This window comes from Rhodopseudomonas pentothenatexigens, assembly GCF_900218015.1.
GTDB lineage: Bacteria > Pseudomonadota > Alphaproteobacteria > Rhizobiales > Xanthobacteraceae > Rhodopseudomonas > Rhodopseudomonas pentothenatexigens.
Genome location: NZ_UFQQ01000020.1, coordinates 1 through 89,653 on the forward strand (window position 1 = coordinate 1; position 89,653 = coordinate 89,653).

General features: G+C 66.0%; 75 protein-coding genes, 2 pseudogenes and 1 CRISPR repeat array. Of the genes and pseudogenes, 30 read left to right on the forward strand and 47 right to left on the reverse strand.

Features of this window, described 5'->3' with window-relative positions; genetic code table 11:
• Positions 1–136: 136 nt before the first annotated feature.
• The 3 genes and pseudogenes from DWA33_RS25755 to DWA33_RS17805 all read left to right on the forward strand — a co-directional run.
• Positions 137–533 (forward strand): annotated as a pseudogene (locus tag DWA33_RS25755) (DDE-type integrase/transposase/recombinase); the annotation flags it as partial.
• A 41-nt stretch (positions 534–574) separates the two neighbouring features.
• Positions 575–751, forward strand: a complete 177-nt coding sequence (locus DWA33_RS17795; RefSeq protein ID WP_114359777.1) for a DUF2934 domain-containing protein — start codon at positions 575–577, stop codon at positions 749–751.
• A 788-nt stretch (positions 752–1,539) separates the two neighbouring features.
• A complete protein-coding gene (locus DWA33_RS17805; RefSeq protein WP_114359781.1) occupies positions 1,540–2,130 on the forward strand; it encodes an HdeD family acid-resistance protein in 591 nt (196 codons plus the stop codon).
• Between the two features lie 39 nt (positions 2,131–2,169).
• Here DWA33_RS17805 and DWA33_RS17810 read toward each other — a convergent pair whose 3' ends face one another.
• The 3 genes from DWA33_RS17810 to epmA all read right to left on the reverse strand — a co-directional run bounded on the left by DWA33_RS17810 (position 2,170) and on the right by epmA (position 4,723).
• Positions 2,170–2,427: a hypothetical protein gene (locus tag DWA33_RS17810; protein ID WP_114359783.1), complete on the reverse strand. Its 258-nt coding sequence runs from the start codon at positions 2,425–2,427 to the stop codon at positions 2,170–2,172.
• A 158-nt stretch (positions 2,428–2,585) separates the two neighbouring features.
• The gene (locus DWA33_RS17815; RefSeq protein WP_114359785.1) at positions 2,586–3,671 is read right to left on the reverse strand and encodes a lysine-2,3-aminomutase-like protein; all 1,086 of its coding nucleotides are present in this window, start codon (positions 3,669–3,671) and stop codon (positions 2,586–2,588) included.
• Positions 3,668–4,723 (reverse strand): EF-P lysine aminoacylase EpmA, encoded by a 1,056-nt coding sequence (gene epmA / locus DWA33_RS17820; protein ID WP_114359787.1) that lies wholly within the window; start codon positions 4,721–4,723, stop codon positions 3,668–3,670. Before epmA ends, DWA33_RS17815 begins: the two co-directional genes overlap by 4 nt.
• Positions 4,724–4,860: 137 nt before the next feature.
• Between epmA and efp the strand changes: the two genes are divergently transcribed.
• Entirely contained in the window at positions 4,861–5,427 is a 567-nt protein-coding gene (gene efp / locus DWA33_RS17825; protein WP_114359789.1) for an elongation factor P, read from the forward strand.
• Between the two features lie 79 nt (positions 5,428–5,506).
• Here efp and DWA33_RS17830 read toward each other — a convergent pair whose 3' ends face one another.
• Positions 5,507–6,445, reverse strand: coding sequence for a lipid kinase (locus DWA33_RS17830; RefSeq protein ID WP_283808614.1), 939 nt, complete (start codon positions 6,443–6,445; stop codon positions 5,507–5,509).
• 256 nt (positions 6,446–6,701) lie between these two features.
• Here DWA33_RS17830 and DWA33_RS17835 point away from each other — a divergent pair, with 256 nt between their 5' ends.
• The 3 genes from DWA33_RS17835 (at position 6,702) to DWA33_RS17845 (ending at position 9,441) form a co-directional block, all read left to right on the forward strand.
• On the forward strand, positions 6,702–7,931 hold the full coding sequence (locus tag DWA33_RS17835) for a lytic murein transglycosylase (protein WP_114359908.1): 1,230 nt from the start codon (positions 6,702–6,704) through the stop codon (positions 7,929–7,931).
• Between the two features lie 17 nt (positions 7,932–7,948).
• Positions 7,949–9,067: an FUSC family protein gene (locus tag DWA33_RS17840; protein WP_114359792.1), complete on the forward strand. Its 1,119-nt coding sequence runs from the start codon at positions 7,949–7,951 to the stop codon at positions 9,065–9,067.
• Between the two features lie 83 nt (positions 9,068–9,150).
• Entirely contained in the window at positions 9,151–9,441 is a 291-nt protein-coding gene (locus DWA33_RS17845) for a hypothetical protein (RefSeq protein ID WP_110787799.1), read from the forward strand.
• Positions 9,442–9,503: 62 nt separating this feature from the next.
• On the opposite strand, the gene DWA33_RS17850 is transcribed toward DWA33_RS17845, so the two are convergent.
• From DWA33_RS17850 to DWA33_RS17885, 8 genes are all read right to left on the reverse strand, one after another.
• Positions 9,504–11,192, reverse strand: a complete 1,689-nt coding sequence (locus tag DWA33_RS17850) for a methyl-accepting chemotaxis protein (RefSeq protein ID WP_114359794.1) — start codon at positions 11,190–11,192, stop codon at positions 9,504–9,506.
• 506 nt (positions 11,193–11,698) lie between these two features.
• Positions 11,699–13,540: a single-stranded-DNA-specific exonuclease RecJ gene (recJ, locus tag DWA33_RS17855; protein ID WP_114359796.1), complete on the reverse strand. Its 1,842-nt coding sequence runs from the start codon at positions 13,538–13,540 to the stop codon at positions 11,699–11,701.
• Positions 13,541–13,740: 200 nt separating this feature from the next.
• Positions 13,741–14,469, reverse strand: a complete 729-nt coding sequence (locus DWA33_RS17860) for a haloacid dehalogenase type II (RefSeq protein WP_114359798.1) — start codon at positions 14,467–14,469, stop codon at positions 13,741–13,743.
• A 174-nt stretch (positions 14,470–14,643) separates the two neighbouring features.
• Positions 14,644–15,087, reverse strand: a complete 444-nt coding sequence (locus DWA33_RS17865) for a GNAT family N-acetyltransferase (RefSeq protein WP_114359800.1) — start codon at positions 15,085–15,087, stop codon at positions 14,644–14,646.
• 12 nt (positions 15,088–15,099) lie between these two features.
• On the reverse strand, positions 15,100–16,104 hold the full coding sequence (gene glpX / locus DWA33_RS17870; RefSeq protein ID WP_013502709.1) for a class II fructose-bisphosphatase: 1,005 nt from the start codon (positions 16,102–16,104) through the stop codon (positions 15,100–15,102).
• 62 nt (positions 16,105–16,166) lie between these two features.
• A complete protein-coding gene (locus tag DWA33_RS17875) occupies positions 16,167–17,492 on the reverse strand; it encodes a homoserine dehydrogenase (protein WP_114359802.1) in 1,326 nt (441 codons plus the stop codon).
• 77 nt (positions 17,493–17,569) lie between these two features.
• Entirely contained in the window at positions 17,570–18,790 is a 1,221-nt protein-coding gene (locus DWA33_RS17880) for an LL-diaminopimelate aminotransferase (RefSeq protein ID WP_114359804.1), read from the reverse strand.
• Between the two features lie 184 nt (positions 18,791–18,974).
• Positions 18,975–19,277, reverse strand: coding sequence for a hypothetical protein (locus tag DWA33_RS17885; RefSeq protein WP_114359911.1), 303 nt, complete (start codon positions 19,275–19,277; stop codon positions 18,975–18,977).
• 327 nt (positions 19,278–19,604) lie between these two features.
• On the opposite strand from DWA33_RS17885, the gene DWA33_RS17890 reads away from it, so the two are divergent.
• A complete protein-coding gene (locus tag DWA33_RS17890; protein ID WP_114359806.1) occupies positions 19,605–21,410 on the forward strand; it encodes a PHA/PHB synthase family protein in 1,806 nt (601 codons plus the stop codon).
• A 40-nt stretch (positions 21,411–21,450) separates the two neighbouring features.
• Here the strand turns inward: DWA33_RS17890 and DWA33_RS17895 are convergent, their stop codons facing one another.
• From DWA33_RS17895 to DWA33_RS17910, 4 genes are all read right to left on the reverse strand, one after another.
• Positions 21,451–22,728, reverse strand: a complete 1,278-nt coding sequence (locus DWA33_RS17895) for an amidase (RefSeq protein ID WP_114359808.1) — start codon at positions 22,726–22,728, stop codon at positions 21,451–21,453.
• A gap of 69 nt (positions 22,729–22,797) precedes the next feature.
• Positions 22,798–23,736, reverse strand: coding sequence for an ABC transporter substrate-binding protein (locus tag DWA33_RS17900; RefSeq protein WP_244601334.1), 939 nt, complete (start codon positions 23,734–23,736; stop codon positions 22,798–22,800).
• Between the two features lie 95 nt (positions 23,737–23,831).
• Positions 23,832–24,710 (reverse strand): ABC transporter permease, encoded by an 879-nt coding sequence (locus DWA33_RS17905; protein WP_114359812.1) that lies wholly within the window; start codon positions 24,708–24,710, stop codon positions 23,832–23,834.
• The gene (locus DWA33_RS17910; protein WP_114359814.1) at positions 24,710–25,498 is read right to left on the reverse strand and encodes an ABC transporter ATP-binding protein; all 789 of its coding nucleotides are present in this window, start codon (positions 25,496–25,498) and stop codon (positions 24,710–24,712) included. The genes DWA33_RS17905 and DWA33_RS17910 overlap by 1 nt, the downstream gene beginning before the upstream one ends.
• Positions 25,499–25,798: 300 nt before the next feature.
• Here DWA33_RS17910 and DWA33_RS17915 point away from each other — a divergent pair, with 300 nt between their 5' ends.
• Positions 25,799–26,497, forward strand: coding sequence for a GntR family transcriptional regulator (locus DWA33_RS17915; RefSeq protein ID WP_114359816.1), 699 nt, complete (start codon positions 25,799–25,801; stop codon positions 26,495–26,497).
• 37 nt (positions 26,498–26,534) lie between these two features.
• On the opposite strand, the gene DWA33_RS17920 is transcribed toward DWA33_RS17915, so the two are convergent.
• The 5 genes from DWA33_RS17920 to DWA33_RS17940 form a co-directional block, all read right to left on the reverse strand.
• The gene (locus DWA33_RS17920; protein WP_114359818.1) at positions 26,535–26,897 is read right to left on the reverse strand and encodes a hypothetical protein; all 363 of its coding nucleotides are present in this window, start codon (positions 26,895–26,897) and stop codon (positions 26,535–26,537) included.
• Positions 26,898–27,129: 232 nt separating this feature from the next.
• A complete protein-coding gene (locus DWA33_RS17925; RefSeq protein WP_114359820.1) occupies positions 27,130–28,926 on the reverse strand; it encodes a B12-binding domain-containing radical SAM protein in 1,797 nt (598 codons plus the stop codon).
• A gap of 256 nt (positions 28,927–29,182) precedes the next feature.
• Positions 29,183–29,782 carry a class I SAM-dependent methyltransferase gene (locus tag DWA33_RS17930; protein WP_114359822.1) on the reverse strand — a complete coding sequence of 200 codons (600 nt, stop codon included), beginning with the start codon at positions 29,780–29,782 and terminating at the stop codon, positions 29,183–29,185.
• 65 nt (positions 29,783–29,847) lie between these two features.
• Positions 29,848–30,843, reverse strand: a complete 996-nt coding sequence (gene argC, locus DWA33_RS17935; RefSeq protein WP_114359824.1) for an N-acetyl-gamma-glutamyl-phosphate reductase — start codon at positions 30,841–30,843, stop codon at positions 29,848–29,850.
• A 14-nt stretch (positions 30,844–30,857) separates the two neighbouring features.
• On the reverse strand, positions 30,858–31,523 hold the full coding sequence (locus tag DWA33_RS17940; protein WP_114359827.1) for an FMN-binding negative transcriptional regulator: 666 nt from the start codon (positions 31,521–31,523) through the stop codon (positions 30,858–30,860).
• A gap of 448 nt (positions 31,524–31,971) precedes the next feature.
• Here DWA33_RS17940 and DWA33_RS17945 point away from each other — a divergent pair, with 448 nt between their 5' ends.
• Both DWA33_RS17945 and DWA33_RS17950 read left to right on the forward strand, forming a co-directional pair.
• Positions 31,972–32,517, forward strand: coding sequence for a DUF2087 domain-containing protein (locus tag DWA33_RS17945; RefSeq protein ID WP_114359829.1), 546 nt, complete (start codon positions 31,972–31,974; stop codon positions 32,515–32,517).
• A 32-nt stretch (positions 32,518–32,549) separates the two neighbouring features.
• The gene (locus DWA33_RS17950) at positions 32,550–33,455 is read left to right on the forward strand and encodes an alpha/beta fold hydrolase (protein ID WP_114359831.1); all 906 of its coding nucleotides are present in this window, start codon (positions 32,550–32,552) and stop codon (positions 33,453–33,455) included.
• Between the two features lie 3 nt (positions 33,456–33,458).
• On the opposite strand, the gene DWA33_RS17955 is transcribed toward DWA33_RS17950, so the two are convergent.
• Together DWA33_RS17955 and DWA33_RS17960 are read right to left on the reverse strand one after the other, a co-directional pair.
• The gene (locus tag DWA33_RS17955; protein ID WP_114359834.1) at positions 33,459–34,448 is read right to left on the reverse strand and encodes an MBL fold metallo-hydrolase; all 990 of its coding nucleotides are present in this window, start codon (positions 34,446–34,448) and stop codon (positions 33,459–33,461) included.
• A gap of 83 nt (positions 34,449–34,531) precedes the next feature.
• Positions 34,532–35,062, reverse strand: a complete 531-nt coding sequence (locus DWA33_RS17960) for a DedA family protein (RefSeq protein ID WP_114359836.1) — start codon at positions 35,060–35,062, stop codon at positions 34,532–34,534.
• Between the two features lie 314 nt (positions 35,063–35,376).
• Here DWA33_RS17960 and DWA33_RS25500 point away from each other — a divergent pair, with 314 nt between their 5' ends.
• Together DWA33_RS25500 and parE are read left to right on the forward strand one after the other, a co-directional pair.
• Positions 35,377–35,931, forward strand: a complete 555-nt coding sequence (locus DWA33_RS25500) for a hypothetical protein (RefSeq protein WP_244601335.1) — start codon at positions 35,377–35,379, stop codon at positions 35,929–35,931.
• Positions 35,909–37,960 (forward strand): DNA topoisomerase IV subunit B, encoded by a 2,052-nt coding sequence (gene parE, locus DWA33_RS17970; RefSeq protein WP_114359838.1) that lies wholly within the window; start codon positions 35,909–35,911, stop codon positions 37,958–37,960. The genes DWA33_RS25500 and parE overlap by 23 nt, the downstream gene beginning before the upstream one ends.
• A gap of 122 nt (positions 37,961–38,082) precedes the next feature.
• Here parE and DWA33_RS25505 read toward each other — a convergent pair.
• Positions 38,083–38,259: pseudogene (locus DWA33_RS25505) on the reverse strand (HigA family addiction module antitoxin); the annotation flags it as partial.
• Between the two features lie 179 nt (positions 38,260–38,438).
• Here DWA33_RS25505 and DWA33_RS17980 point away from each other — a divergent pair.
• From DWA33_RS17980 to DWA33_RS17990, 3 genes are read left to right on the forward strand one after another with little or no spacing between them, the layout of a single operon-like run.
• The gene (locus DWA33_RS17980) at positions 38,439–38,912 is read left to right on the forward strand and encodes a hypothetical protein (RefSeq protein WP_114359840.1); all 474 of its coding nucleotides are present in this window, start codon (positions 38,439–38,441) and stop codon (positions 38,910–38,912) included.
• 57 nt (positions 38,913–38,969) lie between these two features.
• A complete protein-coding gene (locus tag DWA33_RS17985; protein WP_114359842.1) occupies positions 38,970–39,158 on the forward strand; it encodes a hypothetical protein in 189 nt (62 codons plus the stop codon).
• 18 nt (positions 39,159–39,176) lie between these two features.
• On the forward strand, positions 39,177–40,613 hold the full coding sequence (locus DWA33_RS17990; protein ID WP_114359844.1) for a DUF6880 family protein: 1,437 nt from the start codon (positions 39,177–39,179) through the stop codon (positions 40,611–40,613).
• Between the two features lie 28 nt (positions 40,614–40,641).
• Here DWA33_RS17990 and DWA33_RS17995 read toward each other — a convergent pair whose 3' ends face one another.
• The 5 genes from DWA33_RS17995 to DWA33_RS18015 all read right to left on the reverse strand — a co-directional run bounded on the left by DWA33_RS17995 (position 40,642) and on the right by DWA33_RS18015 (position 51,267).
• Entirely contained in the window at positions 40,642–42,093 is a 1,452-nt protein-coding gene (locus tag DWA33_RS17995; RefSeq protein WP_244601340.1) for a caspase family protein, read from the reverse strand.
• A gap of 165 nt (positions 42,094–42,258) precedes the next feature.
• Positions 42,259–44,405: a CRISPR direct-repeat array (repeat unit 36 nt; unit sequence GTTTCGGTTGGCCCTCAATCACCAGTCCGCTAAACT).
• 72 nt (positions 44,406–44,477) lie between these two features.
• The gene (cas2, locus tag DWA33_RS18000) at positions 44,478–44,834 is read right to left on the reverse strand and encodes a CRISPR-associated endonuclease Cas2 (protein WP_244601336.1); all 357 of its coding nucleotides are present in this window, start codon (positions 44,832–44,834) and stop codon (positions 44,478–44,480) included.
• 1 nt (position 44,835) lies between these two features.
• Positions 44,836–45,795: a type II CRISPR-associated endonuclease Cas1 gene (gene cas1, locus DWA33_RS18005; RefSeq protein ID WP_244601337.1), complete on the reverse strand. Its 960-nt coding sequence runs from the start codon at positions 45,793–45,795 to the stop codon at positions 44,836–44,838.
• A gap of 30 nt (positions 45,796–45,825) precedes the next feature.
• Complete coding sequence (gene cas9, locus DWA33_RS18010; RefSeq protein ID WP_114359848.1) at positions 45,826–49,269, reverse strand: type II CRISPR RNA-guided endonuclease Cas9; 3,444 nt, start codon at positions 49,267–49,269, stop codon at positions 45,826–45,828.
• 312 nt (positions 49,270–49,581) lie between these two features.
• A complete protein-coding gene (locus DWA33_RS18015) occupies positions 49,582–51,267 on the reverse strand; it encodes a methyl-accepting chemotaxis protein (RefSeq protein WP_114359851.1) in 1,686 nt (561 codons plus the stop codon).
• Between the two features lie 325 nt (positions 51,268–51,592).
• Between DWA33_RS18015 and DWA33_RS18020 the strand changes: the two genes are divergently transcribed.
• From DWA33_RS18020 to DWA33_RS18030, 3 genes are all read left to right on the forward strand, one after another.
• A complete protein-coding gene (locus DWA33_RS18020) occupies positions 51,593–52,615 on the forward strand; it encodes an AraC family transcriptional regulator (protein ID WP_114359853.1) in 1,023 nt (340 codons plus the stop codon).
• A 273-nt stretch (positions 52,616–52,888) separates the two neighbouring features.
• Positions 52,889–54,295, forward strand: coding sequence for a DEAD/DEAH box helicase (locus DWA33_RS18025; protein ID WP_114359855.1), 1,407 nt, complete (start codon positions 52,889–52,891; stop codon positions 54,293–54,295).
• Between the two features lie 97 nt (positions 54,296–54,392).
• Positions 54,393–55,460, forward strand: a complete 1,068-nt coding sequence (locus tag DWA33_RS18030) for a GGDEF domain-containing protein (RefSeq protein ID WP_114359857.1) — start codon at positions 54,393–54,395, stop codon at positions 55,458–55,460.
• Between the two features lie 7 nt (positions 55,461–55,467).
• Here the strand turns inward: DWA33_RS18030 and DWA33_RS18035 are convergent, their stop codons facing one another.
• The 13 genes from DWA33_RS18035 to DWA33_RS18095 form a co-directional block, all read right to left on the reverse strand.
• On the reverse strand, positions 55,468–56,022 hold the full coding sequence (locus DWA33_RS18035) for a TfoX/Sxy family protein (protein WP_347337904.1): 555 nt from the start codon (positions 56,020–56,022) through the stop codon (positions 55,468–55,470).
• Between the two features lie 68 nt (positions 56,023–56,090).
• Positions 56,091–57,641, reverse strand: coding sequence for a tetratricopeptide repeat protein (locus DWA33_RS18040; RefSeq protein ID WP_244601338.1), 1,551 nt, complete (start codon positions 57,639–57,641; stop codon positions 56,091–56,093).
• Between the two features lie 205 nt (positions 57,642–57,846).
• Positions 57,847–58,320 (reverse strand): RidA family protein, encoded by a 474-nt coding sequence (locus DWA33_RS18045; RefSeq protein ID WP_114359863.1) that lies wholly within the window; start codon positions 58,318–58,320, stop codon positions 57,847–57,849.
• Positions 58,317–59,417 carry an NAD(P)/FAD-dependent oxidoreductase gene (locus tag DWA33_RS18050; protein ID WP_114359865.1) on the reverse strand — a complete coding sequence of 367 codons (1,101 nt, stop codon included), beginning with the start codon at positions 59,415–59,417 and terminating at the stop codon, positions 58,317–58,319. Before DWA33_RS18050 ends, DWA33_RS18045 begins: the two co-directional genes overlap by 4 nt.
• Before the next feature lie 5 nt (positions 59,418–59,422).
• Positions 59,423–61,387, reverse strand: coding sequence for a CTQ-dependent glycine oxidase GoxA (gene goxA / locus DWA33_RS18055; protein WP_114359868.1), 1,965 nt, complete (start codon positions 61,385–61,387; stop codon positions 59,423–59,425).
• 159 nt (positions 61,388–61,546) lie between these two features.
• On the reverse strand, positions 61,547–61,918 hold the full coding sequence (locus DWA33_RS18060; protein WP_080964224.1) for a HesB/IscA family protein: 372 nt from the start codon (positions 61,916–61,918) through the stop codon (positions 61,547–61,549).
• A 129-nt stretch (positions 61,919–62,047) separates the two neighbouring features.
• Positions 62,048–62,464 (reverse strand): VOC family protein, encoded by a 417-nt coding sequence (locus DWA33_RS18065; RefSeq protein ID WP_114359870.1) that lies wholly within the window; start codon positions 62,462–62,464, stop codon positions 62,048–62,050.
• Between the two features lie 7 nt (positions 62,465–62,471).
• A complete protein-coding gene (locus DWA33_RS18070; RefSeq protein WP_054163221.1) occupies positions 62,472–62,840 on the reverse strand; it encodes an SUF system Fe-S cluster assembly protein in 369 nt (122 codons plus the stop codon).
• The gene (locus tag DWA33_RS18075; protein ID WP_114359872.1) at positions 62,837–64,084 is read right to left on the reverse strand and encodes a cysteine desulfurase; all 1,248 of its coding nucleotides are present in this window, start codon (positions 64,082–64,084) and stop codon (positions 62,837–62,839) included. The genes DWA33_RS18070 and DWA33_RS18075 overlap by 4 nt, the downstream gene beginning before the upstream one ends.
• Entirely contained in the window at positions 64,081–65,394 is a 1,314-nt protein-coding gene (sufD, locus tag DWA33_RS18080; protein ID WP_114359873.1) for a Fe-S cluster assembly protein SufD, read from the reverse strand. The genes DWA33_RS18075 and sufD overlap by 4 nt, the downstream gene beginning before the upstream one ends.
• Positions 65,395–65,417: 23 nt before the next feature.
• Entirely contained in the window at positions 65,418–66,176 is a 759-nt protein-coding gene (gene sufC, locus DWA33_RS18085; RefSeq protein WP_114359875.1) for a Fe-S cluster assembly ATPase SufC, read from the reverse strand.
• A gap of 134 nt (positions 66,177–66,310) precedes the next feature.
• On the reverse strand, positions 66,311–67,807 hold the full coding sequence (gene sufB, locus DWA33_RS18090; RefSeq protein WP_114359877.1) for a Fe-S cluster assembly protein SufB: 1,497 nt from the start codon (positions 67,805–67,807) through the stop codon (positions 66,311–66,313).
• A gap of 83 nt (positions 67,808–67,890) precedes the next feature.
• Positions 67,891–69,063, reverse strand: a complete 1,173-nt coding sequence (locus tag DWA33_RS18095; protein WP_114359879.1) for a cysteine desulfurase family protein — start codon at positions 69,061–69,063, stop codon at positions 67,891–67,893.
• Between the two features lie 237 nt (positions 69,064–69,300).
• Between DWA33_RS18095 and DWA33_RS18100 the strand changes: the two genes are divergently transcribed.
• Positions 69,301–69,948: an alpha/beta hydrolase gene (locus DWA33_RS18100; RefSeq protein ID WP_013502748.1), complete on the forward strand. Its 648-nt coding sequence runs from the start codon at positions 69,301–69,303 to the stop codon at positions 69,946–69,948.
• A gap of 9 nt (positions 69,949–69,957) precedes the next feature.
• Here the strand turns inward: DWA33_RS18100 and DWA33_RS18105 are convergent, their stop codons facing one another.
• Complete coding sequence (locus tag DWA33_RS18105) at positions 69,958–71,061, reverse strand: anhydro-N-acetylmuramic acid kinase (protein WP_114359881.1); 1,104 nt, start codon at positions 71,059–71,061, stop codon at positions 69,958–69,960.
• Positions 71,062–71,218: 157 nt separating this feature from the next.
• On the opposite strand from DWA33_RS18105, the gene tyrS reads away from it, so the two are divergent.
• From tyrS to DWA33_RS18120, 3 genes are all read left to right on the forward strand, one after another.
• Positions 71,219–72,475, forward strand: a complete 1,257-nt coding sequence (gene tyrS / locus DWA33_RS18110) for a tyrosine--tRNA ligase (protein WP_114359883.1) — start codon at positions 71,219–71,221, stop codon at positions 72,473–72,475.
• Between the two features lie 84 nt (positions 72,476–72,559).
• Positions 72,560–73,777: an MFS transporter gene (locus DWA33_RS18115; protein WP_114359885.1), complete on the forward strand. Its 1,218-nt coding sequence runs from the start codon at positions 72,560–72,562 to the stop codon at positions 73,775–73,777.
• Positions 73,778–74,000: 223 nt separating this feature from the next.
• Complete coding sequence (locus tag DWA33_RS18120; RefSeq protein WP_114359915.1) at positions 74,001–74,564, forward strand: cytochrome b; 564 nt, start codon at positions 74,001–74,003, stop codon at positions 74,562–74,564.
• 51 nt (positions 74,565–74,615) lie between these two features.
• On the opposite strand, the gene DWA33_RS18125 is transcribed toward DWA33_RS18120, so the two are convergent.
• Positions 74,616–75,323 carry a TetR/AcrR family transcriptional regulator gene (locus DWA33_RS18125; RefSeq protein WP_114359887.1) on the reverse strand — a complete coding sequence of 236 codons (708 nt, stop codon included), beginning with the start codon at positions 75,321–75,323 and terminating at the stop codon, positions 74,616–74,618.
• Between the two features lie 100 nt (positions 75,324–75,423).
• On the reverse strand, positions 75,424–76,632 hold the full coding sequence (locus tag DWA33_RS18130; protein ID WP_114359889.1) for an ABC transporter substrate-binding protein: 1,209 nt from the start codon (positions 76,630–76,632) through the stop codon (positions 75,424–75,426).
• Positions 76,633–76,769: 137 nt separating this feature from the next.
• On the opposite strand from DWA33_RS18130, the gene DWA33_RS18135 reads away from it, so the two are divergent.
• The 5 genes from DWA33_RS18135 to DWA33_RS18155 all read left to right on the forward strand — a co-directional run bounded on the left by DWA33_RS18135 (position 76,770) and on the right by DWA33_RS18155 (position 82,325).
• The gene (locus DWA33_RS18135) at positions 76,770–78,359 is read left to right on the forward strand and encodes a class I adenylate-forming enzyme family protein (RefSeq protein ID WP_167443236.1); all 1,590 of its coding nucleotides are present in this window, start codon (positions 76,770–76,772) and stop codon (positions 78,357–78,359) included.
• Between the two features lies 1 nt (position 78,360).
• Positions 78,361–79,149 (forward strand): enoyl-CoA hydratase/isomerase family protein, encoded by a 789-nt coding sequence (locus DWA33_RS18140; RefSeq protein WP_114359893.1) that lies wholly within the window; start codon positions 78,361–78,363, stop codon positions 79,147–79,149.
• Positions 79,146–79,910 (forward strand): SDR family NAD(P)-dependent oxidoreductase, encoded by a 765-nt coding sequence (locus DWA33_RS18145; protein WP_114359895.1) that lies wholly within the window; start codon positions 79,146–79,148, stop codon positions 79,908–79,910. The genes DWA33_RS18140 and DWA33_RS18145 overlap by 4 nt, the downstream gene beginning before the upstream one ends.
• Before the next feature lie 7 nt (positions 79,911–79,917).
• Positions 79,918–81,060 carry an acyl-CoA dehydrogenase family protein gene (locus DWA33_RS18150; RefSeq protein WP_114359916.1) on the forward strand — a complete coding sequence of 381 codons (1,143 nt, stop codon included), beginning with the start codon at positions 79,918–79,920 and terminating at the stop codon, positions 81,058–81,060.
• A gap of 65 nt (positions 81,061–81,125) precedes the next feature.
• Positions 81,126–82,325 carry an ABC transporter substrate-binding protein gene (locus DWA33_RS18155; protein ID WP_167443237.1) on the forward strand — a complete coding sequence of 400 codons (1,200 nt, stop codon included), beginning with the start codon at positions 81,126–81,128 and terminating at the stop codon, positions 82,323–82,325.
• A 27-nt stretch (positions 82,326–82,352) separates the two neighbouring features.
• Here the strand turns inward: DWA33_RS18155 and DWA33_RS18160 are convergent, their stop codons facing one another.
• The gene (locus tag DWA33_RS18160) at positions 82,353–86,069 is read right to left on the reverse strand and encodes a YhdP family protein (RefSeq protein WP_114359899.1); all 3,717 of its coding nucleotides are present in this window, start codon (positions 86,067–86,069) and stop codon (positions 82,353–82,355) included.
• A 192-nt stretch (positions 86,070–86,261) separates the two neighbouring features.
• On the opposite strand from DWA33_RS18160, the gene DWA33_RS18165 reads away from it, so the two are divergent.
• Positions 86,262–86,882: a peroxiredoxin gene (locus DWA33_RS18165; RefSeq protein ID WP_114359902.1), complete on the forward strand. Its 621-nt coding sequence runs from the start codon at positions 86,262–86,264 to the stop codon at positions 86,880–86,882.
• 93 nt (positions 86,883–86,975) lie between these two features.
• A complete protein-coding gene (locus DWA33_RS18170; RefSeq protein WP_114359904.1) occupies positions 86,976–88,346 on the forward strand; it encodes a M23 family metallopeptidase in 1,371 nt (456 codons plus the stop codon).
• Here DWA33_RS18170 and DWA33_RS18175 read toward each other — a convergent pair.
• A complete protein-coding gene (locus DWA33_RS18175; RefSeq protein ID WP_114359906.1) occupies positions 88,343–89,269 on the reverse strand; it encodes a DMT family transporter in 927 nt (308 codons plus the stop codon). The two genes, DWA33_RS18170 and DWA33_RS18175, sit on opposite strands and share 4 nt — an antisense overlap.
• Between the last annotated feature and the right edge of the window lie 384 nt (positions 89,270–89,653).

An 89,653-nucleotide genomic window follows, 5' to 3' on the forward strand; every position in this document is an offset into this window, starting at 1 on the left:
CCGAAGCAGAGCAACGCTACTACGCCATGATGGAACAGCCCGACATGGCGGCATAACTTAAACCAAACGGCCTCCGGCAAACCCGGGGCGGTTCAAATTGAACCGCCCTGGGTTTGCCGGAGGCCCCACTCCTGTGAGGATGATCGTCTTATGGCGGGTCTCTCGCACGGCGCACGCCGGCTTCGTGCTCGATGCGCTGGAGCAGGCCCTGCACGATCGCCGGCCGGCCCATCGCGGCGGCCTCGTCCACTATAGCGATCGGGGCAGCCAATACGTCTCGATCAAATAGACCGAACGCCTGGCTGAAGCGAGTATCGAACCTTCTGTCGGCAGCATCGGGGGATTCCTACGACAATGCTCTCGCCGAAACCATCAACGGCCTCTTGCAACCATGGCTGGCTGCTCAAGCATGGCTTAGTAGCGTTGCTCGGCTTCGGCCGGCGGGATATGGCCGATCGGCTTGCAGATGTCTGGCCACTTCGGAACTGGAGCTTCGTCACCTGGTTGAGTTGGACGGAAGTAGATTTTCGTAGCCAGGCGGGTCCGAACCGCCACTGACAACCAGGAGATTTGAATGAAGGACAAGCTTGAAGAGCGGGTGGATCATCGCACTAAGGAGATGCAGCAGGCCAAGGGTCTGCCCGAGGAGCGCCGCGAGGAATTCCGGGAACAGGCTGAGCAGGATGTTCGTGGGGAAAAGGAAACCTACGACCGGCTGAAGTCTGACCCGAGCATTACGACCAACAGCTAAGTTCGTTTTTGCAACGAAGCGCCGCCCGCTGAATGCGGGTGGCGCTTCAGTTGTTTCTGGTTGTCGATCGTCACTGCCGAGCGGTAACAATAAACCGCTTGCCACGCCTCTTCGATGCTTCCAATCGATCGCCTGACGGACGAGAGACATGGCTGCACAAGATATGAGATTGCACCGACGATCTGGCGGACCAGGCCCTGCTTTAGGAATGCGCCCCCGATCGGTGAGCGCTATCCTTGTTGCCCCTTTCCCTTATTGCCCCTCTTCCTTGTTGCTCCTCTTCCAGGCCGACAGGATTTCGGTCAGTCGCTCCCCTGTCAGCAGGATCCAGGGGGCGCCGGGTTCAGCGGTAACTTCGTAACAATCGGTCTGCCCGCAGCTGCTGCATTCGTAGATCCGCAGTTCGATGGACTGCACCGGAGACACCCGCGCCAGGCCGGTCCGAGAACCGCATCGGGTACAACGTGGTCGCTTGTCTTTGCACATGACACTTCTCGGCGGAACACGCTGCACCAACCTGCAGCTCCATCAACCACCAATTGCATGAATCGTTTTTGCACGCAAAGACCATTCGAAACGCCGGGTCGCCGGCTCGTTTTGAACCCCCGACCCTGCCGTCGCCGTCGCCTGACAAATCCGTCTCAATTGGCTGCGATCATCCGGGAACGGCGGCCGATTCGATCGAGCGTGAGCCGGCGGAGCCCACCGCAGATTCTGCCGAACCATTAACGCCGCTGTGCGTTTCGCAGAGTAAGTTCCGGACCGGGAACCATTGAAGGAGAACTCCCATGTCCCTGCCAGACGACAGCCTTCGTCCTGCAGACGTCGAGCAAATTCAAGCGCGCGTCGAAGCCGCGATCCGCGATCACTGGAAGGCCTACCTGTTCGAAGGCATTTTGCTGCTGGTCATCGGTTTGGCGGCCATCCTGCTGCCGCTGCTCGCCAGCATCACCTTCACCATTATGCTCGGCTGGCTGTTCGTGATCGCGGGCGGCGCCGGTGTCGTGTTCTCGATCTGGGCGCGCAAGGCGCCCGGCTTCTGGTGGTCGCTGATTTCGGCGACGCTGGCGCTGGTCGCCGGCGCGATCCTGATCGCGATGCCGCTGCAGGGCACCTTGACCCTGACCTTCATCGTCGGCGTCTACTTCCTGGCCGAAGGCGTCGCGACCATCATGTATGCGTTTCAGCACCGCGGCCGGATGTCGGGGCGCTGGGGCTGGATGCTGGCCGCCGGTATCGCCGACATCCTGGTGGCGTTCATCATCATCTCCGGCTGGCCCGGCACCGTGTGGGCGATCGGCCTGCTGATCGGCATCAACCTGGTATTCGGCGGCACCTCGCTGATCGCGATGGCGCTCGCCGCCCGCAAGAGCAGATGAGCCGGCATCCGAGCCGGCCAAGTCTGCCGCGGCTCGCGCTCAGCAGCCGCGGCAGATGCTTTTGATCTTGCGGTCGAGCGCCGCGTCGGCCGGGTCGACCTGGTCGATCCTCTGTTCCGGCGGGGTGTCGTCCCGCCGCGGCTGCCGATGCCCGATCGGCGCCTGCCTGATATCGGATCCGCCGATCGAGGCGCCCGGAGCGCTCGTCGAACCGCCCGTGCCGCCGGAGCCGGATTGCGCCAACACCGTTCCGCCGCTCAGCGCCAGGATTGCGGCGGCGATCAACACAGTCTTCATCGGAGCTCTCCTTCCATCCACGCTGCGACGCCGGACGTCGAACGCTCCAGCTCGCTGGCAGTCCGCGTCGGCGGTTGCGGTCCTCGCCCGCCCCCGCATCAACGCATCACACCTGCCCCGGTTGCCCGGGTTCGATCGCGGCGGCAAACCGCCACCGTCTATCGCGGCGGATACAGATGCACCTCGCCGCAATAGTCGGCGACACGATAGCGCGAATCCGCTTCGGTTCCATCGGCGTCGGACAAATAATTGGGGCCGACCGGCGCCTTGCCGTAGCCGCCGGGAATGTCGAGCACGTATTCCGGCTGGCACAGTCCGGACACATTGCCACGCAGCGCGCGCATCAAGGCCTGACCTTCCGCCAGCGTGGTGCGCAGATGCGCAGTGCCGGGCGCCAGATCGCCGTGATGCAGATAATACGGCTTGATCCGGCACTCGACGAAGGCGCGCATCAGCGCCTCGAGCGTCGCCGCATCGTCGTTGACGCCGCGGAGCAGCACCGACTGGCTGACCATCGGAATCCCGGCATTGACGATCCGCGCGCACGCCGCGCGAGCGGCGGCGGTGAGTTCGCGCGGATGGTTGGCATGCAGCGCCAGCCACGTGGTCTTCCCGGCCGCCTGCAGCGCCCGTACCAGCTCCGGCGTGATCCGGGCCGGGTCGGCGACCGGCAGCCGGGTATGAAACCGAACGATCTTGACGTGCTCGATTCGAGCGAGCTCGGCCATGATCTCGGCGAGCCGGCGCGGCGACAGCATCAGCGGATCGCCGCCGGTGAAGATCACTTCCCAGATCTCATCATGCGCGCGGATGTAGTCCAGTGCCGCCGCGGTCGCCTCGCGCGACAGCGCGTTGTCCTTGCCGGGCCCGACCATCTCGCGGCGGAAGCAGAACCGGCAATACACCGCGCAGACATGCACCGGCTTGAACAGCACCCGGTCGCGATGGCGATGCACGATGCCTTCGACCGGCGCATGTGCGGCATCGCCGATCGGATCGTCGCGTTCGAACGCCAGCGACGACAGCTCTTCGGCGCGCGGGATGTACTGCCGCGCGATCGGATCGTCGGGATCATCGCGATCGATCAGCGCCGCGACCGCCGGCGTCACCGCGACCGCATAGCGCGCAGCGACCTCTTCGAGCATCGCGCGTTGGTCCGCTGTGGCGAGACCTTCGGCGATCAGCTCGTCGGGCTGCCGCAGCGTCGCCGCCGCGGGGGTGTTCAATCGGGTGACCTCGGTCATGCGTCCTCGCCTGCCGGCGGCGTCCACACCACCTGATCGATTGTGGTGGCGCCGGCCGCGAGCATCACCAGCCGGTCGAAGCCGAGCGCGACGCCGCTGGCCTCCGGCATCTCGGCAACCGCCGCCAGAAATGCCTCGTCGAGCGGATAGCGCTCGCCGTAACGCCGCTCCTTCTCGTCCATCGCCGCGACGAACCGCGCGCGCTGCTCGCCCGCATCGGTGAGTTCGCCGAAGCCGTTGGCGAGTTCGACGCCGCAGGCATACAGCTCGAACCGTTCGGCCACTCGCGGATCGTCCGGCTTGGTTCGCGCCAGCGCCGCCTCCGGCGCCGGATATTCGCTTAGCACCGTCAGCCGTCCGTCGCCGAGCCGCGGCTCGACATGCTCGACCAGCACCTTGCTGAAGATGTCCGACCAGGTGTCGTCGTCGGCAATCCGCACGCATGCAGCAGCGGCGTTTGCCAGCGCCATGCGGTCCCCCTCACCTCCGACAATCGTCGTCAGCAGATCGATGCCGGCAAACCGGGCGAACGCGTCGGCCACGGTCAGCCGCTCCGGCTCGGCCTGCGGATCGGCTTGTCGTCCCTTGAACGAGAACACGCCAATCCCGGTCGCGTCGGCCGCCACGCGGATCAGCGCGACGCAGTCGTCGATCACCTGCTGGTACGGCGCCTCGGCGCGATACCACTCCAGCATGGTGAACTCCGGCAGATGCACCCGGCCGCGCTCGCGGTCGCGAAACACCCGGGCGAGCTCGAAGATTCGCGCTTCGCCGGCCGCGAGCAGCTTCTTGCAGGCGAATTCCGGCGAGGTCCGCAGATAGCGGGTCCGCCGTTCGCCGTCAGGCCCCAGCAGTTCGGTGCGCGGCGCATGCAGATGGGTCTCATTGCCCGGGGAGATCTGCAGGATCGCGGTCTCGACCTCGGTGAAGCCGGCGGCCTCGAACCAAGTCCGAGCGGCCCGGGTCACCGCCCCGCGCGCGCGCAAAAACGGCTGACGGTCCAGATACCTATCCCTGTTCCACCAGGGCGACGGGCGCGCCTCCGCCTCCATCTCAAGTCGCCCCCGCGCGGCCGCGCAAAACACTGGCATCAACGCCACAAATCAGTATGTTGCGCCCCGAAACCGTTTCGGCCTCGGGATACCAACGCCCGGATCGGGCCCGGACCTGAACGACAGGAAACATTCCTTTGAGAGTCATCGCCAGTTCTATTCGCAAGGGCAACGTCCTCGAGCAAGATGGGAAGCTGTATGTCGTCCTGTCTGCCGAAAACATCCATCCCGGCAAGGGCACGCCCGTCAGCCAGATCGAAATGCGCCGAATCAGCGACGGCGTGAAGATCTCGGAGCGCTACAAGACCACCGATCAGGTCGAAAAGGTCACGATCGAAGAGCGCAACTACAGCTTCCTGTACGAGGACGGCGAAGGCTTCCACTTCATGGAGCCGGAATCCTACGATCAGGTCCAGGTCGCCAAGGACGTCGTCGGCTCGTCCGCGCCCTACCTGCAGGAAGGCATGGTGGTGAAGCTGTCGATGCACGACACCACCGCCGTCGCGATCACCCTGCCGCAGCGCGCCACGCTGGAAGTGGTGGAGACCGAGCCGGTGACCAAGGGCCAGACCGCGTCGTCGTCCTACAAGCCGGCGGTGCTGTCGAACGGCGTCCGCACCCAGGTTCCGCCGCACATCGGCACCGGCACCCGCATCGTCGTGCTGACCGAAGACGGCTCCTACGTCGAGCGCGCCAAGGACTGATCGGGCTCTGCCTCGTCGATCACCGCCAAAGCCCGCCGCATCCCGGCGGGCTTTTTCATGAGCCCGCCAGGCCGCCGATTCAGCGGCTCGGCGGGTCTTTCGGGACGAACACGCTGACGGCCTTCCGCAGCAGCTCGAACCGCGCCGGCGTGAAGGTCACCAGTTCGCCGTCGGCATTGACCGGGCGCGGCTTGCGGGTGCGGATCTCGAACGAGGTGCCACGCGCGGCGCGTACTTCGCTCCACAGGCCGTGGCGGCCTTTGCGGAAGTCGTAGGCCACCGCCAGCAGCTTCCACACCCGCGCGAATTCCAGCGAGTACAGATCGAACTGCGCGTCGTCGATCTCCGCAGTGTGCTCGACCGCCATGCCGCCGCCGTAGTAGCGGCCGTTGCCGACCGCGATCTGCATCGTCTTCACCCGCACTTCCTCCTCGGGCGATACGATCACCGCGTGAAACGGCCGCGCCTTGCTCAGCACCTTGGCCGCAGTCAGCGCGTAGCTGAGCCGACCGAACCGCCGCTTGCTTTCGCCGCTGAGTTCGCGCGCCAGATCGGCGCTCAGCCCGACGCTGGCGACGTTGAAGAATTTGTGGCCGTTGACTTCGCCGAGATCGATGGTCTTGCGGTGACCGGCGACGATCACGTCGGCCGCGGCTTCCATGTCGAGCGGCAGGCACAGCGTCCGCGCCAGATCGTTGGCGGTGCCCGCCGGGATGATGCCGAGCGGCAGCCCGGTCTTCACCAGCGCTGGAGCCGCCGCGTTCAGCGTGCCGTCGCCGCCGGCAACCACCACCCCACCCACGCCTTCGGCATGCGCCTCGATCCAGGGACCGATTTCGTTCGGGCTGCTCGGCGCCGAGACCACCAGATCGAATCCCGCCGCGCTGAGCCGTGAGCCGGCCAGACCGACCGCCTGGCTGCCGGACCGGCTGCCGCGATTGATCACCATCAACAGCCGCCGCACGGACGCCTCCGGGGCGCCACTGCCATCCGGCCCATCGGGGGTGAGGCCGGCAATGCGGTTCGGGTCGGGAGCGACGTCGAGCTCTTGGTCCACTGCGGTCCTCGATGAGCGGGCGAGATGCCTCGAACGCAGGAGGCGGGAAAAAGTCGATGGTGACTTCAATTGGGCGCCGACCACCGCGGTACAAGGGCACAGGCGCGGACATCGTGTCGCTGCCGGGCACCGGAACCATTCCGCATCTGCGTGGCACGCAGTCGGCTTCGCCGGCCCCGCTTTGGTCGTGGCCGCCAATGCCGCTACACTGCCGGCCATGTCAGATCGCGATTCCCATCGTTCGCCGACCCGCCGTCGCCTGCTGCAGGCTGCGCTCGGCGCCGCCGTGATGCTGCCGGCCGCCGCTGGCGCGGCTGCGTCGCCCGATTTCGACCGATGGCGCGATGGGTTTCGCGCCAAGGCGCTGGCCAAGGGCATATCGCCCCGGACCTGGGACCGGGTGATGGGCTCGATCGAGCCCGACATGTCGGTGTTCGCCAAGCTGAAGAAGCAGCCGGAGTTCCACGAGCAGCTCTGGCAGTACATCAACCGCCGGGTGTCGGACTGGCGCGTCACCGCCGGCCGCGAGGCGGTGCGCCGGAACGACGCGCTGTTCGCCCGGATCGAGCGTGATTTCGGCGTCGAGCGCGGCACGCTGCTGGCGCTGTGGGGCGTCGAGAGCGCCTTTGGCGATCCTTTGGTGCAGCAGAACCATATGCGTCCGGTATTCCCGTCGCTGGCGGCGCTGGCGTGGCACGAACCGCGGCGGCGGACCTATTGGGAAACCGAACTGATCAACGCGCTACGGATCGTCGACAAGGGCTGGTCGACGCCGGAGGAGATGCGCGGCTCCTGGGCCGGCGCGATGGGCCACAGCCAGTGGATGCCGGAGGTGTGGCTGAACGTCGGCATCGACTATGACGGCGACGGCCGGGTGTCACCGTTCGGCCGGCCGGACGACGCGCTCGGCTCGACCGCGAAGTATCTGGTCCGCCGCGGCAAGTATCAACGCGGCGAGCATTGGGGCTACGAGGTCGAAGCCCCCGGCGGCGCAGCCAGCGGCCGCCGCACTTACTCGGAGTGGTCGCGTTCCGGTGTCACCCGCGCCGACGGCCAGCCGTTTCCCAATTCCTCGGCCAGCGCGACGATGTGGGTGCCGGTCGAGGGCGGCCCGAAATTCCTGATCGGGCCCAACTTCTACGCGGTAAAGAGCTACAATCCGTCGATGAACTACGCACTCGCGATCTGCCATCTCGGCGATCGCATTCTCGGCGGCGGTCCGTTCGTGCATCCGTTCCCCGGCTCGGAGCGCGCGCTGACGCTCGCCGAGGTGCAGGAGATGCAAACGCGGCTGACCCGTGCCGGTTTCGACACCGGCGGCACCGACGGCCGGGTCGGCAACGACACCATGAAGGCGATCCGCGACTTCCAGCTCAAGACCGGCCTGTTGCCCGCCGATGGCTACGGCGGGCTGAAGGTGCTGGCACGACTGCGGCAGGGTGGATAGAGACCGCAGGCTCTTCGATGCTTCAACATCATTGGACGTGGCACCGGATCAAGGCGCTGGCGCAGGAGGAGTGGCGCGCGCTCGTCACCTTCAATCCGAGCGACCGGCCGTGGCAGATGCCGTTCTCGGCGGCGCTGGCGGCCGGCGTGCCGATGCTGATCGGCGCCTACTTCGACCATCTCGATTACGGCCTGATCTCGTCGCTCGGCGGCATGGCGTTTCTGTATCTGCCGCGCACGCCGCTGCACCATCGCATGGTGTCGATGATGGCGGCCGGCTTCGGCTATGCCGCCTGCTACACGCTCGGACTGATCGTGCATCTGCTGCCCTGGCTGTTGGTGCCGGCGCTCACCTTCACGGCGATCCTGGTGACGATGCTGTGCCGGTTCTATCGGGTCGGCCCGCCCGGCAGCATGTTCTTCGTGATGGCCGCCGCGATCGCCGCCTATACGCCGGGCGATCTGATGCAGGTGCCGCTGAAGGCGGGGCTGTTCGTGCTCGGCAGCCTGCTCGCCACCCTGATCGCGATGGTCTACTCGGTGGTGGTGCTGCGGATCCGCGATCCGCTGCCGGTGCCGCCGCTGGCGACCGACGATTTCGAGCACGTCGTGCTCGACGCGGTGGTGATCGGCGTGTTCGTCGGCGGCGCGCTGGCGCTGGCCCAGGCGCTGCAGCTCGAGCGGCCGTATTGGGTGCCGGTGAGCTGTCTCGCGGTGATCCAGGGCCTGTCGGTCCGCGCGGTCTGGAACCGGCATCTGCACCGTCTGCTCGGCACCGCGATCGGACTCGGCCTCGCCGCCGTGCTGCTGGCGCTGCCGCTGGAGAAATGGAGCATCGCCTTCGCGGTGATCGCACTGAGCTTCGTCATCGAGACCGCGGTGATCCGGCACTACGGCTTTGCGGTGATCTTCATCACCCCGCTCACCATCTTCCTCGCCGACGCCGCCACGCTCGGCCAGGAGCCGGTGCACCAGATCATCGAGGCGCGATTCATCGATACCGTGATCGGCTGCGTGGTCGGCCTGATCGGCGGCGTCTGCCTGCACAATGCGGCGTTCCGCAAGGCAGCGGCCGGCTTGATCCGCCGCCTGATCCCGGCCTATCTGATCCCCGCCAAGCACGACCGGGGCGATTGACCGAAAGTCAGGGTTTTGCCCCGGCCGAGCCGTGGAATAATACCCTTCCGCCGTTTCTTCAGGATGTCTCGCCGGATTGAGCCATGACCGACGTGCGCCCGCAGGCCGAAACCTTCCAAGCTCCGCTGGACGAAATCGTCTGGAACACCACCTTCCGACGCGGCTTCGCCGAAGCCCGCTCCGGTCGCACGCCGCGCTACGACGACGAGGTGATGTTCCAGGACGGGCTGGCCTGGGTCTACGAATGGGGCCGGCAGTTCGCCATCCTCGCCCCGCCCGATCTCCCCCTGGTGCTGCCGGACGAAGGCGCGCTCAATCCGAAGGCGGTCGAGCTGTTTCGCGAACTGGTGATGCAGGGCGAGATCTGCACCTGAAGAACCGCACCTTGAAGTCATCCGGGACGCGACCCGCGCGTCCCGGCGTGTCGTCAATCGCGTCAAGCCGCGCGCACGTTGTCGAGGAAGCGGCTGACTTCGCTCTTCAACCGCGTGCTGTCCTTGGCCAACGACTGTGCCGAGGACAGAACCTGCGCGGAGGCCGAACCGGTCTCGGTGGCGCCGCGCTGGACATCGATCACGTTCGAGGACACCTGCTGGGTGCCCTGCGCGGCCTGCTGCACGTTGCGTGAGATTTCCTGGGTCGCCGCGCCCTGCTCCTCGACCGCAGCAGCAATCGTCGACGCGATCTCCGACAATTGCTCGATCGTGCCGGTAATCTGCTTGATGGCTGTCACCGAGTCGTTGGTCGCCGCCTGGATACCCGAGATCTGCTGACTGATTTCGCCGGTCGCCTTCGCGGTCTGCTCGGCGAGAGCCTTCACCTCGGACGCAACCACGGCAAATCCTCGTCCCGCCTCGCCGGCGCGAGCAGCTTCGATCGTCGCATTGAGCGCCAGCAGATTGGTCTGACCGGCGATGGTGTTGATCAGCTCGATGATATCGCCGATCCGGGTCGCGGCCTTCGACAGCTCGCTGACGCGGTCGTCGGTGCTGCGTGCCTGATTCACCGCATCCGCAGCGATCCGTGCGGAGTCCTGCACTTGCCGGCTGATCTCGCTGATCGACGAAGAGAGCTCTTCGGTCGCCGAAGCCACCGACTGCACGTTGGTCGACGCCTCTTCGGAGGCGGCCGCCACCGTCGAACTGAGGTGCTGGGCGCGGTCGGCGGCTTGCGTCAGCGTGCTCGCCGATGCTTCGAGCTCGGTCGAGGCGGACGACACCGTGTTGACGATCTCCCCGACGGCGGCTTCGAACCCGTTCGCCATCGTCATCATTTCGACTCGGCGCTGCTCGGCCTGACGGCGCTCCGCCTCCTGCTGCTCGGCTTCGAGCTGGCGCACGCGGATGGCGTTGTCCTTGAAGACCTGGACAGCGCCGGCCATCTTGCCGATCTCGTCGCGGCGGTCGGCATGCGGCACATCGACCGTCAGATCGTTCTGGGCGAGCCGCCCCATCGCCGCCGTCATGTCGACGATGCCGCGTGTCACCGCACGTCCCAGGAACAGCAGGCCGGCGACGATGATCACCACCATCACCACGGCGCTGACGACGATCGCCGTGTACGAGGAGGACAGCGCCGTCGCTGCAGCCTCGGCGCGCACCGACAGCAGCGAGGACTCCGCGTCGACGAGCTCGCGCACCAAGCCACGAATACTGTCCATCGACTTCTTGCCTGCGCCGGACGATTCGAGCCCCCTCGCCTCGTTCACCGTCTGCGGATTTTTCATCAGAGCGATCTCTCGCTCGGCGACATTGCTGCGCCATTCGGCGGCCGCGGTGTCGATCTGCTCGAGTCGCTTCTGCTGCGCCGGATTGTCCGATGTCAGTCTCTTCGTCTCCGCCAGCGACCTGCGAAACTCCTTATCGGACGCTCGGTAGGGCTCGAGGAATTTGTCTTCACCGCTGATCAGGAAGCCGCGAACACCAGTCTCGCCATCGACCATCGCCGCGACGATCGACTTGGCTTGCTCCATCACCTGATAGGTGTGGGTGGTCATGTCGTTGTTGCGCGCCAGGATGGCCAGGTTGCGGGCGATCAGCGCATTGGCCGCGATCGACACGAAAGCGATCAGGAAGAAGATGCCTGCCAGTTTATAAGACGTTCTCAGGTTGAGCAGTGACGACATTGCTGTAATTCTTTCCTTTTTGAGCGAGCTGGCGAGATGCGTCGTACAGCACGCCAATAACCGAAAGATCCGCAACCGCCGCCTCGCCGACACAGCGACAGCGAGGCCAACGATTACTTGATCGACTCACACGCAAGTCGCGTTCACCCCCGCAGAACACCGATGCGAGCGGCTCCCATCGCTATGCTGAAAATAACTTCCATTCGCACACCGAACAATTAGTAAACGAGCACGAATTACTTGCGAGACAAGAAGATTTTCAATTTGGCATTGTGCGAATACATTCAACACAACCAACTAATCGCATCCCGCACCTCGTACTAATACGGGGCTTTAAACCTGTCGTTTCAACCGCAGATCGACTCCACCAATTCGACGCCATCACAGCGTGAGAGATTTTCGGATGAGGGCCGCCAGATGATTCGGCGGAGCCGACCGCGGCCGATCAACCGGCGCCATCGGCAATTGCCCGTGAAGCGGAATTCGTCCGAGACGAAATCGCCGAGCTAGCGGATCATCGCCGGCCCGGCGTCCGGCACCGCGACGTCGATGACGCGGAGCTGAACGCGCTCGGCGCCTTGCCAGCGGTCGACGCTGAGGCAGCCGGCGACGTGCAGGGTCTGGCCGCGGTTCTCGGTCAGCGCATTGCCGAGCTTCTGGCCGACGCTGCGGAACGCGATGCCGTTGACGATCGCGCCGTCGCCGGCCTTGAAGCGCAGCCGCAGATGCGACTGGCCGACCTCGTCGGCATAGACCAGCTGATGCGCCGGCAGCGCCACGATCGGCTCCGGATTGCCGGCGCCGAACGGCCCTGCCCGGTTCAGCGTCGCCGCCAGTTCCGGCGTGACACCGCGCGCCGACACCGCGCCGTCGACATACAGCTCGTTGACGTGGCGCGACTTGGCGACGTCGGCCGCAAGCGTCGTCTCCAGCCAGGCGCGGAATTCGGCGAGCCGCTCCTTCCGCAGCGTCACGCCCGCCGCCATGGCGTGGCCACCGCCCTTCAGCAGCAGCCCGTCGTGCACCGCCTGGCGCACCGCCTTGCCGAGATCGACGCCGGAGATCGACCGGCCGGAGCCGGTGCCGATGCCGCCGGGCTCCAGCGCGATCGCGAACGACGGCCGTCCGAACTTCTCTTTCAGCCGCGACGCGACCAGCCCGACCACGCCGGGGTGCCAGCCTTCCGACGCGGTGACGATCACCGCGCCCTTGTCCTCGAGGCCGAGCGACGCCATCGCCTCGGCCTCAGCCTGGGCTTCGGCCTTCTGTTCGATCTCGCGGCGCTCGCTGTTGAGCCGATCGAGCTCGGCGGCGATCCGAGCGGCTTCCGAGACGTCGGATTCCAGCAGCAGCCGGACGCCGAGATCGGCGCGACCGATGCGGCCGCCGGCATTGATCCGCGGCCCGAGCATGAAGCCGAGATGCCACGCCTCAGGCGGACCATTCAGACGTGCCACATCCATCAGCGCGGTGTGGCCGACATGATCGCGCCGCCGCATCGCGATCAGGCCCTTCGCCACGAAGGCGCGGTTCAGCCCGATCAGCGGCGCGACGTCCGCCACGGTGCCGAGCGCGACGTGGTGCAGCATGTCCAAGAGATTCGGCTCGGGCCGCTCGGTGCTCCAGAACCCGCGATGCCGCAACTCGCGATTGACCGCGACCAGCGTCATCAGCACCAGGCCGACCGCGGCGAGATGGCCGAGCCCGGACAGATCGTCGGGCCGGTTCGGGTTGATCAGCGCCGCGACTTCGGGCAGCTCGTCACCGCATTGGTGATGATCGATCACCACCACATCCATCCCGAGCCGCCGCGCTTCCGCCAGCGGCTCCAGGCTGGTTGTGCCGCAGTCGACAGTGACCAGCAGCGTCGCGCCCTTGCCGGCGAGCATGCGGATGGCGTCGATGTTCGGACCGTAGCCTTCGAAGATCCGGTCCGGAATGTGGATCAACGGATCGAGTCCGCAATGCCGCAGATGCCAGGCGAGCAGCGCCGCGGAAGTCGCGCCGTCGACATCGTAATCGCCGAAGATCGCCACCTGCTCGCCGCGCACCGCGGCGTCGGCGATCCGCTTGGCGCCTTCCTCCATCTGGGTCAGCGACGCCGGGTCGGGCATCAGCTTGCGGATGGTCGGGTCGAGAAAGTCCTCGACCTGGTCGATCTCGACGCCGCGCCCGGCCAGTACCCGCGCCAGCATTTCGGGCAATTGATAACGCTGCACCATCGCCTGCGCTTTGGCAGTGGCACGGGCGTCGAGCCGGTCGCGCCACGCCTTGCCGGTGGCCGAGCGGGTCACACCGAGAAACGCCGGCACGATTTCGGGCGGTAAGACGGATACGGGAGGCGTCATGGTCAGCGCAGATAAGCACGAAGCGCGGACGGCGCAAACCGAGGCGGCGCGTCCCAGGGCGTTCCGCACACAACCGGCACGGTGTCGTCATCCTGAAGCGCGAGCGAAGCGAGTCTCGAACGGCGACGACCAACAACTGTGGCCCATCCTTCGAGGCCGCGCGACGCGCGGCGCCTCAGGATGACGGAGAGCGCGTGGCGTCAGCAGCCGAGCCGATCGGCGACGCCGGCGAGATCGTCGGCAACGATGGTCCAGTCGCCGGTGGCGTCGAAGTCGAGCGTCTGCAGCGGGCCGTATTCGGTGGGACGCGGGATGAACGCCGTTTTCAAGCCGAGCGCCTGCGCGGCGGCCAGATCGTTGTTGTGGGCGGCGACCATCATCACCTGCTCGGGCGGCAGATTGAGCAGGCGCGCGGCGCCGAGATAGGTCTGGGGATCCGGCTTGTAGTGTCCGAACACGTCACCGCCGAGGATCAGATCCCACGGCAGGCCGGCATTCTTCGCCATCCGCGTCAGCAAGCCGACGTTGCCGTTCGACAGCGGCGACAGGATGTACTTGGTCTTCAGCCGGGTCAGAGCCGGCACCACGTCCGGCCAGGGCTTCAGCCGGTGCCAGCCGGTGACCATGTAGCTGAGATCGTCCTCCGTCAGCCCCCTGATGCCGAATTCATCGACCAGCCGCTCCAGCGAGCGGCGATGCAGATCGTCGAGAATGATGAAATCGGCCTGCGGGTTTCGGCGTACCGCATCCATCGACGGCACGTAAGCCTGGCGCCAGGCGTCGATCAGTGCGGTCCAGTCGCCTTCGATGCCACGACGCGCCGCATAGGCCGTCAGGTCGTCGATCAGGCTGGTGCGCCAGTCGACCACGGTGCCGAACACGTCGAAGATCAGGGCTTGCACGTTCGTCGGTTCGGCGCTTCCGGCCATCGTTGTCCTCCCTTGCGACGCATTCAGTCGTCGCTGCCTGCCTGCTTGTTCTTCTCTCGCCTCTCGTGCCATTCCGGGGCGCGCAACGCGAGCCCGGAATCTCGATCGGCAAGTAACAGGCTTCAGATTCCGGGTTCGCCCATAGCTACGCTGTGGGCGCCCCGGAATGACGAGCTAAAACACCTTCCGATACTGCATGAAGCCGGAATCCTCGGCAATGCGGTCGTAGAGCAGACGTGCGGTGGCGTTGCCGGTCTGGGTCAGCCAATGCACGCGGCTGCAGCCGTCGGCCTTGGCGCGGGCGTACACCGCTTCGATCAGCTTGCGGCCGAGGCCGAGCCCGCGGGCGGTGTCGGCGACGAACAGGTCCTGCAGATAGCAGTAATCACCGGCCGTCCAGCACGACCGGTGATAGATGAACTGCACGATGCCGGTGAGCGTGCCGTCGACATAGGCGCCGAGCAGATGCATCGGCTCGGCGGGATCGTGAAACCGCGCCCAGGTGACGTCGGAGGTGCCGGGCGCGAGAGTCGCTTTGTAGAACTCCAGGTAGCCGGCCCACAGCGGCTCCCAGGCGGCCCGCTCGTCGGGGCCGACGGGACGAATCTCGACGGCCATCCGACGATCTCCTTAATCCAGGTGGAATTTTTCGAACTGGCGATGATCGGCCTTGATGTAGCGCACCGTGCCGGTGACCGAACGCATCACCACGGTCTCGGTCTGGATCACGTCCTTGCGGAACTTGACGCCGGACAGCAGCGAGCCGTCGGTGACGCCGGTCGCGGCGAACAGGCAGTCGCCCTTCACCATGTCCTCGATCTGGTACACGAAGTTCGGATCTTCGATGCCCATCGACTCGGCGCGGTTGCGCTTGGAATGGGTATCGAGCAGCAGCCGGCACTGCATCTGGCCGCCGATGCAGCGCAGCGCCGCCGCGGCCAGCACGCCTTCCGGCGCACCACCGGTGCCCATGTAGATGTCGACGCCGGTGTTGTCCGGATCGGCGCAGTGGATCACGCCGGCGACGTCGCCGTCGGTGATCAGCTGCACGCCGGCGCCGGTGGCGCGGATCTTGGCGATCAGTTCGGCATGGCGGGGCCGGTCGAGCACCAGCACGGTGATGTCGTGCACCGACACGTCCTTGGCATTCGCCAGGCGGCGGATGTTGTCTTCGGGCGGCGCATCGATGTCGATCAGGTTCTTGTCGTAGCCCGGGCCGATCGCGATCTTCTGCATGTAGACGTCGGGCGCGTGCAGCAGCGTGCCGCCTTCGGCCATCGCCATGGTGGCGATCGAGCCCGGCATGTTCTTGGCGCACAGCGTCGTGCCTTCGAGCGGGTCGACCGCGATGTCGACCTTCGGACCGGCGTCGATGCCGGCGCCGACCTTCTCACCGATGAACAGCATCGGCGCTTCGTCGCGCTCGCCCTCGCCGATCACGATGGTGCCTTCGATCGGCATCTTGTTGAGTTCGCGGCGCATCGCGTCCACCGCAGCCTGGTCGGCCCCCTTCTCGTTGCCGTGGCCGCGCAGCCGCGCCGCCGACACCGCTGCACGCTCGGTCACGCGCACGATCTCCAGCGTCAGGATGCGCTCCAGCAGCAATTGCGGCGGAACGGAAATGGTGGTCGACATCGGCCCAGCTCCTCAAAACAGCGCCCCCGCGCTTGCGGCGGGGGCTGTACGAATGGTCGAACTCAGTTCTTCTCGATCCGGATCACCTGCGGCCTGCCGCTGATCACCTTGTCGCGCTGCACCGCCTGCAGGGCGCGGCGCACCGCATCCTCGGCGGTGGCGTAGGTGATCAGGATCACCGGCACCGGGACCGACGATTTGGCGGCCTTGCCGTTGGCATCGACGCTGCGGTTCGGATGCCGCTGCACGATCGACTCGATCGAGATGTCCTGCTCGGCGAGCCGCTTGGCGATGGTGGCGGCGGTGCCGGCGTGATCGCGCGCCAACAGCCGCAGATAATAGCCGCCCTCGTGACGCTGCATCGGCGCCTTCCCGGTGGCTTTGAGTCCGGCCACCGGCCGGCCGAACGGCACCGCGCGGATGCCGCGGGCGACGTCGGCGATATCCGCCACTACTGCGGAGGCAGTCGCAGCGGCGCCGGCGCCGGCGCCGACCAGGGTGATCGGCGGGATGCCGTCGCCGTCGATCGACACCGCGTTGGTGACGCCCATCACCTGGGCGATCGACGAGGTCTTCGGCACCATGGTGGGGTGCACGCGCTGCTCGATGCCCTTGGCGGTGCGGACCGCGACGCCGAGCAGCTTGACGCGGTAGCCGAGATCGTCGGCCGCGCGCAGATCTTCCGGCGTGATCGAGCGGATGCCTTCGACATAGACCGAGCTCTCCGACACCTTGGTGCCGAACGCGAGGCTGGCGAGGATCGCCAGCTTCTGCGCGGTGTCGTGACCGTCGATATCGAAGGTCGGATCGGCTTCGGCGTAGCCGAGCCGCTGCGCATCGGCGAGGCAGTCGTCGAACGACAGCCCCTCCTGCTCCATCCGGGTCAGGATGTAGTTACAGGTGCCGTTGAGAATGCCGTAGATGCGGTCGATGTCGGTGCCGGCGAGGCCCTCGCGCAGCGTCTTGATCACCGGGATCGCGGCGCCGACGGCGGCTTCGTAGTTCAGCGCCGCGTTGTGCTTCTCGGCGAGCGAAGCGAGCTTGAGGCCGTGCTTGGCGATCAGCGCCTTGTTGGCGGTGACCACCGCCTTGCCGGCGGCGAGCGCCGCCTCGATCGCCGGACCGGCCGGATCGCCGGCGCCGCCGATCAGCTCGACGAAGCAATCGACCTCGGGATCGGTGGCAATCGCCAGCGGGCTCTTGGCCCATTTGATGCCGGAGAGGTCGAGCCCGCGCTTCTTCGCCTTGGAGCGCGCGGTCACCGCGACCACGCGCACGGGACGACCGCAGCGCGCGGACAAGGTCCGCTCCTGCCGTTCGATGACACGGACGACTTCGGCACCCACGGTGCCGAGACCCGCAATACCCACTCTGAGTGGCGCGACCATGACGCGCTGACCTGCTGCCCGGAACGGCTTTTCTTGGGGAAAGACCCGGAGGCCGGCGGGCGGCCTCCAATGAGGGCCTATCGCTGAACGGCGAGAGGCACCACGTTGTGCAACGTTTCGACGCCGCTTTCAAGGAAGCGTCGGACGCCGCGCGCGGCCTGGCGGATGCGCTGCTCGTTTTCCACCATCGCGATGCGGACGAAGCCCTCGCCGTGCTCGCCGAAGCCGACGCCGGGTGACACCACGACGCCGCACTTCTCCACCATCAGGGTGGCGAACTGCATGGAGCCGATCTCGCGGAAGGCGGGCGGCAGCGGCGCCCAGGCGAACATCGAGGCGGACGGCGGCGGGATCTCCCAGCCGGCGCGGCCGAAGCTCTCGACCAGGGTGTCGCGGCGCTTCCTGTAGGTCTCGCGCATTTCCTTGATGCAGTCGTCGGGCCCGTTGAGGGCCGCGGTGGCGGCGACCTGGACCGGGGTAAATGCGCCGTAGTCGAGATACGACTTCACCCGCGCCAGCGCCGCGATGATCCGCTCGTTGCCGACCGCAAAGCCCATCCGCCAGCCGGCCATCGAGAACGTCTTCGACATCGAGGTGAACTCGACGGTGACGTCCATCGCGCCCGGCACCTGCAGCACCGACGGCGGCGGATTGGCGTCGTCGAAATAGACTTCCGCATAGGCCAGATCCGACAGGATCATGATCTCGTGCTTCTTCGCGAACGCCACCAGATCCTTGTAGAAATCGAGGCTGGCCACATAGGCGGTCGGGTTCGACGGATAGCAGGCGATCAGCGCGATCGGCTTGGGGATCGAATGGATGATCGAGCGCTCGGCCGCGGCGAAGAAGTCGGGGGTCGGCTCGGCCGGCACCGAGCGGATCACGCCGCCCGCCATCAGGAAGCCGAAGGCGTGGATCGGGTAGCTCGGGTTCGGGCACAATACGACGTCGCCGGGTGCGGTGATCGCCTGGGCGACGTTGGCGAAGCCTTCCTTGGAGCCGAGGGTCGCCACCACCTGGGTGTCGGGGTTCAGCTTCACGCCGAAGCGGCGGTCGTAATAGGCGGCCTGGGCCTTGCGCAGGCCGGTGATACCGCGGGAGGCGGAGTAGCGGTCGGTGCGCGGCTTGCCGAGGGTGTCCTTCAGCTTGTCCAGGACGTGCTGCGGCGCCGGCAGGTCCGGATTGCCCATCCCGAGATCGATGATGTCGGCGCCGGCATTGCGCGCGGCGGCCTTGGCCCGGTTGACCTGCTCGAACACATAGGGCGGCAGGCGGCGGATGCGGTAGAATTCTTCCATGGTCCTCGACTCCGGGTAACGGTGGGATCGTTACCGCGTTCTTGATCGGAGGGGAATCCGATAAACGTGCAGCAACGCCCTGATTCGATCGAATTTGCGGCTGTTGGCGGCAGGGCTGAAATGCAGCCCGCTCGCGATCGTCACCTGCCCCGGCGGCGGGTCGTCGATGGCGGCGTCGGTCCGGCTATTTCGACGCCGCCGTTCTGGCGGCCGCGGTAGCGGCCGGCGGCGTGGCGCTGGCATTGGCGTTCGCCTGCCGTTCGCGGGCCGCGATCAATTCCTGTTCGATCTTGTTGCGCTCGGACGGCGCCAGAACCGCCTCCTCGCGATCAGCAGGCAGGTCGTTGACGGCCGGAAACGCGTCGGCGCCCTTGGTCTTGGCCGGCGGATCGCTGCTTCCGAGCAGGGGCATGTCGGAGAGCGAGACCGAGCAGCCGCCGAGCGCGCAGCCGGCCGCGACCAGCGCGGCGACCAACGTGCCCCGCATGCCGCGTCCCATCCGCCCACCAGCGTCCGCCACTCGCATCACAACCAATTCGCCTTCACGCCGCTCTGCCGTCTCGATCGTCGCCGCTCGCAACAATCGTCGCACTCCGGGATTAAGCCTTAGCTCATCGCCTGCGACCCGGCCAGCGCCGAGCGGCGACCATACCCGACCGAACCGCCTCAGTGGGATGCCAATGTGGCCAAATCAAGCGCAATTTGTCGCACTGCAGCACATCGAAATCAGCGGCGTTTACCGAACTATGACATCATCCCGGGGCGCGACGACAAATCTCAGCGGATTTTCTGCACCGGATTGTAGTGTTAATTCATGACCGACATGCTCGCAGAACCCAAGGCGACCCCGAAGTTCGATCCCGACGCGTTCGCCCGCAATCTGGCGCAGGCGATGGAGACCGGCAGCCAGGCGCTGGCGACGATGATGAAGTCGCAGAACGGTGCCGTGCCACCGGACGGACATCCGCCGGCCGGTCTGACCGAGATGGTGAAGAGCTTTTCCACCGTCGCCAATTACTGGCTGTCCGACCAGGCACGTGCCAACGAGCTGCAACAGCGGCTCGGCAAATCCTACCTTGAGCTCTGGGGCGCGGCCTCCAAGCGCCTCGCCGGCGAACAGACGGAGCCCGCGATCGCCCCCTCGCCGCGCGACAAGCGGTTCGCCTCGCCGGAATGGAAGACCAACGCGTTCTACGACTTCCTGATGCAGGCCTATCTGCTGACCACGCAGTGGGCGGACGAACTGGTGAAGAACGCGGAGATCGATCCGCACACCAAACGCAAGGCGGCGTTCTACATCCAGCAGCTCACCACCGCGCTGGCGCCGTCCAACTTCGTGATGACCAATCCGGAACTGACCCGCCACACCCTGGAATGCAGCGGCGACAATCTGGTGCGCGGCATGAAGATGCTAGCCGACGACATCCAGTCCGGCCGCGGCCATCTCAAGATCCGGCAATCCGATCCGGCCGGCCTCGAGGTCGGCGTCAACATGGCGGTGACTCCGGGCAAGGTGATCTTCCAGAACGAGATCATGCAGCTGATCCAGTACGCGCCCGCCACCGAGACGGTGCAGCGCACGCCGCTGCTGATCGTGCCGCCGTGGATCAACAAGTACTACATTCTCGACCTGAAGCCCGAGAAGTCGTTCATTAAATGGTGCGTCGACCAGGGCCTCACGGTGTTCGTGATCTCCTGGGTCAACCCGGACAAGAGCCTCGCCGACAAGGATTTCGCCGACTACATGAAGCTCGGCCCGCTGACCGCGATGGACGTGGTCGAGAAGGTCACCGGCGAGATGAAGGTGCATACGCTGGGTTACTGCGTCGGCGGCACCCTGCTCGCCTCGACGCTGGCCTGGCTCGCCGAACGCCGCCGGGTGCGGGTCACCTCGGCGACCTTCCTGACCACGCAGGTCGATTTCACCCACGCCGGCGACCTGATGGTGTTCGTCGACGAGGAGCAGATTTCAGCGGTCGAGCGCGAGATGAAGGTCACCGGCGTGCTCGAAGGCGCCAAGATGGCGATGGCCTTCAACATGCTGCGGCCGAACGACCTGATCTGGTCCTACGTCGTCAACAACTACCTGAAGGGCCAGCCGCCGCAGGCGTTCGACCTGCTGCACTGGAATTCCGACGCCACAAGGATGCCGGCGGCGAACCACTCCTACTACCTGCGCAACTGCTATCTCGACAACAAGCTGTCGGCCGGCACCATGGTGCTCGACAACACCACGCTCGATCTCGCCAAGGTCAAGGTGCCGATCTACAACCTCGCCACCCGCGAAGACCACATCGCGCCGGCGGAGTCGGTGCTGTACGGCTCGCAGTTCTTCGGCGGCCCGGTGAAGTTCGTGCTGTCCGGCTCCGGCCACATCGCCGGCGTGATCAATCCGCCGGCGGCGAACAAGTACCAATTCTGGACCAACCCCGACATCTTCGCCGGCTCGGTCGCCAACTGGCTCAGCGGCGCCGAAGAGCACAAGGGCTCGTGGTGGCCGGACTGGCGCGGCTGGATCGGCGCGTTCGACGACGAGCAGGTCCCCGCCCGCGCCATCGGCAACGACGTCTACCCGCCGCTCGAAGACGCGCCGGGCAGCTACGTCAAAGTCCGCTCCTGACCTCCGCGCGGCGGCTCGACCGCGGCCGCGCGGAGCGGCGTCAGTTCGTCAGTTGCGCTTCGACCACCCGCGCGGTGCGCAGCAGCCTGGCGTCCTCGCCAAAGCCGCCGATCACCTGCAGGCCGAGCGGCAGGCCACGTGCCGACCGGGCGATCGGCATCGTCAGCGCCGGCACGCCGAGCATGGTCCATAGAGCGCAGAAGCTGGCGTCACCGGTATAGGTCAGGCCTTCCGGAGCCTCTCCCGGCGCGGGCGCCGTCAGGATGCCGTCGAGACCGCTCAGATGGCGCGGAAGCTCCTGCTGCAGGGATTCCTGCAACTGACGGGACCAGATGTAGCGCGGCGCGCTGATCGCATTGCCGGCGGCCACCAGCTCCTTGAGCTGCGGGCTGGTCAGCTCGGGGTATTGCGTGACCAGCGCATCGAAGATCGCGGCCGCCTCTGCCGCCAGGATGATTTCGGCGGCTTCGAAGCCCTGCCAATAGCGATCGGGAAGCGCCAGCGGCTCGACGCTGGCGCCGGCGCGCCGAAGCTTTTCCAGCGCCGTCTCGAACGCCTGGTTCTGCTCGGCGCTGACCCGATCCCAGATCGGCGGGCGCACCACGCCGAGGCGGAGCGACGAGGCGGCCGGAAGGACGTCACCCTCGACCGCCTGCGCCGCCGCCGCAGCATCGGCCCCGTCCGCCAGCAGCCCGAACGCGAACGCCGCGTCCTCGACCGACCGGGTCAGGAAGCCCACGTGGTCGAGCGACTGCGCCAGCGGGTGGACGCCATCGCGCACGATCGCGCCGAAGCTCGGCTTGAATCCGACCACCCCGCAATAGGCGGCAGGGCGCACGATCGACCCGACCGTCTGGGTGCCGAGCGCCATCGGCACGATGCCGGCCGCCACAGCAGCCGCCGACCCGCTCGACGAGCCGCCGGGCGTGTGCTGCGGGTTGTGGGGATTCACCGTCGGCCCGGGGCTGCGCCAGGCGAACTCGGTGCTCACCGTCTTGCCGAACACGATGCCGCCGAGCTGCTTGATGCGGGTGACGATCGGCGCGTCGTGATCCGGAACGTGACCTGCGTAGACCCGCGATCCGTTGGTGGTCGGGATGCCGGCGGTGGCGATGATGTCCTTGACGCCGATCGGGATGCCGGCCAGCGGCCCCTCGCCGCCCGCGAGCCGATCGGCCGGCAGACGATGACAGAACGCCTTCAGCCACGGCTCGACCTCGTCGGCGCGCTGGATGCAGGTGGCGAGATAGTCGGCAGGGCTGAGCGTTCCTTCACGAAACGCGCGATGGACCGCAAGCAGTCCCAACGGATACGACATGGTGGAGATGGTCCTCGGCACGGGAACAAGACGCCGGCGATCTCTCCGATCGCCGGCGTTTCGGCTTCGTTACTTCAGCGCGAGCGCCGGCTTGACGTAGTCCTGGACGACGAAATCCTCGTACTTCGGCGCCTGCTTCAGATTGCCGAGCGCGATCTGGGTCTGCATCGCGGTCTCGAACGCCTGCTGGGTCGTCTGAACGCTGCTCGGATAGACGTTCTCCGCCATCATCCGCCGCACCGCCGCTTCGACGATCTTGGGATCGAGCGTCGGGAATTCCTTCTGGGCGATCGCGACCGTCTCGTCCGGATTGTTCTTCATGAACCGCAACGCCAATTCCATCGCATTGACGACCGCCTGCGCGTCCTTGGGATCGACGTTCTTGCGTGCGGTGATCGACGAGAACGCATACGGGCCGTAGGCTTTCGGGAATCCGATCACCACCTTCATGCCCTTGGCCACCACCTGGTCGAGGCCCGGCTCGTAAAGCACCGCCAGCTTGGCCTGACCGCCGAGGAACGGGCCCGGTTCGGAGCCGATCTGCACCTGCAGCAGGTCGACGTCGGAGTCCGGCTTCATGCCGTTATCCTTCAAGAGCTTCATGAACAGCGAGGTGCTGGTGGTCGGCATCAGGCCGGCGACGACCTTCTGTCCTTTCAGATCCTGCAGCGTGTCGTACTTGAAGTCCGGTGTCGCCGCGACCCACACCGCGGCTCCGTTCACGACGTTGCAGATGATGGCGACGTCGGCGCCCTTCGAATTGGCGATCGCGGTCCACTCCGGGCCGTGGATCGAGAACGCCGCACTGCCTGATAGCACGGCGGACAGCGCCGTGGTCGGCGAGCCGGCGGTTTCCTTGTCGACGTCGAGGCCCTGCTGCTTGAAGAAGCCCTTATCCAGCGCGACGTAGAACGGCAGGTAGAGCATGGATTGAAAGGCCTGCGAGATCTTGACCTGCTTGGCCATCGCGGCGGTTGGCACCGCCGTCGAGATCACGAGTGACGCCACGACTGTGGCTGCACCGACGAGTCTTCCGATCGAACGCATGAGGTTTCGGCTCCGAGGTTGAGTGAACAGGATGGTGGTAGTTGGTGCGGCCGGGTTTAGGCCTGGATCCGGACGTGTCCGGCGTCCTGCTTCCAAGGTAGCAGGTAGCGCTCCAGCGCATCGATCCCGTGGTAGAGCACGAAGCCCATGAACATCAGGACGAACAGGCCGACCCAGACCGAGTTGAGGTCGTAGAGGCTCGATGCGTTGTAGACGAGATGGCCGAGGCCACGTTTGGACGAGATGAACTCTCCGACCACCGCGCCGACCAGCGCGAAGCCGATGTTGATCCGGAAGGTGGCGATGATCGCCGGCAGCGACGACGGAACCACCACGCTGTAGAAGATCTGGTGCTTGGAGCCGCCCATCGACAGCATCAGCGACTGCAGGTCCTTGTCGCTGTCCTTGGCGGCCTGATAGGCCGCGATCAGCGCCACCAGCGCCGTCATCGACACCACCAGCACGACCTTCGACAACAGCCCGGTGCCGAACCACAGCAGGATCACCGGAGCCAGCGCGATCTTCGGGACGCTGTTCAGCGCCACGATGAACGGCTCGACCATTCGTGCCACGAAGATCGAATACCACATCGCCAATCCGAGAACCGATCCGACGATCGTGCCGACGACGAAGCCGATCAGCGCTTCGTAAAGAGTGTAGCCGCTGTCGACGAACAGCGAGCCGTCGAGCAGTTGGGCTTCGAACCGCAACCAGATCCCGCTCGGCTTGCCGACCAGGAATTCGGAAACCCAGCCCATCCGGACGCCGAACTCCCACAGCAGGAAGAACGCCACCACCGCCAGCGTCTGCAGCGCGGTGCGGCCGACATGCGTATCGAGCGCAACGATCAGACGCTGCGTGGCGCTGACCTTTTCGAGAGCGGGTCGGACGGCGGAGCCGCCGGCGCGGGATGCGACTTCTGTGGCGCTGCTCATCAGTTGGACTTCACTTTTCGGGTTTGAATGTCGAGCTCGCCGCAGAGCATGTGGAAATACTCCGAGAAGCGGTGATCGCTGCGCGCCTCGACCGGTCCGGCGCGCTCGATGTCGATGTGATGAACGTTCTTGACCTTGGTCGGCCGTCCGCTCAACGCCACCACGCGCTTGGACAGCGCCACCGCCTCGTCGACGTCGTGGGTGATCAGGATGACGGTCTTGTGGAAGGTCTCGACCGCCTCCATCAGCACGCCTTCGAGATACAACCGCGTCTGATAGTCGAGCGCGGAGAACGGCTCGTCGAGCAGCAGGATGTCGGGGTCCATGATCAGCGTCCGGATCAACGCCACGCGCTGGCGCATGCCGCCCGACAGCGTCTTCGGATAGGCCTTCTCGAAGCCGGACAGGCCGAAGGTCGACAGATACTCCCGCGCGGTGTCGAGCGCTTCGGCATCGGCGACGCCGCGCACGCGCAGGCCGAGCAGCACGTTTTCCAGCACCGTCCGCCAGGGAAACAGCAGATCCTTCTGCATCATGTAGCCGATGCGGCCGCGCAGGCTGCTGACCGGCTCACCGCGATAGATCAGGCTGCCGCTGTCGGCGTTGAGCAATCCGGCGATCACGTTGAAGATCGTCGTCTTGCCGCACCCGCTCGGTCCGATGATGCTGACGAAGTCGCGCTCGTAGATGTCGAAGGACAGCCCGTCGAGAACCGGCACGGCGCCACCCTTTCCGGGAAACACCTTGCGGACGTCTCGAACGCTGAGTTGGATCTGCGGCTCTGCCATGGATTTGCTCCTTTGCGAATGCTTAGCAAAGGCCATGCCAGCGCTCCGACCAAAGTCGCAGAAGCGTCAATTTCCGTTGCGCCACAACGATTAGCGCGAGGTCACCCGCCGTCGCCTCGATCGCCGCCGCTGCGCGCCGGGGTCCGCCACCGGCTGTAATGCATTGTGCATAATGCACAGCGATGCGGCAGCGATCCCGGACCGATCTGTGATATTGCGGGATTTAACGGCGGCTGCGCGACAACCTGGATGAGCAGCCGGGCGGTCGCGACGAGCCGAAGGCAATCAGGGGAGTGAACGATGCGGAGACGCGGACAGCCCACGACGGTCCGCCAGCATGTCCTGCTCGATCTGCGGACCAAGATTCTGCAGGGGCGCTACCCGGCCGGGACGCGGCTGCGCCAGGAGGAGATCGCGCGCCAGCTCGAGGTCAGCACCACGCCGGTGCGGGAAGCGTTTCGGGACTTGCTGTCCGAAGGGCTGATCTCGCTCGACGCGCGGCGCGGCGCCGTGGTGCGCGGGCTGACGCTGGACGACGTCCAGGAAATTTATCAGATGCGGATCCGGCTGGAGCCGCTGTTGGCCGCGCGCACCTTCGATCGCATCACCGAAGACGATCTGGCGCGGGCGGAGATCTGCTATCGCAAGATGTGCGGCAAGGTGTCGGCGCAGAGCTGGGCCGGCCTCAACGAGGAGTTTCATGCCGCGCTGACCGGCAACACCACCAGCGGCCGGCTCGGCGGCGTCGTCTACAATCTGGCCCACGCGGCCTCGCCTTACGTGGTGCTGTCGCTGTTCGCCGATCCCGACATCCGCGACATGAACAATCGCGATCATGCCGAACTGCTGGCGCTGTATCGAGGTCGCGATCGCGACGGCGTGGTGGCGACCACCGAACGCCATCTGGCGCAGACGCTGCGGCTGATCGAACAGGAGGCGCAATTGAAGTCCGCGCCTGTGCCGACCGACGACGACGAAATTCTCTCCGCCGCCCGCTGAGGCCGACGCCGGCGCCGCTGGCCAACGTGCGGGCGCGCTACGTCCCCGACACCCAGGCCAGCAGCAGCGCGAAGCCGGCGAGCCCGACGGTGACGTGCGTGCCGAGCAGGACGTTCGCGCCGACCGGCGAGCGCCGCGCCAGCGCGGCGATGAAGCCGGAGAACGCCGACACCGCGAACAGACCGGCCGCGATCTTGCCGAAAGATACGCTATCCGTCGTCGCGGCTCCATCGGGCGTGCCGTGCAGCAGCATCACCAGGGTTTCGAGGCCGCCGAAGCCGAGCAGCAAATGCAGCGCCACCAGCCCCTGCTTCCGCTCGCCGCGCAGATAGAGCAGCCCGAGATACAGCCCCAACGCCGTCGCCGCGCTGAGGATCACCAGCACAGGAGCCACCGTCATTCCGCCTCCGAACACTTCGTTGCGAGGCTGGATTTAAGCATGGAGGTCCCAGGTTGAGAACAGTTTCTCTGCCCGTCATTCCGGGGCACGCGCGCAGCGCGTGAATCCGGAATCCCGACGTGCTGGTGCACGGCGCCGCCGCGCACCTTGCGGCATCTTCCTTGGCGATCACCGCGAGATTCCGGGTTCGCGCTGGCGCGCGCCTCGGAATGACGAGAACAAGCGGCGGCCCCTACGCCACCGACTTGGCGTGGGTGAGCTGGTTGATCTTGCGGATGTGCTCCACCGCGTCCTGGGCGGCCTGGCTGTGGGTGAACAGCTCCAGCTCTTCGACCTCGCGGTCATCGACCGGGGTGATTGCCGTATCGGTGTAGCTGAGCCGGTTCGGGTCGTTGCGGATCTTGCGGCGCAGGCCGTCGATCCAGAACCAGTGCCGGACGTTCTGCACCAGCTTTCGCGCGCCCCCGGCGACCAGCTTCGGATAGAACACCAGCGCCGGCTCGACCGGCAGCGTCGGCCGGCGGTCGAGCCGGTATTTCAGCCGGATGATGCCGCCCTGCAGCGGATGCACCTTCTCGATCCGGACCATCGACGAGAACAGGAAGATCATCGACGCCAGCCGCGACACGCCGACGCCGGTCGCGGCGGCACGGCGCAGCATCCGCTCGATGTGTTCGGCCGAGTAGTACAGCTCCCACGCCTTCAAATATGCGCCCTGCCACTGCTCCCGGCTCATCTTCGGATGCGGCGTGACGACGTGCTCGATGTCGAAGCGGTTGAGGTCGCTGTCCATCGCCACGCCCTGCTTGAACAGGCGCTGGTGATCCTCGGAGCCCGGCAGCGGCGTCAGACAGAAGAACTCCAGGATGTCGAGCGGCAGCTCCTTCTGGATGATCGCGATATCCTCGGCGATGCTCTCCGGCGTGTCGTGCGGAAAGCCGAGAATGTAGCCCGCATAGGTGATCACCCCGGCCTTCTTCCAAGCCAGCAGCATCTGGCGATATTCGGTGATCTTGTTCTGACGCTTCTTGGCCGAGGCGAGATTCTGCGGGTTGATACTTTCAAGCCCCAGGAAGGTCCGGACCACGCCGGCCGCCCGCGCCTTGTCGATGAAGCCGTCGATCTTGTGGCACAGCGTATCGACCTGGATCACCAGCTTGATGTCCTTCTGCCCGGTCGCGGCGAATTCGCGGCGCAGCGCAGCGAGCCGGTCGAGGATCACCTCCCAGTCCTTGTTGCGGGCGAAATTGTCGTCGGTCATGAAGAACCAGTTGACGCCCTGCGCCATGTTGGCGCGCACCAAGCGCTCGATATCGTCGGCGCTGCGGCCGCGCGACTTGCGGCCCTGCACGTTGATGATGGTGCAGAACGAGCACTGATACGGACAGCCGCGTCCCGCATCGAACGAGGTCTGCAGGCTGAACGTGCCCTTGAGGAATTTGCGCGGCAGCACCGGGGTCGGCGCGCCTTCCAGGCACGGCAGGTCGTTCAGGTAGTTGTACAGCGGCTTCAGCGCGCCGCTGGCAGCGTCGCGCAGCAGCTCGTCGCAGCGGCCTTCGAGTTCGCCGGCGTACAAAGTGACACCGAGATCGAGCGCCTCCTGCAGATCCGGCTGAATGCCCGGCAGCATCGCGATGCAGCCGGAGACGTGGAAGCCGCCGATCGCCACCGGCACCCCGGCGGCCCGTAGCGGGCGGGCGATATCCATCGCGCGCGGGAACTGATTGGACTGCACCCCGACGATGAACACCAGCCCGAAGAAGTCATGAGCCCGGAACCGCTCGACGATCTGCGGAATACGCGTGCGGGTATTGATCTCGTCCGCCGCCGTAATATCGATCTCGACGTCGCCGAGAACGCGGCGCTGCCGGGCGTCTTCCGCGAGACTATAGACCACTGCCAGCGAGTTCGAAGGTATGAAGGACCTGAACCACTGGATGACGTAGCCGTCGTCGTCGTAGTGCGATGGTTTGATCAGTGCGATCTGGAACCGTTTCGACGGCCGCGCCGCCGGTTGCACATTCGCCATTGCCGCCCTCACCTGCTCTCGCAGCCGAAAGCGGTCCCGCCCTCGGCCTCCCGCATAAGAGCTTGGCTCAGGTCGCCGGGCGCTGGCAAGGACGCCCGGCGCAACTCACTCAATTATCGCTGCAAACTAATCGCATATGTTGCGGCCGGGGTACTAACCGTACGCTAACTGGCCAGCGACCGCCCCGATGAGACGCAACTGCAACAGGTGTGTCTCAATTTGCACAGCGGGCTGGGAACTCAGTCGCGGTAAGTCGTCACTCCGGCTTCCGCACCGTCACGTGCAGGAACCGGGCGAGTTGCTGATCAAATCCCTTGCCTTCACTGGTCTCGACCGCGACCGATGCCCAGGTGCCGGCTTCCGCGTACTGCGCGCGCAGCCACTCCTCCGACGGATAATTGTAGTAACGCGCGAGCTTGTCGCGCCCCTCGCCGTCGCCGGACTTGTAGCTGGCGTAGAACAGGCCGCCGGGCTTCAACGACCGCCAGATCAGCTTCAGCACGTCGGCAAGCTCGTCCCTCGGCACGTGCAGCAGGCAGGCGTGAGCCCAAACGGCGCCGTAAACTTCGACCGCGTCGAGCTGATGGAACAGCATGGTGCGGACCGGTCGTCCGAGCCGGCGCGAGGCTTCGGCCGCCAGTTCCGGAGAGCCGTCGGTCGGGTCCACGTCGAAGCCGGCCGCGAGCATCGCTTCGGCCTGGTAGCCGGCCCCGCAGCCGAGTTCGAGGATCCTGGCGCCCGCCGGCAGTTCGTCCAGGAACTTGGTCAGCGTCACGCTGCGTGGCTGGCGCTCGGCGTAAGCGGTGGCGTTGCCGCGGTAGAACCGCAGCGTGTCGTCGTCGAAAGCTTGGGTCATGGCGATTTCCGAGTGACGCGGCTCCCGGTCGCGAAACCGCGAGCCGCAATGCTGAGAGCGATCCGCTAGTCGACCCCACCGGTGTCGGGCAAGCCCAGCATCAGTCGCATGTTCTGCACCGCGGCGCCGGAGGCGCCCTTGCCGAGATTGTCGAGCCGCGCCACCAGCACCGCCTGGCGGTGGGCATCGCTGCCGAACACGTAGAGTTCAAGCTGGTTGGTGTCGTTCAGCGCTTCCGGTTCGATCCGGCCGCCGGCGTAGGGCGCAGCATCGAGCGGCGGCACCGACACATAGATACTGCCGGCATAGCGCTGCGCCAGCGCGGCGTGCAGGTCGGCGGCCGCCGGCTTGCCCGGCAGCGTGTCGAGATGCAGCGGCACCGACACCAGCATGCCCTGGCGGAAGTTGCCGACCGAGGGGATGAAGATCGGCCGGCGCGACAACGCCGAATACTTCTGGGTTTCCGGCAGATGCTTGTGCGCGAAGCCGAGGCCGTAAAGCTCGAACGCCGGCGCGGTGCCGGCTTCGTAGGCCGCGATCATCGACTTGCCGCCGCCGGAATAGCCGCTGACGGCGTTGATCGTCACCGGATAGTCGGCCGGCAGCAGGCCGGCATCGACCAGCGGCCGCAGCAGCGCGATGCCGCCGGTCGGATAGCAGCCCGGATTGGCGACCTTCTTGGCGGCACGGATGTTGTCGGCCTGGTCCGGCGCCAGCTCGGCGAAGCCATAGACCCAGTCCGGCGCGACCCGGAACGCGGTCGAGGCGTCGAGCACCTTCGGGCCTGACGCGCCGAGCTCGTCGATCAGCGCCACCGTCTCCTTCGCGGCATCGTCCGGCAGGCACAGGATGACGAGATCGACCTCGGCCATCAGCGCACGCTTGGCGGCGGCGTCCTTGCGCTTGTCCTCGGCGATATCCTTGACGGTGACCTGGCCGTGGCGGGCCAGCCGCTCGCGGATGCCGAGACCGGTGGTGCCGGCAGCGCCGTCGATGAACACCACCGGCTTGCCGCTCGCAGCCCGCGTCTGGCCTGGATTGGTGCTGTCGGTCAGGGTCATTTATCGCTCCTTGATCAAGCGGGTTCGCCGGCGAGTACCGGCACGGTGTAATCCAGATGCGGCCGCAGCGCGACCATCTCGGCCGCGATCTCCTGCGAGCCGGGGTCGGGCTGGCGCGCCAGCGCGGCGGCGACCGCGACGTGATCGGCGTCGGACTTGTGCTGGTTGAGCTTGAAGCTGCCCGCCACCGCATCCACCCGCATCATCACCCCGACGATCGCCTGCTTCATCGCATTGCGCCGGCCGGCCGCCATCTTGGCCATCGTCCACGGCGGCTTCGGCGCCAGCGCGGTCTCGAACAAGGAGCTGACGTCGTCGAGTTGCGCGTCCAGTTCGCTGGCCGACATCACCGCCGCCGGACCGGTCAGCTGCACGCTCTTGTACAACCAGGTCGGCACCTGATCCGGCGAAGCGTACCAGTCAGCCGACACATAGGCATGACCGGCGGTCACCGCCATCAGCCACGGGGTGCGGGCATCGGCGCAGCGCGCCAGCGGATTGTTGCGCGCAATGTGGAACGACAACAGCGGCGTGCCGTCGCTAGCATATTGGATCGCGAACGGCAGCGGCGATGCGATCGGCCCGGCGGCGTCATGGGCGCAAGCGAGACCGAAACCCTGCGCCGCCGCGAACGCAAGGCAGGCGGACCGGTCGGGCTTGAACTGGGGTGGCGCATACATCGAAAGGCTCCTGGTTTGAACGGGAGCCGCCGGATCGAGTGCGCGTAAGGGGGATGTGAAGCTCACCTGCCGCGGACCGTAACCGGCGGCAGGGACGACGCTGTCAGACGCGCGCGTCAACCCATGCCGCGGGACTGCGGCGGCGGGCTTTGGCGGTGGTGAGCGCGTTGAGCATGGCGCGTTGATAGGAGCGGTCGCGGCCCCGGTCAACCCGCGATCCGCGCAGATCTCAGGCTCGATCATGACGACGCTGCCGCCCGCACGGCTTGCCAATCGCACTATTGGGCTGTATTCCCCGCGCACTGGTCGGCAGTTCACCAAGGCGTCGCTGTCCCGCATGGGAAGCTAAACCTGCCTGTTTCCTCGATCGGCTGACACTTGTCCCGTGCCGCCGTCGTAAGTCAGCGACCAACGACATTCTTCGTTCGGCACGATCGAGGATGAGGTCATGACCAGAACTGTTTTCCCGTTCGCCACCCAGGATGTCTCCGCGCTGGCGCGTGCGCTCAACCGCGAGCTCGACGCCCAGGGCCACAAGCTCGGCCATGTCGAGATGCTGAACCTGCTGGCGCGCTCGGCCGGCTACCGCAACTTCCAGCATTTTCGCGCGCAGTTCGACGCCGAGCAGCGGCTGCAACGCCAGCCCGAAACTGAACCGGTGGCCGATCTGCAGAAGGTCGCGCAGGCGACCCGTTACTTCGACGCCGGCGGCGTGCTCACCCGATGGCCGAAGAAGGCCAGCCATCGCCTGCTCTGCCTGTGGGTGATGTGGTCGCGGGTGCCGGCGGGACGCGAGCTGAGCGAAAAGCAGCTCAACGAGCTGCTGCTCGGCCATCACGGCTTCGGCGATCACGCGCTGCTGCGCCGCATGATGTGCGACACCGGCCTGATGACCCGCACCCGCGACGGGCGGGTATATCGCCGGGTCGAGCAGAAGCCGCCGCCGGAAGCGGTGGCGCTGATCCGCCACCTCGCCCCGCGGCTCGCGGCCTGATCGCCGGCTAAGCCAGACAAACGAGGCGCATCATGACGACTCCCCAGACCTGGGGCGGCGGCGCGCTGCCGCTCGCCCTGCCCGCGGCCACGCTCGATCGGACCGCGCGCGGGCCGATCGAACTCGCTCATTGCGGCAATGGTCCGGCCGTGCTCGCTTTGCACGGGGGCATGGGCGGCTATGACCAGAGCCTGCTGCTCGGCCGCGCGGTGCTCGGCGACGCGCCGGCGCATCGCGTGCTGGCTCTGTCGCGGCCCGGCTATCTCGGCACGCCGCAATCGAGCGGTTCGTCCCCTAGCGCGCAGGCCGATCTCTACGCGGCGCTGCTCGACACGCTGGCGATCGAGCGGGCCGCAGTGATCGCCGTCTCGGCCGGCGGCCCGTCGGCACTGCACTTCGCCCTCCGCCATCCCGACCGCTGTGCAGCCGTAGTTCTTGTATCGTGCTGCACCGGCACTCTGGCTATTCCCCCGGAGGTCCGGTCACGGCTGCCGATGATGCGCTGGATGGCACGGCTGCCATGGCTGACGAGCTGGCTGGCGCGGCGAGCCGCGCGCCATCCGGACAGGGCCGCAGAGCGGGCTATTCCGGATCCGGTCGTGCGGGCGCGAACGCTGGCCGATCCGTCGGCCAGCGCGATGCTCGCGGCGCTGCAGACCAGCGTGTTCGTGCGGATGGCGGAGCGTCTGCCCGGAACGCTCAGCGACACCGCCACCTTCGCCACGATGCCGCCGATCGACGCCGCGCGCCATGTTCCGCCACTACTCGCGATCCACGGCACTGCGGATCGTGTCGTGCCGTTCGCGCACGGCGAGCGCGTCGCGCGGGAGTCCCCGCGCGGCGAGCTGGTGGCGATCGAAGGCGGCGAACACGTCAGCCTGTTCACCCATCTCGACGAGGTGCGCGCGCGTGCACGCGCCTTTCTCAGGCAAGCCTGATCGTCAGATCACCGGACTCCACGGCGCTGGCACCAACCGGTAGCCGTCGCCGTCCTTGGCGACATGCCCCATCGCCGGGAACGGGAAATGGAAGCCCTGCACCCGCATCTTCTCGGCGGCGAGCATGTCGTAGGTCTTGCGCCGGGTGGTCTCGGCCATCGCCGGATCCTGGTCGAACATCAGGTGCCAGCCGGGGTGCGCGACGAACAGCGCCGGCAGGTTGGTGACATCGGACTGGATGAACACCTTGTCGGCGCCGGACGACAGCACGAACGAGGTGTGACCGGGGGTGTGGCCACGGGTCTCGACCGCCAACAGGCCGGGCGCGACGTCCTTGCCCCATTCGTAGGGCGTAACCTTCTTGTTCAGCCCGGCGTCGAACACTTTTCGCGCGGTCTGGAACACGCTCTGCATCCGCCCCGACGGCGCGCGGCTCATCTCGCCGTCGTCCATGAAGTATTTCCACTCCGCCGCCGGCACCAGCACCTCGGCGTTCGGGAACGCCGGCTTGCCGGACGCATCGAGCAGGCCATTGATGTGGTCGGCGTGGAAATGCGAGATCACTACCAGATCGACCGCCTTCGGATCGAACCCGGCGGCGGCCATGTTGCTTCCGAACTGGCCGACATTGCCTTTGCTCGACGCGAACGCGCCGGGCCCGTTGCCGGTGTCGAGCACCACCAGCTTGCCGCCGGTGTTGATCACCAGCGGCGCGAACTGGATCGAGATCTTGTCCTTCGGCAGGAACGCGGCCTCCAGCGCTTCGCTGACCTCATCCTTCATCACGTTGGTGACGAAGCCGTCGGACAGCGGGAACGTATTGATGCCGTCGGAAATCACGTTCACCTGGGCGTCGCCGACCCGGTAGCGGTAGAAGCTCGGCGCCTGCTTGTCGGCGGCCGGCGCCGCGGCGTGGGCAGGCGCGGCCTTCAGCAACGGTGCCGCCGCAAGCGCGGCGGTCGCAGTGAGGGCGTGACGTCGGGTCAGATCCATGGCGTGTCCTCGCTGGTGATTTGCGCCGCAGTCTAAGCTGCAACCGATGGCGCGATCACGTCATGACGCGCATTTGATCGGCGCTACACCGACCTCAGCATCCAGCCGAGCCCGATCGAGAGCCCGTCCCCGAACAGCAGCAGCACCGCCGACCACACCAGCGCCGACAGCACGTTGGCGATCTGGAACGGCCAGAACGGCATCTCGAAGATCCCGGCCGCGAGCGGCACCGAGGCGCGCAGCGGCCCGAAGAACCGGCCGATGAAGATGCTCGGCACGCCCCATTTGCGGACGAAATCCTCGCCGCGCAGCAGCAGCCCGGGATATTTCGACAGCGGCCAGATCCGGGTGACGTTGTCCTTGTAGCGGTAGCCGAACCAGTACGACACCCAGTCGCCGAGCGCCGCCCCGACGCCCCCCGCCAGCCAGACCGGCCAGAAACTGATGCCGGACACCCCGATCAGGGCTCCGATCGCCACCAGCGCGCCCCAGGCGGGGACCAGCAGCGAAACGAACGCGAGCGACTCCCCGAACGCCAGCGCCAGAACCACGGGCGCCGCCCAAGCCTGATGCTGCCGCACGAACTCGGCAATGTCTTGAATATGAGCTTCCATCGTCCTTCTGACCTGCGGGTGCCGGCTGTCACCGCGCTGTCGCATAGCACGGAGTTCGCGGACACCGACATGCGGTGCCGGCTTTCCGCACCAAACCGTGATGGCCGCAATGCGGCCGGCTGCGCGGCATCTCGCCGCCGCCCGCAACCGGCCCGTGCGGTGACCGGGCTTTTCGATTGAACCTTCTTGCAGCGCACGCGGCTAAAGCAGGTATCTCGGTAGCCGCCCGTTTGGCTCGCGCTCTGCCGCTCCATTCCTGGCGACTCCGCCGCCTCCTAGCCTCGAAGGATCTCACGATGATCGGATCGGTAATGATGTGCGCCAGCGCGGCGCTGCTGGTGCTCGGCATGCTCGGCGGCATTGCGATGGGCATTGCCCATGACTTCACCCTCGGACCGGCGCACGCCCATCTGAATCTGATCGGCGGCGTGATGCTGTTCCTGTTCGGGCTGTATTACCGCGTGCTCCCTGCGGCTGGCGGCACCTTGCTGGCCCGGGTCCAGGGCGGCCTGCACATCGCCGGCGCGGTGCTGTTCCCGGCCGGAATTGCCCTTTCCATCACCCAGGGTCCGGCCTATATGCCCGTTCCGATCATCGGCTCGCTGATTGTCACCGCCGCGGTGGTGCTGTTCGGCGTGGTCGTCGTCCGCACCGCCCGCGCAGAAGCGATGCCGGCGCGGCGCGATGCGGCGCACCCGGTCGACCGCCGCCATGCGCCGCAGACCACCGGGCTGCATCGGGCGGTCCACCCGGCGTCACATTCGCAAACCTTCCATGGCATAGTCAGCCACAATGATTCGCACGGCGCGTCGCGCCCGCAAGATCTCAGACCAGACTGCAGGATTCATGGCCAAGGCACTGAAGGCTAGTTCGAAATCGAAACCGTCGACCGACCTGTTCGGGGCCGCGCCGAAGCCGGCCGCGGCCAAGGCGGCCGCCAAGCCGGGCGGCGCCGAGGACGGCTATACCGCTGCCGACATCGAGGTGCTGGAGGGGCTGGAGCCGGTCCGGCGCCGGCCCGGCATGTATATCGGCGGCACCGACGAGAAGGCGCTGCACCACCTGTTCGCCGAGGTGATCGACAACTCGATGGACGAGGCGCTGGCCGGCCACGCCACTTTCATCGAGGTCGAGCTGTCGGCCGACGGCTTCCTCACCGTCTCCGACAACGGACGCGGCATTCCGGTTGATCCGCATCCGAAATTTCCGAAGAAGTCGGCGCTCGAAGTGATCATGTGCACGCTGCACGCCGGCGGCAAGTTCGACAGCAAGGTGTACGAGACCTCGGGCGGCCTGCACGGCGTCGGCGTCAGCGTCGTCAATGCGTTGTCGTCGCGTCTTGAGGTCGAAGTTGCGCGCAACCAGCAGCTTTACCGGATGACGTTCGAGCGCGGCCACCCCAAGGGCAAGCTCGAGAGCCTCGGCAAGGTCAACAACCGCCGCGGCACCCGCGTCCGGTTCAAGCCCGACACCGACATCTTCGGTGCCAAGGCGGCGTTCAAGCCGCAGCGCCTGTTCAAGATGGCGCGGTCGAAGGCGTATCTGTTCGGCGGCGTGAAGATCCGCTGGAAGTGCGATCCGGAGCTGCTGAAGGGCATCGAGGACGTTCCGGCCGAGGATGAATTTCATTTTCCCGGCGGCCTGAAGGACTTCCTCGGCGCGGCGATCCACAACGACACCCTGGTGCACCCCGACATTTTCGCCGGCAAATCCGGCCGCAACGGTGCCCATGGCGCCTGCGAATGGGCGGTGGCCTGGACGGCCGATGCCGACGGCTTCCTGTCGTCCTACTGCAACACCGTGCCGACGCCCGACGGCGGCACCCACGAGTCCGGCCTGCGCAGCGCCCTGCTCCGCGGCCTGAAGGACCACGCCGAGCGTGCCGGCCAGGGCAAACGCGCGTCCTCGATCACCTCCGAAGACGTCATGGTCGGCGCCGCGGTGATGCTGTCGGTGTTCGTGCGCGAGCCGGAATTCCAGGGCCAGACCAAGGACCGCCTCGCCACCGCCGAGGCGCAGAAGATCGTCGAACAGGCGATCAAGGACCCGTTCGACCACTGGCTGTCCGGCAATCCGGTGCAGGCCAACAAGCTGCTTGATTTCGTCGTCGAGCGCGCCGAGGAGCGGCTGCGCCGCCGCCAGGAAAAGGAAATCTCGCGCAAGACCGCGGTCAAGAAGCTGCGGCTGCCCGGCAAGCTCGCCGACTGCACCTCGACCGCGGCCGAAGGCTCCGAACTGTTCATCGTCGAGGGCGACTCGGCCGGCGGCAGCGCCAAGCAGGCGCGCGACCGCTCGACCCAGGCCGTGCTTCCCCTGCGCGGCAAGATCCTCAACGTCGCCTCCGCCGGCAAGGACAAAGTGGTGGCGAACGCCCAGCTGTCCGACCTGATCCAGGCGCTCGGCGCCGGCACCGGGGTGAACTACCGCGAGGAAGATCTGCGCTATTCGCGCATCATCATCATGACCGACGCCGACGTCGACGGCGCCCACATCGCCTCGCTGCTGATCACCTTCTTCTACCGGCAAATGCCGAAGCTGATCGACGAGGGCCACCTGTATCTCGCGGTGCCGCCGCTGTACCGGCTGACCCACGGCGCCAAGACGGTGTACGCCCGCGACGACGCCCACAAGGAAGAGCTGCTGAAGAAGGAGTTCAACGCCAACGCCAAGGTCGATGTCGGCCGCTTCAAAGGCCTCGGCGAGATGATGCCGGCGCAGCTCAAGGAAACCACGATGGACCCGGCCAAGCGCACCCTGCTGCGCGTCGTGTTGCTCGCCGACGACCGCGACGGCACCGCCAATTCGGTCGAACGGCTGATGGGCACCAAGGCCGAAGCCCGCTTCGCCTTCATCTCGGAGAAAGCCGAGTTCGCCAGCGAAGAGATGCTGGACGTGTGAGGACTCGATCGGTCAGGCGGCGTCCGCCGGCCGCACCTGCCGGTCGATCTCCGCGCCTTATGACGCTCGATGACGGCGATGTCGTACTGGCTCTGCAGATCGAGCCAGAACTGCGGAGCGTTTCCGAAATAACGGCCCAGCCGCACCGCAGTATCCGCAGTCATCGACCGCCGACCGTTGAGAATGTCGGTGATGCGCCTCGACGGCACGCCGATGTGGAGTGCGAGCTGACTGGCGCCGAGCTTACGTGCGGCAAGCTCGCGTTTTAGCAGTCGGCCTGGATGCGAGACCGGAGGCATGTTCGTTTCTTCTCATTTTTTGTGATTATCGACAATCTCAACACGGCGAACGGCAAGGCTCAAGGCCATTCGTACCGCTCGGCTTGAGCGGTTGGCGAAGCTGCGGCAGGCTGCCTGACCTTTTGCCTTCGCAACCTTGCCGTCGCGGTGGCGTTTGCAACGATTGTCGGAGACCGCTGATGACACGACACGCGCTTCTAATCGCCGCCGCTATAGTCCTGATCCCCGGCCTGGGTTACGCCCAGCCGGGCGCGCTCGACTGGCAGCGCTACAACGTCGCCGCGGGTTCGGCGGCCGCCGACGTGCCGCGTGCGATCTTCAGCGAGGACGGCGGACCGGCGCAGGACGGCCCGGGCCGGCGATTCGTCTCGGCCGACGGCCGCGCCGATCTCACCGTCCAGGCGGTGCCCAATCCCGACGGCGCCTCCCCGGCCGCGTTCCTGGCGCGCCGCAATCCGCCGTCCGGAATCATCTATCGCCGCGTCACGCCGCGGTTCTTCGCGGTGTCGAGCATCCGCAACGGCCGCATCTGGTACAACCGCTGCAACCGCGGCCGTGCCGTGATGAACTGCGTGCTGATCAACTATCCGGCCGCCGAGAAGCGCAAATGGGACGCTATCGTCACCCGGATCAGTCGCTCGCTCGGCGGCTAGCGCCGTCCGACCTTCGCCGCCCTTGAACGGCCGCGCGAAAAGGTGCCTAATTGTCTTATGCGCACACTGTTTCTCATCATCGGTGTCATCGCCCTGCTGGTCGGTCTGGTCTGGACCGGCCAGGGCGCCGGCCTGATCCAGTGGCCGGCCCAGAGCTTCATGATCAACCAGTCGCAGTGGATGTGGTACGGCGCCTCGACCGCGTTCGGCGGGCTGCTGCTGATCTTCGTTTCGCGACGGTCGTAGCCGCCGGAAGCGTCGACCATGGCCCCGAAATCGACGTTGACGGCTCGCCAACTGGAAGCGCTCGGCGCGCCACGTCTGGCCGAACTGCTGTTGGAGATCACCGCCAACGACGCTCCGGCAAAACGGCGGCTCAAGCTGGAGATCACGGCCCTCACCTCGCCGAAGGCGGTCGCCGGCGAAATCGGCAAGAGGCTGGGCCAGATCGCCCGCGCGCAAAGCCTGCTGGAAGGGCCCAAAGTCAAGGAGCTCGCCGCGGACCTGGAGACGCAACGTCGCACGATTGTCGACCATGTCGCCGCCAATGATCCCGCGGCGGCACAGGATCTGATGTGGCAGTTGGTCGACATGGCCGACGATGTCTTGCAGCGCAGCGACGACAGCAACGGACGCCTGTTCCCGATCTTCGTCGATGCGATCCGCGATCTCGGGCCGCTCGCACAAGCCGCACAGTGCGATCCGATTGCCTTGGCCGAACGAGCTTTCAAGGCACTCGAACAGAGCCCCTACAGCATGGAGGAGGATCTGATCGAGTCGCTTGGCCCGGTGCTCGGGAGCGCCGGTCTCGACCATCTGAAACAACGGCTCATCGAGCTGTCCAAACAGCCTGTGCAAGTGCCTGCCGACGAGGACCGGACGGTGATCGGCTTGGGATCACGGGGCCCGATCTACCTCGATCAGATCATGTCCTCCCGCCGTGAACGGATGATCGCCGCGAGCCTCCGAACCATCGCCGACGTCCAGGGCGACGTCGACTCCTACATTGCCCAGTACAGCATCGAAGCGCGGAAGAGTCCCGGCATCGCCGCGGAGCTCGCACGGCGCCTGCTGGCGGCCGGTCGCGCCGACGAGGCGCTGCAGATTGTGAACGATGCCAAGTCACATTCATCCAGATTTCCCAATTTCGATTGGGAGGACGCGCGGATCGAAGTCCTCGACGCGCTGGGCCGGCACGACCAAGCGCAGACCGCGCGGTGGTCGTGTTTCGAGAGGTTCCTGAGCGTCGACCATCTGCGCGCTCATCTCAAACGCCTGCCGGATTTCGACGACGTCGAAGCCGAACGACGCGCGCTGGACCATGTCGAGCGGTTCGATCATTTGCTGCCGGCTCTGGCCTTTCTGGTGGCGTGGCCCGCGCTGGATCGCGCCGCCCGACTGGTGACCCGGCGTGCCAAAGAACTCGACGGCAATCACTACGAACTTCTCTCCCCGGCCGCCGATGCGCTCGCCGGCAAGTATCCGCTCGCCGCAACGCTGGCGCTGCGGGCGATGATCGACTTCACTTTGGTCCAGGGCCGCTCAGCCCGCTACCGCCATGCCGCGCGGCATCTGTTGGAATGCGAGAGCCTGTCCGGCGCGATCTCCGACTTCGGCGGCTTCGACAGCCACATCACCTACAAAACTCGCCTGCGCGTGGAGCACGGCCGCAAGACCGGATTCTGGAGCCTGCTCTCCTGAGACGAGAACGGCCGCGACAACGTCGCAGCTACTTCCTGAACGTCTTGATCTCCGACACGCTGCCGTCGCGATAGGTCAGCTCGACTGACACTGATTTCACCCCGGGCGCCAGCTTCAGATACGGCTGTGCGCTGCTCGGGATCGCCACCGGGTCGCGCATGTCGCACGGCGGCATCTTCAGCACCTTGTCGGGCACCGCGCTGTCGATGCCGATCCGCGCCTCGCGGATCGCGCAGCGATACGACATCAGATGCGTGTAGTAGACCAAGAGGCCGTTGAACTCGCGGAACGACAGCCAGCTCGTCGCGGTCATGTCGAGGATCTTGCGCTGGTCGCGCAGCAGCGCCGCCTCCGGCTCGAACTTGATCGGAAACGGCCCCTGCATCTCGCCCTGGGCATCGATGTAGCGCAGCTCGATGATGCCGGCCGGCGCGTCGGCGGGAAGCTGGATCGACGGGTTCGGCATCCGCTTGCGGGTGCGCGGATCGAGCGCATCGATGAATCCGGTCTCGCGGAATTCGCCGTCGCCGATCCGCCACGAGATCCCGAGCGTCGGATCGGCGATCGAGAACGACACCGTCCAGCCGCCATTGTGCCGGGAGAAGCTGGCGATCGGCGCATTCAGCGCCTCCGCGGTCGGCGGCTTCAGAGGCGCCACCGGCGGCAGCGCGGCGACCTTCTGCGGCGGCTCGGCAGCGCCGGCGGCGGCCGTGCCCGGCTGCCGCCGCCCGTTCAGGAACACGTCGTCGACCATCTGGTCGAAATACACCGGCACCTGCTTGTGGCCGATCTGATCGGCCAACTCGCTGACGGCGCGGCGGGTGCGCTGCGCCACCTGCACCAGGTTCTCGCCGGGATCGAGCAACTGCTTGACGAACACCCGGGTGAACACCGAGTTCGGATTGCTGTCGCTGTCCGACAGCCGGTCGAGCGCGGTCTGCCGCGGGCCGGCCGAGAAGATCGAGAACACGCCTTCCGGCAGCGTGGTCATCGGCGCCAGCCCGCCGCGCCCGGCCAACGCGCGCACGCCGCGGCGTTCGAACGGATTGTTGCGGCAGGCGTCGAGCACCAGGATCGCGGTGCGGGCGCCGCGGTTCTGCAGCCGGTCGACGATGCGGTCCGCCATGATCGAGGCGTCGCGCACCAGTTCCTCCTGGCCCTCGGTGGCGGCCGGCACGTCGGTCGGCAGCAGGTAGTTCTGTCCGGCGATTTCGAAGCCATGGCCGGCATAGAAGAAGAACGCGGTGTCGCCGGGCTCGATCGTGGTGTCGAAAGCCAGCAGGCTCTGGCTGAAGGCGGCGCGGGTCTGGTTCTCCGCCACCATCACCTGGAAGCCGAGCCTCTTCAGCGCATCGCCGATCGTGCGCGCGTCGTTGACCGCCTTCTGCAGCCTCGGCACGTTGCGATAATCATCGTTCCCGATCACCAGCGCGACGCGCTTCGCAGCCCATGCCGGACCGGCGACCAGCAGCGCCAGCATGCAGGCGACAGCCGCGAACAATACAGCTCCGTGCCGCGTGCAGGGCCTTTCGATCGGTCGCATTCCAGTCCCTCAAAACGCAGCGGCCGGATCGCGGCCGCCTGCGCCATAGTCGGTCAGAACCCGAGCACGGTTCAACCGAAAAGGACGTCGGGCGCGGCTACGATCCGGCTTGGCCCTCAATCACCAGTCCGCTAAACTCAAATGCTCGAATTCGTGCGGAAGCTCTGCGTTTCGGTTGGCCCTCAATCACCAGTCCGCTAAACTGGGAATGCAGAAGGATTCCATACTTGATTCGTTTCGGTTGGCCCTCAATCACCAGTCCGCTAAACTTACTTCGACGCGGTGCTGGCCGCCAAGAAGGTTTCGGTTGGCCCTCAATCACCAGTCCGCTAAACTCAGTGCCTTCTGCGCCTCGGCCATCGCCTTGTTTCGGTTGGCCCTCAATCACCAGTCCGCTAAACTCACGCGGCGAATTCCGCCGAGCCCTGCGGAGTTTCGGTTGGCCCTCAATCACCAGTCCGCTAAACTGTTTCCGAAGCCGCTGTGCCTCACCGCGCTGTTTCGGTTGGCCCTCAATCACCAGTCCGCTAAACTCCGATCAGCGCCCATGCATCGAGGCGGTCGTTTCGGTTGGCCCTCAATCACCAGTCCGCTAAACTGTGCTGCGCGCCAATCCGTCCGCGCTCGCCGTTTCGGTTGGCCCTCAATCACCAGTCCGCTAAACTTCCGCAGCCGATCCTGTTCGACCGCAATACGTTTCGGTTGGCCCTCAATCACCAGTCCGCTAAACTCGCGGCTGGATGGTCGAGCTTTCGGCTCGCGTTTCGGTTGGCCCTCAATCACCAGTCCGCTAAACTGCATCCTCAGGTTTGCGTCGGCTGCTTTTTGTTTCGGTTGGCCCTCAATCACCAGTCCGCTAAACTGACGGCTTCGGCATCAAGGCCGACACGATGGTTTCGGTTGGCCCTCAATCACCAGTCCGCTAAACTCCTGGATAAGCGCACCGTGACGTTGCGTGAGTTTCGGTTGGCCCTCAATCACCAGTCCGCTAAACTCACGGACCGCGCCGCGCTCGGCCCGCTTCTGTTTCGGTTGGCCCTCAATCACCAGTCCGCTAAACTCTCGGCCGCAGCGGCGCCGACGCCACCGTGGTTTCGGTTGGCCCTCAATCACCAGTCCGCTAAACTATCCGCGCGCCGCGGCCATGGCCGCCGCGGGTTTCGGTTGGCCCTCAATCACCAGTCCGCTAAACTATCGAGCCCGACGCTACGGCGCCGGCCGCAGTTTCGGTTGGCCCTCAATCACCAGTCCGCTAAACTCGAAGATCAGGGAAGGCGACACGGCGCCACGTTTCGGTTGGCCCTCAATCACCAGTCCGCTAAACTGTCGGCGGCAAGGTGACCGGCGTCGAAATTGTTTCGGTTGGCCCTCAATCACCAGTCCGCTAAACTCTGCTCGACACCGACGCCCGGATCATTGCCGTTTCGGTTGGCCCTCAATCACCAGTCCGCTAAACTCTCGTCGGGCGAGACGTCGTATCAAGGCCTGTTTCGGTTGGCCCTCAATCACCAGTCCGCTAAACTCCGATGGCGAATGATGGTCGTGACTACGTGGTTTCGGTTGGCCCTCAATCACCAGTCCGCTAAACTCTTGTCCGCCATCTCCCGCCCCTCCCCGCTGTTTCGGTTGGCCCTCAATCACCAGTCCGCTAAACTCACACCCAGGTCTCGCCGTCCGCCTTCACCGTTTCGGTTGGCCCTCAATCACCAGTCCGCTAAACTATCACCAGTTTTGTATTCTTCCGGTTTCAAGTTTCGGTTGGCCCTCAATCACCAGTCCGCTAAACTTGCCACGGACGAGGTGCGGCGATGACATCAGTTTCGGTTGGCCCTCAATCACCAGTCCGCTAAACTGCGCCGGGCGCCAGCTTGAAGAAATCCGGCGTTTCGGTTGGCCCTCAATCACCAGTCCGCTAAACTGCGACGCGGCGTCGATAAATCAGTCTATGAGTTTCGGTTGGCCCTCAATCACCAGTCCGCTAAACTGATGCTTTCGACGCGGAATGTTGGTATATTGTTTCGGTTGGCCCTAAATCACCAGTCCGCTAAACTGACAACACAATCAGGGAGCAAGCGACATTCGTTTCGGTTGGCCCTCAATCACCAGTCCGCTAAACTTAGATGTAGGTGCCGGCGTTGTAGTCGATGGTTTCGGTTGGCCCTCAATCACCAGTCCGCTAAACTTACAGCCGTCTTCACGAAACCGAGCGCTTCGTTTCGGTTGGCCCTCAATCACCAGTCCGCTAAACTGCCTACCGAACCATCCGCTTGCAAATACTGGAGAATTTCTGATCGACGAGGTCCCGAATCGCACCTGACGGGCTAGAAGAGCGCGTATTGATCCGGATTTTTCGGGCTCTGTTCGCGATTTCTTCCGCGATAGGTTCGGATGTTCTCATATTGCTTGTCGGTGATGCCGATGATGTGGATCTTCCCGGACGACGGCATCGCCTGCTCGACCTTTCGGGCATAGGCTTCAGCCTGCTCCTTGCCGGCGCAGAAGCGCAGATAAACAGAAAACTGAGACATTTCGAAGCCGAGATCGAGCAGCTTTGTGCGAAATCCGGTCGCGCTCTTGCGCTGCTTCTTGGTCCCCACCGGAAGATCGAACAGCACCAACAGCCACATGATTCGATAACCTGACAGCGCGGGCGGCGCCTGGTGTTCGGCGGTCGCCATTTCAAAAGCCGAGCGGCAGGCCGGGTTTCGGCAGGATCAGGCGATCCGTCTCGCCGGCGCAAGCCTTGGCAAGCGACGTTGCGAGACGTTCGAGGCAGGTCATCATCGGACTGAGGCCGTCGTCGACCGGCAGGTCGACCACCATCGTGCGAGCCAGCGCGGCCTTGGCTTCGCTGGTCAGCTCGACGACACCACTCTCCTTCAGCCGATATACTTCGCGATCGACGAGCGGCCGAAACGGCTCCATCAAGTCGTCCACCAGAACCATCGGGTTCCCGCGATTGGAATGCATCAGGCCGAGGCTCGGATGAAGGCCGGCCGCCATCACGGCGCGCGCCGTGGCGGCCCGCAGGATCGCATAGCCGTAGTTCAACAGCGCATTGAGGCCTTCGCCCTCCTGATCGCGACGGAATTCGCGTCCCAGCAGCAACGGCCAATAGCGCCGCGCGGCCTCTGCTTCGACATTGTCCGGATCGCCGGCGCGAACCTTCCGGGCCAGCAAGCGAAAGCCGCCGGCTTCGGCACCGACCGCATCGAGCGTCGCCCCCTGAGCAAGGATCTTCGCTTGCACGATCTGCTGCCACAGCCGCTTCTTCAGCGGTGCCGACGCTCTGGCCTGATCGCTCATCCTTCCGGATTGCGCGTGGTGGCCATCCACCGGCCAGACCACCGCAGCGGGCCGATGATTGGCTCCGCACAGTACCATCGGCACTCCACGAGCAGCGAGTGTCACGAGGAGATTGTTGGAGTACGTCAGGCCGTGCGCGTTGGCGACGACTGCGGCAAGATCGTCGAGCGGCACCCGCGCGAGTTCCGCCCCGTTTTCAGCGATGGTCATGAAACCGCGACTGACCGCGAGGTGCCGTCCATCGGTCGCCACTTCAACCACTCGGCCGACCATCGCCATCTTCTCCTGCTGGTCCTGCACACGCACCAGAGCAAGAGCATGGGACTCGACCACCACACACGCAACGCGTGTATCGTGACGTAGTTAACGCGGGTCGATACGCCAGACCCGTCCGAGCTCGTCGACTCGAACCGGCACGGCCGCCATCTTCTTCAGCGTACCGTAGGACGCCATCAACCAACGGAAAGGATCGATGTCGTTGTCCGTCGCATGGCGTTTGTCGAGATTGCCGGTCTCGTTGTGCGCGGCCAACTTGAACCGGCCGGCTGCCGCGTCGAGCCGGTGTACCACCATGATCCTGGTCCGGCCTTCGTGTTCGAGCCGTATCAAATCGCCCTTGTGGATGCGCATCACCAATCGCGCTCCCGCGCTCTCGGTGCGCCACCTCGGCACATGCGGCGTCTTCGGCCCGCAGTTGGACCTGTTGGCATCGAACCGCCGGACCGCTTCGCCGCTCCATTTGCCATCGGCGGTCTCGAACACCTCGACGCAGAAATTCTCGCCGGCGCTGTAGGCTTTGTAGGGCCGACCGGTGGCTCGATCGACGACGGGCACGAGATAGTCCGTCTTCTCTTTCTTGAGAAGCCGCACATGGCGCAGCCCGTGCCTGAAATGCGGATTGTCGGACGGCTCCGTCAACTGCCGCAGCGCGTCTGCGAGAGCGACACCGTTCCGTTTCGCGGCATCGACGTGATCGCGGACAATGTCGCGCAGCCGCCGATCCCGGATACGGCCGATCTCGTTCTCGTTCAACGTCTCCACCGCTTTGCGGTAGACGAGATTCGCGGGTTCACGATCGTCGTCGTCGACAGGCTCGGGTCGGTCGAGCAATCCGTAGGCGCTGTCCTCGTGCAGCTTGCCCTGCACGCCGTGATCCGGCTTGTGCGACACGACCATCTTGTCGAGCGCCGCCTTGAGATCGTCGCGCATCGACGGCCACGGCAATTCGACGACGAATTTCTCGCGCTCGTCGTCGTAGGCGTTCGCCATCTTCCACAGCAGCGATCGATCCGTCAGCGCGGCGACCAGACCGTCGATGGCGTGGTGCCGGTGATCGGCACGATTCTTCACGCCGGAGAACTCCATGTCGTCGGTGGACGCCAGAAATGCCTCGGCCTTGTCCTGGACGCCGGCGTAGTTGTGGTCCGGTAGCAGCGCGTTCAGGCCCCATTTGCCACGCAGCAAACCAGTGAGACGGCCGGGGACCACCCAGATCCGGTTCGGATCCGTGACAGCTCCGAGATACTCCTTGGCCAGTCGCGCCAGCCAGCCGGTCTCGTTGAGCTGTCGCGCCAAAAAGCCGCCGCGCTTGTCGAATTGTTCGCGCGCATCGGCGTCGAACCGCCAACGCTTGTTGCGCGGTAGCGCTGCCGCCCGCGTTGCGATATCGTCCCAAGCATAGCGGCGGCCCTGGACAAGCGGGCTGGAGCCGAAAGCCTCGAACGGAGTCTGCTTCCGCTTGTGGCGGTTGGCGTAGCGCATGCAGACGATCTTGTTGGCCGCGCTGTCATCCAACGTCATCGCTACCGGCAGGATGTGATCGATATCGACCTCCTCCGACAGCAACCTCTCGATGCCGATCTGCTCGCCCGTGTAGACGCACTTGCGATCCAGTGGATCGCGCAAGTTCAATTCCTCCCACAGCCGCATCTTCAGGAGGTTGCGCGGATTGGCTGGAAAACCGAGTTGCTCCAGCTCGGCCGCACGGGCACGGTTCTTGTCCTGGTTCTTTCGCTGTTCGCGCTGCACTTGCGCCTTTTGATCCTCCGACAATCTCAACGCGCGGGTGAACTCGATGGAGATTTCCGTCGGGGGCCCGTAGGTTCGGATCAACTCGTTGACGAGGCGACGCAGTTGCCCCAACCCGATATGAACGGTCGGATTGGGAAATTGGCCGAACTGCCGTTCCTTGCCGTCGCGTGCATCACCGCTGCCGACCACGGCGTCGGCGAGCCATTTGCCGTAGTACGGCAGATAGTCGAGATCGCCCCCGGTCGGAAGTTTGGCGTGGTCGTAGCCGATGCGCTTAGCTGCCTCGTAGTAACCGGCGCCGCTGACGCCGTCGTCCCCAACCTCATTCTGCATCACCGGAACGATCTTCTTGATCGCCCGCAAACCCAAACGGCAGTGGCCCTCCGGCAAGCTGGTGTTCGCCACCCGCGCGGCAGCTTCCGGACCGAGGCCGCATTCCTGCTCCAGCCAGTCCACCAGTTCGGCCTCGACCTCTACGGTCATCAGCTTCTCGACGATCGCGATCTGGCGCTCCAAGGGAAATCCCCGCCAAGCTTTGCCGAACCCGTTCTTGTCCGACAGCCGTGCGGCAGTCGCGTCGCCGTCGAGCGCAGCACGGCGATCCGACTCGAGGTTGAACTTGGATTCCGCAGGCAACTTCAGAAGCGTCCGCAACTTGTCGAACTTGACCTCCTTGCTGCCCAGCAGAGCGAGGGCGACGGCATCGCTCTGCGCCTTGGTCAGTTTTCGCGATCCTCTGCCGGTCTCGCGGATCTCCAGATTGCGCGCCTCCGACAGAATTCGAAACCGCTGTGCCAACGGATGCGCCCACGGCGCCCGATAGCCTTCCGGGTCCTCGTTGAACGGTCGTGTCGCCGGATCGAGCGAGCACTTGCCGACGATCGGGTCCTTCAACGGTCGCTGATAGAAAATGATCCGCTCGATCTCCCGGCACGCCCCCTCGGTCATCGTCGCATGGTGTGGCGCCTGCGCTCTCCAGATCGCATGAAATTCCTGGAGCAGCAGATCGCGGGTCGGATAGAAGTCGTAGGAGGCCTTCGTTCCGGTGATGATCGCACGCGCTCTGACGCTTTCTGGTGCCATGGCCGGATCGAGCACGTCATCTCCGAATAGGCGCTTGCGCACCTTCGCCCACGCCTTCTTGCGGGCATTGCCGGTCAGATGGTCCTTGCCGATCCGCTGCAGTTCAGCTCGGATCGCGGTCTGCCGTTCCGCGTAGGTATCCGAGTGACGTCGATCCGCGAAGAACTCGCCGAGGGTTTGTGCGCCTTGGCTCGCCATGCTGTCGCGCAGGCGGGACGCGGCCTGCTTGATGGCGCCGTCCTCGCTGTTCTTCTTGTTGTCCGTCTTGCGATTGGAGAGAAAGCCGCGGCGCTGATTGAGATGAAACAGCGCGCGACCGACATGATGCGCCGGCAGCCTGTCGACCAGGGCTCTGGCCCTCAACTGATAGGGATCGAGCCCGGCCAGAGCTTTGCGCGCCGCGGTCTCTTCGGGCATCAGGCCGTGCTTCACCAGCGCATCCATCAGTTGGCTGCGGCGCAGGACGAATCGATCGCGCCGCTTGCGAGCGCCCCGCGCCATCCGGCGGTCGACGGCATTGGACGCTTTGCTCTGCGGGTCGCGGCCATCGGGAAATATCCGCACCCCGCCGGGCCCGAGGCCGACCGGTTCGAAACGATCGCCGCGTTGTTGGAGAGTGGTGACAAACCAGCCGAGCGAATTGGACCCGAGGTCCAGCCCGAGGCGATACGGTTGTGGAAGCCTCTCCAACATTATCTGCTCCGTCTCTTGACGGACGCATTACAGCACTGCACAATTCTAACGTGCAATGCTCCTTATCGGCAGACTTACTGGTTTTAGCGGACTGGTGATTGAGGGCCTCCCGTTAACAAGCTTATGCACAAAATGGGGCATCCTGCGGGATGCCCCTTCCGTTCGTGATGATGGTTTTTGGCTGCTGCGCGTCGGGACGTAACGGATTACTTCCTGAACGTCTTGATCTCCGACACGCCGCCGTCGCGATAAGTCAGCTCCACCGAGACCGACGTCGCGTTCGGCGCCAGCTTGATCACAACGGCGCCGTGCCTATGCGGCGCGGACGGTCTCGAGGAATTTGCCGACTTCCATCTTCAGCCGGTTGCTGTCGTTGGCGAGCGACTGCGCCGCGGACAGCACCTGGGTCGAAGCCGAGCCGGTCTCGTTGGCGCCGCGCTGCACGTCGACCACGCTGGCAGAGACCTGCTGGGTGCCCTGCGCCGCCTGCTGAACGTTGCGGGAGATCTCCTGCGTCGCCGCGCCCTGCTCTTCCACCGCCGATGCGATCGTCGAGGCGATCTCCGACATCTTCGAAATCGTGGCGCCGATCTCGCGGATCGCGTCCACCGACTCGTGGGTCGCAGCCTGGATGCCGCCGATGTGCTGACTGATCTCGCCGGTCGCCTTCGCGGTCTGTTCGGCAAGCGCCTTCACTTCGGCCGCCACCACCGCAAAGCCGCGGCCCGCTTCGCCGGCACGCGCCGCTTCGATGGTCGCGTTGAGCGCCAGCAGATTGGTCTGGCCGGCGATGGTGTTGATCAGCTCGACCACGTCGCCGATCCGCGTCGCGGCCTGCGACAGTTCCGCGACCCGCTCGTTGGTCCACTGCGCCTGCGTCACCGCCTCGTGAGCGATGCGCGCGGAGTCCTGAACCTGGCGGCTGATCTCGGTCACCGACGACGCCATCTCCTCGGTCGCCGACGCCACCGACTGCACGTTCGCCGACGCCTGCTCGGAAGCCGCCGCGACCGACGTGGTGACTTCCTGCGCACGCTGCGCGCTCGACGTCAGCGTCGTCGCCGACGCTTCGAGTTCGGTCGAGGCGGACGACACCGCGCGGATGACCTCGCCGACCGCAGCCTCGAACTGGTGCGCGAGCTTCTCCATCTCCTGCTTGCGCTGGACCGCGATGATGCGGTCCTGATCGGCCTTGGCCGCGGCCTCTTGCCGGGCCTTTTCGGCCAGCATCAGCTTGATGCCGTTGACCGCATTGGCGGTCTGGCCGATTTCATCGCCGCGCTCGGTGCCCGAGACCTCGACGTCCTGCCCGCGCGCCATCGCCTGCAGATCGCCGACCAGCCGGCCGATCGGACGGGCGACGCCGAACTGCACGATTGCGAACGCCAGCGCCAGCACGGCGAGGAAGCCGCCGCCGACCAGCATCACGGTCAATCTGACGGTGCCGGCGACGTCGTCCGACGCCGAACGCGACCGCTCGGCCAGCTCCTTGTCCAACCGATTGCTGATCGAAAATTGCGCCTCACGCACGGCCTGGTTGTCGCTCGCCATGTCCTTGACCAGACGAAGCGCCAGTTCGTTGTTGTTGGCCATTGTGGCCTTCTCGAGGGGCGGGTACTTCTTGGTCATCAGATCGTCGAACATCAGACCGATGCGATCGAAGTCCGCCGCATAGGCCGGGAGCCCCTTTTTTGCCAGCGCGACGAAATCGCTGAATTCCTTATGGTTGGCCGCAATTTCCCGGCTGAGCTTCTGCATTTCGGCCGGATCGGTCTCGGCGATGATCCGCCACGACAGCCGGCCGAAATTGTACAGCCGGGCGTTGGCGCGGAAGTTCGCTTTCATGCCCTGCACTTCGTTGTCGAGCATCGACGCGTAGGTTCGATTGATCTCCTCCATCTTCGAGGTCGCGAACCACAGTCCGAACCCGACCACCACACTGAGCAAAACGAAACACGCGATGATCTTGTAGAGCAATTTGACGTTGGAAAGCTGCATGGAAGGTACCCCAACCCTTAATGTGCCGATCCGTCGCACCGAACGTTCGAGCACTGGCCAATGTTGTTAGCGTCGACGGCGCGGACTTCCGATAAACTCACCGCATCACGACATGGTCGCGCGATGCGCAAATTGATCAAACAGATCGCTATTCCGACGACGGTGCCCCGAACACACAACATCGATCATCGTCTGTATCAGCGGGCAGCTAAGCGCGAGTAAGTACAAATTCTGTCAGTTAGGACAAAACCGGGAGACGGGTCGACAAAGCCGTCGCAAGAGTCGAAATAGCGCGACCATCCACTGGAGTCAGCGTGAGCGTCAGATGAGTTCGGAAGACATCGTTTCATATTCGGGTCAGGAGTTACTTCAGGATTTTCCGCTGGTGCGGAGCCACGATCCGGATGAAGCGAGAGACATCCTGCGCCGCTACGGCGTCGAGATGATCGCCTTGAGTCCCAGCGACTTCTTCATGCGGACCAACCTCGCCGAGCTGCCGCATATCGGCTTGTATTTCCTCCACAGCTCCGGAGCGACCCGGCTGCTGATCCCGGAGCGCGAGATCGCTCTGGTGCATCTTTGCCTGGAAGGCGACGCGCTACTCGTCAGCGGTGATCGCCGCGTCGAACTGTCGCAAGGCGAAGCTTGTATTTGCTCGCCGGGCGTGAGCGCACAGCTCGAATTCGGCCAGAACTCGCGGCAATTGCTGCTGCGGATGCCGCAGCGGGTGCTGGAGCGGACGGTCTCGTCGCTGCTCGGCTTCAAGCCGCGCCAGCCGATCCTGTTCGAGCCGGCGATCGCCAACGACGAGCCGCGCTATCTCGGCTTCAGAGAGCTGACGACCCTGCTCGCCGCGCGGCTGGACTCCGGCTACTCGGTGTGGCCGAAGAACGTGTTGCTCCATCTGGAGCAATCCTGCATCACCGCGCTGCTGTATTGCAGCCGGCACAATCTCGGCCACCTGCTGGAGAACGCCAACGCGGCGAACGACGACGTGCCGCGCTACGTGCAGACGGCGGAGCACTACGTCGAGAGCCACCGCGACCAGGACATCAGCGTCGAGGACGTCGCGCGGATCGCCGGCGTCAGCATCTCGACCCTCACCCGCGCCTTCCTCAAGCATCGCGGCTACTCGCCTTCGGCCTACATCAAGCGCGCCAAACTCAACCACGCCAAGGAACTGCTCGAGACCGGCGCCGCGTCCACGCTGGTCGGCGTCGCGCTGCGCTGCGGCTTTGCCAATCCGAGCCGGTTCGCCCAGGACTACCGGGAGGCGTTCGGGGAATCACCCACCGAAACGCTGCGCCGCTGCCGCCCAGACCGGGGCCCCGAGACGCAAAAACATTAAGCTTTTTCAGCCGTTTCATGCGCCGGCGCATTGACTTTGCGCGATTCCGGACTATGTTCCGGCCGTGATGCGGCCCGGTATTGCGTCCAAGTGATGCCCTGATTGAGCCGCCTGTCCGCGATCCGACTTCCCCGTGCACGATTGCTAGCCGCTCCGGGGTTGAGCGCGACAGTGATTTCCGAAGAATCCATGCGGCGGTTCGATTTAGTGGCGTGACCCAGAGTTCCGGCCGAAGGTGTTAGGATCAGGCCGCGCCCCGACAACAGAGGCTCGATGTCTTTTTCCAATCTGGGACTTTCCGAGAAAGTCCAAGCCGCCGTCGCCGCCGCCGGTTACGTTTCGCCCACTCCCATTCAACAGCAGGCGATCCCCCACGTCCTCGCCCGCAGGGACGTCCTCGGCATCGCCCAGACCGGCACCGGCAAGACCGCCGCATTCGTGCTGCCGATGCTGACGCTGCTGGAAAAGGGCCGCGCCCGCGCCCGGATGCCGCGCACGCTGATCCTGGAGCCGACCCGCGAACTCGCCGCCCAGGTCAAGGAGCAGTTCGACAAATACGGCGCCGGCCAGAAGCTCAACGTCGCCCTGCTGATCGGCGGCGTGTCGTTCGGCGATCAGGACCTCAAACTGACCCGCGGCGTCGACGTGCTGATCGCCACCCCGGGCCGGCTGCTCGACCACACCGAACGTGGCGGCCTGCTGCTCACCGGTGTCGAGATGCTGATCATCGACGAAGCCGACCGCATGCTCGACATGGGCTTCATCCCCGACATCGAACGGATCTGCAAGCTGGTGCCGTTCACCCGGCAGACCCTGTTCTTCACCGCGACGATGCCGACCGAAATCCGGCGCATCACCGAGACCTTCCTGCACAATCCGGAAAAGATCGAGGTCAGCAAGCCGGCCTCCACCGCGGTGACGGTGACGCAGTCTCAGGTGCCGTGCGGCCGCGAGCCGCACGAGAAGCGCGAGACGCTGCGCCGGCTGATCCGCGCCGCCACCGACCTGAAGAACGCGATCATCTTCTGCAACCGCAAGCGCGAGGTCGCGCTGCTGGCGAAGTCGCTGCAGCGCCACGGCTTCAGCGTCGGCGCGCTGCACGGCGACATGGACCAGACCGCACGGATGGCCGCGCTGGAAGCGTTCCGCAAGGGCGATCTGCCGATCCTGGTCGCCTCCGACGTCGCCGCGCGCGGCCTCGATATTCCCGAGGTCAGCCACGTCTTCAATTTCGACGTGCCGCATCATCCCGACGATTACGTGCACCGCATCGGCCGCACCGGCCGGGCCGGCCGTGCCGGTACCGCGGTGACCATCGTGGCGCCGTCCGACCAGAAGTCGATCGCGGCGGTCGAGAAGCTGATCGGCCAGAGCATTGCCCGCGCCGAGGTCGGCCCCGGCGTCGACACCGACGCCGCCGCGGAGACCGAGGCCGAGCGTCCGTCGCGCTCGCGCCGCGCCGCGCCGGAGGGCCGCCATCGCGAGCCGCGGGAACCGCGCGAGCGCAAGCCGCGCCGCGAGCCGCGCAGCGCCCAGCCGCCCACGAGCCAGCCGCCCACGAGCCCGACAGCCCACGCATCTTTCGGCTCCGCCCCCCCCGCCCGCGACCCCTCCTCGGAAGAAGGGGATCATTCGCATTTGCCGGCGTTTCTGTTGCGCCCGGTGCGCGCGCGGGGCTGATGGGCGATTGGCGGTGTTTACGAGGTCTTCACCACCCGCGCCGTAGCCTTACACCGTTTCAAACACGCGTTGAGAACGCCCGACCGGAGGCTGGCTGGTGGCCGCGCTGCAGGACGACCATGACCGCACCATGGCCTATGCCGAGGTGGCCCTCTCCCAGATCAAGAACCTCCGCCACGGCGCGGTGCCGCGCAATTACGAGATCTGGTACGTCTACGCCACCGGCTACAATCCGGAACTGAACAAGGCGATCAACGACACGCTGGCGGAGCGCGGCAGCCTCACCGACGCCGACCTCGACCAGCTTCACGACAGCTATCTGTCGCACGGCCGCACCACCGACCGGATCGACCGGATCGGCGCGCGCGTCGCCAGCGAGATCGACGACATCATGGCGCTGCTCGCCGAAACCCTCGGCAGCACCGCCAGCTTCGGCGACGATCTGCGCGGCGAAAGTCAGAAGCTGTCGCTGGCGACCGACCACGATCAGATCAAGGCGATCGTCGAGCGCCTGGTCGCCACCACCCGCGACATGCAGCAGGCCAACAGCGCGCTCGAAGAGCGGCTGTCGACCTCCAAGCAGGAGATCGCCAATCTCCAGGTCAGCCTGGATGCGATCCGCGCCGAGAGCCTCACCGACCCGCTCACCGGCCTCGGCAATCGCAAGCATTTCGACCGGGCCGTGCACGAAGCCATCCGCACCGCAAGCACCAGCCAGCAGCCGCTGTCGCTATTGATGATGGACATCGATCACTTCAAGTCGTTCAACGACACCTACGGCCACCTCACCGGCGACCAGGTGCTGCGGCTGGTCGGGTTGACGCTGAAGCAGAGCATCAAGGGTCAGGACATCACGGCGCGCTACGGCGGCGAGGAATTCGCCGTCGTGCTGCCGAACACGCCGCTGCGCCAGGCGATCATCGTCGCCGACAACATCCGCCGGCTGGTGATGTCCAAGGAGCTGAAGAAGAAGTCGACCGGCGAAATCCTCGGCCGGGTGACGCTGTCGGCCGGCGTCTCGACGCTGAAGCCGCACGACGACGCCGAAGCGCTGATCGAGCGCGCCGATTCCTGCCTCTACGCGGCCAAACGCAACGGCCGCAACCGGGTGATCTGCGAGAGCGACCCGGAATTCTCCTGCGTGACGCAGGCCGCGGTAGCCTGACGCGCGGCTAGCGCACGGACCGGCTGCGTTTGGCCGCAGCGGCTTTGACCGTCTTCGCCTTCTTGGCTGGACCTGCCGCCTTGGCGGCCTTCTTCAGCTTCGGCTGGGCGCCCGTCGGCTTGGTGCGCGTCGACGCCTTGCTGCTGTCAGGCTTGGCTGTCTTCTTTGCCACTCGCCGCGTCTTTGATGCCTTGTCGAGAGCGGCACGCTCGGCCGCGGCATAGGCGGTTCGGGCCCAGTCAGCGAGTTCATCCGGATCGTCGAGCAGCCGCTCCGGCAGCAGCCAGTACGAGCCGACCGTCACCGTCTTGGTGCGGGTGTCGTAACAAAACGGGCGGCTGCCTTCGCCCTCGAATCGCGCCGCACCGTCCGCATCGGTGCGTAGATAAATCGCATCGCGGATCACCAGTGCAAACGTGACGCCGTCCGCCGAGATCCCGAAGCCGGAGAACATCCGGCGGATCGTCACCGGGCCGAAAGGAGCGAACAGATCGGCGAGGAACTCACGGTCCATGGCTGGCTCATCAGGTTCGGTCGCGGGCGGAAGCGGCGCCTCCGCCACGCAATCCTACGATAGAACAACAAACGCCGTGAACGCGAGTGCATTTGCCCCCGCCGGATGTGGCGCCGCTACATCTTCACGCCGAGTTCCTGCAGCCGCTCGGCGGCCTCCTTGAACTGCGGGCTGAGCTTGACGGTCTGCTGAAAGTCGGCGACCGCGCCTTCTTTGTCGCCGGACTCCAGCCGCGAGTTGCCGCGGTTGAAATACGCCATCGCGTAGTTCGGGCTGATCGCGATCGCACGATCGAAATCGGCGATCGCCTTGGCCAGATCGTTCTTGTCGCGCCAGACGTTGCCGCGATTGTTGTAGGCGGTGGCGTATTTCGGATCGAGCCGGATCGCTTCGGTGTGATCGGCGAGCGCCTGATCGAGCAGCTTCAGCCCGCGATAGGCGTTGCCGCGGCCGCTATAGGCCAGCGCCGATTTCGGATCGTAACGCAGCGACTCGCTGAAATCGATCAGAGCGCGCTGATAGTCGCCCTGCCGGCGATACATGCTGCCGCGCTGCAGGTGCACCAGCGCGCGATTGGCGTCGCTGCCGCCCTGCGAATTGACCAGCAGCGTGCAGACCTTGATGATCTGCTTGATGCCCTCCTCACCCGGGCCGAGATCCGTCACCGGGAAGGTGCAGCGCCGATACGCCTGCTGCGCCGCCTCGGGTGACGGCTCCTTGCTACGCTTCGCCTCACCGAGTTTCTTCAGCACATCGACCGCCGGCGGAAAGCCCGGCGCGAGTAACAATGCCTTGGTCACCGACGCGCGCGCCGCCACCTTGTCCCCGAGCAGCCTCAGCGTCTCGGCCCGATTGACGTAGGCGAGCGGATGCTGCGGCTCCAGCCGGATCGCCATGTCCTCGTCGGCCAGCGCACGAAGGCTCTGGTTCTGCAGTTCGAGCGCCGAGGCGCGGTTGAGATACAGGCCGCTCTCGTTCGGCGACAGCCGGATCGCCTCGGTGAAGTCGGCCACCGCTCCTCCGGTGTCGTGCGTCAGCAGCCGAATGAAGCCGCGCCCCTTGAAGCCCCCGGCATCGGCCGGTGCAAGCTTGATCGCTTCGGTGTAGTCGGCGGCCGCGCCGGCGGTGTCGCGCAGATTGCGCCGCGCATCGCCGCGATTGAGCAGCGTGCCAACGTCCTCCGGCGCCACTTTCAATGCCTCGGTGTAGTCGGCCACGGCGCGAACGTCGTCGCCCTTGCGATGATACGCAAAGCCGCGCACCGCATAAACCTCGCCACTTTCCTTCGGCCGCAGCTCGATGGCGCGCGAATAGTCCGCGACAGCGCGATCGTAGTGCCCGAGCTTCAGTTCAGCGCTGCCCCGGACGAAATGCGCCAACGGCAGGTTCGGGTCGAGCTTGATCGCGTGATCGGCATCGGCGAGCGCACGGTTGGGCTTGCCGCTGACGTTCCAGAAATTGGCGCGCGTGGTGTAGGCGTCCGCAGCGTCCGGATTGGCCTCGATCGCCGCGTCGAGATCCGCCTCGGCGCCCGCGAGATCGCGTCGATGGGTGCGCAGGAAGCCCCGCTTGAGATAGGCACCGGCCAGCGCCTTGCCGCTCAGCGCACCGGAATCGATCGCCGCCGTGCATGCCGCGAAGCTTGCCTCCACGGAGGTGATCGGCAACTGGCATTTCTGCGCCGCGTCCTCGCTCTGGGCGCGGGCCGACAAACTGATACCAACGTCCGAGAACCAGCAACAGCTCGCCAGCAAAATCGACGTAAGGGCAAAATACGGCCGGGCCATCGGCGCCTCCGAAAGGAAATCGTGCTTCCTTCCAGTCGCGCGATGGCCCGCACCGGTTCAAACGTGAGCCCGCGGGGCGGCGGTGTTACTTCGCCGGCGCGTAGAACGTACCGTCGATCTCGGCGATGTCGCCCTGGTCGAGCGCCGGCACCTGCAGCACGGTGCGCGGCGGATACGGGCCGTCGCCCCAGATGTCCTTCTGCACCTTGTTGACCACCGGCCGATATTTGGCGACGTCGGTGACGAACACGGTGAGCCGCACCGCGTCGGCCTTGGTGGCGCCGGCAGCTTCGGCCGCCGCCAGCATGTTGTCGAACATCCGCCGGATCCGCGCCTCGTCGCCGTCGACCATCTTGCCGGTGACGCGGTCGGTGCCCCGCATCCCGCCGATGAACACGAAGTCGCCGGCGCGGGCGCCGATGCTCCAGGTGCCGCTCGGCGTGATCGTCTTGTCGGTCGGCGCGATGATCTTGACCGCACTGGATTCGGCGGCAGCCACCGCCGGTATCGCGACGGCAAGGGCGGCAGCAGCAAGCAGCGTTCGCAGAGAGGCGTTCATGGCGAGGTCTCCTGGTGGGGATGGGAGGATGCATTGGTGCGGCGGCGCTGCCAGAACGGCGCATCGGCGAAGCGCGGCTCGGCGGCGTACATCGCCTGCTGGGTGACGAGGTGCTGCGCGATCCCCTGCAAGTAATCGCGCTCATAGGCTTCCGCCCGCTCAGACTGGCCATCAGTCAGGGTCAGCGCCGCCTCGGCGGCCGCCATGCCGCTCCACAGCGCGGTGGCGAGGCCGTTGGCGCCGAGCGGGTCGAGCGCCGCCGCGGCATCGCCGGCGCGCAAGATCCGCCCCTCGATCAATCGGCTGGCCGTCACGGTGGCGGCAGCCGCGACCTGGGGCGGTTCACGGGCGGCGGTCGCATCCAGCCCCAGGCTGTATAGCCGCGAAGCGATCGCGATCGTCGACGCTGCCAGGCCGGTCCATGTGGCGCCGTCCTGCGCGGCGCCGGGCGGCAACAGATCGGTGTCGGTGAACAGGCCGAGCATCATGCGACGGCCCGGCAGCGGCGCCATGTACCACCATCCCAGCGCCACCGCTTCGACCAGCGTCGCGGCGGCGGCCTCGGTCTCGTCAGGCAGGTCGAGCACACGCCACACCGCCACCAGCCGGTCGGTGCGGCGCCGCCCCGCGGTGGCCCCCGACGACAGCGCGGCGCGACCACTGCAGTCGACGGCCGCGTCGGCGAACACGACGCGGCCGTCACCGAGTTCGAGCACGACTCCGTCGCAGTGATGTACCAGCATGGTGACGATGATCGGATGGAACTCGATCGCATCACGGTGCAGCTTGGCCCGCATCCGGCGCTCGAAGCCGGCGCGGTCGAGGTGCCAGCCGCCGTCGCCCTGCGCGGCCCGCCGCAAGGTCGCATCGCCCCACACCGAAAACCTGCCGTGAGTCGGCAGTGCGGTTGCAGCGTCCAGGAGGTCGGCCCAATCCAGCCGGTCGAGCAATGGCGCGGCCGCCGGCGACAACGTCTCACCACGGCTGATCACATCGCGATCCGGCGCAATCAGCAGCGGCCGTCGTCCGGCCAGCACCACAGTGCGGGCGGCGGCAAGCGCCGCCAGCCCGGCGCCGATCACGGCAATCCGGCCCATCGAGATCAGCGCGGCAGCGTCGGCGCCGCGATGTCCATCGAACCGCGCTGGACCTCGACGTAGAGCTGATCGGGCACTCCGGGCAGCCCCTTCGGACCTGGACGACGCACCACGACGCCCATCTGCGTCCACAGCTCGATCATGCGGCGCAGGCCATCGGTGTAGCCGGCTTCGACGTGCAGACCGATGCCCGCGGCGCCGCGCGCCCACGGCACCCGCGTGTGATAGAACCGCAGCCGCTCCTCTTCGGTCAGGTCGGTCCGCATCATCTGCTGATAGAACGCTTCCGGCAGCACATCGACCGGCAGCAGCGCCGGCCACCACACCGGCGTCGGGAAGCCGCTCGCGGTCAGCACCGCCTGGCAGCTGAAGGCATCGCCCTGCCACGGCACGCCCATCCAGCGGGTCAGATCGCCCGGCGCCTGCGGGCCGATCGGCTTGCCCTGCTCCGGCTTGTCGGGATTGCCGGCGAACACGTTGACCGGATTGAGCTGCAGCCCGACGTCCTGCGCCAAACTCTTGCGGTTCGACAGCGCCAGACGGAACGGCAGCTTGGTCTCGTTCGGTCCGCGATACAGCTCCTTGTGGCGGATCGGCCAGGTGATTTCGACGCCGGGATGGAAGGCTCCGCCCGAGCAGGCGTCGAGCGCGGCGCGCGTCATCGCTTCGGGGCGCAATTCGGTCGGCAGATCGTCGAGCGTGCGAACCGAGTCCGCGCTCTTGTCGGCGTAGTCCGCCTCGAACTTGCCGTCGGCCCACAGTTCGAGCACGCGATATTGTGTCGGCGTCAGCGCCAGCCAGGCGTGCGGGCTGTCCTGATAGTTGACGCCGTCGCCGAGCATGATCGGAATCGCGTAGCCGCGCTGATCGCTGCCGTCCGGCTTGCGGAACGCATCGAACACCTTCTTGCGCTCGGCCTTGGCATCGGCGCCGGGCTTGGCCAGCGTCTCGATCGTCGCCGGGTTGGACAGATCGCCGATGTCGTTCCAGGCGGCGCCGAGGAACGACGCCGTCGCCACCCACTGCATCGCGCCGGCGCGGCGCAGGATCGGCAACACGTCGCGGCGGAACGACACCTTGTCGGTGGGGCTCTGCAACTGGCCGAGCGCCACCATCGCTTCGCGCGCAGCATCGTACAACGTCACGATCGGCTCGAGCTGCGGCGCGAATTTCGGCCCACAACACACCACCCAGGCCGGATCGCAATCCAGCTTCCGGCCGTCGACGGTGACGGTCGCCTTGACCCAGCCGTCGGCCCAGTCGTCGTGCCAGCCGTCATTGTTGGTGAAGTCGCGCACCGGATTCTGCGGCAGTGCCGTGCGCGACACACCGTCGGCGGCGAACACCAACAGGCGCCCCTTGTCGTCGGTGCGCAGATGGCCCAGCGAGACGTCGAGCGTCTGCCAGAACCGGCCCTTCATCCGATATCGGTCGTCGCCGCCCGTGGGGTTGGTCGAGGCGCCGGCGATCTCCAGCCGGCCGCCGTCGATGCACAGCATCGCCTCGCGCTTGTCCGCCGCAATGAAGGGATTGCGCTGCGCACCCGGGACGCCGGGCGCGCTGTCGCCACGGTCCATTGCGTTGACGAAGCCGTACCAAGCCGCCTTGGTGTTGGCGACGTGTACGCTCCAAGTCACGCCATCGGCGCCGTCCAGCTCGCGCACCACGCGGCCCTGGTCGTCGTAGCCGAACAGCCGGAAACGCTGCACCTGTTTCTTGATCCGGCCCTGCTTGTCCTTGAATCCGCCTTCGGGCTCGTCGAGCAGTCCCGGCACTTCGGGCGCCAGGAACCACTCCTCGGCATTGCCGACGCGGGAGAAACCGATCGCCGGGAAGATCGCGACCTTGGCGATCTTGGCCCCCTTGGGCGCCGCCGGTTGCGCGTGCAGCGACGAAATCGCCGCCTTCGCCAGCAGTGGCCCACCCAGCCCGATGGCCGCAGCCCCAAGCAGAAAATCGCGACGCTTCACCTGTTGCCCTCCCCGACATCGATATGACGGAGATGGTATTGGCTTACTGGTGATTAAAGAGCGTTTAATGAGCGATTTGTACGCTCAGGCAGCAGGTATGCAGCGGGAGCGCCACCGGATGGCCCCAGCTCGCCGGTGGGGCTGCCGGTCAGCCCGCGATCAACCGTCGATCGAAGCCGGCTTGAGCTCCACCGACTCGCCGCAGCCGCAGGCGGAGATCTGGTTCGGGTTGTTGAAGACGAACTGCGCCTGCATCCTGTCGGCCTTGTAGTCCATCTCGGTGCCGAGCAGGAACAGCACCGCCTTGGGATCGACCAGGATCTTGACGCCCTTGTCTTCGATCACTTCGTCGTTCGGCTTGACGTCGTGTGCGTACTCGACCGTGTAGGACTGCCCGGCGCAGCCGCCGTTCTTGATCCCGACGCGCAGGCCGAGGATCTCGCTGTCGGCGCGGCCCATCAGTTCCTTGACGCGGCCGGCCGCCGCGTCGGTGAGGCGCATCACTTGAGGCCGAGGACGTGCCGTAGCCATGGTGTTTCCCACTCCTGTTGCCGGGCCTGCCCGGAGACGTTCGCCGCTTCACCGGCGACCAGCCGGACCTTCAGATAGTCACGCAAATGCCAGTTCGAAAGGTGTTACCACGTCGTCGCCGTATGCGGCCTAATGGATCGGCCAGACACCCGGCGTCACAAGTTCCAACAGATGGCGGTCCGGGTCGCGGAAGTAGATACTCGACCCGCCGCGCGGCCACTCCGTGCGGCCTTCGATCGCCACGCCATGCTCCGAAAGGCGCGCTTCCCATTCGCCGAGCCGGTCGCGATCGACCGACAGGCCCATGTGGACCGGTCCGCTGCCGTCGTGCGGCGGGATCGTGCCGCCCGGCAGTTCGACCGTCTCCAGCGTGCTCCCCCGCCTGAACAACAGCAGCACGCTGCGGCCGCCCACATCGAAAGCACAGAACCGCTGGTCGCTCGACATCGGACTCAGCAGCAGGACGTCCTGGTAGAAGCTTCGGGCGCGATCGAGGTCATCGACATACAGCGCCGTCTCGATCACGCCGTTCAGACGCAGACCCAATCCGTCCTCACCACATGTTCAGCACGAGCCGGGCCTCGTCGCTCATCCGCTCCGGCGTCCACGGCGGCTCCCAGACGATGTTGACGTTGACCACCCCGACGCCGGGAACGCTGGCGACCGCGTTCTCCACCATGGTCGGCAGTTCGGCCGCAGCCGGGCAGTTCGGCGTCGTCAGCGTCATGTCGAGATCGACGGTGCGGTCGTCCTTGATCTCGACCTTGTAGATCAGCCCGAGCTCGTAGATGTCGGCCGGAATTTCCGGGTCGAACACCGTCTTCAGGGCGCCGACGATCTCGGTGCCGAGCCGCTCGGTCTCCTCCGGCGGCAGAGCCGAGACGGTCTGCATGTTGGCTTTGGCTTCGATCGTATCGGTCATGCGAACAGATCCCGCGCCTTGATCAGCGCACTGACGAGTTGGTCCACTTCCTCACGGGTATTATACATGCCGAACGACGCCCGGCACGTCGCAGTGACTTGGAACCGCTCCAGCAGCGGCATCACGCAATGGGTGCCGGCGCGGACGGCGATCCCCTGGCGGTCGATCACGGTGGCGATGTCGTGCGGGTGAGCGCCCTTCATTTCGAAGGAAATCACCGGCCCCTTGTCCCTGGCGGAGCCGATGATCCGCAACGAATTGATCTCGCGCAGCCGCTCCTGGGCGTAGGTCAAAAGATCGTGTTCATGGGCGGCGATCCGCTCCTTGCCGATCGAATTGACGTAGTCGATCGCCGCGCCGAGCCCGACCGCCTCGACGATCGCCGGCGTGCCGGCCTCGAATCGATGCGGCGGATCGCCATAGGTCACCCAGTCCTGCGCGACCTCGCGGATCATCTCGCCGCCGCCGTTGAAGGGCCGCATCTTGGCGAGCACATCGTACTTGCCGTACAGCGCGCCGATCCCGGTCGGACCGTAGATCTTGTGGCCGGTCATCACATAGAAATCGCAATCGATGTCCTGGACATCGATGGTGAGGTGCACCGCTGCCTGGCTGCCGTCGACCAGCACCGGAATGCCGCGGGCATGGGCGATCCTCACGACCTCTTTGACCGGAACGACGGTGCCCAGCGCGTTCGACATCTGGGTGATCGCGACCAGTTTCGTCCGGGCGCTCAGCAGCTTCTCGAACTCGTCGAGCAGGAAGTTGCCCTCGTCGTCGACCGGCGCCCATTTGATCACCGCACCCTGGCGCTCGCGCAGGAAGTGCCACGGCACGATGTTGGAATGGTGCTCCATGATCGAGAGCACGATCTCGTCGCCCTCGCCGATGTTCGGCGCACCCCACGACGACGCCACCAGATTGATCGCCTCGGTGGCGTTGCGGGTGAAGATGATCTCTTCTGGCCGCTTGGCGTTCAGCAGATGCTGCACGCGGGTGCGACCGCCCTCATAGGCCTCGGTCGCGGCGTTGGCGAGATAGTGCAGGCCGCGATGCACGTTGGCGTATTCGCTCTCGTAGGCCTGCGTCATCCGCGTCAGCACCTGACGCGGCTTCTGCGCCGAGGCGGCGTTGTCGAGATACACCAGCTTCTTGCCGTAGACGTCCAGCGACAGTGCCGGAAAGTCCTCGCGCACGCGGGCGACGTCATAGCTGCCGTTGCTGACCGCCGGATGCGTACTCATCGCCTCGCCTCCAGCCAGCGCACCGCGGCCGCGGTCACCAGCTCACGCAGATCGTCGTCTGCGATTGCTTCGATCGCCTCGCCGACGAACGCCTGGATCAGCATCGCCTCGGCGTCCTTCTGCGGCAGGCCGCGGGCACGCAGATAGAACAGCAAGGAATCGTCGAGGGCACCGACGGCGGCGCCGTGGCCGCAGGCGACGTCGTCCGCGAAGATTTCCAGCTCCGGCTTGTTGTCGACCTCGGCTTCGTCGGACAGCAGCAGCGCCCGGGTCATCATCTTGGCGTCGGTCTGCTGAGCCGGCTGGCGGACGTTGATGCGGCCCTGAAACACCGAGTGACCGCGGTCGTCGACGACAGCGCGGAAGCCCTCGCGGCTGACGCAGTCCGGCACGTCGTGGTTCATCACCAGCGTGGTGTCGGCGTGCTGTTTGCCGTTGAGGAGATTGACGCCGTTGGTTTCGACCTTGGAATGCGAGCCGGCGACCGTCACCACCGCCTGATAGCGGCTGACGAGCGCGCCGGTGGTGATGCCGAACGCGTTGAAGTGCGCATGCGTGCCGACCGAAACCGCCGCCGAGGTGACGTTGAACGCCTCCCGCGAGTCTTCGACGATCCGGACGTAGTCGAGCCGAGCGTTGTCGCCGACCGCGATCACCGCCGCATCATGGACCTGGTAGGTGTCGGCGCCCTCGCCCGCCACGTAGCTCTCGACCACGGTCGCCGCGGCGTCGTTGCCGAGCGCGATCCGCGACCGGGTGAACATCGCCACCGGCGCGCCGCCGGACGCGATGTGCAGGATGTGCAGCGGCCGGGCCAGTCTGGTCCCGGCGGCGATCTCGATCACGACGCCGTCGGTCATCAGCGCGGTGTTGAGCGCCGCCATCGGATCGGCGGTGTCGAGCGCCAGCGCGGCATTCTCACCCGCCTCCAGCGCCTCCCGCAGGCTGCGGACCGACAATCCCGCCTCGAGGTCGGACAACTCGGATAGGCCGCCGGCGAGCACGCCGTCGACCAGCACCAGCCGGCGCACGCCGGCAATCGCGTGCAAGCCGGCGGCGGCCTCGGCCCGCACCAGCGCGGAGGCGTCGGGCGCAGGCGCAACCGGCAGCACCTCGCGCATCAAGGCGCGCAGGTCGGTGTACTTCCAATCCTCGATCCGGCGGTGCGGCAGCCCGACGCGCTGGAAAGCGTCGAAGGCTTGGCGGCGCGCGTCGACGAGCTTGCCGGCGACGGGCAGACGGGCGCCGGCCGCGGCGAAATTGTCGCTCGCTGTGTCCGGCTTCTCGGCTTTCGCCACTGCGATGTTCATGGCCGTGTCCCGATCAGCGGCCGTCAGGCCGCGGCTTCCTGATACTGCGCGTAGCCGTTGGCCTCGAGTTCGAGCGCCAGCTCCTTGCCGCCGCTCTTCACCACCTTGCCCTTCGACATCACGTGAACGTAGTCCGGCACGATGTAGTCGAGCAGCCGCTGGTAATGGGTGATCACCACCATCGCCCGCTCCGGCGAGCGCAGCGCGTTGACGCCTTCCGAGGCGATCCGCAGCGCATCGATGTCGAGGCCGGAGTCCATCTCGTCGAGGATGCACAGGCTGGGCTGGAACAGCGCCATCTGCAGCACCTCGTTGCGCTTCTTCTCACCGCCCGAGAAGCCGACATTGACGCCGCGTTTCAGCATCTCCTGCGGAATGCCGAGCGAGGCCGAGACCTCGCGCACCCGCTTGAGGAAATCCGGTGTCGACAATTCGTCCTCGCCGCGCGCCTTGCGCTGTGCGTTCAGCGCGGTGCGCAGGAAGTTCATGGTGGCGACGCCGGGGATTTCGACCGGATACTGGAACGCCAGGAACACGCCCTTGGCGGCGCGCTCGTTCGGCTCCATCTCCAAGAGGTCCTCGCCCTTGAACAGGATCTGACCGCCGGTGACTTCATAGCCCGGCTTGCCGGCGATGACGTGGCTCAGCGTCGACTTGCCGGAGCCGTTCGGCCCCATGATGGCGTGCACCTCGCCTTGGTTCACCGTGAGCGTCAGCCCGTGCAGAATCTCGCGATCCGCGACGCTGACCTGGAGATCCTTCACTTCCAGCAATGCAGCCATAACGACCTTCCTGTTTGGCTCTCACCCTGAGGATCGACGGCGGCGCGCGCCTCGAAGGATGAGTTGATATGAGTTTATCGTTGCGGGTCCAGCGAGGCGGCCGCGGCGCGGCCACCTCGTGAAGCGTGCCGGCGTTACCCGACCGAACCTTCGAGACTGATCGAAATCAGCTTCTGCGCTTCGACCGCGAATTCCATCGGCAGCTGCTGCAGCACGTCCTTGACGAAGCCGTTGACCACGAGACCGACGGCCTCTTCCTGGCTGAGACCGCGCTGGATGCAATAGAACAGCACGTCCTCGGAGATCTTCGACGTCGTGGCTTCGTGCTCGAACAGCGCCGAGGCGTTCTTGGCCTCGATGTACGGCACGGTGTGCGCGCCGCACTGGTCGCCGATCAGCAGCGAGTCGCAGGCGGTGAAGTTACGCGCACCGGCGGCTTTGCGATGCGCGGTGACGAGGCCGCGATAGGTGTTCTGCGACTTGCCGGCCGCAATGCCCTTCGAGATGATCCGGCTCGACGTGTTCTTGCCGAGATGGATCATCTTGGTGCCGCTATCGACCTGCTGATAGCCGTTCGAGATCGCGATCGAGTAGAACTCGCCGCGCGAATTGTCGCCGCGCAGGATGCAGCTCGGATATTTCCAGGTGATCGCCGAACCGGTCTCGACCTGGGTCCAGGAAATCTTGGAATTGGCGCCGCGGCAGTCGCCACGCTTGGTGACGAAGTTGTAGATGCCGCCCTTGCCTTCCGAATTGCCCGGGTACCAGTTCTGCACCGTCGAGTATTTGATCTCGGCGTCGTCCAGCGCCACCAGTTCGACCACCGCGGCGTGGAGCTGGTTCTCGTCGCGCTGCGGCGCCGTGCAGCCTTCGAGATAGCTGACGTAGGAGCCCTTGTCGGCGATGATCAGCGTCCGCTCGAACTGGCCGGTGTTGCGCTCGTTGATGCGGAAATAGGTCGACAGCTCCATCGGACAGCGCACGCCCGGCGGCACGTAGACGAACGAGCCGTCGGAGAACACCGCCGAATTCAGCGTGGCGTAGAAATTGTCGGAGGTCGGCACCACCGTGCCGAGATATTTCTTCACCAGCTCGGGATGCTGTTTGATCGCCTCCGAGATCGGCATGAAGATCACGCCGGCCTTCTTCAGCTCGGCCTGGAACGTGGTCGCCACAGACACCGAGTCGAACACCGCGTCGACCGCGATCTTGCGGCTCGGCGAATCCGGCCCGCCCGGCGCCGGCTCGACGCCCTCGAGCAGCGCCACTTCACGCAGCGGGATGCCGAGCTTCTCGTAGGTCTTGAGAATTTCCGGATCGATCTCGTCGAGCGAGCCGACGGTCTTCTTCGGCTTCGGCGCGGCGTAGTAGTAGAGATCCTGGAAATCGATCTTCGGATAATCCACCCGCGCCCAGGTCGGCTCGGTCATCGTCAGCCAGCGGCGATAGGCCTCCAGCCGCCACTGCAGCATCCAGTCCGGCTCGTTCTTCTTGGCCGAAATGAAGCGGACGATGTCTTCGGAAAGCCCCTTGGGAGCCTTCTCGGATTCGATCAGGGTCTCGAATCCATAGCGATATTGATCGACGTCGATCTGGCGGACCCGATCGACGGTCTCTTGGACGGCAGCCATATAAACCTCCGCTCACGGTTTCAAGGACCGCGGTGGATCTGCGAAAGACATGCTTACACGATCCGTCACGGGATGAAACCCTCTTAGAACCGTTCAAGCACTGTTTCACGATCCCTTCTAGCTAGGTTGCCGATCAGCTTTCTCCAAGCCTCCAGGCAACGATCAATGTCGGATTCGCTACTCCACCAGCCGAGACTGATCCGTATCGCCGATCTTGCAAGTTCCGGACCGAGCCCCATCGCCTCCAGTACGTGCGACGGCTGCACCTTGCCGGAGGAGCAGGCCGAGCCGGAAGACACCGCGATTCCGGCGAGATCGAAGCCGATCACCGCGGTTTCGGCCCGCAGCCCGGGAACCACAAGCTGCGTGGTGTTCGGCAGCCGCGGGGTGTCGTCTGCGACCACCATCCCACCCCGCCCGTCGTCGCATTGTCGCAATCCCGCCTCGAGCCGGTTTCGCATCCGCTCGATCCGCGCCATGTCGGCCGCCATGGCCGACATCGCTGCAGCCACCGCCGCGCCGAACCCGGCAATCCCGGTCAGGTTCTCGGTGCCGGCCCGCCGCCCCAGCTCCTGGCCGCCGCCGCGCAGCAGCGGCTCCAGTCCGGTAAGCCTGTCGCCGAGCACCAACGCGCCGACACCTTTCGGGCCTCCGATCTTGTGTGCAGACAGCGACACAAGATCGCCGCCGAGCTGCTTGATTCCGAATGGAATCTTGCCGAGCGCCTGGATCGCGTCGACGTGCAGCACGCCGCCCGCTTCATGCACCATCTCAGCGACTTCGCGAATCGGCTGAAGCACGCCGGTCTCGTTGTTGGCGAGCATCACCGACACCAGCGCGGGTGGTCCCTCGCCGAGCAGCCGGCGCAGGCTTCCGAGCTCGACCACGCCGCGCCGGTCCACGGGAATCGGCTCGATCTGCTCCGGGCGGAACCGCCCGCCGGCCAGCACCGACGGGTGCTCGACCGCGGAAACTAGCAGGCGATCAGCGGGTTCCGCCCCGATGCTCAGCCCCGGCGTGAGCGCCAGCGCGTTGGCTTCGGTCCCCCCGGAGGTGAACACCACATCGCGCGCCGCCGCCCCGACCGCCGCGGCGATATCCGCGCGGGCCTGCTCCAGCACGGCGCGGGCCGCGCGGCCCTCGGCGTGGATCGAGGACGGGTTGCCGATCAGCTCCGCCGCCGCCACCATCGCGGCCCTGGCCTCGGGGCGCAGCGGTGTCGTCGCATTCGCATCCAGATAGATCCGTTCCGTCATCGACTCCGCCCGTTTCACGCGCCCCAAGGCCAGACCGCACCGCAGGCATCCAGGGCGGCCGTGCCACCCTGCTCAATATGCTTGCATTTGGCCCTGCGCTCCATGCTAGAACGCAGCTCCCCGTTTCCTCCGGCCGCCTGCCCGATCCGCTTTGCGGCAGCCGGCGGCCGTTGCTGGCAGGAACCGCGCGCGCCCGGCGCGCCAGGCCAATCCCACGATGTCGCGCAAGGATCGCTGATGCCCGAAGTCATTTTCACCGGTCCGGCGGGCCGCCTCGAAGGCCGCTACCACCCCGCCAAGCAGAAGAACGCGCCGATCGCGATGGTGCTGCACCCGCATCCGCAGTTCCGCGGCAACATGAATCACCCGATCGTCTATCAGGTGTATTACGCCTTCGTCGCCCGCGGTTTCTCGGTGCTGCGGTTCAATTTTCGCGGCGTCGGCCGCAGCCAGGGCTCGTTCGACCACGGCACCGGCGAACTCGCCGACGCCGCCTCGGCGCTGGACTGGGCCCAGACCATCAATCCCGAGGCGCGCGCCTGCTGGGTCGCCGGGTTCTCGTTCGGCGCCTGGATCGGCATGCAGCTGTTGATGCGCCGGCCCGAGGTCGAAGGCTTCATCTCGATCGCGCCGGAACCGAACCGCTACGATTTCTCGTTCCTGGCGCCGTGTCCGTCGTCCGGCCTGATCGTCCATGGCGAGAAGGACATCGTGGCGCCCGCCAAGGACGTCAACACCCTGGTCGAGAAGCTGAAGACCCAGAAGGGCATCGTCATCGACCAGCAGACCATCCCCGGCGCCAACCACTTCTTCGAGGACAAGATGGAGCCGCTGATGGAGACGATCACCTCCTATCTCGATATGCGGCTCGCCAACGTCCGCTGACGCGCGGGCTTACGGCCGGGCCAGCAGCCCGCCGGTCATCGGGAACGCGACCCCGGTGGTCGCCGGATAGCTGAGCGGCAGGCCCTTCAGCCCGCGCGCCGCGAGGAAGCCGAACGCCTGCGCCTCCATCGCGTCCGCCGACCAGCCGAGCGCGTCGGCGCTGTCGACACTGGCCGGCGCCAGCGCGTCGCGGAGCATCCGCATCATCGTCAGGTTGCGCACACCACCTCCGGTGACGATCCAGCTCGCCGGCGGCTTCGGCAGCAGCGGCACGACTGCCGCGATCGCCCGGGCGGTGAACGCCGTCAGCGTCGCCGCGCCGTCGGCCGCCGACCAGTCGCGCAAGGCAAGCCCGGCGAACGCATTGCGGTCGAGCGACTTCGGCGGCGGCTTGGCGAAGAACGGATGCTGCAGAGCTTCCGTCAGCCATGCCTGGTCGATAATGCCCTGCGCCGCCAGCCGGCCTTCGCGATCGAACGGCTGGCCGAGGGTGCGAAATACGAAGTCGTCCAGCAGTGCGTTGCCCGGGCCGGTGTCGCAGGCGATCAGCGAGTCGAGGCCATCGACATAGGTGACGTTGGACACCCCGCCGATGTTGACGATGCCGACCGGGCCGTCGCGACCGAGCGACTGCGCCAGCGCGCGGTGATACACCGGCACCAGCGGCGCCCCCTGCCCACCGGCGGCGACGTCGGCGGCGCGGAAGTCGCACACCACCGGAATGCGGATGGCCTTGGCCAGCGCCTTGGCGTCGCCGATCTGCACCGTCAGCTTGTCGGCCGGCCGATGCAGCACGGTCTGGCCATGGAAACCGACGACGTCGACGCTTTCCGGCGTGAGCCGGTTCTGCGCCACGAAGGCGGCGACCGCCTCGGCATGGGCGATCGTGACGGCGCGTTCGGCCTCGGCGAGCACGCCCGGACGCACGTCGCGCGTCGTGAGGCTCACCGCCTCGGCCAGCGCCTGGCGCAGCAGGCCTCGCTCGGTCTCGGTGTAAGGCCGGTAGCCCGACGGTCCGAGCGCGGCGATGCGCCGTCCATCGGTCTTGATCAGAGCGACATCGACGCCGTCGAGCGATGTGCCGCTCATCAGTCCGATCGCCGTCATCATCATGGCGACGCGCCTTTCTGCCCGCTGCGGAAGGTCCAACTTGTGTCAAACACCTAGTTCTTATAATGCCACAGGGTAACGCGCCCGAAAGACTTTCCAGGGCGTCGTCGCGCGCGATCTGCGCGATGCGTGAAATAACCGTGATCAGAGACCGATACAGATGACCGCTTTTAAGTCTGATTTTATGAATGTTCTCCAGAGCCGGGGATTCATTCATCAGATTTCCGATCCCGACTCGCTGGACGCACTCGCGGCGAAGGGCGAAGTGGTCGCGTATGTCGGTTACGACTGCACCGCGCCATCGCTGCACGTCGGTCATTTGCTGTCGATCATGATGCTGCACTGGCTGCAGGCGACCGGTAACAAGCCGATCGCGCTGATGGGCGGCGGCACCACGCGCGTCGGCGATCCGTCGGGACGCGACGAGACCCGCAAGATCCTCAGCTACGAGCAGATCGACGCCAACAAGGAGTCGATCAAGGGCACGTTCTCGAAGTTCATCACCTTCGGCGACGGCCACAGCGACGCGCTGATGGCCGACAACGCCGAATGGCTGACCAAGCTGAATTACATCGAGATGCTGCGCGAGATCGGCCGCCACTTCTCGATCAACCGCATGCTGACCATGGACTCGGTGAAGCTGCGGCTCGACCGCGAGCAGGAACTGTCGTTCATCGAATTCAACTACATGATCCTGCAGTCCTACGATTTCGTCGAACTGGCGCGGCGCTACAAATGCAATCTGCAGATGGGCGGCTCGGATCAGTGGGGCAACATCGTCACCGGCGTCGATCTCGGCCGCCGGATGGGCACGCATCAGCTTCACGCCTTGACCTGCCCGCTGCTGACCACCGCGTCGGGCGCCAAGATGGGCAAGACCGCCGCCGGCGCCGTCTGGCTCAACGGCGACATGCTGTCGCCGTACGATTACTGGCAGTACTGGCGCAACACCGAGGACGCCGACGTCGGCCGCTTCCTCAAGCTGTTCACGCTGCTGCCGATCGACGAGATCGAACGGCTGGCGAAGCTGCAGGGCGCCGAGATCAACGACGCCAAGAAGATCCTCGCCACCGAGGCGACCGCGCTGATGCACGGCCGCGACGCCGCCGAAAAGGCCGAAGCCACCGCGCGCACCACCTTCGAACAGGGCGGCACCGCGCAGGATCTGCCGAGCGTCGAGATCGCCCGCGCCGAACTCGATGCAGGAATCGGCGTGCTGGCGGCGTTCGCGGAGAAGACCGGGCTGGTCGCCTCCAACGGCGAAGCGCGGCGGCAGATCAAGGCCGGCGGCCTCAAGGTCAACGATGCGCCGGTCACCGACGAGAAGATGACGCTGACGACGACCGATCTGTCGGCCGACGGCGTGATCAAGCTGTCGATGGGCAAGAAGAAGCACGTGCTGCTGCGGCTTGCATAGCCCCATTCGCGGCCCGGCCCTGCTCCTTTCCGAAGAAACCGCGTTCGATAGCAAAAACGCGTTGTTGTTCGGGAAGGACCGCTCTTGGATCACCGTGCCTCGCGCACCGGCCTGTTCATTCTCGGCCTGTGCTTCGTGCTGTCCCTGCTCGGCCGCGGACTCGGTGAGAGCTTCACCGTGTTCCTGCTGCCGATCTCGGCCTCGTTCGGCTGGGACCGCGCCGAGGTGGTGTCGATCTATTCGCTGACGGCGCTGTGCACCGGGCTGGCCTCGCCGCTGGTCGGCCGGCTGTTCGATCGCTCCGGTCCGCGCGCGGTCTATACGCTCGGCATGATACTGCTCGGCGGCGCCTTCGTCGTCGCGGCCTACGCCGAGCGGCTGTGGCAATTGCAGATCACGGTCGGCCTGTGCGCCGGACTCGGTATCGCCCTCACCGGCAACGTGCCGAATTCGATCCTGCTCGGCCGCTGGTTCGGCGCCAAGCTGCCGACCGCGATGGCGGTGGTGTATTCGGCGATCGGCGCCGGCGTGCTGGTGATGCTGCCGATCGCGCAACTGCTGATCGAACGGGTCGGCTGGCGCGAGGCGTATCTGATCCTCGGCGGCGCGATGCTGGTCCTGCTGGTGCCGCTGTCGTTGCTACCGTGGCGGCGGTTTGCCGCTGGCGCCGCTTCGCTGACGCGGCAGCAGACGGTCGACCACGGCAACGACGGCTGGACGCTGCGAGGCGCGATGCGCCACCACGCATTCTGGGCGCTGTTCGCGACGTTCTTCTTCACCGCGATCGGGATGTATTCGATCGCGGCGCAGGTGGTCGCCTATCTGGTCGACGCCGGCTTTGCGCCGCTGCAGGCCGCGACCGCGTGGGGCTTTTCCGGCGTGGTGCTGGTGGCCGGCATGCTCGGGGTGAGCTGGCTCGACGGGGTGATCGGGCGGCGGCCGTCGATCCTGTTCTCCTATGCGGTCTCGATCACCGGCCTCGCGCTGCTCTGGCTGCTGCAATGGTATCCGAACCCGGTGCTGCTCGGCGGCTTCGTGATCTGCTTCGGCTCGATGATCGGCTCGCGCGGCCCGTTGATCACCGCCACCGCGATGAGCGTGTTCCGCGGCAAGCATGTCGGCACGATCTACGGCACGATTTCGATCGGCAGCGGCCTCGGCTCGGCGTTCGGCTCGTGGTGCGGCGGCCTGCTGCACGACCTGACCGGAAGCTACAATCCGGTGCTCGGCTTCGCGCTGGTCAGCGTGGTGCTCGGCATGATTCCGTTTCTGGTGGTGCCGGCCCTCCGGGAGCGACAATAAGCCATTGTAATTGCAAGGCATTCGCAACCTTGGGTCATGACTTCGCAATCCTCGCGTGGCATAGACCGGGCCATTGGCGGCCTCTTACCCCGGCGATCAGCAAAATGTGTTCGGCGGAATTGCGCTCGATCACATCGCTGCCGCCGCCCTGCCGGGCATCATCGTCCGGTGGGCAGCTCGCGCCGCGGGCTTCGACGTGCCGCGATTTTCCTTCGGAGATATCATGACGACCACAACCATCGCCTCCGCCGACAAACAACCCAGCGAATACGGCGCGCTCGCCGTCACCATTCACTGGGTGATCTTCTTCGCCGTGATCGCGTTGTTCGCCTCGATGAACTACGCGCAGGGGCTGGACAAAGCCGACCCGCTGCGCAGCACGATGTACAATTGGCACAAGGCGATCGGCACCTGCGTGCTCGGCCTCGCCGTGCTCCGCGTCCTGTGGATCCGGATCCACGGCGCTCCGGAGCTGGTGCCGTCGCCGCGCATCACCGAAGTGATCGCCCGGATCAGCCACGGCCTGCTGTATCTGCTGCTGATCGCCCTGCCCGCCACCGGCGTCGGCATGACGCTGTTCTCCGGCCGCGGGATCGACCTGCTCGGCATTCCGCCGCTGTTCGAAGCCAACAAGGCGGTGGCCGGCGCGCTGCATGCGGCACACGGACCGCTGTTCCTGGCCACCGTGATCGTGGTGTTCATCCACATCGTCGGCGCACTGTGGCATCAATACGGCCGCCACGACGCCACCCTCGGCCGCATGGTGCCGTGGCTGCGCGGCAAGTAAGCGCACAACGGTCGCCGTCGACGCGGGACAGCACGGCGCGACGCGCCGTGCTTACGCCTTGCCCCGCAAACCGAAGGAAATGAACTTCCGGTAGGTCTGCACGGCGTCGCGTAGCGCGCTGGACACGTCGGCGCTGCGTCCGACGTGTTGGGAATAGACGTAGTCGCGCGCCGAGATCAGCAGATAGGCCAGCGTGTCGAGTTCCTTCTCCTCGTAGCCTGGCAGCTCGCCGCGGTCGTAGCTTCGCTTCAGCGCGCGTCGAAACCGCGCCATGATGTTGTCCATGTGGCGCCGGTGGGCATCGGGCGCCGCGACTTCCGCCTCGTGCAACAGACGAAAGAACCACGGATGTTCTTGGGCGAATTCGAGGAAGCCCAGGAACGCCCGGTACTCCATTTCGACCAGATTGGCCGATCCCTTGACGCGCTCGTGCAAAAGGTCGAGCACCTCGACGCCCTTCAGCGGCAGCAGCTGATCGAACAGCTCGGCGCGGCTTTCGAAATAGGCGTAGAACGTCCCATGGCCGAAGCCGGCGCGCTCCATGATGCGCGCGATCGAGGCTTCGGCGTAGCCGTACTCGCCGACGATCTCGGCCGCCGCCTGCACGATCGCGTTGCGCGTCAGCTCCGACTTCTCGACGCGGGTCAGTTTGGGCTTCCGCACCCGCTTAGCTTCGACCGGCCCCCCGGCCGCGGCGACGCCCGGTTTGCGCGCCGCGGGCTTCTTCTTCGGGGCGGCGCCCGCTGCTCGGTTCGGCATCAATGTCTTTCCGCTCTGGTCGTCAGGTACGCCGTTTGCGTCGATCGATCGGCCATACGGGATGCGGCATCGATCGTCAAACAAGACGCACCCGAGGCGGCTACTTCAGCAGCGGACAGGCTTTCTCGCTCGCCGGCCTGAACGCTTGTTCTGCGGGAATCTCGGACAGGATCTGGTAATAGTCCCAAGGTTCCTTGGACTCCGCCGGCGTCTTCATGCGCGCCACATAGGCGGCGCGCATCAGCCGGCCGTCGGCGCGCAGCTTGGCGTTGTCCGTATAGAAATCCTTCACCGGCATCTCCCGCATCTTGGCCATGACGACGTCGGCCTTCTTGGTGCCGGCGGCCTGCACGGCCTTCAGATAATGCAGCACGGCGCTGTATGTGCCGGCGTGGGCTTCGGCCGGCATCACCTTGTTGCGCGCGAAGAAGCGCTGTGACCACGCGCGCGCTTCGGGATTGAGGTTCCAGTACCACACGGTGGAGAAGATGATGCCCTGCCCCGCTTCAGGACCCAGCCCGCGCGCATCCGGCAGCAGGAACGCCGGCGCGAACAGCGTCTGCTTGCCGTCCTTGCCGAGATTGTATTCGTGCGCCTGCTTGATCGACGTCGACAGATCCTGGATCGCGCTCAGGAACGCGATGACATCGGCGCCGGAGCCCTGCGCCTGCAGCAGGATGGACGAGAAATCCATCGTGCCCGGCGGATGGCGGACGCTGCCGACGATCTCGCCGCCGCCGTCTGCGATCACCCGCGTGATGTCGGCCTGCATCGCGTGGCCGAACGCCCAGTCCTGAATGATCAGGAACCATTTCTTCTTGCCTTCCGCCAGCAATCGCGTCGGCACGGCTTTGACGAACATGTAGCTGTCGTGGCTCCACTGCACCGTGTTGGGTGAGCAGGACGCGGCGGTCAGCGCCGAGCTCGACGCGCCGACGAACAGAGCGAGCCTGTCCTTGCTCTGAACCAGTTCACGAACGGCCAGTGCGACGGCCGAATTGCCGACATCGGCGATGACGTCGACGCCGCCCTCGTCGAGCCAGCGCCGCGCAAGGGTCGAGCCGATGTCGGGCTTGTTCTGGTGGTCGGCAAACACCAGCTCGATCGGCTTGCCGAACAGCGTCCCGCCGAAATCCTCGATCGCCATCCGCGCGCCGTCGACCGATCCCGGTCCCAGGCCGGACGCCAGAATGCCGCTCATGTCGGTGAGCACGCCGACCTTGACGGCAGCCGTCTCGGTCTCGGCACCGGCCGGCGCCGCAGCCAGCAGGGCCGCTATCAGAATTGCCGCAGGACGCACGAGCCGCATCTTTCCCTCCCTGTCTGACTTGGTGATTGCGCGTAGCCATACATTCGGCGCTTGGCACCGTCAACAATTTCGACTAGTGAATCGAAAATCGATAACATGCAAAACGACGGATCAACGTCGCGGCTATGGAGGACAACGTGACCCAGCCGGTGCTGCCGAGCGACCTCGTCGGCAAATCCATCATCGACCTGCTCGACGCGCGCGCCGCCGCGCGCCCCAACGCCCACGCGCTCACGGCGGCTTCGGCCTATGGCGGCGAGTATCGGCTGACCTATGAGCAACTACGATGGTGGTCGGCAAAGCTCGCCGACGGCCTGCGGCAGCTCGGCATTGCGCAAGGCGATCACGTCGGACTGATGCTCGACAACGAAGCGGGACTCGAGGCGGTGATCACCATGTTCGCCCTGCACCGGCTCGGCGCCGTGGTCGTGCCGATCAACACCCGGTTCGCCGCGGAGGAAATCGTCTACGTCGTCAACAAGGCGCGATGCAGCGCACTACTCGTCGCCTCGGCGTTGCTCGCCACGATGACGGCGCTTCGCCCTCGCCTGACCGCGATCCGCGACGTCATCTGCGTGGGACCGGCGCCTGATGGGTCGACCGACTGGCATGCCGTGGGCGATCGTGGCCGGGCCAATGCGGGCGGCTGGCCGACGATCTCACCCGACGCGACGTCGGAGATCCTGTTCACCTCGGGAACGACGGCGCATCCCAAGGGCGCGGTGATGACGCATCTGCGCACGCTGGTCTCGGCCTACGGGTTTGCGGCCGCGCTGTCGCTCGACGACACCGACGTCTACGAGAGCTTCTTTCCGTTCTTCACCACGGCGTCGCTGCACTGCCTGATCCTGCCGGCGATCTGGGCCGGCGCCGCCGCGGTGCTCGATCCGGGCCTCGACATCCAGGCGATCATGCGCCGAATGGAACGCGAGCGAACGACCAAGTACATCGGCGCGCCGTCCTTCTACATCTTCCTGCTCGACGCCTATCGCCCGGACGTCGACGATCTCAGCCGCATCAGGCTGTTCGATTACGGCGGCGCGTCGATGTCGGTCGAGGTCATCAGGCAGCTCGCCGCCACTTTCCCAACCGCTGAGCTGCGCCAGACCTACGGCATGACCGAAACCGGCCCGGCCGGCACGGTCGCCGTCGGTTCCGACAATCTCGCCAAGATCGGCACCGTCGGACGGCCCTGGCCGCTCACCGAAGTGCGCATCGTCGGCGACGACGGCACCATCCAGCCGGCCGGCGCCACGGGCGAAATCGCGGTGCGCAGCCCGAGCGTCATGCGCGAGTACTTCGACGAACCCGAACTGACGAAAGCCGCGCTCCGCGACGGCTGGATGATGACGGGCGACATCGGCTACATCGACGCGGACGGATATTTGTTCCACGTCGACCGCAAGAAGGACATGATCATCCGCGGCGGCCACAACATCGGTTCGCTGGAGGTCGAGGAGAACTTCTTCGCGCATCCGGCCGTGCAGGAAGCCGCCGTCGTCGCCGTCCCTCACCCGAAGCTTGGCGAAGACATTCACGCCTTCATCGTGCTGCGCCCCGGCGCCACCGCCACCGTCGACGACCTGCGCGCCTTCCTGGTCGATCGCCTCGCCGACTACAAGATCCCGCGCCGCATCAGTTTCAGCAGCGCTCTGCCGCGCGGTCCGATGGGTAAAATCCTGAAATCTGAACTCCGAAAGCATGTGATCGAGAAAGCAGCCAGCTGACATGAATCATTCTCACTACGAAACCATCCAGATCGATCGGCGCGGTCGCGTGCTGACGATCACCATGAACCGGCCGGACGTGCTCAACGCCGTCAATGCTAGGCTGCACTCGGAACTGTCGCAGGTGTTCACCGACGCCGCGCGCGATCCCGATTCCGACGTCATCGTGCTCACCGGCGCCGGCCGTGCCTTCTGCGCCGGCGGCGACGTCGAATGGATGCAGAACGCCATCGACGATCCGGACTCCTTCGAGGTCACGGTGGCTGAAGCCAAGGCGATCGTGTTTTCGCTGATCGAATGCGAGAAGCCGACCATCGCCCGCATCAATGGTCCGGCCGTCGGGCTCGGCGCCACGATGGCGCTGTTCTGCGACGTCTCGTTCGCAGCCGACACCGCCTATATCTCCGATCCCCACGTTTCGATCGGCATGGTAGCGGGCGACGGCGGCGCGGTGATCTGGCCGCAGCTCATCGGCTTCGCGCGCGCCAAGGAATTCCTCTTCACCGGCGATCGCATCGGCGCTGCTCGAGCCGCCGACCTCGGCCTCATCAACCGCTGTGTGCCTTCGGCCGAGCTCGATGCGGCCGTTGACGCCTTCGCCGACCGCATGGTCAACGGCGCCACCAAGGCGATCCGCTGGACCAAGGTGACCACGAATGTCGCGCTGCGGCAGCTCGCGGCGAGCATGATGGATGTCGGCCTCGCCTATGAGGCGCTGACCAATGTCAGCAAGGATCACCGCGACCTCGTGGACAAGTTCCGCGCGCGTGCCGGAAAGGCCAAGGCATGAGTGACGACAGCCTCGCCGGCCGCGGCGCGCTCGTCACCGGCGCCGCCGGCGGCATCGGCCTCGCCATCGCGGCGCGACTGGCGACGCGCGGCGCGCGCGTGGTCCTGGCCGACCGCGACGCCCAGCGTCTGGCTCAGGCACAGTCGCACGTCGCGAGCGCCATCGCCCTCCCGGGCGACATCGGCTCGGAAGCTGGCGCCGACGCGCTCGTCGCCGATGCCGCCGCCGCGCTCGGCGGGATCGACATCCTGGTCAACAATGCGGGCATCGCCGAATCGATCGCGCGCACCATCGACCAGCGCCTCGAGGACTGGCAACGCGTCATCGACGTCAATCTGCGAGGCACGTATCTGGTGTCGCGCGCCATGGCCCGCCACGCCCTGGCGCGCAAGGCCGGCGGCGCCATAGTCAACATCGCGTCCGTCGCCGGCATCGGCGCCATCCCGAGTTCGAACGGCTACGGCGTCTCGAAGGCGGCCGTCATTCACCTGACCAAGACCATGGCCTGCGAGTTCGCCGCCAAGGGCCTGCGCGTCAATTGCGTCGCCCCCGGCTTCATCGACGCGCCGATGGCGCACGAAATGTTCGCCGACAGAAAGACCAACCGGGACGCCGTCGAGAAGCGCCTGCCGATGCATCGGTTCGGTGCGCCAGACGAGATCGCCCATGCGGTCGCGTTCCTCGTCTCCGACGAGGCGTCCTACGTCACCGGCGTCGTGTTGCCGGTCGACGGCGGGTGGTCGGCCTATGGCGGCGCGTGAGGAGCCCATGACAGTGACATCGACAGCACCGGAGATACACACCGAGCTCGACGCGCTGCGCGACGCCATGCGCCGCCTGATCGCGCGCGAGATGACGCCGCATTACGCCGACTGGGAACGGGCGGGCGCGATCCCGCGCGAATTGTGGCGCACGATGGGAGCCGCCGGCCTGCTCTGCACCTCGATTCCGGAAGCCTATGGCGGGCCCGGCGCCGGCCTGGCGCATGCGCGCGTGGTGATCGAGGGGCTCGCCGACGCCTTCGTCGCATTGCCCGGCTTCTACACGCATTCCGAAATCATCGCGCCCTACATCCTCAAATACGGCACGGAGCAGCAGAAGCAGACCTGGCTGCCGCGCTGTGTGACCGGAGACTGCGTGCTGTCGATCGCCATGACCGAACCCGGCGCCGGCAGCGACCTGCGCGGTGCACGGACGGTGGCCCGCCGCGACGGCGACGACTACGTCATCAGCGGTCAGAAGACGTTCATCACCAACGGACTGCACGCCGATCTCGTGATCGTGCTCGCCGGCACCGAGGGGATGTCGCCGGGACGCAAGTCACTGTTCCTGGTCGAGACAAACCGGTCGGGCTTCTCGCGCGGCCGCGTGCTCGACAAGCTCGGGCAGCGCGCGCAGGACACCGTCGAACTGTTTTTCGATGAAACGCGCATCCCCGCCACCAACCTGCTCGGCGTCGAGGGCGAGGGTCTGGGATATCTGATGGCGCAGCTGCCGCGCGAGCGGCTGTTCGTCGGCATGTCCGCGATCGCGGGAGCCGAGGCCGCGTTCCGCGAAGCCCTGGCCTACACCAACACGCGCCACGCCTTCGGCCAGCCGATCTCGCAGTTTCAGCATCTGCGGTTCCGGCTGGCCGAGCTCAAGACCAAGATCACGGTGGCGCGCGCGTTTCTCGATCAGTGCATCGCCCGGTTCGAAGCCGGTCAGCTGTCGGTCGATGAAGCCGCCATGTGCAAATACTGGATCACCGACGTCGAAGCCGAGGTGCTCGATCAGTGCGTGCAGATGCATGGCGGCTACGGCTTCATGCGCGACTACCCGGTGGCCCGCGCCTATGCCGACGCGCGCGGACAGCGCATCTACGCCGGCACCAACGAGATCATGAAGGAAATCATCGCGCGTAACCTGTGAACGAGGCGCACGCGAACAACGCAAAACAAGAACATCGTAAAACATAGAAAAGTGGGAGGATGGAGATGTCTTTGAAGACCGTTGCAATTCTGGTGACGGCCGTGGTCGCCCTGGCGACGCCGGTGATGGCCGAGGACGCCGCGCCGGGTGTCACCGCGACGTCGATCAAGCTCGGCAACACGGCGCCCTATAGCGGGCCCGCCTCGGCTTACGCGACGATCGCAAAAGCCGGCCTCGCTTATTTCGACATGATCAACCAGGCCGGCGGCATTCACGGCCGCAAGGTCGAGATCATCAGCCTCGATGACGCCTTCACGCCTCCCAAGGCCGTCGAGCAGACCCGCAAGCTGGTCGACAGCGACAATGTCCTGGCCATTTTCCTCCCCATCGGTACGCCGACCTCGGCGGCGACGCAGGCCTATCTCAACAGCAACAAGGTGCCGCAACTGCTGGTCTCGTCGGGCGCGTCGCGATGGAACCAGCCGCGCAAGTTTCCCTGGACGGTAGGCTGGAACGTCGACTACGTCACCGAGGGGCGAATCTACGCCAAGTACATTCTGGCGAATGTGAAAGAGCCGAAGATCGCCCTGCTCTATCAGAACGACGATTACGGCAAGGACATCCTCGCCGGCCTCAAGCAGGGCCTCGGCGACCAGCAGGCTGCGCTGGTCCAGGCCGCGACCTACGAGCTGTCCGATCCGACCGTGGACTCGCCGATCGCCAAACTGCGGCACAGCGGCGCCAACGTCTTCATCAGCGCGACGACACCGAAATTCGCGGCGCAATCGATCAAGGTCGTGGACCAGCTCGGCTGGAAGCCGCTGTTCGTGCTCCCCAGCGTATCGAATTCCGTCGATCCGGTGCTGACGAGCGCTGGCCTCGACAAATCCGCCGGCATCATATCGACCTCCTACGTCAAGCAGCCGACCGATCCGCAGTGGCAGAACGACCCGGACTTCAAGACCTGGTCGGCGTTCATGGACAAGTACTATCCGTCGGGATCCAAGAAGGACTGGCTGAATGCCTATGCCTACGGCATGTCCTACGTCATGCACCAGGCGCTGGAGAAGGCCGGCAAGAACCTGACGCGCGAGACGCTGATGGCGGCGATGGAAAGCGTGCGCGATCTGCAGGTGCCGATGCTCATTCCGGGCATCACCGCGACCATCACCAAGGACGATCACGGCCCGCTGAAGGCGATGCAGATGATGAAGTTCAACGGCGAATCCTGGGAGCCACTCGGCGGCATCGTCTCCGCGGACTGACCCCGGTTCGTCTCGAACTAAGATCGATCAGTTCGGCGGCGCCGGGAAATCGGCGCCGCTGTTTTGTCGGCCGGTGTTGAACTCGAAGATCTTGCGCAGCACGCCCGGTGCCATCGCCGAGATCGGGTTGACCCGCAGCACCGGCTTGCCCGGGGTGCCCACCACTTCGTAGGTGACGCCGATCAGACCCTCGTTGCTGCCGCCGCCGAGGAACAGGCCGACGATCGGGATCTGCCCGAACATGTTGTTCAGCCCGTACATCGGCACGAAAGTGCCGCTCATCCGCACCTGGTTGGCGCCGTAATCGATCGAGCCTTCGATGGTTGCGCCGATCGTCGGCCCCTTCACAACGCCGTCCCGGATGGTGAGCTGGCCGTTCTGGCGGCTGAACTCGGCGCGCAGCCGCGAAAACGCCAGCCCCTGCGGCTGTCCGCCCGGCGCGCCCGCGGCGACGCGATCGAGCGCCGCCTCGCCCTTCACGGTGAAGTCGCGGACGTTGATCAGGCCTTCCTTCTCGCGCGGCTCGGCGGTCGGCGGCTCGACCGCCAGCGACAGCTGACCGCCGTACATCTTCGCGTAGCTGTCGGTGAAGCGGAAGAACGCGCCGGCGTCGTTGGTCTCCAGATAGATCACCTCGCGGCCCTGATTGCGGCCACGCAGATCGGCGGTGATCGGGGTGTCGCGGCCGAGCTTGCCGGTCATGGTGAAGCTGCGGATCGCGCCGTTGCGGCGGGTGGTCTTGACCTCGAGGCTGCGCAGCGCCTCACCGTAGAAGCCGGCGACCGCGCCGAACTTCAGGTCGAGATCGAAGTCGACGCTCTTGCCCTTGGTATCGCCCGAGCTGCCCGACAGCGCCGAGCGGATGAAGCCGCGACCGTCGAACACGTCGCCGCGCATCACCGCCTTCAGCACGCCGTCGGGGCTGCGGTCGGCCTTCAGCATCGCCTTGTCGCCTTCGGACGGCGAGTACACCGGGAAGTTGGCGTTGATCAGATCGCCGTCGGGGTCGACCTCGAGCGATCCTTTGATCAGCGTGCCGCCGCCCTCGATGGTGACGTCGTCCAACCTGGTCGATTGCGGCTTGCGCACGACGTTGAAGGTGGCGCGGCCGGGCTTGCCGGGCTGTTTGCTCCATCCCGGCAGCAGATTGTCGAGCTTCACCGGCGTCAGATCGGCGTCGATCGCGAATTTGGAGTCCTGATCGTTGTCACCGATCTTGCCGGTCAGCTTGACGCCGAGCGGGCCTGAGAGGCCGCTGCCGAAATCGACCCCGAGCCGCGCGCGGCTGGCGTCGTCGAGCGTCGCCTGCAGCTTGACGTCGGCATCGCCGTCGGCGGGCTTGCGATAGTCCAGCGCCGCCGCCTGGCCGTTGATCTTGACGTCGCCCTTGACCTGGTAGCCCTGATTATTGGCGGTCACTTTCAGCGCGGCGGCTTCGAGCTTCTGCCCCATCGCCAGCTTGTCGGCCGAGAACCCGGCGAGGTCGGCGGTGATCGAGTAACTGGTGTCCTGCTTGGTCAGCTCGCGCTGGATCGGCATCCCGAGCGCGACCTGTGCCGAGACGTTGCCCTTGCTGGTGGCGGGATCGATCGGCAATGCGGCAGCATCGCTGAGCCGGCCGGAGGCGAGCACTTCGGCAACCGCCGGCACCGGTCCGTCGAGTTTGAACCTGATCCGCGACGGCGCCGGCTTCGGCGCCAGGTCAGGGACCTCGAACAGGATGTCGGACAGCGCGATCTTGCGGCCGGCGTCGGTGTCGGCGCTGGCCTGATTGATCGCGACCGTGGCGGTGCGGCCGGTCACCCGCACCCGCATGTCGGCGTCCTTGACTATCGGCATGCCGTCGACCGGGCGGATCGAAGCCCCGTTGCCGAGAATGTTGACGAGCAGCCCCTCGTCGGGGATCGGCGGCCCGCGGCGCGACAGGTTCTTCATCGGCGAATTGACGGCAACGTCGATGGTCTGGATCGATCCGGTGAGAATCCGTTCGATCACCCATTCGCGCAGTTCCGGGACGATCAGCACCGGCCACATCCGCTTCAGCGCCGACACCGACATCGGCGTGCCGGCCAGACCGAGCGTCAGCCGCGGCTCGCCGGCATAATCGATGCTGCCCGATCCGGCGACGCCGATCTCGCCGTTGCTGACATCGGCCTGGGTCAGCAACACCCGGCGGTTGGCGTTGTCGAACCGGACCCGCACGGCGATGCGATTGAAGATCAGCGGCGCTTCGTTCTGCGCGCCGGGCAGCACGATGGTGCCGCCGGACAGGCCGAGTTGCCAATCGTTGACGCTGCCGTTCGGCGGCTCCAGCGAGGCCAGCAGCGTGATCCGGTTAGGCCCGGCCAAAACCTTGAACGGTGCGATCAACACCCGGCGATTGGCGTCCCATTCGAACGAAGTCTCGATCTGGTCGATCGCCATCGGGTAATCCGGCGTATCGTAATCGATCACCGTGCCGGCGCCGGCCGTCAGCTTGCCGCGGAAATAGGTCGGGACGCCGTCGCGGCCGATCTCACCCTTGAGGTCACCGGTGAGCGGGAAGTCGGCGCTGTAGGTCAGGTTCTTCAACCGCAGCGCCAGCAGCACGGTGCGGGTCGGCACCTGGTTGGCATGCAGTTCGACCGAGCGAACGCCGTCGCGTGCCGGGCCGACCTGAACCCGCAGCGACCAGGCCTTGCGACCTTCCTCGCCGATGCTGAGCGCCACGCCGCCATTGCTCGGACGGCGCAGGCTGAGCGAGATGTTCTCGAAGGTCCAGCGGTCGCCGCGCTGTTCGTCATCGACCACCAGATTGCCGTTCTTGAGCCCGATCTCGTTGAGGTTCTGGCCGTCGAGCCCGGTCAGGCTCAGACTGTCGAGCCATGCCAACCCGGCGAGTACGCCCTTCATCGGATCCGGACTGTCCGCCCCCGCCACAGGTGGCGTGGCGGACGGCGCTTGCGACGCGGCATCCGGGGCGGCGGGTGCTGCCGGTGCCTGCGGCTGGGTCGGCAGCTTGAATTCGGCGGGCCTGCCACCGGCGGCGACGCCTGTGGCGAGCGGCCGCTCGGTGGCGCCGGCCGACACCGTGACCTGGCCGTCCGGATTGATCCGGATCGCCAGCTCGGCGCCGACCAGTCTCAGGCTCTCGGCGCGGAGCTTGCCCATCAGCAGCGCCCAGCCGGACAGGCGCACTTCGGCTTTCGGAGCCGAGGCGATCACCACGTGGTCGCGGTCACGGACCACGATGTCGCGAATCCGCACCGCGACCCGAATCCGCCCTGCCCGCTCGATTTGCGTGCCGCCGATCTCCACCGAGTTGCCGTGGCCGATGTTCTCTTCGATCGCGTCCGCCAGCCACGGCGTCGCCATGTCGACATTGATCGGCCCTGCACCGAGCCGCAGCCACAGACCGGCGAATGCGGCAGCCAGCACGACGCCGATCACCGCGACCGTCAGAACCGCACGTTTCAGCCAGGGGCTGCCCGCCGAGCGGCGGCGCGACCAATCGTCGATGCGGTGCAGACCCAGGTTGCGACGCTTCAGCAGCTTGCGCGCGCGATGCCGGGCGTCTTCGTCGTGCTCGTGATCCCACTGGTCGTCATGCCAATGGGGATCGATGCAATCACGGCCGGCGTGCGGGTCGGACTGGTCCGGCGTCGGATGTTTCGCCATTGCCTCTCGTTGCACGCGCGCGTGGGGAGCCTGGTTGTCGAGTGAGGGATGTGCGCCGTCGCGCAGGATGCGCTCCTGTGGCGGCATTGCTGCCCATCCTCGTTAGAGACCTCTACTCGCCGCCGGCCCAACGGGCCCATTGAACAAACGGGGATGGTCGGTACGCCGAATCCCTGCAACCATACCCCGAGGTCGACGGATTTGCCCAGCAGCGGCATGGTCGCATTGCGTCTGGCGATGCCCGATGTTGACCTTTTGAAAGCGACGAAAGGAAGGCGCATGCCCAAGCAAACGCCCAAGAAATCCTCGAAGCCGGCGACGGCGGCGAAGGCCGGGAGCGCCGCCAAGGCCGCCGCCGCAAAGAAGTCCGCCAAGCCTGCGGCCAAGGCCGCGAAAAAGTCCGCCACCGCCGCGACCTCGCCCGCGGTCCAACCGACCGGTCCCGGCGAAGGCAGCGCCGCCCCGGATTTCTCGCTGCCGCGCGACGGCGGCGGCACGGTTTCGCTGGCGGACTTCGCCGGGCGCAAGCTGGTGCTGTTCTTCTACCCGCGCGCCAACACCCCGGGCTGCACCCGCGAGGCCGTGGACTTCACCCGCCTCGCGCCCGACTTCGAAGCCTGCGGCACCGCCGTGCTCGGCGTCTCGGCGGACTCGGTGAAGGCGCAGGACTCGTTTCGCGACAAGCATCGGCTGGCGACGCCGCTGCTCTCGGACAGCACCCATACGATGCTCGAAGCCTATGGCGCCTGGGGCGAAAAGACGTTGTACGGCCGCAAGTTCGAAGGGATCATTCGCACCACGGTTCTGATCGGCGGCGACGGCCGGATCGCGCGCGTCTGGCGCAACGTGAAGGTCGACGGCCACGCCGACCAGGTGCTCGCCGCGGCGCAATCTCTATAGTTTTCATTTTCTGAAAATTAACCATGGAAGGGTCAAATCTGCCCGCGCCTCGAGCGGAACCGTTGCGAGTTTCCGATCGGCGCGGGAGTTCCGATGTCGTACCGTTCCGGCCACCCATCCGCAGTGCCGCAGCCCCACGCTCACAATCAGGCCCGCCCCGCAGCGCAGCGCCCGGTGCGTCCGGCCCGGCCGGCACAGCGGCCGGCCGCGGACGGCAACAGCTACACCATCGCGCATGCCGGCAAGCAGGTCCGCATCGGCCCTGTGCTGTTCTGGATCGTGGTCGGCACCATCGTGCTGCTCGGTGGCTGGACCGGCGTCACCGCGACTTACTTCACCTTCCGCGACGACGTGCTGACCCGGCTGATCGCCCGCCAGGCCGAGATGCAATACGCCTACGAGGATCGGATCGCCGAACTGCGCGCCAAGGTCGACCGCACCACCAGCCGGCAGTTGCTCGACCAGGAGCAGTTCGACAAGAAGCTCGAACAGATCATGCGACGGCAGTCGCTGCTCGAATCCCGCGCCGGCGCGCTCGGCGCCCTGCCCGACGTCGCGGTCACCGGCAGCATCAAGCCGGCCCGCACCCCGTCGTTCGACAGCGAGCCGGCCGGCCGGCCGAAGCCGTCGCCGATCAACGACACGGTGATCTTCGTCGCTCCGCCGGATCGCGAAGCGCGGCTGCAGTCGCGCACCCCGCCGGCGGCGCTGGAGCGGCCGCCGACCCAATACGCCAAGGCGCAAGGCATCGAGACCGTGCTGACGCGGCTGCAGAACTCGCTCGACCAGGTCGAGAAGCAGCAGATCGCCGCCCTCGGCGCGGTCGAAGAAAGCTACGAATCCCGCGCGCGGCGGATGCGCGACGTGCTCGGCAACCTCGGCCTCAACTCCCGCTCGCTCGAAGCCGCGGCGCCGCGCGGCGCCGTCGGCGGCCCGTTCGTGCCGGTGCGGGCGCCGTCGGCCAACGCCTCGAGCTTCGACCGCCAGCTGTATCGCATCAGCGTCAGCCGCGCCCAGGTCGACCGCCTCACCCGGGTGCTGACACTCGTCCCCTATCGCAAGCCGGTGGTGGGCGACGTCGAATTGTCGTCGGGCTTCGGCGTGCGCACCGATCCGTTCCTCGGCCGGCCGGCGATGCACACCGGCCTCGACTTCCGCGGCTCGACCGGCGATCCGGTCCGCGCCACCGCCGCCGGCAAGGTGGTCAGCGCCGGATGGGCCGGCGGTTACGGCCAGATGGTCGAGGTCGACCACGGCAACGGCCTGTCGACACGCTACGGTCACCTGTCGAAGATCATCGCCAAGGTCGGCCAGCAGGTCGGCATCGGCCAGGTGGTCGGCGAGATCGGCTCCACCGGCCGCTCCACCGGCCCACATCTGCACTACGAAACCCGCATCGACGGCGACCCGGTCGACCCGCAGAAGTTTCTGCGGGCGGGGGTGCGGCTGGCGGGGGCGGGTTAGGACCGTTCGCTCCGCCAACGCCGCGGTTGGAGCCACGCCAAAGCGCGCCCGTCGATGATCAGCAGCGCGCTGGCGATCACAACTGCACCGATTAGCTCACGGATCCCAATGGCTTCGCGCAGCACGACCGTGCCGAGCAGAATCGCCGTGACGGGGATTAGCAGCGTCACCAGCATGACGTTGGTCGATCCGGACCGCGCGACGATCCGGAAGAACAATACGTACCCCAGCGCGGTCGACAGCGTGCCGAGTGCGACCACCGCCAGGATCACCGGCCAGCTCGGAGCCGGCAGGCGCCACGGTTGATCGACGTTCGCCGCGATCACGCCGGTGATGATAGCCGCCGCCACCATTTGCGAGGTGGCGGTGGTGAGCGGCGCAAAGCCGACCAATCGCCGGCGGGCAAGTAGCGCCGATAAGCCGTACGACATCGCCGCGAGCAGGCACAGCCCGACGCCGATCCCGGTCTGGGCTTCGCCCAAATCCACGCCGCGCAGGATCGCGACTCCAAGGATGCCGACTGCGACACCGATCACACGCTGCGCCGTCAGTCGCTCCTCTCCGGCCGCCGCCATGACAACGACGGTGAACAAGGGGGTCGTCGCATTGAGCACCGACGCGAGGCCGGTCGAGATGAAGGTCTGGCCCGTGACGAGGCAGGAGAACGGAACGACGAAGTTGAGACAGGCCATTCCGACGAAAGGTAGCCAACCGGTGACGCCGCGCGGCATGGGAATTCCACGGAGCCCGACGATCAAGAGCAGTACCAACGCGGCAATCGCGGCACGAAGAAAAACGATGGTGAACGGCGGCAGCTCCTTCAGAGCCACACCGACGCAAAAGAACGACGCGCCCCACAGGATCGACAGCGCGATCAGCAGAACCCAGTCTCGCGGATGAATCGGATGAACGGCTGACGACACGAGTGCACCTCTCGGCGTCAGTCATCAGCGATGCAGCGTCGCCCAGCCACCCGAATTCCGAGCGGCTGAGAGAGCGGGATGTATCGAAAGATCAATCGGCACATAGGAGGTGCGCGGGCCGGCACCTCCGCAAAGGTCAAAAACCTAGAGCAGTTCTTCTTTTCATCGAATCAGAGCTGATCCGCACCGCCTGCCACACGCACAACCTCATGGTGAGGAGGCGCGTAGCGCCGTCTCGAACCATGTGACGCACGGAATGCGTTGCCCCATCCTTCGAGACGCCCGGCTTCGCCGGGCTCCTTGTATTAGCGCGATCTGCTATCCTTCATCATTCCCTTCGGGGAATGCCCCGTCCCGGACGGCCATCCGGGACGGGGCGCCGGT

Coding starts and splice junctions, on each gene's coding strand:
- DWA33_RS17795 (WP_114359777.1), top strand. CDS start 575: ATGAAGGACAAGCTTGAAGAGCGGGTGGATCATCGCACTAAGGAGATG.
- DWA33_RS17805 (WP_114359781.1), top strand. CDS start 1,540: ATGTCCCTGCCAGACGACAGCCTTCGTCCTGCAGACGTCGAGCAAATT.
- DWA33_RS17810 (WP_114359783.1), bottom strand. CDS start 2,427: ATGAAGACTGTGTTGATCGCCGCCGCAATCCTGGCGCTGAGCGGCGGA.
- DWA33_RS17815 (WP_114359785.1), bottom strand. CDS start 3,671: ATGACCGAGGTCACCCGATTGAACACCCCCGCGGCGGCGACGCTGCGG.
- epmA (WP_114359787.1), bottom strand. CDS start 4,723: ATGGAGGCGGAGGCGCGCCCGTCGCCCTGGTGGAACAGGGATAGGTAT.
- DWA33_RS17835 (WP_114359908.1), top strand. CDS start 6,702: ATGTCAGATCGCGATTCCCATCGTTCGCCGACCCGCCGTCGCCTGCTG.
- DWA33_RS17840 (WP_114359792.1), top strand. CDS start 7,949: ATGCTTCAACATCATTGGACGTGGCACCGGATCAAGGCGCTGGCGCAG.
- DWA33_RS17845 (WP_110787799.1), top strand. CDS start 9,151: ATGACCGACGTGCGCCCGCAGGCCGAAACCTTCCAAGCTCCGCTGGAC.
- DWA33_RS17850 (WP_114359794.1), bottom strand. CDS start 11,192: ATGTCGTCACTGCTCAACCTGAGAACGTCTTATAAACTGGCAGGCATC.
- recJ (WP_114359796.1), bottom strand. CDS start 13,540: ATGACGCCTCCCGTATCCGTCTTACCGCCCGAAATCGTGCCGGCGTTT.
- DWA33_RS17860 (WP_114359798.1), bottom strand. CDS start 14,469: ATGGCCGGAAGCGCCGAACCGACGAACGTGCAAGCCCTGATCTTCGAC.
- DWA33_RS17865 (WP_114359800.1), bottom strand. CDS start 15,087: ATGGCCGTCGAGATTCGTCCCGTCGGCCCCGACGAGCGGGCCGCCTGG.
- glpX (WP_013502709.1), bottom strand. CDS start 16,104: ATGTCGACCACCATTTCCGTTCCGCCGCAATTGCTGCTGGAGCGCATC.
- DWA33_RS17875 (WP_114359802.1), bottom strand. CDS start 17,492: ATGGTCGCGCCACTCAGAGTGGGTATTGCGGGTCTCGGCACCGTGGGT.
- DWA33_RS17880 (WP_114359804.1), bottom strand. CDS start 18,790: ATGGAAGAATTCTACCGCATCCGCCGCCTGCCGCCCTATGTGTTCGAG.
- DWA33_RS17885 (WP_114359911.1), bottom strand. CDS start 19,277: ATGCGGGGCACGTTGGTCGCCGCGCTGGTCGCGGCCGGCTGCGCGCTC.
- DWA33_RS17890 (WP_114359806.1), top strand. CDS start 19,605: ATGACCGACATGCTCGCAGAACCCAAGGCGACCCCGAAGTTCGATCCC.
- DWA33_RS17895 (WP_114359808.1), bottom strand. CDS start 22,728: ATGTCGTATCCGTTGGGACTGCTTGCGGTCCATCGCGCGTTTCGTGAA.
- DWA33_RS17905 (WP_114359812.1), bottom strand. CDS start 24,710: ATGAGCAGCGCCACAGAAGTCGCATCCCGCGCCGGCGGCTCCGCCGTC.
- DWA33_RS17910 (WP_114359814.1), bottom strand. CDS start 25,498: ATGGCAGAGCCGCAGATCCAACTCAGCGTTCGAGACGTCCGCAAGGTG.
- DWA33_RS17915 (WP_114359816.1), top strand. CDS start 25,799: ATGCGGAGACGCGGACAGCCCACGACGGTCCGCCAGCATGTCCTGCTC.
- DWA33_RS17920 (WP_114359818.1), bottom strand. CDS start 26,897: ATGACGGTGGCTCCTGTGCTGGTGATCCTCAGCGCGGCGACGGCGTTG.
- DWA33_RS17925 (WP_114359820.1), bottom strand. CDS start 28,926: ATGGCGAATGTGCAACCGGCGGCGCGGCCGTCGAAACGGTTCCAGATC.
- DWA33_RS17930 (WP_114359822.1), bottom strand. CDS start 29,782: ATGACCCAAGCTTTCGACGACGACACGCTGCGGTTCTACCGCGGCAAC.
- argC (WP_114359824.1), bottom strand. CDS start 30,843: ATGACCCTGACCGACAGCACCAATCCAGGCCAGACGCGGGCTGCGAGC.
- DWA33_RS17940 (WP_114359827.1), bottom strand. CDS start 31,523: ATGTATGCGCCACCCCAGTTCAAGCCCGACCGGTCCGCCTGCCTTGCG.
- DWA33_RS17945 (WP_114359829.1), top strand. CDS start 31,972: ATGACCAGAACTGTTTTCCCGTTCGCCACCCAGGATGTCTCCGCGCTG.
- DWA33_RS17950 (WP_114359831.1), top strand. CDS start 32,550: ATGACGACTCCCCAGACCTGGGGCGGCGGCGCGCTGCCGCTCGCCCTG.
- DWA33_RS17955 (WP_114359834.1), bottom strand. CDS start 34,448: ATGGATCTGACCCGACGTCACGCCCTCACTGCGACCGCCGCGCTTGCG.
- DWA33_RS17960 (WP_114359836.1), bottom strand. CDS start 35,062: ATGGAAGCTCATATTCAAGACATTGCCGAGTTCGTGCGGCAGCATCAG.
- DWA33_RS25500 (WP_244601335.1), top strand. CDS start 35,377: ATGTGCGCCAGCGCGGCGCTGCTGGTGCTCGGCATGCTCGGCGGCATT.
- parE (WP_114359838.1), top strand. CDS start 35,909: ATGGCCAAGGCACTGAAGGCTAGTTCGAAATCGAAACCGTCGACCGAC.
- DWA33_RS17980 (WP_114359840.1), top strand. CDS start 38,439: ATGACACGACACGCGCTTCTAATCGCCGCCGCTATAGTCCTGATCCCC.
- DWA33_RS17985 (WP_114359842.1), top strand. CDS start 38,970: ATGCGCACACTGTTTCTCATCATCGGTGTCATCGCCCTGCTGGTCGGT.
- DWA33_RS17990 (WP_114359844.1), top strand. CDS start 39,177: ATGGCCCCGAAATCGACGTTGACGGCTCGCCAACTGGAAGCGCTCGGC.
- DWA33_RS17995 (WP_244601340.1), bottom strand. CDS start 42,093: ATGCTGGCGCTGCTGGTCGCCGGTCCGGCATGGGCTGCGAAGCGCGTC.
- cas2 (WP_244601336.1), bottom strand. CDS start 44,834: ATGGCGACCGCCGAACACCAGGCGCCGCCCGCGCTGTCAGGTTATCGA.
- cas9 (WP_114359848.1), bottom strand. CDS start 49,269: ATGTTGGAGAGGCTTCCACAACCGTATCGCCTCGGGCTGGACCTCGGG.
- DWA33_RS18015 (WP_114359851.1), bottom strand. CDS start 51,267: ATGCAGCTTTCCAACGTCAAATTGCTCTACAAGATCATCGCGTGTTTC.
- DWA33_RS18020 (WP_114359853.1), top strand. CDS start 51,593: ATGAGTTCGGAAGACATCGTTTCATATTCGGGTCAGGAGTTACTTCAG.
- DWA33_RS18025 (WP_114359855.1), top strand. CDS start 52,889: ATGTCTTTTTCCAATCTGGGACTTTCCGAGAAAGTCCAAGCCGCCGTC.
- DWA33_RS18045 (WP_114359863.1), bottom strand. CDS start 58,320: ATGAACGCCTCTCTGCGAACGCTGCTTGCTGCTGCCGCCCTTGCCGTC.
- DWA33_RS18050 (WP_114359865.1), bottom strand. CDS start 59,417: ATGGGCCGGATTGCCGTGATCGGCGCCGGGCTGGCGGCGCTTGCCGCC.
- DWA33_RS18060 (WP_080964224.1), bottom strand. CDS start 61,918: ATGGCTACGGCACGTCCTCGGCCTCAAGTGATGCGCCTCACCGACGCG.
- DWA33_RS18070 (WP_054163221.1), bottom strand. CDS start 62,840: ATGACCGATACGATCGAAGCCAAAGCCAACATGCAGACCGTCTCGGCT.
- DWA33_RS18075 (WP_114359872.1), bottom strand. CDS start 64,084: ATGAGTACGCATCCGGCGGTCAGCAACGGCAGCTATGACGTCGCCCGC.
- sufD (WP_114359873.1), bottom strand. CDS start 65,394: ATGAACATCGCAGTGGCGAAAGCCGAGAAGCCGGACACAGCGAGCGAC.
- sufC (WP_114359875.1), bottom strand. CDS start 66,176: ATGGCTGCATTGCTGGAAGTGAAGGATCTCCAGGTCAGCGTCGCGGAT.
- sufB (WP_114359877.1), bottom strand. CDS start 67,807: ATGGCTGCCGTCCAAGAGACCGTCGATCGGGTCCGCCAGATCGACGTC.
- DWA33_RS18095 (WP_114359879.1), bottom strand. CDS start 69,063: ATGACGGAACGGATCTATCTGGATGCGAATGCGACGACACCGCTGCGC.
- DWA33_RS18100 (WP_013502748.1), top strand. CDS start 69,301: ATGCCCGAAGTCATTTTCACCGGTCCGGCGGGCCGCCTCGAAGGCCGC.
- DWA33_RS18105 (WP_114359881.1), bottom strand. CDS start 71,061: ATGATGATGACGGCGATCGGACTGATGAGCGGCACATCGCTCGACGGC.
- tyrS (WP_114359883.1), top strand. CDS start 71,219: ATGACCGCTTTTAAGTCTGATTTTATGAATGTTCTCCAGAGCCGGGGA.
- DWA33_RS18120 (WP_114359915.1), top strand. CDS start 74,001: ATGACGACCACAACCATCGCCTCCGCCGACAAACAACCCAGCGAATAC.
- DWA33_RS18125 (WP_114359887.1), bottom strand. CDS start 75,323: ATGCCGAACCGAGCAGCGGGCGCCGCCCCGAAGAAGAAGCCCGCGGCG.
- DWA33_RS18130 (WP_114359889.1), bottom strand. CDS start 76,632: ATGCGGCTCGTGCGTCCTGCGGCAATTCTGATAGCGGCCCTGCTGGCT.
- DWA33_RS18140 (WP_114359893.1), top strand. CDS start 78,361: ATGAATCATTCTCACTACGAAACCATCCAGATCGATCGGCGCGGTCGC.
- DWA33_RS18145 (WP_114359895.1), top strand. CDS start 79,146: ATGAGTGACGACAGCCTCGCCGGCCGCGGCGCGCTCGTCACCGGCGCC.
- DWA33_RS18150 (WP_114359916.1), top strand. CDS start 79,918: ATGACAGTGACATCGACAGCACCGGAGATACACACCGAGCTCGACGCG.
- DWA33_RS18155 (WP_167443237.1), top strand. CDS start 81,126: ATGTCTTTGAAGACCGTTGCAATTCTGGTGACGGCCGTGGTCGCCCTG.
- DWA33_RS18160 (WP_114359899.1), bottom strand. CDS start 86,069: ATGCCGCCACAGGAGCGCATCCTGCGCGACGGCGCACATCCCTCACTC.
- DWA33_RS18165 (WP_114359902.1), top strand. CDS start 86,262: ATGCCCAAGCAAACGCCCAAGAAATCCTCGAAGCCGGCGACGGCGGCG.
- DWA33_RS18170 (WP_114359904.1), top strand. CDS start 86,976: ATGTCGTACCGTTCCGGCCACCCATCCGCAGTGCCGCAGCCCCACGCT.